Below are 109,554 nucleotides of genomic sequence, written 5' to 3'. Positions count from 1 at the left end.
TTTTGCATTGATCAGCAATTGAGTCACGCATTGGAAGGAGATATGAAAAAGGGGCTTTTCTTCAGAGGTGCAGGATCACTTCCATTTGGCGAAAAAATTAAAAGAGTTTCCGACTTGATAAATTTTTTGCTTACACCTGTTATGACAAACACTGCGATTTAATCTGCTTAAACACCCACCAAGCCAGCATCTTCCTGCACCCAGACGCGAAGAGTTGTTTTTATTGTTCAATTCTCCTAGGCGCGGCATCAAAAAGAATGGCACTTTTCGGGAGACCGTAAGTTGTTGATTTTTATGACTTCAGACTTGTAGACTGACTTCTCTCAAGTCCATAAGTTTTGGAGAATGGAGAGTAAAAATAGGCCCACAAGGTGCTTTTCAGGTGGGCGCTTTAGGGCGAAGACAACATCTAAAAACGGCGAAACCCCGCAGAGACTGGGCCTCAGCGGGGTTCTTCAAAAAGTGAGAGAGTGCTTTCTCACGTTGCATATGGTGGTGGCTGCGGACCCGGGTTCAATTCCGTGCAAGTGTAGGCCTGCTAAACCTTACCTGACGCATCCAAGTCCTGCGGATAGTTGCGGAAGTCTGGACCTGTTTAGGTCTCACCCTCATTTGTCCGCAGGATTCCGAATCCGTTCAAGTCACCATTTCGAGTCGTCATCTTCGAAAGTGGCGCCTCTACCGGTCGCAAAGTCTCCCATGCGGAAGCTGCCGTCGGAACTCGTTGAACCTCCCATACTGGTAAACAAGCTCCCATCGCTACCGACCACCGTGGAGCCAGTTCTCGTGTAAGTGGTCCCGTTCGAGGAAATGCTGATGTCGTCGCTGACTTTGTTGATGGTCTCGCCCGTTTGACCTGCCCCCTCCCGACCGTAAATCGGTATGTCTTCGCAATGAACGTTGTGCAGCGGTACGCGCTGTAGTCAACCAGAGAAAGCACCTGAAGACCGGACGGCCAAGCCGCTCTCAGCAAGCTGGAAATCACGCAATTGCACGAAGTGCGGCTCGTCAACCTCGGACGATCAGATGCGTGGGCACCATCTTGCGGATCTCACGCCGCGCGTGGTCGATGAAAGGCTTGAGAACCAGGGTCGAGGAGTTTCTCGGTGAGATGACCATCGAGTAATCGGTCACGATATCTGGCTTGAAGGGGATGAACCTGACCTGGTCACCGGTGTAGCCAGTGGCCGTCAGCGGATCGATGATAGAAATTCCTGCGCCCGCTTCGACTAATCGGATCACGACTGACGAGATTTGCGTTTCGACATTGATCCTTCTGTTCACGCCGTAGGAAAGCATCAAGGAGTCGATCTTCATGCGTGTCTCCATCAGCGGCGCCATGGAGATGAAGCTTTCTCCCTCGAAATCTTCCGGGTTCAGGACCTTGCGGGTCGCCAGTCGATGCCCGACAGGAATCACTCCAACCATCTTGGCCGAAACAAGGGTCTCACTATTGCCATGCCTCGTCGCATGAACGGGCACCATGGCGAATCCCAGATGGCAGCGTCCGCTCTGGACCATATCCAGAACGGTTGAAGAGCTATGCATGTGCATTGTGATTAAGGTCTCTGGACGCTCCAGGCTGAAGCTGGCGATGGCGCGTGGCAGGAAGGACAAGGCCATGTTGGGGGCCGCGGCGATCTCCAGGTGGCCCAGCTTCAGTGCCTTGATGCCGCTTGCCGCATTCGCGATCCGCTCGATCCCCATCAATGACTGATTGACGTCGGCAAAAAGCAGTGTGGCCTCTGGCGTTGGAGCGAGGCGTCCCTTGTCTCGGGTAAACAGCGCAATCGCGATGCGCTGCTCCAGGTCGGCAATCAGGCGGGTGACGACGGGTTGAGTCACCCCAAGCATCTCGGCGGCACCGGTGACGGTCCTGCGCACCATGACCGCCCGAAAAGCCTCCAAGTGGCGCAGCGTGATTTTCATGCTCATAGTATTTAGACATGGTTTTATTTCAAGATGCTATTTTAATGACATTTTCTAGATAAAATGTTAAATAAAAACAATGATTTAGCATCGAAGCAAAGAGGTATTGCATAAAAACATTGACTATGGTTTTTACCCTGGCGACCTGAGGTGATCTTGCTTATGATGAAGGCTATGTTGAAGCAAACGTCAGACGGTTCGCAGCCATCGCAACTCACCTCTCGGTCAATGAACCCTCATTTCCATTCACCCCAGGCGATCCACTTGACGGCGCTGCTGAACCCTGGTGGTTCTGGCACTGCGGGGACCGCGCGCAGCCTGCGCATCGCCCCGAAGAAGAAAGGTCTTTGAACATGCAGCGTGAATACGACGTGATCGTTGCGGGCGCCGGAATCGTGGGCGCCGCCATTGCATACGGCCTGGCCGGGTACGACAAGCGGGTCTTGATGCTCGATGGGGCCGACAGGGACTACCGGGCGGCAAAGGCCAACTTCGGCTTGGTCTGGGTCCAAGGAAAGGGTTACCGCTACCCCGAGTACCACCGGCTGTCGGCGGCGGCAGCTGATGCATGGCCGGAGTTTGCTGCGGGACTGGAGGCAGAGACGGGAATTTCACTTGACTACCAAACCGGCTCCGGTCTGAAGTTCTGCCTGAGCGACGACGAGTTGTCTGCTCGCGCCAAGATGCTGGATGCTTGGGAAGCTGAGACGCCAGAACTGGCCCCCTCCGTGCGGATTCTTGATCGCAGCGAACTGGCGCGTCGTTACCCCACGATGCGACTCGGCCCTGACGTCGTGGGCGCGAGCCTGGGGGAGCAGGACGGTCAGGCGAACCCGCTTCGACTCCTGGCTGCGCTCCAAGCCGCCTTCCAGCGCCGGGGCGGCATGGTGCGCAACGGGCACCCTGTGACCTCGATCAAGCCCTTGGCAGGCGGCGGCTTTGAGGTTAAGACCAGTGAGCAAACGGCCCGAGCCGAACGTGTCGTGATCGCTGCCGGCCTTGGGTCGGTGGCGCTCGGGAGAATGATCGGACTGGACGTCCCCTTGCATCCCGAGCGAGGACAGATCCTCGTGACCGAGCGCCTGGCGCCTGTCCTGCCTGTACCCGCAAGCGGGCTGCGTCAAACCGGCGAGGGCACAGTGATGATCGGCGTGACTCAGGAGGACGTGGGGTATGACCTAAGTACCACTTCCGCCGCAGCTGTGAGGATGACCCGAAAAGCACTTCGCATCCTCCCTGAATTGGGCAAAGCGCGCCTGGTGCGCCAATGGTCCTGCCTGCGAGTGATGACGCCGGATGGGTACCCCGTCTATGCCAGCTCCCAGATGTACCCAGGCGCGGAGATCGCAACTTGCCACTCTGGGGTGACGCTCGCGTCATTCCACGCTGGCCCCTACGCGCAGGCACTGGCCAGCGGCCGTCATCTCCAGACTCTCAATGCCTTTCCTCTCGAGCGATTCAATGTTTCGAAAAATCAGTCCCCCCAGCACACCACCGCTGACGCTCTCCATTGATGGGAAGTCAGTCACTGCCGAGCGCGGTGAAACGGTGGCATCCGTGATGATGCGTCAGGCGGATCCCAGCTGCCGCCACACGCCCGTTCACGGCAGTTCGCGTGCACCGTTTTGCATGATGGGCGTGTGCTTCGACTGCCTGGCAATCGTCGACGGTGCGTCGTCAACCCAGACCTGTCTGGTCCCGGTCGCCGAAGGCATGTGCGTTGAGCGTCAACTCGGCCGGCCGAAGGTGGCGTCATGAGATCCTTTAATGCGGTGGTGGTGGGCGCGGGCCCGGCCGGAATGAGCGCAGCGATTGGACTGCGGGCTCAGGGCCTGTCCGTTCTGGTCGTGGACGAGCAGCCGACGCCTGGCGGGCAGATCTGGCGTGCAGTGGAGGCGGTGGCACCGACAACAACTGGCGCCCTGTTGGGCAAGGAGTACCTTGCCGGTGCTGATCTCACCTCGCGCTTTCGATCCTGTGGCGCCAGCTATGAGCCTGAGACCAGGGTTTGGCAGGTTGAGCCCGAATGGAAGGTCTACATGACCCGCAGCGGTCAGGCGGAATCGGTGGCCGCCGGCCACGTGATCTTGACAATGGGCGCGCAGGAGCGACCCGCGCCATTCCCGGGTTGGACTTTGCCTGGTGTCATGACCGTCGGATCGGCCCAGATTCTGCTCAAGACATCGCGACAAATCCCCTCGGAGCCCGTCTGGGTCGTTGGCAGCGGGCCACTACCCCTGCTTTACATGGCTCAATTGGTCCGAGCTGGCGGCAAGATCGCCGGGTGGTTGGATACGTCGCCCGCTGGCGGCTGGCGCCGTGCGTTGCCCTGGATCGGTGCGGCCATGGCCAGCTCTAAGGACCTCCTCAAGGGGTTGGCCTGGATGCGGGAAATTCAAGCCGCCGGAGTCAAGCGCGTGCGCGGCGTCACGGCTGTCCGTGCCCTGGGCCAGGATCGCCTGCAGGAGATTGAATACATCCAGGCCAATGGCAAAACCATGCGCGTGCCGGCCAGCTTGCTTCTGTCCCATGAAGGCGTCGTGCCTTCGATTCACATGACGCAGGCGCTCGGGTGTGCCCACGAGTGGAGCTCGCAGCAGGCGTGTCTGGCGCCGGTTCTCGACGAATGGGGGCAAACCGACAAGCCAGGCATTTACGTGGCTGGCGACGGCGCCGGGATTGGCGGCGCCTATGCAGCCTGTGTACGCGGGGAGCTGGTGGCGCTTGGAGTAGCTCAGCGAGCTGGCCGCCTGTCGGGAGAGGCAGCGTCGGTGCAAGCGGCCCCCCTTCGCGAAAAACTGAAGAAGTTATTGCGACTGCGCCCCATGCTGGACGCCCTGTACCCACCGCGCGCAAACATCGCCACGCCAACCGACGACACCATCGTCTGCCGGTGCGAGGAACTAACGGCCGGCGACATCCGCAAAGCCGCTGCCATCGGTCAGCCCGGTCCGAACCAGCTTAAGGCATATACCCGTGCGGGCATGGGACCCTGCCAAGGCCGTCAATGCGGCTACACCGTCGCGCACATCCTTGCCCAGGAGCAAGGCCGAACGGTCGCCGAGGTGGGGTTTTATCGCATCCGGCCGCCGCTCAAGCCGGTGACGCTTGCGGAACTGGCAACGTTGAACATCGACGAGCAATAGGCATGAACACGGCAAACCACGTGGTCGTCTCAGTGAGGGCCTGCTGCACAGGCCCAAGGCTTCAGGGCGGGTATCAAGACAAGAGGGGCTTGTCCCTCACCATTCGTAAAGGAAATATTTATGCGACTGAACATCTCGACCATGCGACTTAAGAGCGCCTTGCTGGCACTTTGCTTCGCCGGTACGCTCCAGACGGTGCACGCGGCGTACCCTGAAAAGCCCGTCCGATGGATCATCCCGGGGGCTGCGGGCGGCGCGGCCGATGCCACCGCCCGCATCGTTGCCAATGCGGTGAGCGCGCGCTGGGGACAGCCGATCGTCATCGATAACCGTCCGGGGGCCACCGGGACGATCGCCAATGACGCGACGGCGAAAGCCACACCGGACGGTTACACCTTGGGTCAGGCGACCATGTCGACCTACGTGATGTCCACCCATGTGCTTCCCCGCCTTCCCTACAAACCCGCAGAAGATTTCACCAACATCGCCAAGCTGTGCACCAGCCCTTACCTCCTGGGGGTGACGCAGAGCCTGCCGGTGAACTCGGTGTCCGAACTGGTCGCCCGCGCCAAGGCCCGGCCCACCGAGTTGAACTATGGTTCCTCCGGTAACGGATCAGCCCTGCATGTGGCGACGGAGCTTTTCCGCTCGAGCGCGGGCATCAAGATCACCCACGTGCCCTACAAGAGCGTTCCGGCATCGGAGATGGACCTGATTGGCGGCCAGATCCAAATGATGATCGGCAACTTCGCCACGATGGCCACCCATGTGCAGTCCGGCAAGATTCGTGCGCTCGCCATCACCAGCCCCAAGCGCTCGCCCCTGTTGCCCAACGTGCCGACGATGGCCGAAGCCGGCATTCCTGCCGCCGAGCTCACGACCTGGATTGGCGTGATGGCGCCTGCGAAGCTGCCGCCTGCCATTGCCAAGAAGATCCATGAGGAGTTCACTGCCGCAGTGAAGGACCCGAAGGTCATCAAACAGCTTGCCGATATCGGGTGCGATGTCGACCCGACGACTATGGAAAACTTCGACCGCCTGGTCCAGTCGGAAAACGCGCGCTGGGGAGCCGTTGTCCGTCAAAACAACATCACAGCAGACTGATGCAGGCAAGTCGGGGGCCCCATCATCTCCCGCTGCCGCTGTTTTCATCCGGGGCACGGCACACGGCGCTGGCTCGGGATTTTCTTGTGCCGCTCGGTGGGTGAATCCCTAAAAGCCGAAAGGGCTGAGCGTATGCGAAACGAAGATGGAAGAAAAGTGAATCGGATCAAAGTAGGAATTGTAGGTGCCGGGGGCATTGGCTTGGCGAGTGCGGCCTGGGCCGCCCATCGCGGTCATGGGGTTTCAGTGTGGGCACCTAGTGGTAGCGCAAATGCGCTGCGAAACGAGCCGTTGAGCGCAACGGGCGCATTGGAAGCGACGCTTGCCGTGGGGGTCTCCGATAGCGCGCAGACGCTGGCGGATCAGGCCGACGTGATCCTGATTGCTGTTCCACTCAATGCCCATAAGGCAGTGATGGACGCACTGTTGCCGAATCTGCGTTCCGGACATCTGGTGATTGTCAGCTCAATGGGATCGTTGTCGTCGCTGTACTTGTATGAGCGCGCCGTCGCGCGCGGCATTGACCTTTGTGTTGCGAGCTTCGGCACGACCGCTCTCACGGCGCGGCGCAAGGGGCCGACTCAGGTGAACATCATGACTCGGCGTAGCCAGGTCGCGATCTCATGTCTGCCACAGACGGCCGCACCTCAGGCGCTCGCTGCTTGTGAGGCGCTGTTTGGCGACGGGTTCAACGAGGAAAAAGACCCGCTTGTCTCAAGCCTTGCGAATACCAGCGCTATCACACACGTGCCGCTCGCATTGTTCAATTGGACGAGGATTGAGCGAGCAGAAAACTGGCCCCAGTATCACTACATGACGCCTCGCGTGTCCTCCGCCATTGAGGCCATCGACGCTGAACGCCTGGCCGTTGCCGGTGCATTCGGTATCGAGGTGCGCAGCGTCAAGAAACACTTCTCGCAATCGTTCAAGGCCGAAGGGGATCGTCTAGAGGACATAGCCGCCGAGCTGCATAAGAAGCGTGGCGGACCGCCCGGGCCGACCCGGATCGATACCCGATACCTGTCGGAAGACGTGCCATATGGGCTCGTATTCCTCCTGGCACTTGGACGTGTGGCCAACGTCAATATGCCCTACACGCAGGCCATGATCAGCATGGCAGAACTGATCGTTGGAGAGGATTTTCTAGCGGGCAATGATTTGGTCGTTCATCTGGAACTCGCATCATCGTCCGTCGAAGGACTCCTGTCTCGTGTGCGAGTCTCTAGCGTCGTAATTTGAATTCATTGTCGGGGCAATGCCGTGGTACTCAAGTTGAGACAAATCGAGGCGTTCCGCTCCGTCATGCGCGAGGGAAGCATGGTGCGCGCCAGTTCGGCGATGGCGATCACGCAACCCGCTATTAGCTACCTGATCAGTGGTCTCGAAAAAGAGGTGGGGTTCGAGCTTTTCAGTCGACGCGGTGGCAAGCTGACACCGACGCCGGAGGCTCTGCAACTCATGGCAGAGGTCAACAGGCTCTACGACGGCCTGGATGGCATCAAGGCTGCCGCGCAACAGATCGCCAACCATGAGCGGGCTACTGTTCGCGTCCTCCTCACACAGGCTCTTGCGAGCGGCCGCATCATGAATGCGATCGGGCAATTTGCAGTCGCTCATCCGGGGCTAAAACTGGATGTCGATGTGGACCATCGGTTGACCATCATGCATCGGATCAGCTCTGCCCAAGCGGATTTGGGTATTCTTTCGTTGCCGCCGGTAATGGAAGGGGCTATTGCGACGAAGCTATTCGACAGCGAGCTCCTGTGTGTCGCGTCCGCGCCTGGCTTCCTTCATGGCGGAGTGAATGTCGCGCCCGCTGACCTTGATGGCATACCTGTCGTCGGGATCAAACCTGGGGGCGTGATCCGGCCGATGGTCGAAAACTGGTTTGCCACGGCGGGCGTCAGTCCAAAGTTCGTGATTGAGGTCGGTGATGCGGGGGCTGCCATCGAGCTGGTTCGTGCTGGCCTGGGTGTGACGATCGTCACCAGCATCAGCTTGCCTGAACATCAACGGGCAGGTCTGATTACGCTACCTCTCGATCCCATACAAAATTTTGAAATCGGAGCCATTGTTCCGTTGATGCAGCACCCAAATCGAGCGGCGCAAGCCCTTGTCGAATCCCTTCGGGTCAGCCTAAAAAACTAGCCTGTGCCGGCAGACAGGACTGCCCTATCAAAGGGACTTATAGACCGGCCGGATCTTTTGATGGGCTTATTTCACGGTTTCGAAAGACAATCGATTCGGCTTCCAAGTCCACTGAAATTACCCCAAAAAAGCAGTTGGTTGCGGCATAAAGGGTGACATCAGCGGGGTGTCCAAATGAATCGGAGAAATGAATGAATCGGTATCTCAAAAATCTTCTGGGAATTTGCATAGCTGTTGGCGCCGTCTTTAGCGCACATGCGCAATGGCCGGATCGCGCCATCAAGATCGTGGTGCCTTACCCAGCAGCAAACTCCTCAGACGTTGCAGCTCGACTGATCGGTGAAAAACTGGCAGCGCAGCTTGGTCAACCGGTGATCGTCGAAAACCGTGCGGGTGCAAGCGGGACACTCGGCACCGCCTATGCGGCCAAACAGCCTGCAGACGGTTACACCCTGGCCATCGGTGCGCCCGGCCCCCTCAGTGTTGGTCCCTGGACAACTGTGAGACCCCTCCCGTATGACCCGGTTAACGATTTCGTGGTGGTCGGCGCCATCGCCTGGGCGCCGCAGGTGCTCGTCGCGAAAAAGGACCTGCCTGTCAAGAACTTCCAGGAGTTTCTGGCCTACGCCAAGAAGCCCGGCGCCACACTGAGTTACGGCTCATCCGGCGTGGGAACGGTGCCGCAACTCATCGTGGCCCAAATGCTGAAGCAAACGGGTGTCAAGGCCGAACACGTCCCCTACCGAGGCGGTGCGGCGGCAATCACTGATCTGCGAGGCGGCGTCATCGACTTCATGTCGGACACCGTGCCCGTTGTGAGGGGCATGATTGCCGAAGGCACGATCAAGGCGTTGGGTGTGAGTACAGCCGAGCGGATTCCATCGCTTCCGGACGTTCCGACTCTCCAGGAGCAAGGCGTCAAAGACTTCAACCTGCAGGGCTACATCTTGTTGGTGGTGCCGGCCAAGACACCGGACCAGATCGTCTTCCGCCTGAGGAATGCGATGGACTCTATCGTCAAAGAATCAGATGTGCGCAAGCGTCTGCTTGAGATGGGGCTGACCCCGATGGATTTGCCGCGGGAGCGCTTTGCCACTTTCCTCCAGACCGAGTCGGCCCGCTGGAAGGCTGCAGTTGATGCCGCAGGCGCGGCAAAGACCATGGAGTGATCGTTTGTGTAGTGAAGCCGGAAGTGCTCATGGCATGCAAGGCTGATCACACAGCTTGAGCCTACTTGCTGGTTTCTGGAGATATTGGGGCGCATGCCGCTGATGGCTCCAGAAGGCCAAGCGAATGCCTCCGGCCCACCTTGCAGCGTCAGGCGGCATGCAGCCTTCCAGGCACATGGTCGTGCCAATCTCCTAAGCTGATCTGTTGGGCGTAGACGCCGCAACCTCATCACCTTTGCTCAACCAACGTAGGCAGATTGTCTGCTTGCGTCTCTTTCCCGCAGTGAGAGGTCGTCATGCAAATAAATGTGACTTATTGGCCGGTCTTGAATATTGATTTGCTTGATGGGATGGCGGCAGGAAAAATCAGACCTGCTTGATTGATCGGCGTGAATCGCGCTCCTTACTGGGAGAACTACATCAACACGACCGAGTCATGAGCATGCGCTATGGCCGCAATAGATCTTCAGGTTCCGGTGATATCAACGGCCTGGCAAAGATCCCTTGCGTAGCCTGGCGTTAGAGCTTCTGCACTGAGAAACGACTAAAGGATTTTTACAATGATTCGCATCGGCGTTGACATAGGCGGCACCTTCACAGACTTCTGTGGGTGGCGAGAAGGCAGTGGCACTGAAGTCATCAGCTTGAAGGTTCCCTCTACGCCTCCGGCTTTCGAGGAGGGCTTTCGCCAGGGCTTCGAGTTATTGCTAGAGCGATTGGGACCCCAGGACGGCGAGCCGGCGGTCGTCATGCACGGCACGACCGTGAGCACGAATGCCGTGATCGAGCGCAAGGGGCCGAAGGTCGCTTTCATCGTGACCAAAGGCTACCGCGACCTGCTGGAGCTACAGCGAATGGGGGTTCGCAATCCCCTGAACATCTTTGAGACGCGGACCAAGCCACTGGTGGAACGCGCGATGGTCTTTGAGGTGGACGAGCGGCTTTTGCACGGGGGGACGGTTCGAACCCCAATTCGTCAAGAGGCGATTCAGGAACTGGTCAAGCAGGCCAAGGATGCAGGCGCGAACGGTTACGCGGTGGCACTGCTTCACAGCTACGCCAATCCAGCGCACGAACGGGCTGTCGAAGAAGCCATTCGCACCGTGGTGGGTGCCGATGCGGAAGTCAGTCTTTCCAGCGAAATCTGGCCGCGTGTCGGTGAGTATGAGCGGGCGATCGTGAGCGTGCTCAACGCGTTTGTGAGAAAGCGCATGAATGAATACATCGGCGCCGTTGAGCGGTATGTTGAGAGCCGGCTGCCGGGTTCGCAGTTGTTTGTCACGCGCTCCAACGGCGGCGCCATGGCGGCCGCTGAAGCGCGGCGCTTCCCGGTGCACACGCTGCTTTCCGGTCCGGCCTCTGGCGTCACCGCCGTCCAATACCTAGCCCGAGCGGCTGGTGAGCGCAACATCCTCACGATGGACATGGGCGGTACGAGTACCGATATCTCGCTGCTGCGAGATGGCCAAGCCATGACATCGAATGCCGCCGAGGTCGGCGACTTCCCTGTCGTGATGCCGGTCACAGGCATCGAGGCTATCGGTGCGGGCGGAGGATCCATCGCCATGATCGATGATGGTGTGCTGCGGATTGGGCCGCAAAGCGCGGGTTCGTATCCGGGGCCAGCCTGTTTTTCTCGCGGCGGAACGGCACCCACGCTGACCGATGCCTACCTGCTAGCCGGATATCTTCCTGAAGCTCTCCTGGGCGGGAAGATGGGGCTTGATCGAACTGCCTCTGAGCGTGCGATGGCTCCCGTCGCCAGTGGGCTGAAGGCTGATGTATTCGGCGCGGCCGATATGTGCGTGGCGGTAGCGAGTTCAAACATGGTGGCTGGCGTGCTTCCCTACCTGGCGCGCCAGGGGGTCGACCCCGAAGACCTGACACTGCTCGTGTACGGCGGCGGTGGCGGCATTCACGGCCCCCTCCTTGCCGCTGAACTCGGCATCAATCGCGTGCTTGTGCCCACAAGCCCTTCAACATTCTGCGCATTCGGCGGGCTTGTCTCCGAACTCAGTCACGACGTGATGGAAACGGTGCATGGGCAACGTGTGGATGGGACCGCACTCTCCGAAAAGTACAAAGCACTTCGCCAGGAGGCAGGTGAATGGCTGTCCCGGCAGGCACCGCCTGAGCGCTTGGTATCGACCGGCTTCGAGTGCTGGGCCGAGATGCGCTACACCGGCCAGTCCTTCCAGGTCGATGTGCGCTTGCCGGATTCTGCGGTCGAGTCTGCAGACCTCAGCGCAATGCATGCGATCTTCCATAAGGAGCACGAGCGAATTTACAACCACTGCGATCCCGAAGCGCCAGTTGAATTTGTCGACCTGCGCGTCCGGATCCGGGGGGCCATGTCGATACCAGAGCCCGCTGCACCATCTTCATCGGCGGTCGGGGATGCATTCAAGGGCTCGCGGTCGATGCGTTTCCAGGGAGAGATTTTTCCTGAGGCGCCTGTCTTTGAGAGGTCTCGCCTCACCCATTCCGACGAAGTGCCCGGTCCCGCCGTGATCGAGCAATTTGACGCCACCCTCGTAGTGCCACCCGGCTTTGTGGCCCGCGTGGGCGCCTACGGCACCATTCTCATGACCCGGAGTTGACCCATGGATGCAGTTCGTACCGCCATTATGAGCAATCGCTTTAACGCGATTGTTGAAGAAGCGTCTGCAGCGGTGTACCGCACCGCTCATACAACGTTCGTCAAGCTTGTCCAAGACTATCAGTGCGCAGTCGCGACCGTCGATGGCGACATGTTTGCCTATCCCATGCTCTCGGGGGTGAATGTCTTTGTCGGCTCGCCTCTGAAGCCGACCCTTGACGCCATCGGGCGAGAAAACCTGAAGCCGGGCGACATCGTGATCACCAATGACCCGTTCACAACAGACGGCCTGGTTACGCACCTGATGGACATCACGCTGCTTTATCCGATTTTTCGGGATGATCGGTTGATTGCCATTGGCTGGGCCTTCGTGCATGCGTCGGATATCGGCGGAGCCGTGCCGGGCAGCATTTCTCCCGCCTTCACTGAAGTATTCCAGGAGGGGCTCAGACTCAGGCCCGTCAAGCTCTATGAGGGCGGCGTGCTCAACACCACGGTCAAGGCGATTCTTGCCGACAACAGTCGCATCCCCGGCGAAGTATGGGGAGACATCCAGGCCATGATCTCCGGCCTCAAGAGCATTGACCGTCGAGTCAATGAGTTGTGTGGCCGATATGGCGGTCAAGCCGTTGAGCAGGCGATGCAGGATGTCATTTCCTACGCGGAATCCAAGGCTCGCACAGCCATTGCATCCATCCCGGACGGCGTCTACGACTTCTCCGACTACTTGGAGGGAATCAATGACCGCCAGATTGCTTTCTTCTCGGCGCGGATGACCGTAAGCAAGGGAGAGATCCACCTCGATTTCTCAGGGACAGACCCACAACTTCCGGCTGCGTACAACCTGGTGAGCGGCGCATCAACGCACCCCTATGTTGTTCAATGCCTTTACGCGTTCATCCTGACGATGGACCCGTTAACCCCACGCAACGCCGGAATCCTGCGTGCCATCTATTCGTACACGCCGCGCGGTACGGTATTGAATGCCGTTTTCCCTGCATCCGGCGGATCCCGCGCGGCATCTGCAACGCGTGCCTACGACGTTCTCCTGGGGTGCATCAACCAGGCCCTGCCGGAGGGACTCGCTGCCGCCGACTCGGGCAATGCGGGCGTGATTGTCGTCGCAGCCCCAGATCCGCGCACCGGGCGTGATCGCGTGAACGTCATCAACACGATTCATGGCGGTGGCGGAGCGCGTCGCAGTCGCGACGGCGTCGATGGAACAGCAGTCCGGTACTCGCAGCGCAGCGTTCCTGTGGAAATCATTGAGGTGGAGACTGCGATGATCATGCGGGCCATTCGGATCGTTCCCGACAGCCGGCGTGCGGGTCGCTATGTCAGCGGCGCCGCCCTCCAGATGGAGATTGAAAATACCGCCCACCGCGCAGTCATGACTGTGCGCAACATGAATCGCTTTGTCTTTTCGGCCTGGGGCTTCAGAGGCGGAGAACACGGCGTCAAAGGCACTGCTGTCCTGAACCCAGGCCGTCCTGATGAACGTTCCATCGGCAAGATCTCCGTGCTCGAACTCAATCGAGGTGATGTGATCCAGATCACAAGCCCGACGGGCGGTGGATTCGGTGACCCGATGGAACGAGACCTTGCTGCGATTGCCAGCGAAATCCGCAACGGGATGCTGTCAACCGAACGGGCCAGTCAGGTCTATGCGGTTGTTTTTGATGAGCATGGCCAGATCGACGAGGTGGCGACTGCCGCCAGGCGACGGGAGAGAACCAGGGCGGACACTCCGGAATTCACTTTCTGCGATGAGCGCTTGCGGCAAGACCAAGTCTGGCCCCAAGACATGAGGCGTCAACTTGCGGCCATGGCCCTGACCTACGATCAGCGTATCCGCAGCCAGCTGGTAGGAACAGTCCACCATCGCATGATGAACGATGGGCATCAGGTCGATACAAAGATCATCCAGCAGATGGTTGACGACGAGGCGGCGAACATGACAGGTGTTCGGCGCTTGTCCGTGTAGATCCGACGGGATCGATCGTCAGCAGTCATTCAAGCCTTGGAATCAAAGTGGCAGTCAGTGTTCTCGAAATTTTCAAAGTAGGTATTGGTCCCTCCAGTTCACATACGGTGGGGCCGATGCGCGCGGCACGCATGTTCACCCTTGCTCTGGCCTAGCAGGGAGTTATGACTTCGGTCACGCGCGTCCTTTCCGAGATGTTCGGATCGCTGGGTGCCACTGGTAAGGGCCATGGCACTGACTCGGCGGTGTTGCTCGGACTTTCGGGTCACGAGCCCGATACCGTCGATGTCGACCAGGTACCCGCAATTCTGGAGGGCATACGAGGCTCAAGTTCCCTGCTCCTCCAGGGAGCGCATCGAATCGCTCTTGACGAAGAAGCGGACCTGATGCTCAGTGGTCTCCAGACGCTGGCGTTTCACTCAAATGGAATGAGGTTCACTGCCTTCGATGCTAGCGGAAGCACACTACTTGAGAAGACCTACTACTCGGTCGGTGGGGGATTTGTCCTGAGTTCCGAGGAAGCCGAAAAAGAGGCCAGTCCCATGGCCACAGTGCCGGGTGGAACAAACTTGCCGTTTCAATTCCACAGCGCTGTGAACGGCCCCGGGAATCGAGGAGGCTCCAACCTTTAAGAGAATGGAGCCATGAACAAGTCACCCAAGTTTTCACCAGAAGTCCGCGAGCGGGCCGTTCGCATGGTGCAGGAGCACCGAGAGGAATACCCATCGTTGTGGGCGGCGGTGGAATCGCTGGCACCCAAGATCGGATGTGTGCCCCATACGCTGTACGAATGGATGCGCAAGCACGAGGTTGACAGCGGGGTACGTCAAGGCACGACCACGGTAGACAAAGATCGGCTCAAGGAACTTGAACGTGAGAACCGCGAGCTGCGCAAGGCCAATGAAATCCTCAAGCTGGCCAGTGCGTTTTTTGCCCAGGCGGAGCTCGACCGCCGTTTGAAGAACTGAAACGATTCGTGGACCTGCACCGTGACACCTACGGGGTCGAGTCCATCTGCAAGGTGCTGCAGATGGCCCCATCGTGTTACTGGCGCCACGCAGCGCGCAAGTGCAATCCTGGGTTGCGCAGTGCCAGAGCCAAGCGAGACGAGCAGCTCATGGCTGACGTCCAGCGTGTCTGGCATGCCAACTGGCAGGTCTATGGTGCCGACAAGGTCTGGTTGCAAATGAACCGTGAAGGCATCCAGGTGGCGCGCTGCACCGTCGAAAGGCTGATGCGCAAGGCGGGGCTGCAAGGCGTGCGCAGGGGCAAATCGGTGCGGACCACGACACCGGATGCTTCGGTGCCGTGCCCGCTCGATCGGGTCAACCGGGTCTTCAAGGCCGACAGACCCAATCAGCTGTGGGTGTCGGACTTCACCTACGTGAGTACTTGGCAGGGCTGGCTGTACGTGGCCTTTGTCATCGATGTGTTTGCCCGCCGCATCGTGGGCTGGCGAGTCAGCCGCACCATGCAGACTGACTTTGTTTTGGATGCGCTGGAGCAGGCTTTGTACGAACGCCAGCCTGCAGCCAACGATTTGATCCACCATTCGGACAGGGGCTCGCAATTCGTGAGCATCCGCTACACCGAGCGACTGGACCAGTCCGGTATCAAACCATCGGTCGGCAGCAAGGGCGATTCCTACGACAACGCGCTGGCCGAAACCATCAACGGGCTGTACAAGGCCGAGTTGATTCACCGCCGGGGACCCTGGAAAAACAGGGAATCCGTGGAACTGGCCACCCTGCAGTGGGTGCACTGGTTCAACCACATCCGACTGCTCAAGCCGATTGGGGGCATCCCTCCGGCAGAAGCTGAGGCAAACTACTGGCGCCAGCTTGCTGCTGCCAGCACCTCGACAGAGGTATCAACTTAAGCCAACCAGCCTCCTTGATACCCGGGGCCGTTCACAAGTACCCATTCCGCCAACCCAAAGGCGACATTAAAAATGTGTCAGTGGGCGTCTGCTTCTGGCCGGCTCCTGCCTTTCTCAGTCCACCACATCCGAAACCGCTTGGTTGTGATTTTTGGTCACCTACCAATGCCGCAAATAAACCGATCGATTCGTCCACTCGTAAGTTGTTGATCTTCTTGGCCATAGACAAAGAGCCTTGTGGACTTCGGCCCATTTCCGGGGGCCTGGGGTACTGAGAGAAATGGCCGGAAGAGAGAGAGTCAGTCAGGCGCAGAACCGGTCTGACCGCGCAGAGGGCGAAGTCCGCAAGTTTCCGCACGAACCCGCAACAACACGGGGCAACTCGCACCAACGGACGAAAAAAATCCCCAACTCAGACGAGTTGGGGATTGGGTATTGGTGGAGCTGGCGGGAATTGAACCCGCGTCCACAAGCCATTTTCGTACAGTTCTACATGTGTAGTCGTCTGATTTGAGTCTCGTCAAACCAATCGCGCAGCGACACGCTATTGATCCAACCAGCATCCTATTTTCTCGCGCCACACCAAGATGCCCGATGTGACGCCAGCCCATATGTTTTCCCTTGCAGCCTGGAAGCTTTAGGTTTTAACGCCTGTTGCCCCCTTGCCCAGCCTATCGGCCAACTGTTGCAAGGCTCACCGGATTAAGCGGCGAGTGCGAAACGTTCGTCGTTTGCAGTTAGTTTTTTTTCTGCTGTTTTACGAGGATCAGAACCTCGACATGCCCTGCCACGCGTCCGAACCCATGTCGAAACCAGTGCAGCCCCAAGCCTCGTATTTTAGGCCGGTTCTGCAAATTGCAAGGGGTCATTTGCGCGCAATGCGCCCTTATTTGCGCAATGCCTCTAAAACAGCCCGTTCTGAGGGGGTGGTTCTCCCCGTATCTAGGATCAAGGCTTCAGCTTCTTGAAAGCCGTCACTTTGCACCAGGCTGCGCAGGGAACTGACCTCCTGGCGATATTTTTCAAGTAATTGCTGGGCATTCAGGTGCCCCAAGCCCAGATGGCCTTTGACGGTCATTTCATGCTTCACCCGTTCCATGATACGGTTCACGTCTTGCTTGGTGAGGTGCAGACGTTCGGCTTCGACGTTGAGGGCGTTGCGATCGGTGTGGGAGATTTGGCCACGTGCCAAGACGTCGCGAAACTCGTTTTCGAAAGTTTCACGGTCAATGCGCAATTGGTCGGTGAAGGCTGACGCCATCAAGCCAGCTGGAATGGCAAAAATGCCAATGCCAATGAGGCTGATGATCACGGTCATGGCGCGGCCCAAAGGGGTAATGGGCGAAATGTCGCCATAACCCACACTGGCCAAGGTGATCACAGCCCAGTACATGGCATCGGGAATGGTGTTGAATTTGTCGGGCTGCGCGTCGTGTTCCAACTCATAGCCCAAGCTGGCTGTGAGCACCACCAGCAGCAGCATCATGAACGCAGAAGCAAACAGCACGCGTTTCTCGCGCTGAATGGCTTTGAGCAAGGTGTTCAAGGTGCCGGTGTAGCGCGTGACTTTGAGCAAGCGCGTTAACCTGAAAATTCGCAAGAAGCGGGTGTCCATGAACTGGTTGAGCAAGAGGCCCAAAAAGTAGGGCAGGATGGACACCAGGTCAATGAGGGCGGGAATGCTCACCAGGTATTTGAGTCGACCTTTGACGGGATCGCTGTAATGCGGCGACTCGCAACTTGCGTAGGCTCTGGCCAAGTACTCGACCGCAAACAAGGAGAAGGTGGCAATTTCCAAGACTTCAAATTCGTATTTGAAAATGGCATGGATGCCGGGCACCGTTTCCAACACAATGCACACCACCGAGACCAGCACGGACCAAATGATCAGTTGGTCAATGTAGCGGTGCAGGGGCCCTGAGTAAGGCGTTGCATGGAGCAGCGCGTAAACCTTTTGACGAAACGTACGGTCTTTGTTTTTGCGAACAAAAAATTTGATGGCCGACACCAAGGCGCCCACCACGTTGATTTTGCGAAAGAAGACCCGCATCAGGTCAGGCTTTCAATGCGGCCAAATCGCACCATGGTGTTGCCCACCGCAAAGCGTTTGCTGCGTGTGGGCATGACCAACACGGCGTTGTCGTAGGGTGTGCGCAGGGTGTGACCGGCGTCTTCGGCCAATGCTTTGCCAGCTTGTTCAATCACTTCCAAGCCGTTGTAGACGTCCAGCCATTCGAAGTCGAGCGACTTGGCGGCATAGCCCTCGGTCACTTGCACCACTTTTTGTTCAACGGGGGGCAAACTGCAACGTGCATCAACCCATTGCGCATCTGCAACGCCAGTGACTTTTAAAAACTTCAGCGTGGTTTCGCGGGCAATTTGCTCGCAGGCTTTTTCCCAATGCTGGCCAGCTTCTAGCAAGATGGCCGTGTTGTGTTTGTGGGGGTCACCAAAGGCTGCCCGCTCAATCATGCGCAGGCCATTGGCGTGGCCGGTGTCCATCATCAGCCATTCGGGCAAGCCAATCTTGGCAGAGAGATTGACTGATTTTTGCCCACCTTGGGGACGGACGCCACATACCATCAAGGGTGCACTGGGCGCGCTCATGGAGTGCAAGTCGAGCAGGTAGTCGGCGGTGTCGATGTAGGCCACCAGTTCGCGCGCGCGTCGCAACTCCACGCTGTCACGGGGGCCATTGAGCACCTCGTCAGACCAGACGCGGTTGAAATCTTCTTCAACGTAACGGTTGCCATCGGGGTTTTGCGGATCCCACATGGCATAGGCCGCTACGTTGGCAAAGATGAAGGACACCACACCGCTCGTGGGTTGGAAATTTTGTTTGAACAAATAGTCGAGGGTGATGGCGCCACTTAACTCGTTGCCGTGCGTAAGGGCCTGGACAATCACGTGCGGGCCAGGTTTGCCAGAGTCGAGGCGGGTGACGTAGTCAATGCCCACATTGCTTTGGCGGTAAGCGCTGATGTCGGGTGCGGTCAGCTCAACTTTGAGTGAGGGTGGCGAGAGGGTCATGGTGCGATCACTTTGCAGCTTTGGATTTGGCGAACTGCGCCAACACAGCGGTCAGTTGTTGAAGGTCTTGTGCCAACTTGTCGTAGCTGGCACCTTTGCCGCGTCCGGTGGCATCGGTGTACAAGCGTTTGTTCAGCTCAACTTGCAGGCTGTGTTTGCCTTGTGCTGGATTGGAAAACGCGCGCACCAGTTCAACGCCTTTGAAGGGGTCGTTGATCTTCACCTCATAACCGCAGCCTTGCATGAAATCTTTCACCAAGTGGGTGAACTCGGCATCGCAGGTGGTGCCATCGCGATCGCCCAGCACCACGTCTGCGCGGGCAATGCCCGCACCGCCTTCACCCATCTTGCCGCTCACAGCATTCATGGAATGGCAGTTGATGTGATAGCAAACGCCAAAGGCCTGGTGGTGCGCATCTATCAGCTTTTGCAGTTGCGCTTGGTAGGGCAGGGCATAGCGTTGAATGCGTTGTTGCACTTCATCAATGCTCAGTTTGCGATCGTAGATGGGGCGGCCATCGTCCAAGGTGCGCCAAATCAGTGACTTGCCAATGCTGGCTTTGCCACTGGGCACATAGGTGTGGGGCCATTCGCCGTCGATCATCGACAGGTCGACATCGCCCACATGGCGATTGGGGTCGATGTAGGTGCGGGCAAATTCGGCCAACAACAAATGAGCACCGTGCTGGGGAGCGTGTGACCACAACGCATCGATGAACACGTCTTCGCCATCACGCAAGTCATCGAGTGGCAAGCAGGCATTGAAGTCTTGTGGAAAGGTGGGGCTGGAATGCGGTGAGTCCATCACCAAGGGCACAGCTTGCTGCGCCAAGAAAAGGCTGTAGGCCTCGGTTTGGATGGGTGCTGACATGAATGCTCCTTGAAGACCCCTGTGGATTGGGGTTCATTCTAGAGCCATGTCAGGGGTTCAAATCAGTGGCCGCCTGCCGGTTTGGCGTCTTTCTTGGCATCGCCTTTGCCGTCACCTTTGCCATCACCTGCTTTGGCTGCGCCGCCTTCTTGTACCCTGACCACTTTGCATTTCTTTTGGGCAGGCTCTTTGGAGGTCGCTGGCAAGTCTTCGCAAATTTTTTCAACCTTGTAGGCCCAAGCAGAGGGCATGGCCCATAGGCTGGCGCTCAGCGCCAACACGGCGGTCAAAGATGTGATGCTGAAATTAAACATGGGTAGCCATTAAGATGCGCATTGAAACAAGGGCCATTGTCGGCTTTAATCAGACCCAAATTATCTGAAAGAAGAATCAATTGTCAAATCTGATCCGTTGGCCTTTGACTGCCCTAGGGGTTTGGGGCGCTGCTTGGTATGTGTTCATCTTCTTGGTGGAACAAGGCATGCATTCCTCGGTGGCCATGTTGTTTTCCACCTTCGTAGGCGTCTCGGCGGCTGCCATGGGCTGGCACCGGGGCATGTCGCAAGCGCGCTCGGCGGCACTGGCCATGGGTTTTCCGGTGTCGTTTTGGTTGTTGGGGACAGCCAGCATTCCCGCATGGGTTTGGTTGCTGCCCCTGGTGATGATTGTTTGGATTTACCCCATGCGTGCGTGGCGTGACGCGCCTGTGTTTCCAACGCCGCTGAACGCCCTGCGCGATGTGCCGCGCTATGCCATCTTGCCTGCGCAAGCCAAAATCTTAGATGCCGGTTGTGGCGCCGGCGATGGACTCAAGGCCTTGCGATTGGCCTACGTGAATGCACAGTGGATTGGCATTGAGTTCAGCCGTCCTTTAAGTTGGTTGGCCAAGTTCAGATGCCCATGGGCCGAAGTGCGGTGTGGCGACATTTGGCAAGACCATTGGGGTGCTTACGACATGGTCTATTTGTTTCAACGTCCCGAAACCATGCCGCGCGCCGTTGAAAAAGCCAAGGCAGAAATGAAACCTGGCGCTTGGCTGGTCAGCTTGGAGTTTGAAGCAGCAGAACTCAAGCCAACCGCCAAAACCGAGGCCAGTCCAGGCCGGCCCGTTTGGTTATACCAAGCGCCTTTTACGGGTCAATCCCGAGAGACAAGATAGGCTTTGCGCCTATCATCTTCGAATCTAATTCATTCGGAGATTTTTCATGCTCAAACCCGGCCTCATCATGGACCGTCCGTTGCTCTTGTCTGGCATTCTGGAGCATGCTGCGGCGCAGTTTGGGGGGCAAGAGGTGGTCTCGCGTGAAACGCATGGCCCGCTGTTTCGCTACACCTATGCAGAGTGCGCCAAGCGTTCACGCAAGTTGGCCAATGCCCTCAAAGGTTTGAATTTGAAAGAGGGCAGTGTGGTGGGCTCCATCGCATGGAACAACCACCGCCATCTGGAAGCGTATTACGCCGTGTCGGGCAGTGGCATGGTGATGCACACCTGCAACCCACGCCTTCATCCTCAGCAACTCATTTACATCATCAACCACGCCGAAGACGAAGTGGTGTTGTTTGACACGACTTTCGCACCTCTGATCAAAGGTATTGCAGCACATTGTCCCAACGTGCGTGCTTGGGTTTGCCTCACCGAGCGTGCGCACATGCCTGAAATTGAAGGCGTGGCCAATGTGCTCTGCTATGACGAACTGATTGCACCTGCCAGCGATGTGTTTGTTTGGCCTGAGTTTGATGAGCGCACGGGTGCCGCAATTTGCTACACCTCCGGTACCACGGGCAATCCCAAAGGTGCCATGTACTCGCACCGTGCCATTGTGATCAATGCCATTTCCGATTGCTTGCCCAGCATTTTGAATTTGTCGCCAGACGAAGCCATTCTGCCCGTGGTTCCCATGTTCCATATCAACGCGTGGTGCATTCCTTATGCGGCGCCTGTTGCTGGCGCCAAGCTGGTGTTGCCCGGCCCCAAGTTGGACGGCGCCAGTTTGTACGAACTGATGGAATCCGAAAAAGTCACCATCAGCGCAGGCGTACCCACCATTTGGATGGCGCTCATTCAGCACGTGGAGCAAAACAAGTTGCGCTTCAGCACCATGAAACGCACCGCAGTAGGAGGCTCCGCCATGCCCATTGCCCTTATAGCCAAATTCAACGACGACTACGGCGTTGAAGTTCGACATGGCTGGGGCATGACTGAAACCACTGCTGTGGCCACCATGAGCAGCATGACGCCAGAACAAAAAGCCATGCCCGCAGCCGATCGCCATGCTTTGGTAGGCAAACAAGGCCGCTCGGTTTTTGGTGTCGACATCAAGGTGGTGGACGAAGAGGGCAACACGCTGCCACGTGATGGCACATCACAAGGCGAGTTGATGGTGCGTGGTCAGTGGATTATTTCGGGCTACTACAAAGGCGAAAAATCACCCTTGGTGGACGGTTGGTTCCCCACAGGCGACATCGCCACCATTGATGCGCAAGGCATCATGCAAATTCGCGATCGCACCAAAGACGTCATCAAAACGGGTGGCGAATGGATCAGCTCCATTGATTTAGAAAACGCGGCAATTGCTCACCCTGCCGTGGCCATGGCCGCTGTCATTGGCGTGAAGCATCCCAAGTGGGACGAGCGTCCCTTGATGTTTGTGGTGCGCAAGCCAGGTCAGAGCGTTGAGAAAGAAGAGATCTTGGCTTTCTTGGAAACCAAAGTGGCCAAGTGGTGGGTGCCCGATGACGTGATCTTTTTAGAGTCCCTGCCTGTCGGTGGTACCGGTAAAGTTCAAAAGGGTGACCTCCGCAAAACTTATGGCGGTGTGTTCAGCTAACGGAAGACATCAATGAAGCGTTACCGCCAGCTGCTGTGGTGTTGACGCTGATAGAGCGCTCTTGAACCAAGCGTGAAAGTGGGAGGTCTAGCGTGCCAGGTTGAAGCCCAATCAGGCTGGCCAAAGGACCTTCCCTTTGAGACAAAAACTGAGAAAAATTTAAAATTTCCTCGGTTGAGCCATGCATCAAAACTGTTTGAGTCTTGGGAAGTTGATCTCTGGTTTTGAAGCTGATAATGTCTTGCACAGCCATGGGCAACGTGGAAACGAAGGATTGCAAGTCCTTCAAAACAATTGCCTTAGAACCAATGGCACAAACCGCCGCCAGTTGAATGAGTAAATCGTCTTGCCAAGATGCTTGAGTGCCGATGTTGCAAAGAACATGCGGCCTTGGATTGACAAAATACTGGTTAGTTTCACCTGTGGGACCGTTCATTTCAGCGACAAGCCCCGCAGGGTTGCATGCTGAAAATCGTGCGCACATTTGCGCAAGTTGTGTACGGTGATTTGAAAGTGCCCAGCTGTATAGTGCTTCTAGCGCTTTTGCAGTTGGGGGAAGGGTGCTTCCCCCAACACGTTGAACGCTGCGCAATGCCGCATCATCAGGACATGCAGACAACAGACGCAACAAATACAAAGGGCCGCCAGCTTTGGGGCCTGTACCCGATAAGCCATCGCCACCAAAAGCTTGAACGCCGACGACGGCTCCCACCATGTTTCGGTTGACATACACATTGCCCGCATGAACAGTTTGGGTCATTTTTTGCACGGCTTCATCGATGCGAGAGTGCACGCCAAAAGTCAGGGCATAACCAGTTGCGTTGATGTCGAGTAGCAGTTGATCGAGGTCAGTTCGTGCGTAGCGCAGCACATGCAAGACAGGACCAAAAATTTCATTGGGTGCATCTTGGATGCTTTCGATCTCGATGATGGTGGGGGCAACATAGGTTCCAGTCAGATCACTCCCATTTCGATGCTGAAGACGGTGTACGCGTCTACCCATGCCTTCAAGTTCTCTGATGTGTGACTCAATTTTTTCTTGCGCTTTGACGTCAATGACGGGTCCCACGTCGGTTTCCAGTAAGGCTGGATGGCCCATGGTTAACTCTGCCATGCCGCCTTTGAGCATTTCGATGGCTGGATCCGCCACTTCATCTTGAATGCACAAAATTCGAAGAGCAGAGCAGCGTTGTCCGGCTGCCTCAAAGGCAGAGGTCAAGGCGTCACCAATCACTTGCTCGAGCAAGGCGGATGAGTCAACAACCATACAGTTGAGCCCCCCTGTTTCTGCGATCAAAGGTACGACCTGGCCGTGTCGGTTCATCCGTTTTGATAAAACTTGATTCAGTTTCTGAGCAGTCTGAGTGGAGCCTGTAAACAAGACGCCTTGCACCCGAGAATCGCTCACCAAAGCATTTCCTACAGACAAGCCAGTGCCAGGCAAAAGTTGCAGTGCAGACCGAGGTACACCTGCCTGCCACATCAATTGAACCGCTAAGGCTGCAATGCCTGAGGTTTGCTCTGCGGGTTTGGCAAGAACGGTGTTGCCTGCAGCAAGTGCTGCCGAGATTTGTCCTATGAAGATGGCCAATGGGAAATTCCAAGGGCTGATACAAACGACTGGCCCTAAGGGATGGTGTGTTGCGTTGCTGAATTCTTGGCGTATTTGCAAAGCGTAGTAACGCAAGAAATCAACTGACTCGCGTATTTCAGCCACAGCATGTGCCCATGTTTTGCCTGCTTCGTGAATCAGCAAATGAAGACACTTCAAAGATTCACTTTCTAGCAAAGCAGCCGTTTGCTCTAAGGCTTCTGCTCTTTTGTGCGGCAATGTTTGAGCCCAGGTTGATGCAAACGCCTCAGCTTCTTGGAGGGCTGTTTCAATGTCGCGGGAACTCGCATGTTGCAAGCTTCCAAGAATGTGTGAATGCTTTGCAGGATTGACCACCGTGTCTATTTGTGCACCTCCAACAGTGCCAGCCAGCAACGGCTTGACTTGGATTTGAAGTGGTGTGTTTTCAATGTAGTGTTGGATGCGTGCCAGTGTAGGTCCGTGGTTGAGATCCCATCCGTTGGAATTTAAGCGCTCTGTGCCATACAAGTTCTTCGGCATGGGTATGTGTGCATTCGGTTGTCCTGGTGCGACATGGAGGCGATTCGCTTCGTTTTCTGTCAAAACAACAGGGTCTTGTACCAGTGACTCAATGGACACGGATGCATCGGCCATGCGATTGACGAAAGAGCTGTTGGCGCCGTTTTCTAGAAGTCTTCGCACCAGGTATGCAAGCAAAGTTTCATGCGTGCCGACAGGCGCGTAAATGCGGCAAGGTCGATTCAATTGCGCAGGCCCAACCACCTGCAAATACAGGGGTTCTCCCATGCCGTGCAAGCATTGAAACTCATAATGACCTATTTGGTACTTGCCACAAACGTCTTCAGCAATGCTCACAATGCTTGCGACGGTATGTGCGTTGTGTGTCGCGAACTGAGGAAAGACTTTGTCAATGGCACCTAACAATTTTCTGGCGCATGCCAAATAGGAAACATCAGTGTGATGTTTTTGTGTAAAAACTGGGTAGTCGATTTGGCCTTCAACTTGTGCGCGTTTGATCTCGCTGTCCCAATACGCACCTTTGACCAAACGGATCATCAAGCGGTGATTGGCGCGTTGGGCCAAATCAATCAGGTAATCAATAACAAAGGGGCAACGTTTTTGATAAGCCTGAATCACAAAGCCCATGCCATCCCAGCCAGATAGCTCAGGGGCGAAACATAAAGCTTCAAGAATGTCCAAGGAAATGTCCAGTCGCTCGCTTTCTTCTGCATCAATGTTCAGGCCCATGTTGTATTGCTTCGCCAACTGCGCTAACTTCAAAACCTGTGGAATGAGTTCGGTTTTGACGCGCTGAACTTGAGCGCGGCAGTAACGGGGATGCAGCGCAGACAATTTGATAGAAATTCCCGCGCCGTCTTGCACCCCTTTTCCCTGGGCAGACTGGCCAATGGCATGAATGGCCTCTTCGTATGCATTGAAATAACGCTGTGCATCCTGGCGCGTCATGGCTGCTTCGCCTAGCATGTCGTAAGAGTATCTAAACCCTTTTGCTTCCATGCTTTGAGAACGGCTCAATGCTTCATGAATGGTTTGCCCCGTTACAAATTGTTCACCTAACATTTGCATGGCAAATTGCATGCCTTTTCGAATCAAAGGCTCACCCTGCTTGCCGACCAAGCGTGTCAAGGCTGACATGAGTTCGTGCTCATCATGGCTTGACATCAACTTGCCGGTTAAAACCAGACCCCACGATGCGGCGTTTACAAACAAGGAGTCAGATTGCCCCGCATGGCGCAACCAATTTCCATCTTTGACTTTGTCTCTGATGAGCGCATCTCTCGTTGCCGCATCGGGGATGCGCAGTAATGCTTCGGCCAAACACATCAGTGCGATGCCTTCATTGCTCGACAAGGCATATTCCTGCATCAAACTTTGAACGCGACCCGCACGACCTGTGCGTCCTGACCCATCTCGCATTCCCTGAATGAGTTTCTTGGCAAGCGTGTCTGTTTGCGTCGCGACAGACTTGCTTTGACGCGCTTGGCTCAGCAACGCTTGCACCGCAACGGGTTCAGGTCGTCGAATGGCTTGCGTGATGGCTTGGCGTAATGGCGTGCTGTGGTCCATAGGGTCTCCTTGAATCAGCACATTTGCTGATATTTGAATACCTATGATCCATGTTTTTTATAGTATATTTCTCTAAATAAATGATTTAAAACTGGATAATATTTTGTATGAAAGATATTTCAGAAAGTATTGATCGGATTGACTTGCGCATATTGGACTGCATGCAAAAGAATGGTCGCATCAGCAATCTCAAGTTGGCAGAAGCGGTGGCCCTCTCACCCACGGCGGTATTAGCGCGTGTGCAACGACTCACCAAAGAGGGTTACATCTTGGGCTATGAAGCACGCCTCAATCCATTGAAATTGGGCGCGGGGATGTTGGTGTTTGTCGAAGTTTTACTGGACCGAACCAACCACAATGTGTTCGAGCAATTCAAGGCTGCGGTTCAGGTCCGTGATGAAATTATGGAGTGCCACATGGTGGCGGGTGGCTTTGATTACCTGTTGAAAACTCGAACAGCCAATATGAACAGCTACCGTGAATTCGCCGGAAGTGTCTTGTGGCAATTGCCCGGCGTCAGAGAGACGAGAACCTATGCTGTGATGGAGGAAGTCAAAAACAGTTCGGCAATTCCATTGTTGAGCTAGTCAACTCGAACGATGAGTTTCCCAAGCCAATACAAATTGCCGCTGCGCCTCAGTCTCTGGCGTATGCGGCTCTTCTAGGCGTTTGTCCACGGCTTGCCACTTTTGCAGCAGCAAGTCCAACGCGGCCTGTCCGTTCAGGCCTTGGTTCACAAGCCATGTGGCCGCCACCGTGCCCGTTCTACCAATGCCTGCACGGCAATGCACATAGACCTTGCCACCTTGTGCCAAAGCTTCGTCCATGCTGCGCAAGATGACTTGCATTTGCGCTGTGCTGGGCACACCAAAATCAGTGATGGGGTGGTTGATGCGCACAGCACCGCCCAAGGGTTGGTAAGGCTTTAAAGGATCGTTGGAAGAGGTCAGGTCAATGAAATGCGTGATGCCCATTTTCGCCAACAACTGCAAACGCTCGGGCAACAGGGCCTCACCCTCTTTGCCAGGATGCTCGCCCGCCAACACATGCCCAGCCCACAGCCAATAGGTATTGCCGTGAGGGCGGGGCAGTGCATCGCCGCGCGGGTCTAAAAAAGAAAGCCCGCCGGCAGGGCCGACGGGCTTTGATATGACAGACATCAGTGCGCCAGAATTTTGGACAAGAAGTCTTGCGTGCGTTCGTTCTTTGGATTGGCAAAGAACTCGGTCGCTGTGTTTTGTTCCACGATTTGACCTTGGTCCATGAAGATCACGCGGTCGGCCACGGAGCGGGCAAAGCCCATCTCGTGCGTGACGCAAATCATGGTGATGCCTTGGTTGGCCAACTCCACCATCACGTCCAACACTTCATTGATCATCTCGGGGTCGAGTGCAGAAGTAGGCTCATCAAACAACATGATCTTGGGTGTGAGGCACAAAGAGCGTGCAATGGCCACGCGCTGCTGCTGACCGCCAGACAATTGCAAGGGGTACTTGTTGGCTTGCTCGGCAATGCGCACGCGCTTGAGTTGTTGCATGGCGCGCTCTTCGGCTTCCGCTTTTGGCACATTGCCCACCCACATGGGGGCCAGCGTGAGGTTTTCCAGCACCGTGAGGTGAGGGAACAAATTGAACTGCTGGAACACCATGCCCACTTGGCGGCGCACCGCTTCAATGGACTTGACGTCATCGGTCAGTTCGGTGCCATCCACTTTCAGGGAGCCTGATTGATGCACTTCCAAACGGTTGATGCAGCGGATCAAGGTACTTTTGCCAGAGCCTGATGGACCGCACACCACAATGCGCTCGCCTTTGGCCACCGACAAGTCAATGTCACGCAACACGTGGAACTCGCCGTACCACTTGTTGACTTTAGAAAATTCGATGATGGGACTTGAGGTACTCACTTCACTGTCTCCGTGTTCCAGTATTCAGATGGGATTCCAGCCATTGGCTGTAGCGTGACATCGCAAAGCATGCGATGAAGTAAATGGCGGCCACAAACAATTGGCCTTCAATGAAAAACTTGCGCCAGTCGGCATCGCCCAGCGCCAATTGCACCGCACCTGTGAGGTCGTACAGACTCACAATGGTCACCAAGGACGTGTCCTTGAAGGCACCAATGAAGGTGTTCACAATGGCAGGCACTACCAAGCGCAAGGCTTGTGGCAACACAATCATGCGTTGAATTTGCCAGTAGCTCAGACCCAATGAATGCGCCGCTTCAACTTGACCTTTGGGCAAAGCTTGCAAGCCGCCGCGAATCACTTCAGCCAAGTAGGCCGCCGTGAACAAGGTCATGCCCACCAACACGCGCACCAGCACATCAATCTTGGTGCCCTGGGGCATGAAGAGTGGCAAGATGAACGAGGCCATGAACAGTACGGAGATGAGTGGCACACAGCGCACAAACTCGACAAACACCACACACAAAGTGCGAATGGCAGGCAAGTCGGATTGACGTCCCAGGGCCAGCAAAATGGCCAAGGGGAAGGCCACCACCAAACTCACACTGGCCAGCAGCAAGGTGAGGGGCAAGCCACCCCAGCGGGCTGTTTCAACTGTGGTGAGACCAGCAAAGCCGCCGTACATCAAAGCGAAGAAGAAGGCGTACACCATCACCCAAGCCACTGCCAATGCAGGGCGCCAAAAGGTGCGCAAGCAAGACACGATCAGCAGTGCCACCAAGACAGCGCTGGCCACCAAGGGACGCCATTGCTCTTCAAAGGGGTAGCGACCGAACAAGATGAGTCGACCTTTTTCGGCTACCACACCCCAGCAGGCACCCAAGCCATGTGCTGCACGGCAAGCTGCGTTGTCGGCATCGGGAATGGCGTACCAAATGGTCCAGTTGAAGATGGGTGGAATGGCCCACACCAAAAGGCCCAAGAACACCACGGTGAGCAGGCTGTTGACGGGGCCGTCAAAGAAGCCGCGCTGAATCCATGCCCAAGCACCCGATTCATTGACGGGGGGGCGACGTGCTTCGATGGGTTCGAAATGTTGTTGATAACCGGTGGTTTGCATCATCGGTCCTTGATTCGCACACGGCGGTTGTAAATGTTCATGAGTGCGGAGGTCAGCAAGCTCAAGCTTAAATAAATGAGCATGACCAACGCAATGCACTCAATGGCACGACCCGTTTGGTTCAGGGCGGTTGAACTGATGGACACCAAGTCGGGGTAGCCTACAGCCACAGCCAACGAGGAATTTTTGATCAGGTTGAGGTACTGGCTGGTGAGTGGCGGAATGATCACGCGCATGGCCTGCGGCAATTGAATGAGGCGCAACTCTTGTGTGCGCTTCAAACCCAAAGCCACAGCGGCTTCGTGTTGACCAAACGACACCGACTGAATGCCAGCGCGCACCACTTCGGCAATGTAGCCCGAGGTGTAAACAGTGAGGCCGATCAACAAGGTGAGGTATTCGGGGGTGACGGAGCCGCCGCCCACCACGTTGATCTCGGTCACTTCAGGGATGTCGATTTCACTTGGCGCGCCGCCGATCAGCCATCCAATTACGCCAAACAACACAAACAAACCCATGCCAGGCAAGAAAGAGGGCTTGGTGTGGCCGGTGGCTTCAAAGTGCTGCTTGACGTGACGTGACCAAAATTTCCAAGCACCGATGCCCACGCACAAACCAATGAGCGTGCCCCAGTGTCCGGGTTCCCAGACGGGCAAGGGGTATTGCAAACCGTTCTTGCTGAAGAATACGCCAGCCAAGGGCTTCAGGGGTGATTCAATGGGCGGCAACAACTCGGTCATGGCAAAGTACCACATGAAGAGTTGCAGCAGCAGCGGAATGTTGCGGGTGACTTCGACGTAGCTGGCGCACAAGGATTTGACCAAGGTGTTTTTGGTCAAGCGGCCAATGCCAATCAAGGTGCCCAGCAGGGTGGCCAAAACAAGGCCAACCAAGGCCACTCGCAAAGTGTTGGTGAGGCCAATGACATAGGCCATCAAATAACTCTGCGAGGAATCGAATTCAATGAGACTTTCGCCAATGCCGAAACCGGCTGGCTGGAGAAAGAAATCAAAACCACTTTGAATGCCCCGTGCGCGCATGTTGGCGAACGTGTTGGACATCAAGTAGCCCACGGCCAGAACCAGTACCAAGATCGCTAGGATTTGGTACACCAGTCCGCGGAAGGCTTGGCTGCGCCAAGACCACTGACGTTTGGGAGGAGGAGGGGTGCTCATGAGAATAGACCGGCCCGCACAAGGCGGGCCGGAAGTCTTTGGTTTAAGAAGTTGTCCTCATGGAGGAAAACGCAAAGCCGAAATTAACGTACGGGAGGTGCGTACATCAAGCCGCCTTTGTTCCACTGGTTGTTCAAACCACGTGGCAATTTCAAAGTGGACTTGGGACCCACATTGCGCTCGAACATTTCGCCGTAGTTACCAACGGCCTTGATGGCGCGGTATGCCCAGTCTTTGTCCAGGCCCAACAATTTGCCTGTGTCTTCAGAAGTACCCAAGATACGCTGAACCACGGGGTCTGTGCTGCTGCCTTTGAGCTGGTCAACGTTGGCTTGTGTGATGCCATATTCTTCGGCTTCGATCAAAGCGTATGTCACCCATTTCACAATGGCAAAGAACTCGTCGTCACCACGGCGCACGCTGGGGCCAAGAGGTTCTTTAGAGATCAACTCGGGCAAGATGACGTGGTCATCAGGATTGGTCGCTTCTTTGTTACGCACAGAAGCCAAACCAGAGGCGTCTGTGGTGTAAGCCTGGCAGCGGCCAGCGAAGTAAGCCTTGTTGGTGGCTTCTTGTGTGTCAAACACCACGGGCTTCATGTTGAGCTTCATGACTTTGGAGTAGTCATTCAAGTTCTTCTCAGTGGTGGTACCAGATTGCACGCACACTGTGGCGCCTTTGAGTTTGGTGGCGCTGGTGATTTTGGATTTCTTGGGAACCATGAAGCCTTGGCCGTCATAGTAAGTGGTGCCTGTGAAGTGCAAGCCCAACGAGGCATCGCGGTTCAGGGTCCAAGTGGTATTGCGTGACAAGATGTCAATCTCGCCTGCTTGCAACACGGCAAAACGCTGCGCAGCGTTCAGGGGGGTGTATTTGATTTTGTTGGCGTCGCCCAAAATTGTGGCGGCCACAGCCTTGCAAACGTCAATGTCCAAACCTGACCAAACGCCTTGGCTGTCAGCTGCAGCAAAGCCTGGCAAGCTGGGGTTCACACCGCAATTCAAAGTGCCACGAGCCTTGATGGCATCGATGGTTTTGCCCGCGAATGCGGGGGTTGCCAAAGTGCCGAGCAATGCCAAAGCGGCAGTGGCCAGCAGGGGGCGTTGAATCAATTTGCGAATGGATTTCATGGACTAGCTCCGAAAGTGAGAAAAGCACATTTTGCATGAAAAAATGCTGTAAAAACCGCGGGTAATTGCTGACATGTTTCGTAGAAAATGCTGGCAAGCCCCAAGAATGGGCAGTTCCATCAGGCCTGCCCCACGAAAGTGCTGGTCAAGCTGGGTCAATGTGAAGATATCCCCAAAATGTAGCAAAAGCGATGGCAAAACACGTTTCTGAAACCCCAGCCACCCAGTGGTTAAAGCAAAAAAAAGTTTCGTACACCGAGCACCCCTACGACTATGTGGACCACGGGGGCACAGCCGAATCGTCCAAACAGTTGGGCGTGCCCGAACACGAGGTCGTCAAAACCTTGGTTATGCAGGATGAAAACGGCAAGGGCTTGGTGGTGTTGATGCATGGCGACTGCAAAACCTCCACCAAAAATTTGGCGCGACAGATTGGCTGCAAATGGGTTGAGCCTTGCAAACCGGATGTCGCTCAGAAAAACTCGGGTTACATGGTGGGCGGTACTTCACCCTTTGGCTTGCGCAAAGACATGCCGGTGTATGTCGAGTCCAGCATTTTGGCTTTGCCCAAAATTTGGATCAATGGCGGCCGCAGAGGTTTTTTGGTGGGCCTAGACCCGCAGGTGCTACTGAACGAGTTGGGTGCCAAGCCTGTTGAATGCGCCTTGCCGCAATGAACTTGGCTGGGTATCAAAGGTCTTGAAGGGCTGCGGCAATTTGCGCTTCAAATTGTTGCGGGTCGCCCAGTGCTTTGGCATTGAGCAAAGCCAGCTTGACCAAAAAAAGTTCGGACTTGTCAGCGCCTGCTTGATCGATGGCGCTGGCCAATGCGTCGTAGACCTGCTCTAGGCCTGCAATGTCTAAATTAGCGGGTGTGTTCATCAGTTCAACTCAATTCTTTGATATTTTTTCTATTTAGCGCATGCATGCAACTTGCAAACTTTGCGTCAAGCGCGCTGCGTCCAGTTGCAACCATCGCGCGCAAATGTGCTGATCGGGGCGGAACAAATAAGCGCCACCGGCTTGAACGGCATAGCGCGCTTGGAAACGCATGTGTGGATCGTGCAATGTGACGTGCGCACCTTCAATGGCAGTAGCGTGTGAGCTGATGGCAATCAACTTGAGCGGCAAGCCTGGTGCTTGAAGCGAGGCCACGGCTTGCGCAATGTCTTTGGGGATGCCCTTGGAATCGGCCACATAGACCAAATCAAAACCGCCACCTAAGTGGTCAAGTAAATAGTTGTCTGTTTGAAGTTGCACATTTTGCGGTGGTGCGCCCAAAGCAGGGCCACCCTTGAATTGCCGATTGTCATCGCATGGGCTGTTCAGTAGCGAGCGACTGTATTCATGCGGCCGCGAGGTGCGCCAATGGTACAGCGGCCGCACAAATTCTTGTGTGAGTGACAAAGACAACACGGCATCGCGCAGCAACCTAAAGCCACGGCTAGGCGGCGCCATGAAGCGCGTGCTCTTGCCCGCTTCTGTGATGATTTCGCGCGCAGCACCCACACGTTCTGTGCTGTGGTTTTGCATCAATTTTTCGGGTGCATGGCCTTGCAGAACAAATGCCAAATGCCAACCCAAAGACTGCGCATCTTGGAAAGCGGTGTTCGCACCGCGTACGCCAAAGATAGGTAACAAGTGCGCAGCATCGCCTGTAAAAACAATGCGCTGGTGGACGTATTCTGGCAAGGTGAGGGTGCGTGCGGAGTACACCGAGTTCCAGTCCATCTCCCAAGGCGTGCCTTCAAAGCCTATCATCTTGAGTTGTGCGTCAATGCGTTGCTTCAAAGACTCGGGGCGTAAAGCTTCTTCCGGTGTTTCGCCAGGTGGCAGTTGGTAGTCCACACGCCAAATGCCATGCGGCTCGCGGTGCATCAAGATGGTGTTGCCGCGGTTCCAATCGGGATCAAAGAAGGCCAAGCGCTCGGTGGGATAGGGCAGGTCAATGCGAATGTCGGCAATCACAAAGATGCTTTCAAACGACGCACCTTCCAGCTTCAAATTCATGCTGCTGCGAATTTCAGAGCGACCACCGTCTGCGGCCACCAGCCAGTCTGTTGTTAAGGTGTAGGGACCTTCGGGTGTATCAATCTCGGCGCTCACGCCATCTTCAATGTTCACGGCTTTGACCAACTTGTTGCCCCACCGTACATCGATCAGCGGATTTGAGGCGCAGGCATCGTGCAAGTACTCTTCGAGGTACTGCTGCTGGATGTTGATCATGGGGAAGAAACGGTCGTCGGGGTCGTGTGGTGTTTCCATGCGAAACACTTTTTGGCCTCGATAGATGGAATTGCCACAGCGCCATGGCAGACCGTTCTCTGTGATGCGATGAGCCACACCCACCTGCTGCAAAATTTCCATGGAGCGACGCGTGAAAACAATGGCGCGCGAGCCTTGTGAGAACTGCAAATCAGCACTGAGCAAGACACACGGTACACCGTGCCTTGCCAACTCAAGCGCCGTGACCATGCCGGCAGGGCCTGCCCCCACAATCACCACTTTGTGTTTTGATTGTGGCGCGTTCTGTGAAGCCAACCAAGGCTTGAAGACTTGGTACTTGTAATAGATGGAAGGGCGGGGTTGGGTACTGGGGGTGTGCATAAGATGAAAGTTATTGTCGTTCGGCGCGCAAAATAAGCAAGCCAGAAATTACCAATAGACCAATGCCCAGCCATGCCACCAGATTGGGCACTTCGTCCCACACCACGTACCCAATCAGCAGGGCGAATAACAAACCGCTGTAACGGAACGGGGCCACCAAACTCATCTCACCTGCACGCATGGCCACAATTAAAAAGTAATATGCCACCGATAAGAAAAGCGACGCACAAAATAGCAGTGCAAGCGCATTGCTTGTGACGGGCACCCAGCTTTGGGTGAGGGTAATGCTGCCCGCTGCAACGGCTACCGACACAGCGGTGGACAAGGTAATGAGCAAGGCTGGTATGTGCAGGCCAATGGCCCGTGTGAGCGTGTCGCGCGTGGCATGAAACAAAGTGGCCAGCACGCAAATCCAGGCATAGACATTGAAGCCATCAGCGCTGGGTTGCACCACCATCAACACGCCCGCAAAGCCTAAAAGAATCAGCGCACCGCGCTGAAACGTCACGCGCTCTTTGAAAAAGAAAATGGCAAACAATGTGATGAACAAAGGCGATGCCAAATTGATGGCCGTGGCATTGCCCAAGGGCAGATGAAACACGGCCGTTAAGTAAGTGAGGGAGGCCATGGCATCGACTGCGCCTCGAAGCCACAATTTGCCGCTCAGCATCATGCGCCAGTTTTTCAAATGACCCATGGCCTGCGCCATGATCAGCACTAAGGTGGTGGCCATGAGGCCGCGAATGAAAATGAGCTGCGGGCCGGGCAGTGATGCACTGACTTGCTTGACCAGCGCATCGTTGGCAATGAACAAGGACATGGCCAGGCTCATGGCCAAAATACCGCGGCGATTGTCTGCGTTCATGGGGTCAACCTGTTCAATGACCATGAAAAAAGCCCCCTGTGCATGCACGGGGGGCTCTAAGTTTGGTGGCTCTTCACGGATTCGAACCGCGGACCTGTGGATTATGATTCCATCGCTCTAACCGACTGAGCTAAAGAGCCTGAGCCAAAAATTATAGCAAACGAATTGGGTTGATTTTTAGAACTTTTGAATAAAGTTTCTTGCCTGCAATTTTATTTTGCTGATGCCTATGCGCTAAAACCGTCTCATCAAGTGTCTGCTCAGCGTGGAGACCGTGCTTGTGGTGCGCGCCGTGCAATTGCAAATGTGATCGTCTATTTACGGGACGATGGACAAATGCTGAAATGTATTGTTTGATTGATGCAAACGACAGATTTAAAGACCATTTGAAAAATGGTTTCGAAATGCTTTCACTACTGTTGAATAGTTGTCTTTCTGCCATACCAAATGAGTTCTTACATTTGCATACTTAGAAGGCAAAGGAATAATTTGCAATTGAGGTTCTGCAAATACTGCCTTAAGAATTGATTTCGGCATGATTCCAATTCCAGTGCCTGCTGCAACGCAGGCAACAATAGCGTGATATGAGGCAAACTCCAAAACGCGGTTAGGTGTGACATCAACACTAATCAGCCATTCTTCGAGAATGCGCCGATAAGAGCATCCAGTTGAAAATGCAATAACTGTGCAATTTCTTAAATAGTCTGGACTTAAAGCATTAGCGACAGTGGTTGGTGCAATTAAGACCAATTCTTCGCTAAAGACCGGATGACTATCAAGCCCCTGCGGTTGAAATGGATCCGAAATTAGTGCTGCATCGACTTCGTAGCGGAGAACCATGTCTAACAACTTAGATGTTGATCCAGTTACCAGCTCAATCATCACTTCTGGATAATTTTTGTGAAACTGCGATAAAACAGGTGGCAATCTTGCCGCGGCTGTGCTTTCAAGTGTTCCTAGCTTTAATGTTCCTTGTGGCGTTCTAGCAAGCATGGCTGTCTCTGCCTCTGTCGCTAGTCTCAGCAGTCGCTCTGCGTAGCCCTTTAGAAGTTCACCATCTGCTGTAAGCGTCATCCTATTTCCGTGTCTTGAAAATAGTTTGATGCCCAGTCGTTCTTCCAGATTTTTGATGCGAGTGGTTACATTGGACTGCACTCGACTTAGCTGTCTTGCTGCAAGTGTGATGCTTCCAGAGTCGACTACTGATTTGAAGAATTGCAAGGACTCAAGGTCTATCTTTCTCATTTTGTGATACCTCCATCCTAATTATTCACTTTTTTAAATACTTTGTCGGGAGTAAAGTAAGCCTCAACTTATTTGAATTTGAAGTTTTGTGAAATCAAAAGAATTACTAATCATTCAAGCAGGCACTCCTCCAGCAGAAATTCAGGAGAGTGTTGGGGACTTACCGCAGTGGTTTGCAGCCGCACTTGGTATGGGAGTTCAGGATTTCGACATTGTTCGAGTCTTTGAAAATGAGCCTTTGCCAGAACACGGCGCTCATTCGGTTGTCGTTATTACTGGTTCGTGGTCTATGGTCACTGACTTGCACCCGTGGAGTGAAACAACCGCAAAGTGGATACAGCAAGCAGACGCATTAAAAATCCCAATGTTTGGCGTTTGTTATGGACACCAACTTATGGCTCACGCTTTTGGGGGCGAGGTTGGTTATTTAGAGAGCGGTCGTGAAATGGGCTGCTTGGAAATAGAGCGAACAAACAATGAGGAAGACAGCTTGCTCGTTGGACTTCCATCGACGTTTAAAGCACACCTAACGCATATGCAAACAGTCATCAAAATACCAAACTATGCAAAGGTATTGGCTCGATCTAAACAAGATCTTCATCAAATTGTGAGGTATAGCGAAACATCATTTTCGACGCAATTTCATCCAGAATTCACGCCACAAATTGCTACTGCGTGTATTCATACGCGAGAGGAAGTTTTGCGTAAAGAAGGCATGGACCCTAACCTGATGTTGGCTGAATTAGAAACTACGCCCGTTCCTTTAATCATTCTTAAAAGATTTATTCAAGCTCACATTGGAACGTCTCGATGAAATTAGGGCTTGTAGGTGGAATAGGACCGGAGTCAACTGTTCTCTACTATCGAAAGATCATTAGCGGAGTTCAAAGCAAACTAGGTCATGAGTGTTTGCCAAAAATATCTATTGAAAGTTTAAGCGCATTCAAGGTTTTTGAATTATGCAGAAGTAATAAGTTTGATGAACTAACAGAGTATTTGTTGGAGGCTTTGAATAGCTTAGAGAAGAGCGGGGCTGACTTTGTTGCATTGACAGGCAATACGCCCAATATTGTCATGGATAGGGTGCGGCAATTAGCTTCAATACCCGTTCTCAGTGCAATTGACGCAACTTGTGAAGAAGCGAAGAAACGGGGTGTGGGGTCTTTAGGGCTGTTGGGGACATCATTCACGATGCAACACAGTTTTTTTAAGGCGCCATTTGAAAACATTGGGATCCGAATTGCAACTCCAAAATTAGAGCAAATCGTTTGGATACAAGACAAGATCGAAAATGAGTTGGAGCATGGAATTGTCAAAGAAGAAACTAGAGAAAGTCTCATTCAAATTATCAAAAATCTTCAAGACAATCAGCGTATTGATCAAGTGATGTTGGCTTGCACCGAACTTCCACTAATTCTTCATGATGAAATTAGCCCAGTTCCATGTTTAGATACGCTGGAGATTCATGTTGCAGCACTGGTTGAAAGATTGGTAGCTTCAAAGGTTGACTAATTATTTTTTGCAGAAAATTAAATAATGCAATTGACTGCATTGAATTCAATATTTTTTGAAAGTAGTTGATATTTTGAAAACGAGAAATTACAAAGTTGTAGATGCATTTACATCTAAGCCGCTGTTAGGTAATCCTGTCGCTGTAATTTTAGATTCGGAAGGTTTAGATACTTCTGCAATGCAAAGAATTGCACGATGGACAAATCTGTCGGAGACAACATTTGTATCACCACCTACAACTAAAGGTGCTGATTACAAATTACGAATTTTCACGCCACAAAGCGAACTTCCATTTGCAGGTCATCCAACTCTCGGAAGTGCTTACGCAGTGATTGAAGCGGGATTGGCAAAAGCAAATAATGGCAAGCTCGTTCAAGAATGTGAAATTGGATTGGTTGAATTGGCTGTGAAAGGTGAAGTTGGAAAAGAGCAGATTTCGTTTGCTTTACCAAATGCAAAACTAACGCAATTACAGCCTGAAGATGTGGATGAGTTAGAGAAGATATTAGGCAGTTCTATTGAAAGAAAATATGCGCCAACAATCATCAATGTTGGCGCTGTATGGGCAGTTGCAAAAATACCAAGCGTAGAAATATTGCTCAAACTAAATCCTGATTTCGGTCGCTCTAAAGTATTTGAAAATCGGTTGGGACTTACAGGTCTTACCATCTTCGCTGAATACGAAGCAGGTGACAAATTCATTGAAGTGAGGTCTTTTGCACCCTCTTGCGGTGTGAATGAAGACCCTGTATGCGGAAGCGGCAACGGTAGTGTTGGTGTCTTTATGTATCAACAAGGCATAGTTCCAAGCACAGGTTTCAGTTATCAAGCAACACAGGGTGTTCGTGTTGGACGAGACGGTCAAATTGAAGTGGCAATTACAAGCTCAGGTGCTATTTCAATTGGTGGTAATTGCGTCACTTGTGTTTCGGGGCAGCTGACTTGCTAAGTGACTGCAAAAATTGCAATCTTTAAATCAAAGCAAGGAAAAAATATGACACCAGAATACAAAATTCAGTTTGAGCAAATGGAGTGGGTTGAAGTTGGCGACGGAATGCGCTTCAAACGATTTCAACAAGATGAACTTCAGCTGCGTTTGGTTGAGTGGGATAAAGCGATGGTTCATCCCAATTGGTGTCTAAAAGGACACATTGGCTATATGGTTGAAGGCGAAGTAGAAATTGATATTGCGGGAAAAGTATTCAACTACAAGAAAGGCGATGTTTTTGTTTTGCCTGATGGCGAAGCTCACAAGCATCGCCCAAAAGTGCTAACTGAAAAAGCTCAATTCTTTGCTGTTGAGAAAGTCAGCTGAATTTATTGGCGTTTGCATTGCACGGACACAAAGATGGTGGGCAAAACCGTCTATACAAGTATGTGTTCAGCGTGGAGACCGTGCTTGTGTGTTGGCGTGGACAAGATGTGTCGTTTTGCAGACGTCTCAATGTAAACGTCAGTGATTAAAAGGCAGTCGTAATGACACATTTTGAGCAAATGCAAGCCTTGTTTTTAGCCTCTTCCGGTACGCGATCAAGAACCTCTGACGAGAAGGTTTCAGTAATGCACCAGCACCTCTCAGGCGGCGTTCCAGTGGCTTTGGCAATCTCTTGAGCACACTGGTTAGGGTCGCCGCAAATGGGGCACTTTGAAGGGTCTATTACTTTGTCCATTGAATCATTAGACCATTAGTGAAGATCGTTGAATCAGGTTTGGTTTCTGAGGGGGCACCGTGCTTGTGCAGAGTTACGGAATGAATTAAAGATATATTTCAGATCGGAACTCTGTCCAACGCGGACATGTAATCTGCACTTCTAGCTTCAGCAAATATATCCAAGGTAAGCGTAATGGCAGATTGCAAAATCAATCCGATGCCAATGCCTGCTGCCACATCTTTTTGTTGCAGAAAAATAATGATCCCGACGCCTGTTATCAAAAGTATCATTTCAATAGCTTTGTAGATTGAAAAGTTTTTCATGACAGTCTCCATGCGAGCCGACTCTTCAACTCGCATTGCGGTTGGATTCTGTTGTAACTGTGTGCTTAAAGCGGATACCTGCGAGTCGGTACGAAAGAATATGGTGGAGCCTACTGCCATTTGCATGAGTCCGATGATTACTAGCGGGTAAGCCATGGACTTCAGTCGATGCCCATTGATCCACAGCCAGATACTTACTGCTATTGCAAGTATGCCAACAGAAATGAAAATGACGCTCTCTTGCTTCTCTGCAGCGAAATAGCTGCTCAAGTTATTAATCATTGCGACGACTCTTTTAAATAGGTTTAATCATGATTTTGACGACTTTGGTAGCAAGGTTACGAGGCGTGAAGCGCATGCTTTGAGCCATAACCCAATTGATGAAGCCAGGAATGTATACCCTCTGACCTCGTTGCATGGCGCGATAGCCCAGCTTCGCTACATATTCTGACGTTGGTAGTTTCTTACCTTTTATCAGTGCAGAGTTTCCGAGTTCAGCCTTTTCTTGAAATCCCGATGCTGTCGGACCAGGACAAAACGCCGTTACCTCAACTCCCGTATCCTCAAGCTCGCAAGCTATGGCTTCTGTAAAGCTCAGAACAAACGATTTTGTAGCGCAGTAAACCGCCATATAGGGACCCGGCTGAAATGCTGCAGTGGATGCAACATTGAGCAGCTTACCTTTTGTTGCTAAAAGATCGGGCAGGCACAATCTAGTCAGAACAACCACTGCCTCCATGTTGAGTTTCATCATAGACAATTCAGCAGTCAGTGAAGAGTTTTTGAACTCACCAAAAGTCCCATAACCTGCGTTATTGACCAATGCATTCAGCCTAATGCCTCGCGCTTTGATATCTGCGTGTAGCGTTGTCGCACCACCATTGATCTCCAAGTCTGCACTTATGACTATGACATTGACCTTAAAGTGAGAGTGCAATTCATTTGCTAAAGACTTCATCTTTTCAATGCTGCGAGCTGCAAGTACGACATCGTACCCATCTTTGGCAAATTCAAAAGTAAGCGCCTTGCCGATACCAGAAGATGCACCTGTAATGAGTGCTGTCTTGCGAAGTGTTGTTGGTAATGTTGTCAAGAATATTCCCCAGAGTTGATTTATCAATACTAGGATTAGAAACTTGGTACTAATATGCCGAGTCAAGTGTTTGGACTTATCAAATCAAGGTCATAGAAATACATTGACTTGGTACTTATGAGCCAGGTTTAGGATGGATATGTGTGCCCATCCTTAATTAATCAAAAAAGCTATGAAAACGTCATGACCGCCAACGCCGTTAAGAGTTTGCAAACAACTGGTGCCTTATGTAAGACTGCAAACGTAACTCGCGGTCAGTTGCGTTTGTACGAGAAAGAGGGGCTCATCTCACCACAAAGACGAACAGATGCAGGTTATCGTCAATATAGTAGCGAGACAATTGACCGCCTTAAGGTAATATTTCATCTAAAGGAACTTGGACTCACGCTTGCAGAAATCGCACTTTTACTGGCGGATCGCGATCAAGGAGTTCTTGATGAAAAAGCATTGCAACAACTGGCATCCAATGTGCTGGCAAAAATAAATGAGCGCATTGCAAGTCTGCAAGTAATCCGAGACTATGTGGAGCCCGTTGCAATTGGTGATATGCGAGTGTTAAATGAACCTGACTGCAGCTTCGTTGTTGAGTTTATGACTGCATTGAAAGTCACAAAGTGAAAGTAAAAGTGTTGAACAACGCAAAAAAATCACTTTGAATTGAATTTGCATCCAAATTTGAGCCACCCCAATTGCCTATCCTGCTCGATTTTTAAGCAAGGATGGAAGACATCAAGCGTCCAGTAACGGGACGATGATTTCTCAGGTTTGATTCCGCGTATAGACCGAGCTTTTGGTGGGCATTTACGTTTTGTTGGATCAGTTTCGCTCAGCTAATGCTAAATAAGCGCCTAATCCAATCATTGTGACGCCTGAAGTTTTAACCATTATTTTTTCTCGCTGAGCTCGCTTTGCGCTTGATGTAAGCAGTCGGTTTGCCCCCAAGACTGCAAGAACATCCACAAATGTATTGAGCACGACGCAAATACCCCCTAACAAAACAAGTTGTGGCATTAAAGGTTCATAGGAGTTAGTGAATTGAGGTAGAAATGCCAGAAAGAAAAGGGCAGTTTTAACATTGAGGGCTTCAACAGCTATACCTTCAAAGAAAGCACGACGAGCTCCTTGTGGTGATATTTCTTCATTGGTATGGGCAGCATTTTTTGAAAAGAGCATACGAAAGCCTAAGTAAAACAAGTAGGCAGCTCCCACATACTTCACAATGCTAAAAGCAAATGCTGATTGGGCAATGATTAGCGAAACGCCAAGTGCTGATGCCATCACGTGTATCAAGCCGCCTAAGCCTGTTCCAAGACAAGATGCCAAACCTTCTTTGCGACCACCAGATACCGTTCTTGCTACAACATATGCAATGCCTGGACCAGGTGTGATGGCTAATACGAATGCCGCAATTAGAAATGGAATCATTGAGCTAGACCTTTAAGTTGTAAATTGTTATCCACAAAACGTTTAATTGAAGATTCTGGTGATTGCGATATGAAGGCTATTATCTCCATACTGATTGAACCGTCTCAACAAGTTTGTGCTCAGCGTGGAGACCGTGCTTGTGGGTTGAGGTGGAGATCAAGTTTGGATCTGTAAGGATGCTGCGAAATCTTTGAAGTTTTTTCTAAACTACATCATCTTCAAATCATCAGTGTTTCAAAAAAGTCATCTTCAAAAAAAAGAATGACCCAAAATTTCTAGGGCTTTTTACGAGTGATGTTGTATTTATGCTATGTAGCATTTATACTATGTCTATGAGTAGAAATGAAGAAGCCCCAGTCTATAACCGTATTGCCCAGCAGCGTGAACTGATCGGTATGAGCCGTCAGCAATTGGCTGAAATGGTCAATGTCCACTATCAAACCATTGGCTACTTAGAGCGAGGCGAATACAGCCCGAGCTTGGTTTTAGCACTACGTATTTCAGAAGCACTGAACATTGATGTTCAAAGTTTGTTTTCCATCAAACCATTTCCTAAAGGTAAAAGAAATGAATGATAAGACCGACAAAAAGTTTTATTGGGCAGAAGGTGTCACTAAGAAAGAAGTGATAAACAGCTTGAACGATAACAAGCCTTCAATATTTAGAAATCAAAGAAACAGAAAAGTACTGGTTGCAGCACTTTCTTTTTCTATCATTTTCCTTTTGCTGACGATTTTTATTGATCAACCCAAAATTAAATCATATGTGGAATTTTTTCTGATGGCAGCAATTGTGATGTTTTACCTATTATTGCGGAAGGCTGTACGCCTGCTAGCAGATGCTCCCTCAGAGTTGTTGGACGAGAGGCAAATTAAACTTCGCAATAATGCGTACATATACGCTTACAGGTGGATGACTTACATCACCCTGATTTATTTTTGCTTTTATTACTTGATAAACAGAGAAGCAACTTCTGTACTATTTCCAAATAAGGAAGCTCATATTTCAACTTCACTCTTTTCAATTTGTATTTGGATGGCAAGCCTCCCATCTATGGTTTTAGCTTGGAGTATGCCGTCAGAGGATAACGCTTGATTGACTTAATGGATCTAATTTTTCCCTGTTTGATTTACCAAACTTTTGAATAAAGTTTGGGGTCTAGAAGGATGTCCTTTAAAAGGGCAAACTATGCGTATAAATCGTTAAGTCAGGTTTGGCTTTGACGGGTCTACCGTGCTACTGGCGAGTCGTTGTCATCAAGTGTCGTTTTACAGGACAGTTGGTGTGGGGTATTAATCAGCCAAGTAGAGGTCTTAATTCCACCCTGCGATGACACGCCTTTGATCCTTCATAAGCCAGTCTTTTTGCAGTTTCATCATCGTTCGCTTGAATTAGCCAAAACCCACTGTAATTTTCTTTGGTATCGAACAGAGGCTTGCCTGTTGTGAAGTTGCTGTCGTTTCGGTTATCGATCACATTGGCATGAACAGGGGCTGTTAAGCCGCCTGCAAAAATCCAATGCCCCTTGTCTCTCAAATAATCATTGAAGGCATCTATAGCAACCATTTCTTCAGGTGTGCCAGATCCAGACAAATCGTCTATGACGAAGATGATGAATTTTTTCAACATGGCCTTTCTATTTAGAGATTGGCATTCCTCTAATTTTGTAGAAACTCACATCACTGCGTACAAAATGATGTGAGGTCTCTGCCAGCAGTCTATTATTTATTGGGTGCCTTGTATTTGGCAGCTTTTGTACCAGCGTTTGCCATAGCAGATCTCATCGCTTTGGTTGAAACTAATTCTTCTACTTGAATTTCTTGGAAGGCACCACTTGCCATCGTGATCATTTGTGCTTCGGTAATTTGTTCAGCAGTTCCTTCAATTAAACAAACGATGCTGCCATTTGAAATTGAAAACAATACTTCATGAGTTTTAAGTCCCAAGGATTTGAAAAGCGCTTTTGCAGCATCTCCTCTATCGCTGGGGGCAGCAAGCATGCCCTGGAAAGCTGTGGTGGTGTAGCGAGAACGAACTAGATATAAAGCCATGATGTGTCTCCTTAATTAAATAGGTAATTGACGAGCTAAGTTGCTTCGTACCCAACTGCTCAATCCGCTGCCAGTTGCGCGAGCAGACCAATCTTGAAATGCTGGATCACCATAGACTGCGTCTACACACTTACCGTAGGCTTCATAGCTGTCAAAGCGAGCGGCAAATACCATGTTGCCTACTTCGCCTGTTGACACGGCCCATATTGATACATCTGCCCCGTGTTTGCGCCAGATGGCAACGCTCTCAGACACGAAGCCCATGAACTTGGCCATGTCAGCGCCTGGATTGGGTTTAAATACTGCTTGTGAAATTATTTGTCCCATTTAAAGTTCCTCCGGATAAAGAAGTGCATGTGGTGTTAATCCACGGGTTTCAATTTAACGCTAGCACTTTAGAAATGAAATAGCTTTTGGAAATCATTTAACAAGGGTTTTCCTGGGTCATATTAAATTTCAGAGGTCGTTTGGCGATGACTCAAAATTGACTTAAAAGATCAATCTTTACACCATTAGAACTTTTGGACAAAGTTTCTTGCTATGCTGATTGGATTAGAAAACGCTCTCCACGCGGCTAAGTAAATACTGTTGTCCTAAGTTGTATTCAGCGTGGATGCCGTGATTGTGAACTTTGACAATTGAAGGCTAGATTGAACTTATTTCCAAAAATCACTGCATGGGCTAAAGCACTCAAATTTGATGTGCTTGCTGTGTGGTTTGCTCTAAAGTATCCAAGCATATCTATTTGGGCAAAGCTTGTATCTTTTTGCGCTGTTGCCTACGCTTTAAGTCCGATTGACTTGATACCAGATTTCATACCGGTATTAGGCTATTTGGATGATTTGATCATTGTTCCTGTTTTGATCTGGCTCGCTTTGAAATTGATTCCAGTTGATGTGATGAGACAAGCGCGGGAACAAGCAGTTGAACGGATCAATAGCAATCAAGCAAAACCAAAGAGCTATGTCGGCCTCCTTTTTGTTTTGGTGATTTGGTTGTTCTGCTTGGTACTTTTGTTAAAGCAATTCAACCAATGGATTTAATCGTTTACAGAAATTGAGGGTAAATTTTTTGGTATTCGACCCTTAGTAAATTACATAGACATAGTTTGTCAAACACCGAAAAGCGATGTTAGGCTTGTACTGTGGCGCTTGTATTGGCGCAGGCGTTTTTACAATGCTGCCAAGTCACTATCTAGGTGGCGTTATTGGGTCGCTTTTGTGGCTGTTGAACTAGAAAATTAATCTGGGTCGGCAAGTATCGCCTTACGTGGAGATTAGTGTTTGGCCAATACTGCAAAATTCCTTGACTCGCTCAAGTGAATGCTTCAGACTCATAGTAATACTTGATCGCTGTTCAACTTTTTATGATCAATTCAAATCGCCACCCCTTTAAATATCTTGCCAAGTTGTTCCTTGCTGGTTTTCTGATTGCAGGGCTGATTGTTGTAGCGGCACAAGATTTGGCACCCAATATCTCATACGCCAAGTTGTTTGCTTATGTCTTTTTTGGACTTGCCGCTTTAGCCGTAAATCTTGTTGGCTTGAGCGTAATTTATCTCAATGTTTATCAGTGGGTCTTACGCAAAGGTGGAACAGACACAGCTTGGTTTTGGTTCAGTAGTGAGCCCAAAGGCTTGATAGTAATAAGGGAAAAGTTACGCAAGCATTGATTTTTTGACCTGACACCTTGGGTAGACTATGTCTACATTAGTTGGAAAAGATTTCTATGCAAATGAGTCCAGTCATTGCCGTTCATCTATCTGCAACTTTGACTGCTTTGGTGATCGGTCCTATTGCTATGTGGGCTCGTTTGGGTCAAACAAAACGACCTTGGATTCACCGGGCCATTGGATATGGCTGGGTAACGATGATGATCGTCTCTGCCCTTTCAGCCATCTTCATTAGAGACTATGGGTTGCCAAATATATGGGGCTACACACCTATACATTTATTGGTTCCGTTTACAGCTTTTTGGCTTGTTTACGCGTTCAGAGCCTTGGCTATGAAAGAGATTGAAAAACATCGCAAAGCAATGGTGGGTTTGTATCTGGGCGCTTGTATTGGCGCAGGAATTTTTACATTGCTTCCAAGTCGCTATCTAGGTGGCATTGTTTGGTCGTATTTGGGGCTGATGAACTAGAAACAAATCGCGTGTGTCGCGTCATTCAATCTGAAATCCCAGATGACTTCAAGTACGATTTTTTCTGCCATTGCAGTCTGTGTCGTAAAAGATGAACCCAGTTGCAAACCAGATCATCACATCTATGTTGCTTCAAAGGCTTCTTGGTATGAGATTCAAGACGCATTGCCACAATACGCTGAATTGCCAACTTGAGCTGCCTGCTTCAACTGGTATGCACGTTAAGTTTGGTTTCTTATCGGGTATAAAAACAACTTTATCCATTCCTCGGACAGCAAATGGCCAAGAAAAATCAGTCACCCTTGCAAGCTTTGTGCATTTTTGCAAAAAATGTAGAACAAGTTTCATTGTTTTATCAGCAAGCTTTGGGACTGAAGCTTGAAGCTTCCGATAAAACGCATGATCTCTTGGTAGGACAAAACCACGAAGTTGTGGTTCATGCCATTTCAAAAGCATATGCAGACAGCATCGAAATTGAGTCGCCGCCCATTAAGCGAGATGATGTTGCCTTAAAGCCTGTATTTGTCGTAGATGACCTAGAGATTGTTCGAGCCGCCGCTAAAGTGAATGGTGGCTATCTCAAACCTCTCAAGCAAGCTTGGCGTATTCGTGGCTATGTTGTTTTAGATGGCTGTGACCCAGAAGGTAATGTGATTCAATTTAAGCAGCTGGACAGCTCGTTATAACAATTTACCCATACTCACACGAGGTTCAACTGCGTAGCCAATCGATTTATAAAAAGCGGCAGTTGCTTCATTGGTATCCAGCAGTTGAAGATTGACTTTCATGCAACCCAATTCAGCCAGTGCTTTTTCAGCATGGTGAACGAGTGCACTGCCTAAACCATGGAGTCGTTTGCCAGGATCTACCGCCACAGAATACAACCATCCACGATGCCCGTCGTAGCCCGCCATGATCGTGCCAGCGATAGCTTCGTTTTCAACTGCAACAAAAAACAAACCATCGTTGATGGCGATTTTTTTTGAAATGGCCAGGTTGGGTTCGTTGTGTGCAGTTTCGTAGCCGAAGACATTACGCCATAGTTCAACAACTTGAATTCGGTCAGTGGCATCTGCATATTGACGTATTGTTGGCATGGTTTTCATTGAATGAACTAAGTGGTATCCAGAATCTTAAAACTGTTTTCAGATTCTCACTAGGACCAATAATCGGCAACGCACTTTCCATCTCGCGGCATGTCTGTGAAAGTGTCCAAACCATCAAAATGATCGATTGGAATTTGAGCCACAACGCCTGGCTCAGCCAGTCTTAAATTCACAGCAATGCGAGTTTTGCCAGTTTCGTCCGCTCCTAGACCACGCCAAAAAGCCATGCATCCGCACTTGGGGCAGAAGTGAAATTCCAATACGGCATTGTGACGAACATAGGCACGTGTTTCACCTTGCGTCCGGATGTCTTCATCGACATAGCCATACGCCCATAGAGTTCCGTACCTTCGACATGCCGTGCAATTACAGGCAGTGGCGCCATCAGGTTGGCCATCCAATTGCCAAGTGACTGAGCCACACAAACAAGAGCCTTCAATCATTTTTCAGATCCAATACAGAAAGTGATTCAGATTTTGGCACAGGCGATAGCTGTTTGGTCATAAACACACTTAGAGGATCTAATTTGTAATCGCCAAATGGCCCGCAGATTTCAAACCCATGCCTGTAATACATGGATCTGGCTGCAGCAAAATCTTCCGATGAACCAGTCTCAAGGCTTAAACGATTCATCCCACGTGCCGTGGCTTCATTGATGATGTGCAGCAACATGGCTTGACCTACGCCTTGTCTTAAAAACCTTTGACGCGTTCGCATAGATTTAACTTCCCCATGTTCGGGATTCAGCATTTGCAGCGCCCCACAGCCGCAAAGATCATCGCCCATCCAAGCTGTCCAAAAGGTAATGGATGGCCTCCGAAGTTTTTCTAGAGGAAGTGCATGGACGCTTTCGATAGGGGTGTTTGCCATCATGCCAGCCAAGTGCTCACGAACGATGGATTGCGATGTCTCGGTTGATAGATCGTCAATGCGAATTTCAAGTTTCATATTTCAAATGATTAATTGGGATGTCCTTGAAGCATGGCCTCCACCAACTCTTGAACTGCCAAAGCTTCTTGTGCAGTAGCCAACTTGTGAGCTTGTCCTTTAAGCCACTTGTCTACTTCATCCAATTGGCGTTGCAACGCGCTTGCGCGTGGGTCTTCTTTCGACCAGTCCACGGCCTCTTTCCAAGGGCCGCCATCTGAGCACCACAGCTGAAAAAACTCTCTGAATTGAAAGTTCATTCGACTACCACGCACTGTCACTTCTTGTCGGTCTGGTTGCATGCCACCGGTGGTGGCCATCACAGTGACGGGACTGCCATCTTCCGTGGTCAGTCTGGCCAGCATGTCCAACTCACACAGAGAGGGGTCTTGAGGATAGCGAGGTGACGCATACTGAAGTTTCAATGGGCCTAAATAGCGGCCAGCTAAAAACAAGAAATGCGAAATGACTTCGCGTGTGTAGCCGCCCTCATGACGAAAGCGCAACCAGTCGGCTTCCTTTTGCCACGCCCGAGGCCAAGCGGGGTAGTTCACCACGATGTCAATGCCCAGCAATTCACCGACCTCGCCAGCTTGTATGGCGCGGGTCAATTCTTCAAAGCCACGAGAGGCTGCTTGCGTGAAGTTCACCACGCTAGGCAAGCGCGCCTTTTCCAATTGTTTCAAGAGGTCGCGGCTTTGTGCATTGTCCGTGCCCAAGGGTTTTTCCATGAACACACCTTGCCCGTTGGCTGCGGCTTCTAACGCATAAGTTTTGCGAGGAGCTGGTGGACAAGCCAAGTACACCACGTTTGCGCCTTTCATGGCCTCCTGGGGGCTTTGCGTAATGGGCGCATTTGGTAAGATGAGGCGTGTTTTGGCAATAGCGTCAGCCGAGGGGTCCCATAGGCCACTTACTTCAAATTCAGGGTGGCGCATCACGTTTTCAAGCATGCGCCGTCCCATGATGCCGAGCCCGATGATTGCAAATTTGTGTGTCATAAAAGCCTCCAGATCAACCTGAGCTTAACGTATCTGATGAAAGAATAAACCATGAAGTCACACGCCAACTTCAATGATTTTTCAACCCAAGCCATGGACGACGGCTTCGACGAGATCATTAAAAAAGAGTGGGCCCCCAATCTGGTCATTGAAAAGCACACACACCCCTTTGATGCCAGAGTTCAGGTGGCCACAGGTCAAGTGAAATTAACCCTTGCGACAGGTGCGCAAACATTTGAAGCGGGACAAGGCTTTTTCATCCCCCGTGGAACTGAGCACGCAGAGCAATATGGTCCCAATGGCGCTACCTTCTGGGTCGCACGAAAGTCATAAGCAATTCAATCGATAAATCCAAATGGCGACTCACCCAAAATCCAACGTCATCGCGATCAACCGCATTTATGACGCACCACTACAAGCTGTATGGGAAGCATGGGCTACACCCGAACAAATTTCGCAGTGGTGGGGTCCTCGTGGATTTACGTTGACCGTGCATGATCGTGACCTTAGATCGGGCGGGCACTGGCATTACACGATGCATGGGCCCGACGGTACTGATTATGAAAACACAACCCAATACCTCGACGTGGTCCCTATGGAGCGCTTGGTGTACGACCACGGGGGCCACAAAGATCGTCCACCTTTGTTCAGGGTGACTGTGCAGTTTAATGAACTGCAGGGCCTAACTGAAATGACCATGGAAATGGCGTTTGCCTCAGCTGAGATTGCACATGAAATGAAGGGGCACATCCGTCAAGCTGGAGGTGAAACCACTTGGGATCGATTGGGTGAGTTCCTTGTCAAAAAGACCACAGGGCAGGACATATTTTAATTGCCAGAACTTTCAATGCACCTGTCGATCGACTGTACGAGATGTGTTCGCAACCCAAGCAGCTTTCACAGTGGCTACCGCCCACTGGCGCGTCCATGAAGTTTATTAGAACGGCAGCATCCTTGAATGAAACCTCTTTTTATGAGATGTCTTTCAACGGGGGTGAGCCTATGTACGGGTTGGTCAGATACCTTGAGTTGAGCCCGTCGCATCGCATTGTTTATACCCAGCAATTTTGCGATGCCAACGAGCAAGTCATTCGGCCTGTTTTCTTTTCCAATTGGCCTCTGGAAATGAACACGCGCATTGATTTGGCTCCTGAAGATGCGCATACAAGCCGACTCACACTTCGCTGGACGCCGGAGCAGTCCACCCCAGAAGACATCCTTCAATTTGTCAATGAAAGAGCTGGCATGTCCATGGGATGGACCGGCAGTTTTGACAAGCTTGAGGCATTGCTAGGTTAAATATCTGTACTCAGATCCGCCTCGTCAACTCGGCCCACTTGACCGAAATGAAAATGCGCCAACAAGTGGCGCATTGTTCATTGTTTTCTACCTGCACCCTTAAAAAGAAGTTGACACTTAGCAATGCCCAATGTTTAACATTGGGCATTGTTGTTTTTGAGATCCAAATGTTAAAACGTCGCATTGCCCAAAGAACCTTGTTTGCCGTCGTGGCGCTGTCTATCAGTGCTTTTTGTTTTGCAGCAGACAAGCAGCGCATAGAAAAAGAAGCCGACCTTCCCAGATTCACTTACACCCTGTCGGAGCCACTTGAGAAGATCGTCAGAGACAAAGCTTTATTTGCCAAGACGACGCTCAAAGTTCGGGAGGACATGGAAGGCGTTTTGGCTAAATATGATATTTCCGACAAAGCAGCACACCGCCGTTATCTGCAAACCATCATGCTGCTCGACTTTCTGCTGGGAAATTACGATGAAGCGTTGATCAAAGCAGAAAAAGTGAGAGCTTTAGAGGAAAAGCCTGCGGACAAGCTGCTGTCGGCTTTGCGTCTGCGCGCTATGGTGGCTGCTGTCAAGAAAACAGGAACTCTCAATACGCCAGAGTACTTTGCAGAAGTCAGCCAGTTCATCGATAAGGAGCTTTCAATACATCCTTATTCGGTGATTTCCAATGACATTAAATCTTACAAAGCCAGCGCAGAAGTGATCGGCGAAGGGCAGTTGTTGGGCAATGTCAAAGATGTGCTCCAAAAGACAGTGGACAAGAACAATGGCAATATCAGTTCTGACATCGTGGCAGATTTGATCTTTGTGCGCTACGCATTGGAAACTGCTGTGCCATTGAAGCAAACTTTGATTACCACTTACAGTGCCTATCTAGACCGAAACAAGATTGAAAAGGCCGACATTTGGGCAGCACGCAATATCTCGCTTCCTACATCAGGCAATTACAAGCCAGTGCATGTGGCTGTGTGGGACAGTGGCGTTGACAGTCAATTATTTCCCCAGCAATTGCTAAAAGATGCCAAGGGAAAACCAGCCACCATTGCCTTTGATTTAGAGGCCAAACCTTCAAAGCATGCGCTGTACCCCATTCCTAAGGAGATGCATTCAGAATTGCCTGCCATGCTGTCTCGTACCAAGGGCTTTTCCGATTTGCAATCCAACATTGACAGTGCTGAAGCATCGGAAGTTAAGAAGCAACTGTCCTCGCTCAAGCCAGAACAATTCAAATCAACCATGGAGCAACTGGGCCTTGTGGGCAATTATGTCCACGGCACCCACGTAGCGGGTATCGCGGTAGAAGGAAATCCTTGGGCGCGTTTGTTGAACGCGCGCATTTCGTTTGATTACAAATTGCAACCCAATCCTTGTCCCAGCATGGCACTGGCACAGCGTGGTGCTCTAGCGCACCAAGCCTATGTCGACTTTTTCAAGAGAAACAAAGTACGCGTGGTCAACATGAGCTGGGGCGGCAACGTCAAGGGAATTGAGGACAGCCTTGAGCAATGTGGCATTGGCAAAACCACAGAAGAACGCCAAAAGCTAGCTCGTACTTATTTTGAAATTGAAAAGAAAGCTTTGATCAAAGCTTTTTCGAGTGCGCCTGAAATTTTGTTCATCTCAGCTGCGGGTAACAGCAACTCGGATTCTTCTTTTGGTGAATTTATCCCATCAAGCATTGTCTTACCCAACTTACTGACTGTCGGTGCTGTAGACAAAGCAGGTGATGAGGCACCTTTCACCAGTTATGGTCCCACAGTCAAAGTTCACGCAAATGGCTACCAAGTGGACAGCTATTTACCCGGTGGTGCACGCGTGGCTTTGTCGGGTACATCCATGGCCTCACCCAATGTGGCAAACTTGGCCGCCAAAATTTTGGCAGTCAAACCGGCCTTAAAGCCTGAGCAAGTGATTGCCTTGATTCAGAACACTGCAGAAGCAACACCAGATGGTCGTCGCAAGTTAATTCACCCAGGCAAAGCGATGACCACAGCCATGCAGTAAGCCACATGTCCATGAACTCATGAGCCATCAAGGTTTTACTTTCATGACATGACACGGATTTCTTGATTTGTGTACATTCAGAGCCATTCAGTATTGCAATGATGGTTTTATGACGGACACTCGCCTTGGGTCTAAGTCCCCAACTTTATTTCGCGCTTTCATCCTCTGCATCGCCTTAGGCTTGCAAGCTTGCAGCACCATCCTGCCAGAAACCTATGTCCCTAAACGCGGACAGATGGGCAAGGATGTGATGTGGCTGCCCACCAGTGACGATTTGGTCTACAAAATGCTGGAAGCTGCCAAAGTAGGCCCCGACGATGAACTGGTTGACTTGGGTGCGGGCGACGGAAAAATTCCCATTGCGGCTGCCAAACAATTTGGCGCACGTGCTTGGGGCATTGAATACAACAAAGAGTTAGCGGCTTTGGCCAACCGCAATGCGCAACGTGCTGGCGTTGCCAGTCGTGTCAACATTGTTCATGGTGATATTTTCAAAGAAGACTTTTCAAAGGCCAGCGTGGTGACGCTGTATCTGTTGGAAGAATTGAATGCCCAATTGCGACCCACTTTGTTGAACATGAAGCCTGGTACACGCATTTTGTCCAACACATTTTCGATGGGGGATTGGGAGCCTGACGAAGTGATACGTGTTGGCAACGGGACAGGTTATTTTTGGACTGTGCCTGCCAAGGTGTCTGGTGTTTGGTCTGTCTCTGGGATCGACGGAAAAATACCCGCAAGCTTGAAATTGGTGCAAGTGCATCAGAGGATTGGCGGCATCTTGGACCATCAAGGAAAACAGCAAACGCTATTGGGTGCGCGCATTCACGGCAATGCGTTGCATTTCAGTTTTGTGAACTCTGAGGGCCAGTTGAAGTCGGTCAAGGCCCAAGTCAAAGACGATGCACTGACTGGCGAGGTGGTGGGACCCTATGGCATGCTGGACATTCAGCCCTTGCCTGTCAACATTGAAGGACGTCGGCAAAAAGATTGATCTAGTGCCGACTTAGGAAATCAATGCTTATTCTCAACGTGTTTGGCGAAGCGGTTCAAAATGGCCAGCCAGCCTTCTTGTTGTTGCTCAACGGAATGCTCTTCCTCCGCAACGAAGCTGATGCGAACCTTCACACCCTTGTCTGTTTGAATAAATTCAACTGAAGCAGAGCGGTCTCCAAATTGGTACTCAATGCATTCATTGGGAACAATCTTGGTATAGGTCCCTGCAAAATCAAATCCAAAACTGCCATCTTTGGCTTCCATGCGCGAAGAAAACTGTCCCCCCACTCGCAACTCTACGCTGGCAGAAGTGGTATGCCAGTCATCTGAGGCCGCATTCCATTGAACGATGTCATCGGGTGTGGTGTATGCCGTCCACACTTTGTCGATTGGGGCGTGAACAGTGGTTTCAACGGTAATGTTCATGGTGTACCTGTTTGAATGGTTTGAACTTTGATCGATTTATAAATGAGATTCAGTTGGATGCCAATGGCGCAAACCTTAGTTTGAATGTTGCGCTTTCCATTCCATGGCGGCTTTCACACGTTTCTCAACAGAGGGATGCGTGTAAAAAATCAGCTCTTGCAAAGGATGCGGCCGCGGATCTCTGTATTCTGCCGTTTTAACCAGCGCAGAGGCCATGGCATCTGGCAGATTCACAGCCTTATAAGAATATTGGTCAGCTTCTGTTTCACCCAGTCGAATCACGTAGTTGGTGACAGGTTGTGCCAACAAACTTAAAAAAGAGATGCATACCAGCAAGACGGCCACCCCTCGAGGTTCTGCAATGCTGGCCTTGGCGCCCATGAGGTTCGCCACTTTCATGAACATGGCATTGGAGAGGTAAAAGAAAATCATCGACATCAAAACGGCTGTGCCGATCAAATTCCAGATGTGATCCGATACGTAGTGGCCAATTTCATGTCCAGTTACCGCTTTGACTTCGTCCAAAGATGCCGATGTGAGCGCCACATCTGAGATGGCAATTCGCGCGCTCGAACCTAGGCCAGAGACATTGGCGGTAAATCGATTGGATTGTCTTGAACCGTCGTAGACAAAGATTCGGTCGGGTTGAATGTTGGCTTGTTTGGCCAACACCTCAAGCGCTTCACGTACCTCACCTTGCGGCAAGGGTGTGTACTTGTTGAACAGCGGTTCGATCCAAATGGGACCGATCAGCATCATGCTTGTCACGGCGACAGCTGCCACGCCTCCAGACCAAGCCCACCAGTAAGTGCCCAGACGTCGGATACAAAAGTAGATCCCCGATAAAAACAAGCCGCCAAAAAGTGAAGAGATGATCAGCATCACAAAACCTTGGCTTAAGAAATCAGACAAAGGCTGGTTTGTTTTTCCGTAAGCCAGCTCACGCCACCAATCGGCATACAACGTCCATGGGAGTACGAGCAAGGAGGACAAGACTAGGTAGGCGGCACTGATCGCAAACGAACGAAACCAAAGGCTTCTGTGGCTCAGCTTTCCTTCAATCTTGTCGAGCACTTTCAGCTTGATCACCAACCAGGCCACTGCTGTCGAAATGAGGAAGCCCCACAGCATGGTCCAATGCGACCCAGAGGTGTAAGCGGTTGCCTTGGCCAGGGCTTCTGGCCCTAGGGCGTTGATGTAATTGTCTGTTGCGGCTTGAACGTCAAAGCTCATGTGTTTTCTCTGTAAATCAAAATGTCAGTATCGGCTGTCTTGGCGCCAAACTGCGTCAACAAGCAATGAGCCTGACCCCGGTGATGGGTTTGGTGGTTGAAGATGTGCATCACGACCAGGTCTAGTGGCTTTGTGACTTGAATGCCCTTGGCAGTGATGTAAGTGAGATCTTTTTTGAAAAAACTGTCGTCCACCGAATAAGCCCATTCAATGATTCGTTCGTCCATGGCAACACGCGCTATTTTGTAGGCCGACCAATCTCTCCAAAGTCGACCCGATTCATCGATGGGGGTGGGAGTGAAGGGCGTTTGCGTCAGACGATTCATCCAGGCCGAGTCACCCCAAAGGATATGGCTCAGCGTACCCAGGATGGAGCCAAAGAAGGCGCCGGCATTGTGTTGGCGCTGCGCCTCTGAGAGCAGATCTGCCGCGGCCATCAGGGACGCGTTTTGCCAACGGTTGTAACGGGCAAAGGCTTGAGCGTATTTGGCTGAAATCATGTCCATTCCCCTTAGGGTTCATACAAAAAATTCTTCAGCAAGCATTATGAACAGTCAAAGATTGCCTTTTTACCAATGCAGTTAGCGTACTGCATATATTGTTCTGGGCTTACAACCCATATAAGGTTCTAGGACGTTCGTAGAATTGAAATTTCATCTGGCAAAAAATAGGATGCATATCAAAGGAATTTCAATGCGTCCGCATCACTTCGTGCTTATTTTGGTGTGCATTGCCACCTACCTGTTGGTCTTTGATTCAGTTCTCAGCTTGCCCCGGTTCAACAAACAACTCAATGAGAAACCAGAGACGCCTGTCACGGTGCCGTGGACTGGCAGTTAAGCGTAAAACTAGGGTTAATACCTGTCTGCAGCAAGATGGCAGACACTAGGATCGAGAGAAAGGATCTCTCAACATGAATGCGCAACAAAGCTCCCGCTCTTTTGTCAAATCTCTGCTGCTGATAGCAGCTTTCTTGCCTGCTGTGGCCATGTCTCAAGCCTGGCCCACCAAACAACCCATCAAACTGGTTGCGGTGTTTCCGCCTGGCGGTTCTGTGGATCAGGTGGCGCGCATCATTGCGCCCGTGTTGTCCCAGCAGTTGGGTCAAAGCATCATTGTGGAAAACAAAGGCGGTGCATCAGGCGTCATTGGCACTTCCAGCATGTTGTCGGCACCTGCAGATGGCTACACCTTCGCCGTGGTCTTTGATACGCACGGTGTGAACCAAAGCCTGATACCCAACATGCCCTACGACAGCAAAAAGGACATCGTGCCTTTGGTGTTGGTGGGCACCTCGGCCATGGTGCTGACTTCCAACGTGGGCAATGAGTACAAAACCTTTGCCGATGTGGTGGCCGCAGCCAAAGCAAAAAAGAATGTGTCATTTGGCACCATTGGCAATGGCAGCTTAGGTCACTTGGCCATGGCTTTGCTGGGCAAGAATGGCAACATGGAGTTCAACCACATTCCCTACAAAGGCGGTGGCCCTCTCATGACCGATGCTGTTGCGGGCCACGTGCCCTTGGCCATGGGCACTGTTTTCTTAAGCAAGCCCCACATCGACAACAAGCGCATCCGACCCCTGGCGGTCACTTCTTCCAAACGCGTGGCAGAGTTTCCCGATGTACCCACCATTGCCGAAGCGGGCTTTCCAGGTTTTGAGGCCCCAGCTTGGTGGGCAGTATTGGCTTCTGCCAAAACACCCCCCGACATCGTGAAGCGCATGAACGAAGAGCTCAACAAGGTGTTGCACAACCCCGACGTGGCTCACAAACTCAGTGCGCAAGGCATTGATATTTCTGGTGGCAGTGTCGATAAAGCCAAAACTTTCATCGACAAGCAAATTGATGTCTGGGCCAAAGTGGTCCGAGACAACGGCATCAAGCCAGATTGATGCGCTTATTCTTCAGGCGTAATTTGAAGCGCCACTAAAAACCGGGCCACCATGTTGTAGGTGGCTATAGCGGTGGTGAGCTCCACAATCTCAGTGGTGCTTAAGCGAGATTGCAATTTCTTGAACAGCGCGTCATCCACTTTGACGCGCTGTGTCATTTGAGCGGCGTATTGCACCACCCATTGCGACATTTCATCGAAAGCGGCATCGGTTACACCATCGGCGGGCTGCGCTTCTACGGCACGCTTAAGCGCATCCAATTCAGCTTGCGTACCACCCGCCTTCAGAAAATCGGGGGCATGATGGTGGTATTCGTAATGCGCACCCGTGAGCAATGCCACCGTGCAAATGCCCAGTTCACACAATTGGCGTGATGCAGACAGTCCAGTCCGTACATTGCGCAAATAAACATTCCAACCCGAGGCCACAGGCTCGCTCCACAGCAGTGCTTTGTCGAGGTTGAGCAGTGCGCCGCCACGGCGGGCCAAGATGGCATCGACCAAAGCTTGGGGTTGAGCCAGTTGTTCGGGGGTCCAGTCGGGGATGCGCATGATGCTTGCCTTGTGCTGAGTTAGGTTAGAAGGGTGTCACCCATTGAGAGTGCACCATCATAAATGATGAGCACCTTATGAGCTTGAGTGGCCATTCATTGGAACCGATGGGTCAAGGTGACTCGCAACATTCTGGGTTCTATCGGATGAATGTGTCGGTCCATCACGGGTGAGGCTTCTTGCGCCAATTGTGATGCGTAGGCATATTCAATGTCATTGGCTTTTTGATTCAACAGGTTGTAAACATCGATGCTCAGTTTGCTTTGAGGGCTTAGCTTGTAACCGGCTCTGAGGTTCATTAAAGAAGTGGCGCCGGACTTGATGCCGCCATCCTCCGTCAGCGGCCTCGGCCCAAAGTATCGAAAGCGGATGGAACCAAACCAAGGTCCCATGTTGTCGACGCTCAGTCCGATGTTGGCCGTAGCACTGACAGCGCCTGGGATGTAACTTGAGGGCCCTTGCGCATTGACAAATCTTGCATGCGCCCAGGCCACATCAAAATCCAAGCTGGAAGTTGAGGAGAGCGCATAGAAATTGTTCCATTCCAAACCGTAGCGCTTCGAGGGCGCACTGGGCTCGGTAGTCCCAGCATCACCGATGAACAAAAGTTCAGAGGCCATGTTCAATTTCCAAAGCGCCAAACTGGAATGCCAACCTGGAACCAGTTCAGTGCGAAATCCTAACTCCGAGCCAATGGCTTTCACCAAGGGGTCGACTTTGGTGACGGCTGTTGTTTTGTCGGTGGGGTCCACCGTGATGGTGGTGCCGCGTGCATCATTCGAGTGAAAGCCAGTCCCGTAATTGGCGTAGACCTCGAAGTTGCTTTGGGGTGTGTAGATCAGGTTCAGTTTGGGCGACAGTTGCCGGTCTTTTGCATGACCTGAATTGACTGCGATATTGGATTGAACATCGAATTGGTAAAAGTCAGCTCTAGCGCCCACAATGCTCCGAAATTGAGAGGTCCAACGAGTTTCGTGTTGTGTCCACAGTGCGATGCTGTTTTGTATGACACGATCCTCGCGCACGGTGTCGGTTAATTTTCTTTGCGTGGTTTTGTACAAACCAATGGGGCTGATGCGATCGGTGCGACCATCGAGGCCCCATGTCATCGCTGTGTCATAGGTATTCTGACCCCAGTTCAATGCGTTGTAACGTGCCTCAGAAAAACCAAAACCCAAGGCCTTTCGTTGTTCAGCTTGCTTGAATTGATCGCTGGCTGCACAGTTGCCAGTTGCTTGAATGCTGCTCATGCAGTATTCAAAGTTGGACCACAAATCGAGTGCAGATTGCAAAGCCCACACCTTGGCCTTGGCTTGCCGGTCTAGGGTGGTTTGAGTCCATTGACTCGACAGGCTGTAGCGGTGGGTTTCACCGCCTGTGCTGGGGTCGAGTGAGCCAAACCGATCGAGAGATCCTTGATTGACAGCTCTAAGCGGAATTTGATCGGTTGAGGTCCATCGGCTCTTGTAGACCATGCCGGTGATGTTGAAGCCGTTGGTGCGAGTGCCATCGCTGTAACTTAAGACGCCGTTGTATTTTTGATAGTTCTCTGGCACCACCCAAGGTCCATCGTTTCTGAAAATTTCCAGGCCGTAGAGGACTTGGCCGTTGAGGCTTTGCGGTGATCCTGCCAACAAGATGCGTCGGTAACCATGAGCCCCACCTGTGATGTCGGCCAAGTGCCCCTGCATTCTTTGAAGGTAGTCAATGCGGGCAGCGCCTGCTGCAGAAAAATCTCCCTCAGAGGCTGAATAAGGTCCTTTTTTGTAGGCGATCTGCTCGACCAATTCGGGGATGAGAAAGTTCAAATCGGTGTAGCCCTGACCATGGGCATGGGTCGGCATGTTGACTGGCACGCCATTGACCGTGGTTGCAAAGTCAGTGCCGTGGTCTAAGTTGAAGCCGCGCAAAAAATACTGATTGGCTTTGCCATCCCCGGCATGCTGCGTCACGATCAGACCGGGCACCATCTCTAAGACTTCGCCTGGCCGCAAGATGGGCAAGGCAGCAATGCGTCCTGCAGAAACAAGTCCCTCACTGCTTGCACTGGCAGTGCCCATCAGGTTTTCTGCTTTTGCGCGAATTTCAACCGTGCCGCTGCGCTCATCAGATTGCGCTTGAGCGCTGAGTGAGAGTAATGTGGTCAGCGCGTAAAGCCATGGCTGCTTGAATTTCATGGGCCCATCTCAGTGTGAAGAATTTAAAAAAGATCATAACGGCAGGTGAAGGAGAAAATTTCACACTGGAAGGTGGCTCAATTCAATGGGTGTTTAGATCTCGTAGCCAAACGCCCGAATGATGTTTTTGGCTTTGTCTGATTTGAGGTAATTCATCAGCGCTTCAGCGGCTGGCTTGTTTTTGCCTGGGTTGAGAAGCAGGGCGTCTTGTTGCAATGGGCTGTGCAAATGCGAGGGCACGACCCACGCAGACCCTTGTGCAATCTTGCCATCTGCAAAGACCTGTGACAGCGCGACAAAGCCAAGCTGGGCATTCTCGGTGAAAACAAATTGGTAGGTTTGCGCAATGTTGTCGCCTTGCACAATTTTGGGTTGCACCGTTTGCAAGAGGTCCAACTTCGTCAAGGTTTCATGCGCTGCCATACCGTAGGGTGACAGTTTGGGATTGGCCATGGCCAAGCGTTGAAAACTCCCAGCTTTGAGAATTTGCCCTGCGTCATCGACCTTGCCAGATTGCTTGCTCCAAAGTACCAATTTGCCGGTGGCGTAGGTAAACCGAGAACCAACGATGCCTAGGCCTTCTTTTTCTAATTTCAGAGGCGTTTCATCGTCGGCAGACAACAGGATTTGAAAGGGGCCACCGTTTTTGATTTGCGCGTAAAAGCTACCTGTTGCGCCGAAAGAAAGGATGACCTTGTGTCCGGTATCTTTTTCAAACAGAGGCGCAATTTTTTGCATCGGCGCTGCAAAATTGGCAGCGACGGCCACCAAGACCTCGGCTGCATGGCTGCCTGAGCTCATCACGCATGCTACAAGCAATGTGCTCAGAAGCTTGTAGGCTGGTGTTTTGTAAAGCATGCCCATGTTATCAATGACCTGTCGTGAACACTGCAGCCTCAAAAGGGCTTAGTTAAAGCCACTGATGGATTTATTGCGTGCAGGTGCGCGTACGAGTGATGGTGCCATCGGACGATTGAACTTCAGTCCAAGGGGTGCAGGTGGGGTTAGAGGATGTGGTGTAAGTTGGCTGTTGCTGAACAATGACAGGCTGTTGTTGCACATACACCGGTTGCTGAACATAGGTGGGCTGTTTGACGGCTTCGTAGACCAACAAACCACCGATGACCGCAGGTACACCCCAGCCCCAACCACTGCCGTAACCCCGAACCCATGGGCCATGACCGTGGCGATGTGCATGGCCGTGTTGCGCCATGGCAGAAACACTCAAGGTCATGAGGATGAGGGCAAGGGCAATTAATTTTTTCATGGCAGTCTCCGGTGGATCAGGCGCTAACTAAGTCTCTAACGTTTGACCCGGCGCAATGGTTTACTTTTTAAAGGGTAAAAATACATTCCATTTGTCGCGCCCTGAAGGAATGCGGTGGGCTCGGCGCATGGAAATATACAAGATGTACGAGATCACAAGCCGTCCAATGATGACAAAGGTAATGCGAACATCACGCTGCTCTAGCTTTTCAGCATAAAAGACGGTGACATCGAACATCAAATTGAACAGGCTGGCCACAAAGAGCAGACCAAACAGAATGGCGGGGTATTTGCCGTTTTTGTAGGACCACACGCCCACCGACATGAACACAAAAAGAATCCAAGCCCTGAAATAAAGGGCAGGCATCATGTAATCGCGCACATCTGGATTGGAGAAGAGGTCGTTGGCGACTTCATTGGTATAGAGCGTGAGGCGCAAAAACCAAAGGGCAGAGAAAAAGGTGAGGATGGCCAACCGAAGGGGGAAATAGGGGTCAACCGTGCGCGTATCAGCCACTGGTTTTGAAAGCAGTGCTTCGAGTTCTTGTGCCGTAACCAAAGGTTTGCGTGCCAACGTATGACCTTTTCCAATTGAGTGATGGCTCAGCTCATTCTAGTCACTTAGGTTAAATTCGGTCAAACTTTACACATCGTTTAAATAAGCCTTTTTTCTGGTGTTTTTTGTCATGTCCCATTTCAATACAAACTTCCAAATGCGACTGATTGCGCTTGCTTTGGCCGTTGCAGGTTTACAAGCCTGTGCTTTTGTGTCGAGCCAGTCTGTCTACGAAGGCATTCGAGGTGCTGAGAAAACCAAGACCACGGGCACCACCCAAACACCTGCTGCGTTGCCCAATTACGACCGATATGAAAAAGAGCGTGAAGTTTTGAAAAAATAATTTGCATTCAACGCATGTTGTTAACGACATTTTTGACATGACTTCTTTCATTGGCACTTTGCTCAAAATCTCCTTGATCTTGCTGTCTGCTGGACATGCCGGTTTTGTGACCGCTCAAGCTTTGGCAAAGGATTGGGCACCCCAAGTGCGTGTTCATGGCCTGATTTGGGATGTGCACGAAGTGAGTGTTGGGCAGGTTAAGCAATATGCCCATCAAACAGGATTTGTCAGTCAAGCTGAAAAGGAGCGGGGTGGCTTCATTTATGAAGCTGGGTGGACTCAAAAAGCGGGTTGGACTTGGCGAGCCCCTTTTGGCAAATTGGCGCAAGACAACGAACCTGCTGTGCACCTCACGTTTGAAGAAGCGCAGCAAATGTGTCGATTTCAGGGCAAACGTTTACCCAAAGACCATGAGTGGGTGAAGGCCGCGTATTTGGAGCAGCGCGATCAGCCGCCAACGGGCTTTCAAAAAGGGCAGCGTTATACCTATCCAAACGGTCAAAGTGCACATAAAAGCCACTGTTTAAATGGCTGTGGAAACTATCAAGGCACTGCGCCACAAGGTGCCCTTTGGCGCGGGGTAGGCCATGTGCCAGTGATGACCACATCGCCAGGTGTCAATGGTTTGTTTGACATGGGCGGCAATGTCTGGGAGTGGGTTGACACCGGTCAAGGCTCAGAAAAAATCACGCGCGGGGGCTCATGGTGGTATGACGCCGATCGCCAAATAGAATCGGATGTGGCCACCAAACCCAAAGACACACGGGTGGGTTACATTGGATTCCGATGTGTACAAGACAACTGAATTGAGGTTCTATGAATTTCTCCCCCATGATTGAACTGACCCGCAACGGCATTTCGGAATGCTTGCACTTGGGGGCTTTGGCGGTGACCGACACTCAGGGCCGCGTCGTGGCGCATGTGGGCAATCCCCATTGGCTGTGCTTCACACGCTCTACTTTGAAAGCGCTTCAAGCCTTGCCCTTGATTCAAAGTGGTGGCGCACAACAACTGGCCTTGACATCCAAAGAGTTGGCGGTGATGTGCGCCAGTCACAACGGTGAAGACATGCACGTAGAGCAAGTTTCATCGATCCTGCAAAAGAGTGGCAACACTTACCAACAGTTGCGTTGCGGCTGTCACGTGCCCTACCGTTTCAGTTTCAACGATCAACCCCTGCCTGAGGGCTTTGTGGTGGACGAACGTCACCACAACTGCAGCGGCAAGCACAGTGGATTTTTGGCTTACTGTTCATTGCATGGCGTGGCCAAAGAAAGCTATACCGAACTTGAACATCCTTTGCAGCAACAAGTTCGCAAAGCCGTGGCCGATGTCACTGGTGTTGCATCCGAAGACATGGGATGGGGCATCGATGGTTGCTCGGCACCCAACTTTGCGGTGCCTTTGTCCAATTTGGCGCGCAGCTATGCGCGTCTGGCCAAGCCCGAAGCAGACGATGTCTATGGTGCAAGTTTGAAGTTGTTGGGCGAAGCCATGACGGCGCATCCTGAGTTGGTGTCAGGTACGGGCCGCAGCGATGCTGATTTGATGCGTGTTGGCCGCGGCGACTGGGTGAGCAAGGTGGGCGCTGATGGCGTTCAAGTGATCGGCAGCCGTTCACGTGGGCAAGCCTTGGCACTGAAAATTGCCGATGGCAACAAGCCCGCTTTGTTTGCGGCCACCATTGAGGCCTTGGACCAATTGGGATGGTTGGATGCCAAGCAGCGTGAAGAACTCTTGCCTTGGCGCGCGCATGCCTTGAAGAACATCAAAGGTTTGAATGTGGGCGAGCGTCGCCCCATCTTCAAAATTCAAACGGCTTGAATGACAAGGCCTGAAAGCTTGAAAGCTTGAGAGCCACCACCGAGGTGGCTTTTGCTTTTTATCGCGCCCAGTTGGTTTTCCAAACGGTCAAAGCGGTGAGCACGCCATAGCTGACCATGCCGGCTGCAATGACCACGAACATCTGGTCTGCCGTGCCATTGTTCTGCGATAACCAGACGCCACCTGCGGCAACCGTCACCAAGCGGAAGGTGCCCGCCATGATGGGTCCCCACAACTTACCAGCACCTTGTGATGCAAAGTACAGGCACAAGCCCAATGCGAAGAAACCATAACAAGGCCCCACCGTCAGAAAGTATTGGCTTGCGCTGGCCAAGACCAAGGGGTTGCTGCTGAACAAATTGGCCCACAAGCCCGGCCACAGCATCACGACCAAACCGATGCAACCCACCAAGGAAGCAGCCATCATGGCGCCAGTCCAAGCCACCTTTTTGGCGCGCGCCACAAGCTTGGCACCCAAGGCCATGCCCACCATGGGCAAGCATGCAACGCCAAAGGAGAAGGTGATGGGTACCAACAAAAATTCCAGGCGTGTGCCGATACCATAACCCGCCAAAGATTCAGGGCCAAAGTTGGCAATCAAACGCGTCACCACCAAAATGGTGGCCACGGTCAGCACAGAGGAAATGCTGGACATGCCGCCCACTTTGAGGATGTCCACAAACAATTCTTTAGACAGCGGACTGTGGAAGTTCAAACGAAGGGTGCTGTTTTCTGAGCGCAGAAACCAAAGAAAGTAAAGTGCACTGCCCGTAAAAGCAATCAAGAAACCCGTCGCAATACCCACCATGCCAAAGCTGGGCACCGGCCCGAAGCCCAGACCTAGAACTGCGCTCAAGACCACCTGGACCAAGCATGTGATGAGCAAAGCTTTGGAGGGGGTGCGCATATTGCCAGACCCGCGAATCACAGAAGCCAAGCCATTGGTGAGCCAAACACTGATAGAACCGGCAAACGCAACATGTGCATACAACAAGCATTGCGCAAGCGCCTCGCCCTTGCCGCCCAGTGCGCTGAAAATGAACTCACTGAAGAGCGAAAACACCACCGTGAACAACAGGCCAATGCTCAAACCAATGATGGCGGCGTGTAACACCAATGCATTGGCTTTCTCCAAGTTGTTCGCGCCCATGGCGCGGCTCACAGCCGAGGTGATGCCACCCCCCATCGAGCCTGCCGACAGCATTTGTTGCAACATGACCAATGGAAAAACCAGTGCCATGCCAGCCAAGGGCATGATGCCCAATTGGCCAACGTACCAAGTCTCGGCAATGCTGACCAAGGCGGCGGCCGTCATGGCCAAGCCGTTGGGCAACGCTAAGCGCCAGATCGTTGGAACGATGGGCGCGGTGGTCAGTGCGTGTTGCAAAAGTAAAGGCTGATCAGCGGTGTGTGAAGTTGGGTGCGCGCTTGTTCAAAAACGCGTCCATGCCTTCTTTTTGATCGTCCGTGGCAAACATGGCGTGGAACAAACGGCGCTCAAACATCACGCCATCGGTGAGGCCGCTTTCGAAGGCGCGGTTCACGCTTTCTTTGGCGGCCATCACTGCCAATTGGCCCATGCTGCAAATCAGCAATGCAGCGCCCAATGTTTCTTCCATCAGTTTGTCGGTGGGCACCACGCGGCTGACCAAACCTGAACGTTCGGCTTCCGTGGCGTCCATCATGCGGCCTGTGAGCACCAGGTCCATGGCTTTGGATTTGCCAATGGCGCGGGGCAAACGTTGCGTACCGCCTGCACCAGGAATGATGCCCAGTTTGATTTCAGGCTGACCAAACTTGGCGTTGTCGGCGGCAATGATGAAGTCGCACATCATGGCCAACTCGCAACCGCCACCCAATGCAAAACCGCTGACGGCGGCAATGACTGGCTTTCGAATGCTGCGAATCGTTTCCCAGTTGCGGGTGATGAAGTCTTGTTTGTAGACGTCGTTGAAGTTGTGCTTGGCCATGGCCGAGATGTCGGCGCCGGCGGCAAAGGCTTTTTCGCTGCCGGTGACGATGATGCAGCCGATGGCTTCGTCGGCGTCAAAGGCCTTTAAAGCAGCACCCAACTCGTCCATCAAAGGACCGTTCAAGGCGTTCAGAGCCTTGGGGCGATTCAGGGTGACGATGCCAACTTTGCCGCCTTCTGTGCGGACTTCTATGTTTTCGTAGGCCAAAACAGTTCTCCAATGGGGGTTGAATGTCGTTACCCCTGACTATAACGGGATGAAAATAGGCCCAAAATCAAGGGAAAACATTAACCAACCGATCGGTCGGTTAATGGTACATTTTGACCTTTTGGCGCACAAGCAGGGCTTAGACCATGACCCAAGACAGCACTTTATCTGTGACCTTCGAAAAACGCGGTGCCGTGGCCTTGGTCACGCTCAACCGTCCGCAGGCACTGAACAGTTTCACCCGTCAAATGCACCATGACCTGTGGGTGGCATTTGATCAAGCGGAAGCCGATCCAGAAATTCGCGCCGTGGTGCTGACAGGTGCAGGCCGCGGATTTTGCGCCGGTGCCGATTTGTCTGAATTTGATTTCACGCCCGGCCCCGACATGGTAAAGCGCTCTGATCCCGGCCCCATCATTGACCAAGCCTTCAATCCCAGCACGCGCCGCATTCAATCGCTGCGCATGCCCATCATTGCGGCGGTCAATGGCGTCGCGGCTGGCGCGGGCGCCTCAATCGCCATGGCCTGCGACATTGCCATTGCCTCACCCAATGCCAGCTTCATTCAGGCCTTTAGCAAGATTGGCTTGATCCCTGATGCCGGCAGCAGTTGGTTGTTGGTCGAACGCTTGGGCATGCCTCGCGCGTTGGCCTTGGCCATGACGGGCGACAAATTGGGCGCACAACAAGCCAAAGAGTGGGGCGTGATTTGGGATGTGGCCGATGACGCATTGGCCGCGGCCATGGCCATGGCCGAAAAATTGGCCGTCATGCCCACCAAGGCTTTGGTGGCCACGCGCAAACTCATGATGGGCGCGCACACCCGCAGCTTGTCTGAGCAGCTGGACCAAGAGCGCGATGCGCAATCGGCGCTGGGCAAAACGCACGATTACTTTGAAGGCGTGAAAGCCTTTTTGGAAAAGCGCCCCGCGCAATTTAAAGGCGAATGAACATGAGCACGTATGCAAATCCTGTAGCAGCCCCTTCACAAGCCGCCATCGAGTTGGCCAAGCAAGTGGGCGTGTCGATGTTTGCAGTCGACACGGCCAGCAAAGACACCATGGGCATGGAACTCATTTCCTGCGAACCTGGCCGCGCCGTCATTCGCATGGAAGTCAAAGAACTTCATTTGAACGGTCACAAAATTTGCCATGGCGGTTTCATCTTCACCTTGGCCGACTCCACCTTTGCCTTCGCCTGCAACAGCTACAACAAGGTGGCTGTGGCAGCAGGATGCAGCATTGAATTTTTAAAATCCGGCCAATTGGGCGATGTGCTCACTTGTGTAGGACAAGAACAAACACTGAGTGGCCGTCACGGCATTTACGACATGAAAGTGACCAACCAAAAGGGCGAGGTCATTGCCATGTTCCGCGGCAAGAGCGCGCAGATTCCAGGTACCGTGATCCCCGAATAAATTTGGACAAGTAGGAAATACAGAGATGAGCAAAGCCTCCCCATTGCCCCTAGAGCCAATTGAAAAAGCCAGCGTTGATGAGCTGCGTTCTTTGCAGCTCAAGCGGCTCAAAGCCACGCTGCAACACGCCTACGACAACTCGCCCGTTTACAAGGCCAAGTTTGACAAGGCGGGCGTTCACCCCAGTGATTGCCAATCCTTGGCCGACTTGGCCAAATTCCCCTTCACCACCAAAGCCGATTTGCGCGACAGTTACCCCTACGGCATGTTTGCGGTACCGCGTTCCGGCTGCTCACGCATTCATGCTTCTAGCGGCACCACAGGCAAGCCCACAGTGGTCGGCTACACCCAGCGCGACATTGACACTTGGGCCACCGTGGTTGCGCGAAGCATTCGTGCAGGTGGCGCCAAACCTGGCGACATGGTCCATGTGAGTTATGGCTATGGTTTGTTCACTGGGGGTTTGGGTGCGCACTACGGTGCAGAAAAATTGGGCCTGACCGTTGTGCCATTTGGCGGCGGTCAAACCGAGCGCCAAGTTCAGCTGATTCAAGATTTCAAACCCGACATCATCATGGTCACGCCCAGCTACATGCTGGCCATTGCCGACGAATTTGAGCGTCAGGGCATTGACCCCCGAAGCAGCTCATTGCGTATTGGTATTTTTGGCGCCGAGCCTTGGACCAATGACATGAGAGCGGCCATTGAACAGCGCATGGGCATTGATGCAGTGGACATTTATGGTTTGTCAGAGGTGATGGGCCCTGGCGTGGCCAGCGAATGCATCGAAACCAAAGATGGCCCCACTATTTGGGAAGACCACTTCTACCCTGAAATCATCAACCCCGAAACAGGCGAGCCTGTGGCCGATGGCGAAATGGGCGAGTTGGTGTTCACCAGTTTGACCAAAGAGGCTTTGCCCATCATTCGTTATCGCACCCGCGACTTAACCCGTCTGTTGCCTGGCACAGCACGCACCATGCGCCGTATGGAAAAGATCACAGGCCGTAGCGATGACATGATGATCATTCGCGGTGTCAATGTGTTCCCCTCGCAAATTGAAGAACTCATTTTGAAGCGCCCGGAGCTGGCGCCGCATTACCAGTGCGTGCTGACGCGCGAAGGTCCGATGGACAACTTGAAGGTGGCCGTAGAAACACGCCCCGGCATGCAGCCTGACAGCATTGAAGCGCGTGCAGCTGCCAAGATGTTGCAGCACGAGATCAAGGTCTACATCGGCTCTAGCGTGGAAATTGATTTGCGCGCCGAAGGTGGCGTAGAGCGAAGCCAAGGCAAAGCCAAGCGCGTGCTTGACTTGCGTGGCAAATAAATCCTAAGCCCCGTCCAGCCAAGCGCTGGTGCGGGCGTTGAGCGAAGTACTTGTTTGGCTTAAGCGCCAAGTGTGCACATCGCTGGGCAATGTCAGCGCCAGTGCAAACACCTTTTGATCACGCGTGATGGTGGCCACGGCTTTTTTCTCATTGCCCAGCAGCAGCGACAAGTCTTCCAGTTTTTTCAAGCGCCAAGTTTGTGACTTGGCTTTGGCACTGGCCACGGCCCACCATTCATCGCCAGCGGCCATGCCTGCTTTTTCTGCAGCGCCGCCACGCAGCACCGCTTTGACTTGCACCACGCCTTGTGCCTCGAGTACACGCAGGCCCAAGCGCTGTGCCATTTGTGGCGCATCTTCGTGAACTACCACACCGTGCGAGGACAGCAAAGTTTTGAGTGGCAACTCTTGCGTGCTGTGCACCCAAGCTTTGAGTTCCTTCTTCCAGCTTCTGCCGGTTTGCATTTCCAACTCGGCCAACAAATCTGCTTCACGCAAGGGGCCCCCTTTGCAGCGCACCCACAAGCCGCGCATCACGTTGTCCAAATTAGACGTGCCTTCGGCGCGCAGGGTGAGGTCAATGCACAAAGCCACCAATGCACCCTTGGTGTAGTAGCTGATGGTGGCGTTGGGTGTGTTTTCGTCTTGGCGGTAGTACTTCACCCACGCGTCAAAACTGGCTTGCGCCACACTTTGTACCTGCCGCCCTGGTGCCTGCAAAACCAGGTTGATGGTTTTGTTGAGCAGTTTGAAGTACTGCGCATCGTCAATCAATTTGGCGCGGCGCAGCAGCAGGTCGTCGTAGTAGCTGGTGAAGCCTTCAAAGAACCACAGCAATTCGGTGTAATTCTCTTGGGTGTAGTCGTAGCGCTTGAACTCGGCGGGGCGCAGTTGTTTCACATTCCAGGTGTGGAAATACTCGTGGCTGATGAGGCCCAACAAAGTGACATAGCCTTCGGACATTTTTTTCATGTCCAAAGAAGGCAGATCGCGCCGATTGCAAATCAAGGCGGTGGAGTTGCGATGCTCTAGACCGCCATAACCCTCTTCAACCGCATTGAGCATGAAGACGTAACGTTTGTAGGGGGCATGGGCAGCAGGTTTTTTCTCATGCCAAAACTTGATTTCTGTTTCGCAAATTTTTTGCGTGTCAGCCAACAAGCGCGCGCCATCAAATGAAGCCATGGCCCCTGCAATGACAAATTCGTGGGGGATGCCGCAGGCTGTGAACTCGCCCCGCCAGAAGTTGCCCATCTCAAACGGACAATCGACCAACTCGTCGTAATTAGACGCAAGGTACTCGCCAAAACCTTGTTTGTTGACCTTGATGCTTTGCAAGCCTGTGGCTACAGACCACGTTGAGCCTTTGTGTGCTTTCAGCGTGAGACCATGCGCCACGTCTTCTTGGCCATGGACACGCAAGCACAGGCTGGTGCCATTGAAGAAACCGCGTTGAGTGTCCAGCCATGCGGTGCGCACTGAATTGTCAAACGCATAGACCTCGTAGGTCAATTCAAGGGCTGCGGTATTTTTGCAATCGATGTGCCACTGGCTTTTATGGTCTTGAAACACCCCGACGGATTTGCCTGCTTGTTTGGCTTTGAGGTTTTGCAGGTGTTTAGAAAACTCGCGCACCAAGTAGCTGCCAGGAATCCACACGGGCAGTGACATCACCTGACCCGAATCGGGCTTGGCAATGTGCAATGAAATTTGAAAAAGGTGGCTGTGGGTTTGACTGGCGTCAACGGTGTAGTGAATGGCAGGCATTGTTTTCTTCATCAAGTGGCGGCAGCGCCAATCAGGCAGCTCAAGGCGGCCACAACAGTCAGGTGCAAGCGCATTGGCAACCAGTCTTGCAAGCCCGCTTCAAGGTAGGCTTTGCGATCGACGGTGTAGCAAATGATCAAAATCAAGGCCAGCAAGGGCAGGCCCGCATAAGCCGGCATGGTGATGGCAATCCAAGCCAGCAAAGAAGGCACCACACCCCAGCCAAAATTAAACAAGGGGGCGTTGTGCATGCGCGCCACATTGCGAAAGCCGATGCCCCAATGGATGCCCCCCAAAAACGACACGATGGCGGCGCCGTAGCCTGCCAATGCCAAGGCCACAAAAGGGTGCAGATCGGCATCGATCAGCCACAACAACATGGCCATGCCCACGAAGGGAATGAGGCCTGCATAGGCCAAGCGTTTGACGTGCTTGCGGGTTTGATCTGCGTGGGGGTTCATGGCTTGACACCATTCAAGAGAGATTCAATTTGAGCGGCTTCAATGGCGCCTGGCACACGCGTGCCATCGGCCACAAAAAGTGTGGGCGTGCCGTTGATGCGGTTCTTCTTACCAAACTCGACGATGGCGTCAATGTTGTGGTTGTCACAAGCGACGGCAGGCGGTGCGATGCCTTGCAGCATCCAGTCATTCCATGTTTTGGCGCGGTCTTTGGCGCAGGCAATGTTGCGCGATTTGACTTTAGAGTCTTCGCCCAACACGGGGTACATCATGTGATAGATGGTGACGTTGTCGATTTTTTGCAGGTCGCGTTCAAAGCGTTTGCAGTAGCCGCAATTCGGGTCGGCAAAGACAACCAGTTTGCGTTTGCCATTTCCCTTGACTTGTGTGAAGGCATACTTAAGCGGCAGGCTGTCGAATGGAATGGCCGAGAGTTTATCGTTGCGCTCTTCGGTCAGGTTGCGCTTTTGCTTGGTGTCAATGAGTGCGCCTTGAATCAGGAAATCGCCTTTGGCGTCGGTGTAAAAAATCTCATTGCCCTGCACACGAATTTCAAACACGCCAGGCATGGGCGTCTTGCTGACCTCTTCAATTTTGGGCAGCGACGGCAAACGCTCGGCCAAGGTTTTTTTCAAGTTGGCGTCTTGTGCCCAAAGGCTGGTGTTGCAAAGGAGCAGGCATGTGGCGGTGAAAGCTTGAATCAAGCGCATGGGGTCAAATTCCTAAGGTGAAGAGGTCGTCAATGCACATGTTTCAAGATGCAGATTTCATGGCGTGTTGGGCCATCCATTTTTTCAGGGGACTGAATTGGTTGAAGCCCGACATGCCCCAGTTGCGAAGTTTTTGCAGAGGCAAGGCAGGCTGGGCAAACAAGCTTTGAAGACCGTCCGTGACCCAGCCCATGGCCAAGACTTCGGCTTGTCGTGCGCGCTCGTAACGGCGCAGCAGTTTGGGATCGTTCAAGGGCCGCCAGAATTCTTTGGTTTCAATCACACGGGCCAATTCGGCCACGTCGCCCAAGCCTACATTCAAGCCTTGGCCAGCCAATGGGTGAATGGCATGCGCCGCATCACCTGCCAATGCAAAGGCTTGGAGTTTTGAAGTGGCTGTGGTTTGCGGCATCACGCCAATCCATCGCTCAGCTTTGGCCAACTGCAAGGGCCACACAGCGCGCTCGCTGGTCAGTTGAACGGGGCCGGCCACTGGTTCGCAGGCAGATGCCAGTTGCGCACAAAAATCGGCGGCATCTGCGTGCAACAAATTTTGTGCGCGCTCTGGCGTGAGGGACCACACCACCGCCCACGCATGGCTGTTTTTACCGCCAATGGGCAGGAGGGCCAAGATTTCGGGGCCATGTGTGGTTTGAAACCACTGACGCGCTACTTGGTGGTGCGCTTCAGAGGTTTGAATGCGGCAGGCCAGCGCGTGTTGTGCGTAATGCTTGATCTCAAAGTTAACGCCCAACTCTGCACGGGATTGGCTGGCGCGTCCTTCGCAGATCACGGTGAGGGGGGCCATTGCAGGCTCGGTCATCTCTTCAATGTAGGTTTGATAAGCCACTGCTTGCGCCAATTTGGCTTCCAGCACGGGCACATCGACCATCCAGTTCAAGGCTTCAACGCCTTGCGCTGCGGCATCAAAGCGCAAATCACCGCCTTGATCGCCTTGAATCTGCATTTGCAAAATGGGGGTACAGGCATCGCCTTCGGGCCAGCAACGCAGATCAGACAGCAATTGCTTGGACGCCGTGTTCAGGGAATAGGCGCGCACATCACTGTGACCCGTCTCGGAAGGGTCTCCGGCACCCTTGTGAACCAAGGCCACGCGCAACTGCTGCGCCGCCAACAGCAAGGCCAAGCTGCGGCCCACAATGCCGGCGCCTCGAATGCAGACGTCAAAAGGGGTGGAAGAGTGCGTCATGGTGTGAATTGTAGAAGCCACTCAAAGACCTTGGCCCCAGACCAGTTGAATGCCGTATTGCCTTTGCAATGTCGCCAAGTCGTCGGGCGTATCCATGTCAACTCGGTAATGCACATTGGCTGTGGTCCAAGGATGAAACTGGGCAGGGTTGCGTTGCCGCCATTCCTTGCCACCAGGCAGCTTGGACAGATCTGTGGTGCCCAAGCTTTGGCCCTTTTGAAGGAGGTCGGTCATGACCACGTTGCTCAACATCACAGGATTGCCCGGTTGTGCCGATTCGCCAGGTTTTGCGACCTGGGGTTGGAGCATTTGCGTGCCAGGGGGCGCGTGTTTCACAGCGGCCACCAAGTCTTGAAGGTCTTGCGTCTCAAGCAGGGGTTGGTCTGCAAGTGCCACCATCAACCAATCGGGCGCCAAACTTTGTGCCTTGGCCAGACCCAGGTGCAAAGAGCTGTTTTGACCATCTGTAGGTTGGGGGTTCAGCACGCGGTGGAGGGTCTTACGCCCAAAGGTGTGGGCAGGGGTTGAGGTGTCCAGTACCTTTTGAACAGCGTCGGCGTGGTGGCCCAGAACCAGCACGGTTTCGTCAATGCCTGCCGTCTCCAGGCGCTCTAGCAGGCGCTGGAGCAGCGTTTGGCCGTCGCGTTGCAACAGGCATTTGGGTCGTCCCCCCATGCGGGACGCGGTGCCTGCTGCCAACACAATGGCCACCACGCGAAGGCGTGGGCAGGGTGCGGGGAGGGTGCAATCAAAGCGGGCTTGGGTCATGGGCAGAAATTAGACCACGCGCACCCTTTAAAATCACGGATTGTTCGAAGAATCCAAGAAAGTCCCTCATGAGCCTCAAATGCGGCATTGTGGGCTTGCCCAACGTTGGCAAGTCCACCCTTTTCAACGCCTTGACCAAAGCTGGCATTGCGGCCGAAAACTACCCTTTCTGCACCATTGAGCCCAATACCGGCGTGGTGGAGGTGCCCGATCCGCGCTTGCAAGAGTTGGCTGCCATCATTACCCCCGAACGCATCGTGCCCGCCATTGTGGAGTTTGTGGACATTGCAGGCTTGGTGGCCGGTGCCAGCACAGGCGAAGGCTTGGGCAACAAATTCTTGGCGCACATCCGTGAAACCGACGCCACCATCAATGTGGTGCGCTGCTTTGAAGACGACAACGTGATTCACGTGGCAGGCCGTGTGGATCCGATCTCCGACATTGAAGTCATTCAAACTGAGTTGTGCTTGGCCGATTTGACGGCGGTGGAAAAAGGTTTGCATCGCGTGCAAAAAACGGCGCGTTCTGGCGACAAAGAGTCGATCAAGTTGGTGGCCATTTTGGAAAAATGCCAAGCCGCCCTGAACGAAGGCAAGCCTGTTCGCACCATTGAGTTCAGCAAAGAAGAACGCCCATTGCTCAATCAATTCTTCTTGATCACGGCCAAGCCCGCCATGTTTGTGGCCAACGTCGCCGAAGACGGTTTTGAAAACAACCCCTTGCTCGACAAATTGAAAGCCTACGCTGCGGCACAAAACGCACCGGTGGTGGCCATTTGCGCCAAGCTCGAAGCCGAAATGTCAGAAATGTCGGACGAAGACCGTCAGATGTTCTTGGAAGAGTTGGGCCAATCCGAGCCGGGTCTGAACCGCTTGATTCGCTCTGCCTATGCCTTGCTGGGTTTGCAAACCTATTTCACCGCTGGCGTGAAAGAAGTGCGCGCTTGGACCATTCATGTGGGCGACACAGGACCCCAAGCAGCAGGTGTGATTCACACGGATTTTGAAAAAGGCTACATCCGTGCGCAGACCATTTCCTACGAAGACTTCATTGCCTACAAAGGCGAGCAGGGCGCCAAAGATGCCGGCAAGATGCGCGCTGAGGGCAAGGAATACGTCGTCAAAGATGGCGACGTGATGAACTTTTTGTTCAGCAGTTAAGGCGCCGATGGACGTCCGTCCATCTGTGCTTCTTCTTGCGCTAAATTTTCGATCACTTTCAACAGCACCTTGCGCGTTGTCAGGAGCTCGGCTTGGCTGACGCCATGCACTGCCACGTGATTGACGTCGACGGCCAAGGGCACCAAAGCTTTTTTCAAGGCTTTGCCTTTGGGCGTGAGGTGCACGTACATGTTTTTGCGATTCTCGGGTTTTTGTTTGCGCACCACATAACCCAAGGCTTCCATGGCTTGGATGGCGCTGAAGGTGGTGGGCTCCATCACACCTGCTAAGTCGCTGAGTTCTTTTTGGGTCAGGCCATCCGAAGTCCAAAGAATTCGCAAAAATGTCCAATGCCCAAACGACACATTGTATTTTTGCAAACGCACTTGCAGTCGTTTGTTGAAGGCCCTGCCAGCATCACGAACCAAGTGGGCCAGGCGATCATCTGGCACGGACTCGTGCCAGTGTTTCAAAATACTTTGGGTGTTTCCAGGAATCTTAGTGGCCATCTTGCACTCCCACTTGGTGGTGCATCAGTACCGCGTGTTGATGTGTTGCAGCTTCCAAGATGCCCAAGCAAACTTCGGTGCTGGCGCGAGACCAGGCACCGCTGTGCGTCAATGCGCCCGAACCTCGGAGGTTTTGAAACAGCTCGTCAATAACCTCTTTGCGCGGATAGGCCGGTTCTGGCAATGCTTCGAAATATTCTTTGTCTGGGCCATAGACCCACATCCCCAAGGGCGTCAAACGAATATCGCCTTTGTCACAGCTGACCACAACAGGACCGAAATGTTGATAGGCATTGCTGGTGATGGCTGCGGGCGCATACAAAGGACCGCCATAGTTGCGTGCGGCCTTGAGGCTTGATTCTTCGTCCGTGTGATGGGTTGTTTCTAGTCTGCGACGCGCCTGGCCATAACGCTGCGCGCTTTCGTTGGCAGGTTTGGGCTGACCAATTTCGCCCACATGGTCCATCCAGACATCGCTGTCAAAGTGGCCGTAACCGTTGTAGGTGACTGTGGCAAAAGCCATGTTTTCAAATTGCAGCAGTGCACTGTAGGCACCCTCGGTGGGACGTGTGGCATCCCATTGGCCAGTGCAAGCTTGCACACTGCGCACTTTGCCGCCACCCAGCAAACGTACCACATCGATTTGATGGGCGGCTTGGCTGTGGATCACGCCGCCACCCAATGCGGTGTTCAATTCTTCAGGACGTCTGGGACGGTACAAAAAGTCGGTGTAGTTAAGGGCCGTGATCATGCGAACTTGCCCCAACTCTCCTGATGCAATCAGCTCGCGTGCGCGCAACACGGGTGCATTGAAGCTGTGGCTGTGACCTACCATGAGTTGCACACCGGCTTGCTGGCAGGCGTCCATCATACGGGTGCATTCCTCTAAAGAAATGGCCATGGGTTTTTCGACCCAGCAATGTTTGCCATGTTGGGCGGCCATCTGAACATGCGCAGCGTGGTATTGATGCGGTGTTGCAATGTAGATCACCTCGACGTCGGGCAAGGCACACAAAGCTTCAACGCTGTCGACCGTGATGGCCTGAAAATCTTTTTCAAACTGCGTTCGGGCTGCCGCAATCGGATCGGTGGCTGCCACCAGCTGAATACGAGGGTCTTGCAAGAATGTAGGCAACATCAAAGTGAAGGCCCGGCCCAAGCCAGCAACGCCTATTTTGATGCTTGAAATGTTGTCGCTTGCCATGTTCACAGGTCAATTTCAATCAAGTCGTTGGGTGAACTGGCACGTGACACACAGACCATGATGTGGGTCGATTTTTCAGCTTCATTCAACACAAAGTCGCGGTGTTCTACAGTGCCAGATACCAAGTTTGTTTTGCAGCTGCCACAGGTACCGCTTTCACATGAACTGGGGATGCGGAAGCCTGCTTTGCGTAGCGCTTCCAAAATGCTTTCGGTTTCGGCAACGGGCAATACTGTTTGCGATTGCGATAACTTAATGCTGAAGGGACTGTTGGCGGCTTGAGATGAAGCGCTGGCCCCAAAGCTTTCAAAATGCACGCGGCCTTGTGGCCAGTGGCCGCTCATGTCTCGCACGGCATCCATCAAGCCCTGCGGTCCGCAGCAGTAAATGTGAGCTTGACTGGGTTTTTCCAGCAGTGGCCAAAAGTCCAAGCCTGCGTCGGGGTTGCCGCCGTCAAAGTGAAAACTGACTTGCCCCGCGCTTTCCAAGGCCTGCAACTCAGGCATGAAAGCGGCGCCTTCTGCGTCGCGTGCGCAGTAATAAAACCGAAAGTGACCCTGCCCACTGTCTGACTTCACTCTGGCCATTTGCCTGGCCATCGACAACAAGGGCGTGACACCAATGCCACCTGCAATGAAGATCACCTCATTGGCGTTGTCGATCAACTCAAAATCATTTCGGGGTGACGAGACGCTGAGTAAATCGCCAGCTTGAACTTGGTCCACCATGCTTTGCGAGCCACCCCGTCCGTTTCTTTCCAGCTTGATGGCGATCTCGCAAAAACTTGTTTCCGCTGGATCATTGCAAAGCGAGTAATTGCGGCGTTGACCTGCGGGGGTTTGCACGGTGATGTGCGCGCCTGCTTTGAAGGAGGGCAATGCTTGGCCTTGAGGGTGAGCCAATTTGAAGTGCCAAATGTCTTTGGCCACTTGGCTTTTGTGCTGCACCAGCAAAGAAGAAAATTCTGGGTCAATCGCTTGGGTCATTGAGAGTACTGTGGTGAGTCTTGGCCAAAGATCAGTTAAGAAAAGGGTCTGTCAAATGTAAAACTTGACATCGGTCATGTTTTTCCATTATCTTAGAGCCCTAAGAATAATTTCGCAAGTGTCAAACAGCTTGAACTTGCGCTCTGAATGCCCAAACCATGATCACCCCTGAAGAAAATGACTTGCTGTGCCGCGTTGAAGGCCAAGCGCCCATGGGGCAACTCATGCGCCGTCAATGGATTGCCATTTGTTTGATCGAAGAAGTGTCTGAACCCGATGGCACGCCCATCAAGGCCAGAATTTTGGGCGAAGACTTGGTGGTCTTCAGAGACACCAAAGGTCGCGTGGGCGTGATGGACGAATATTGTCCGCACCGCAAAGCTTCCTTGGTCTATGGCCGCAACGAAGACTGCGGCTTGCGTTGTCTCTACCATGGCTGGAAGATGGATGTGGCGGGTAATGTCGTGGACATGTCTTCCGAGCCTGCGGGCAGTGGCTTGGTTGAAAAAGTCAAACACCGCGCGTATCCTACACACGAGTGGGGCGGTTTTGTTTGGGCTTACATGGGGCCACCCGAGCACCAACCCGAGTTCACGCCACCCCCTTGGGCGCCCAATGCCGAGTCGCGTTTGGCTGTGGCCAAGATCATCATTCCTTGCAATTGGGCGCAGATCTTGGAAGGTCAAATTGATTCTGCGCACAGTTCCAGCTTGCATTCCTCCGACATGGTGCCTGCGCGTGTTGATGGCGCTAAGGCCACCGACACCCAATGGCTGCGACCTTCTACCGACAAATCGCCGCGCATGCAAGTGGAGCGCACGCCCTATGGCTTCAGGTATGCCGCCATTCGCAGGCCGATCAAGGATGCGCAAACCCACGACTATGTTCGCAGTACCGTGTTTGTGGCACCAGCCTCCGCCCTCATTCCGCCCAATGATCAGTACAACGTGGCCAACATGAATGTGCCCATCGACGATCACCACACAGCCTTTCACTTCATGGCTTGGGGCTCTCCCGATACAACGCCTGATCATGAAACTTGGCGTGCATTTTTGCATGCGCAAGTGGGCCCCGATTTAGATCCGCAATACCATCCCAAGCGCACGCACGAGAACCGGTTTGGTCAAGACCGTGCCGCCATGAAAGCGGGCAATTTCACAGGCATTCAAGGCATTCCCAATCAAGACATGGCCATGTGGGTGTCGATGGGCCCCATCGTGGACAGAACGTTCGATCGATTGGGCGCATCCGACTTGGCCATCGTGGAGTTCAGGCAAAGAATGCTGCAGGCCGTTCGCAGCTTCATGGCTGGTGAAACGCCCATTGGCACCGGCGAGAACCACATTCCTGCGCAGGTTTGTGCCTATCAATCCATCATCCCTAAAACCACAGACTGGCGTGAGTTTGACGCCCAACCCGTCTGATCTGTTGAACGCTTGGAGACATTTATGAAACGTCGCGATCTGTTGGCAGTTTCTGCCGCCCCTTGGTTGGCCGGCATGCAAATGCCTGCTTGGAGTCAAAGCACATTTAATTTCACCAAGGCCGTCAAATTCATCGTGCCTTATGCACCTGGTGGCTTGCCAGATACCGTTGCGCGCGTGTTTGCGCAGCGCATTGGTGAGCGCATTGGCCAAGGGGTTGTGATTGAAAACAAACCAGGTGGCAATGGCGTGGTCTCTGCGCAGGCTTTGGCCAGCAGTCCCAATGATGGGCACACTTTTTTGGTGACTGATGGATCCATGTTCTCCATCAACCCCCTCATTTACAAAAGCTTGGCCTATGATTTGAAACGCGACTTTGCACCAGTGACTTTGCTAGCGCGCTCGCCCTTGTATTTGGCTGTGCATCCCAAAGTGCCTGTGAACACTTTGCAAGAATTTGTGCAATACGTCAAAGCGCGTCCCGATCAACTCAACTATGGTTCTTCTGGCATTGGCAGTAGCCACCACCTCACCATGGAAGCCATGAAGGCGGCCTTGGGCATTGACATCCGGCATGTGCCATTCAGGGGCTCGGGTCAATCGGTGCCGGCCTTGGTCGGTGGTCAGGTTGAGTGCTTGTTTTCAGCCTTGCCTTCTTTGGCCGGGTTTGCAAAAACCAACCAAGTCAAAATTTTGGGCAGCAATGCAGGACAGCGCTCATCTTTGATGCCGCAAGTGCCCAGCATTTCTGAAATCATTCCCGGTTTTGATTTCGCCGTCATCATTGGTGCGCTTGCGCCAGCCAATGCGCCAGCAGGCGCCATTGCACGTTTGAGTGCAGAGGCTGCAGCGGTGAAAAATCATCCCGAACTCTTAACCACCTTGGGCACCGCAGGCATTGATGCTGTGGGCAGCACAGCCGCTGACTATGGCAAAGCCATTCAGTCCGAAAACGAACGATTGGCCAAAGCAGTCGCTTTGGCTGGCTTGAAACCAGAATAAGGAAACTCAATCATGGCAAAACTCCCCCTCAGCTTTGCTTGCTGGAACTACGATCGCACACGCGCCCTCATGGACGGCAGCGTACAAGTCGACGGCATCGATTTGAACTACCTCAACCTGCCCGTGGAGGAAACCTTCTTCCGCATGGCACGTTTCCGAGAGTTCGATGTCTGCGAAATGTCGCTCTCATCGTATTGCGTGTCTTTGCACAAACCCGATCGTCCTTTCATTGCGATTCCGGTGTTTCCCTCACGCTTCTTCCGCCATTCTTGCATCTATGTGAATGCCAACTCGGGCATCAACGAACCCAAAGATTTGATCGGCAAACGCATTGCCAGCCCCGAGTACCAAATGACCGCACCTGTGTGGATTCGCGGTATTTTGCAAGACCACTATGGTGTGCCTGTCGATGCGCAGCCTTACCTTTTCGGTGGCGAAGAAGAAACGGGCCGCATTGAAAAGCAAAAGCTGAATCTGCCGCCTAACATTCAAGTGCACCCTATTCAGCCACACCAAACTTTGTCGCAAATGCTGCACGACGGTGAACTCGATGCGCTCTACACCGCGCGCATGCCTTCGTCGTTCTTGAAGGGAGATGGCAAGGTCAAGCGCTTGTTTGAAAACTACGTGGACATTGAGCGCGCGTACTACCGTCAAACCAAAATTTTCCCCATCATGCACACTGTGGTGATTCGCCGTGAAGTGTATGAAGCCAATCGTTGGATTGCGCAATCGCTGACCAAAGCCTTCATTGAAGCGCAGCGCCGCACGTACGAAGATTTGTACGAAACAGCAGCGCTCAAGGCCATGTTGCCTTGGTTGACCGCCCATGTGGAAGATGCACGCCGTGAATTTGGCAATGACTGGTGGTCGTATGGTTTGGAAAACAACCTGAACGTGTTGGAAACCTTCACGCGCTATCACCAAGAGCAAGGTTTGTCGCCGCGCAAACTGAGCCCTCAAGAGTTGTTCGCACCAGAATCGCTGGAAGCTTTCAAGATCTAAATCCCTTCGCGCTGCGTGAGTTCACGCGCGCGAAATTCACAAGGTCCGCCTCATGGATATTTTGTTCAACACCGACACGGTGTTGATCGTTGCAGCTTGCGCTGCAGCGATCCTGTTTGGCGGCATCGTCAAAGGCACATTGGGCGTTGGTTTGCCCTTGTTTGCTGTGCCGATCATGTCACTCATGATTGGCAGCACCCAAGCCATTGCATTGGTGGCCGTGCCTGTGTTGGTTTCCAACATTTGGCAGGCCTGGCAAGAGGCCAGTTGGAAAGCCAGCATCAAACGCTTTTGGCCTTTGATGTTGACGCAGGCTGTTATGACAGTCTTTGCCGTGCATTGGACTTTGTCTTTCAGTGTGAAGCAACTCAACATGTTGGTGGCGTTTGCCGTGGTGCTGGCGGTTGTTTCCATGTTGTTCAAACCCAGCTTCCAAATTCCACCGAAAAAAGAGCGGTGGGTGGGGGCCTTGGTCGGCACCATGTCGGGCATGTTGGGCGGCGTGTCCTCCCTCATGGGTCCCATCCTGATCAGTTACATGATGTCTTTGAAGTTGCAGCGCGACGAGTTTGTGGGCTGCATCAGTGTCATTTACTTGAATGCTGCCTGGCCACTGTACATTGCCATGTATGGCTTCGGGCGTATGGAGTTGATGGACCTGGGCTATTCATTTTTAGCCTTGCTGCCCATGGCCTTGGGTTTGAAGACGGGACAGAAAATGCGTCACCGTCTCAGTGAAGACGCTTTCAGAAAAGTTCTGTTGGCCTTCTTGGTGCTGGTGGCCAGTTTGTTGGTGCTCCGTTAAAGCGTTTAGTTAAAGCGTTGAGTGGTCTTAAAAAACCCACAACAGCAAAGACGTCATCACAACATAGCGCAGGAACTTGCCAATGGCCATGTAGATGGCGCAAGGCAAGAGAGGCATTTTGAGCCAACCTGCCACAGCGCAAAGCGGATCACCAACGCCAGGCAGCCAAGACAACAAGCAGGCCTTAGGGCCCATCTTTTCAAGCCATGCCAAGGCTTGGCCGTGAAATTTGTCGCCCCAGCTGGTGCGCTCTGACTTTGTTGGGTTTTGTTTTTTCCTGACCAAGTCCACCGCTTGGTGTGCCCCATAGCCCATCCACCAACTGACGATGCCGCCCAAGGTATTGCCTGCGGTGGCCACCAAAATGGCCGACCAGAACAAGTCAGGATTGATTTTGATCAAGCCAAACACAGCGGGCTCCGAGCCCAATGGCAACAAGGTGGCTGAGATGAAAGAGATCAAGAACACAGTCGACAAACCGTGTTCTGGGAATGCCAGCCAAGCCAAAAGCTGCGAGAGGTGAGGGGTGATCCAATCTTCCATGTCAACAGAGTGTAGCCAAAGGTTTCAATTTTGAAATTTCTATGAAAATAATGCCCTTGCTCAAAAATTAAGCAATACAATCGTGCCTCCTTTTTAAGCAGCCCGCCCCCACACCCACCCCCTTTCCCCATGCAAATTGGACCTTATGTCTTGCCCAATGCTGTGTTTGTGGCGCCGATGGCCGGCGTCACCGACAGGCCTTTTCGCCAGCTGTGCAGACAGTTTGGCGCGGGCTATGCCGTGAGCGAAATGGTCACGTCCCGCAAAGACTTGTGGAAAAGTTTGAAGACCTCGCGCCGTGCCAACCACGATGGCGAGCCAGGTCCTATTGCGGTGCAAATTGCGGGCACCGATGCGCCCATGATGGCGGAGGCCGCCGCTTACAACATCGATCAGGGTGCGCAGATCATTGACATCAACATGGGTTGCCCCGCTAAAAAAGTTTGCAACAAATGGGCGGGCTCTGCGCTCATGCAAAACGAAAGCTTGGCGATTGAAATTGCAGAAGCCGTGGTGGCCGCATGTGCGCCGCGCGGTGTGCCCGTCACCTTGAAGATGCGCACCGGATGGTGCAACACAGAAAAGAATGCGCTCACCTTGGCCAAAGCCTTTGAAAGTGTGGGCATTCAAATGGTGACTGTGCATGGACGCACTCGCGAGCAAGGCTACAAAGGCTTTGCCGAATACGACACCGTGGCCGCCGTGAAAGCAGCCGTCAAAATTCCGGTGGTGGCCAATGGCGACATTGATTCACCTGAAAAAGCACTGCACGTTTTAAAGTACACCGGTGCGGATGCCCTCATGGTGGGCCGCGCAGCCCAAGGTCGTCCTTGGATCTTCCGCGAGATCGTTCATTTCCTTGCCACGGGTGAACACTTGGCGCCGCCCTTGGTGGCAGAGGTGAAGCGTGCATTGCTCGACCATTTGCAAGACCACTATGGCTTGTACGGCGAACTGACCGGTGTGCGTTCTGCGCGCAAACACATTGGCTGGTACGTCCGTGATTTGCCAGGGGGTGATGTGTTCAGAGACCACATGAACACCTTGGAAACGGCTGAATTGCAATCGCGCGCGGTGGCAGATTTTTTTGAAGAGATGGCAGCGCGCATCGAGCGCATGCCAAAGGCTGTGGCGGGCATTCAGCCTGACATGGCGCTGGAGACGATGGAATGAGCAAGAAGAAAATAGAAGAGTGCATTCGCGACAGCTTGAACGCTTACTTTCAAGACATGGACGGCGTAGAACCTCACGGCATGTACGACATGCTGTTGAATGCCGTTGAAAAACCATTGCTGGATGTGGTCATGCAACAAGCCGACCAAAACCAATCGCGCGCTGCCGAGTGGCTGGGCTTGAACCGCAACACGCTGCGCAAGAAACTGATCGAACACAAACTTTTGAAGTGAAAAAAATGAAAGCACTGATTTCTGTCTCTGACAAAACTGGCATCGTCGAACTCGCCAAAGCGCTGCATGCGCTGAAGGTGGAGTTGGTGTCTACAGGCGGTACAGCCAAGTTGTTGGCTGAGCAAGGCCTGCCCGTGACCGAAGTGGCGCAAGTCACTGAGTTTCCAGAAATGCTGGACGGCCGCGTGAAAACTTTGCACCCTAAAGTGCATGGTGGTTTGTTGGCACGTCGCGACGTGCCTGAGCACATGGCCGCTTTGAAAGAGCACGGCATTCAAACCATCGATTTACTCATCGTCAATTTGTACCCCTTTGAAGCCACGGTGGCCAAGCCAGGTTGCACCTTGGAAGATGCCATTGAAAACATCGACATTGGCGGTCCGGCCATGGTTCGCAGTGCCGCCAAGAACTGGAAAGATGTGGCCGTACTCACCGACGCATCGCAATACGCCACTGTGATTGATGAGCTCAAAGCCAGCGGCAAAGTGTCTGAGAAAACACGCTTTGCATTGTCTGTCGCTGCCTTCAACCGCATCAGCAATTACGACGCCGCCATCAGCGATTACCTGTCTTCTTACAACTTGGAAGACGGCACTCGCACCGAATACCCAGCGCAGTCCAATGGCCGCTTTGTGAAGTTGCAAGACTTGCGCTACGGTGAGAATCCGCATCAAACAGCCGCCTTCTACCGCGACTTGTATCCAGCGCCTGGCTCACTGGTCACAGCTGTGCAGCTGCAGGGCAAAGAGCTGTCTTACAACAACATTGCCGATGCCGATGCGGCTTGGGAATGCGTCAAGAGCTTTTCAGAAGCGGCTTGCGTGATCGTGAAGCACGCCAACCCTTGCGGCGTGGCAGTGGGTGCGAATGCACTCGAGTCCTACAGCAAAGCTTTCCAAACTGATCCCACATCCGCGTTTGGCGGCATCATTGCGCTGAACCGCATCGTGGACGCTGCGGCAGCGCAACAAATCAGCAAGCAGTTTGTTGAGGTGTTGATGGCACCCGCTTATTCACCCGAAGCCCTGGAAATTTTCAAAGCCAAAGCCAATGTGCGCGTGTTGCAAATTGCCTTGCCCGAATTCAAAGAAGGCGGCACCCCCTTCGAGCAAGGTCGCAACTCACAAGACATCAAGCGCGTGGGTTCAGGCTTGCTGATTCAAACCGCCGACAACCACGAGCTGCAATTGGCCGACCTCAAAGTGGTCACCAAAGTGCAGCCCACACCCGCGCAGCTGCAAGACTTGTTGTTTGCCTGGAAAGTGGCCAAGTACGTGAAGAGCAATGCCATTGTGTTCTGTGCCAATGGCATGACCATGGGTGTGGGCGCAGGCCAGATGAGCCGCTTGGACTCTGCGCGCATCGCCAGCATCAAAGCCGGCCATGCTGGTTTGAGTTTGCAAAACACGGTGGTGGCCAGCGATGCCTTCTTCCCGTTCCGAGACGGTTTGGACGTGGTGGTGGACGCCGGTGCCAATTGCGTCATTCAGCCGGGCGGCTCCATGCGCGATGCCGAAGTGATTGCGGCGGCCGACGAGCGCGGTGTGGCCATGGTCTTCTCGGGCGTGCGCCACTTCCGTCATTGAGATGTGAAATTTTGTAGAGCAACATGCCTTTGAAAAAAGGCATGATGTGAGCCTGTTCAGACTCAAGCGAAATCTCGCATCCAAGGCCCCATGACTGCATCTACATCTTCCCCTTTGACGTCCATTTCACTGGGCGTGCCCGTGGTGGACTCGCACAGCCACGTGATTGCGGACGACCCCGTTCGCTATCCTCTGGCGCCTATGGGCGGCAAGCAATCCGATTGGTCCAAAGAACGTCCCGTCAATGGCGCGGGCATGGCCCAGGCCATGAAAGAAGCCGGTGTGGCCAAGTCCATTTTGGTGCAAGCTTCCACCTGCTACGGCCATGACAACAGCTACACCCTGGACTGTGTCAAAGCCAACCCCTCACAGTTTGTGGGCGTCTATTCCGTTGACACCTTGCAAGCCGATGCCGTGGCGCAAGTGAAACGTTGGAAAGACGAAGGTCTCAGCGGCACCCGCGTTTTCATTGCCGGTCATACCGCCGCAGACCACAGCGTGCGTTTGGACGACCCCCGCAGCTTTCCCGTTTGGGAGTACATCTCCCAGCACAAGATTCCCATGTGCGTGCAACTGCGAGCCGATGGATTGCCTCAACTCGAAACTCTCCTGAAGCAGTTCCCCAAAGCCATCGTCTTGCTAGACCACTTCGCCCGCCCTGTGTTGGAAGAGGGGGCGCCATACGCGCAAGCTGCCAGCTTGTTTGCACTGGCCAAGTACGAGAATTTGAATTTCAAATTCACCACCCACAATGTGCGTGAATCCAAAGAAGGCAAAGCCACACAGGCCTCCTTCTGCAAAGCAGTGGTCAGCGCCTTTGGTGCCAAGCGCATCGCATGGGGCTCTAACTTCCCAGCGTCTGCCGGTGGTTTGACAAAGCATTTGCAAGAAGCCCTCGAGGCCACAGCGTCATTGACCTTGGAAGACCAACGCTGGATTTACTCCGGTACGGCGCATGCCTTGTACCCAGATCTGAACAAGGGCTAAGCAGTATGTCTTTTCATTTAAAACCCGAAAAACTCAAACTCAAAACCCTGTTGGGCGATTACCCCAACACCATGGCTTTGAAAAACGGCGTGTTGCGGCCCAAGCTGTTTGATTTTGAATTTGACCCCGTCAAAACGCCCAACCGTGCGTTCAAACGCGTGGTACGCGAACTGGAATTTGACGTCGCAGAATTGGCCCTGGTGACTTACTTGCAAGCCAAAGCCTACGGCAAACCCTTGGCACTGTTGCCTGCGGTGGTGGGCGAAGGCCGCTTCCAACACCACTGCTTGGTGTACAACGCTGAGCGCGGCAAAGTAACGGTGGCCCAACTCAATGGCAAACGCGTGGGCATTCGTGCGCATGCCCAAACCACTGTCACGTGGGTGCGCGGTGTGTTGGCCAACGACTACGGTGTGGACTTGCCCAAAGTGCAATGGGTGACGTTTGAGCATGGCCACTTGGCCGAGTTTCCAGACCCCAAGGGTTTTGAGCGTGCGCCAGAAGGCAGCAAGATGGTCGACATGCTGTTGTCGGGCGAACTCGATGCGGCCATCATTGGCAGCGACTTGCCAGACGATCCACGATTGCAGCCGGTGCTCCCTGATCCGCACGATGCCGCGCAAGCTTGGAGTCGTCGTTTGCAAATGTTGCCCATCAATCACATGATGGCCATCGACATGGACCTGTGCAAAGACCGCCCTGATGTGATCCAAGAGGTGTATCAAGTTCTGGCTCAAAGCAAAGCCATGGCCAAAGACGAGAACCCTCGCCGCAGCGTGCACGCTGTCAAGGGCGAGATGGACCTCACGCCGTTTGGCATTGAGCCCAACCGAAAAGCCCTTGAGGTGTTGATTCGCTACACCTACCAACAAGGTTTGATTCCCAGACCTTATTCGGTGGACGAATTGTTTGATGAAACCCGTGACCTGTTAGGAAAATGATGCAATTCAAAGAAAACTTTTTAGGTCGTCGCCAACTCATGTTGGCAGCCTTGTTGTCAGCTGGATTGGGCAAAGCCTTTGCGCAATCGGGTGGTGTGTCGCGCATCATCGTGCCGTTTGCACCCGGCGGTGCACGTGAAATGCCAGCCCGTGCCATTCAGCAAGAGTTGTCACAAGAGACTGGCCAAAATTGGATCATCGAAAGCAAGCCCGGTGCAGGCGGCGCCATTGGCACCGCCTTTGTTTCCAAAGCGGCACCGGATGGCAAAACTTTGCTCATGGCAGCCTCCAGTCACTTTGTGACAGCGGCCATGGGCGCACGTCCGTTTTACGAACCTGTGAAAGAATTTGCGCCGGTGGCCAACATTGGCAATCAGAGCTACATCCTGATGGTCAACGCCAGCGTGCCTGTGAAAACTGCGGGTGAGTTCATTCAATATGCCAAGAGCAAACCGGGTGTGCTCAATTACAACTCTGCAGGTGTGGGCAGCTCTACGCACTTGGCCATGGCCTACTTTGCCAAGACGGCCGACATCGACATGGTGCACGTGCCTTACAAAGGAACCGCTGAGGCCGTGACGGATGTGTCAGGTGGGCGCGGCAACGCAGTCATTGTGCCTACGGCAGGTGTGGGTGTTTATTTGCAAGACACGCGCCTTCGCGTGATTGGCATCACGTCCAAAAAACGCTCAGCTTTGTTGCCCAACATTCCCACCCTGGCGGAATCGGGTTTGGCAGGTTTCCACTTTGAATCGTGGTTTGGTTTGCTGGCGCCTGCAGCCACGCCCGTAGCCATTCAAGAAAAGATCAATGCTGCCGTCAACAAAATCATTGGCAACAAAGATGTCAAAGAGCGTTTGCTGGCATTGGGCATGGATTCGCCTCAGTGGAACCTAGACGCCTTCAACAAAGTGTTCCTTGCCGACCGTGAGCTGATGACCAAGATCGTCAAGGAAACGGGCATTACCCGCGAGTCATAAAACCGACGCCTAAGCTCGAAACTTAGGCGAGCGTCTTGAAGATCTCGCGCGCTGCGCTCACTGTGTCGGCAATGTCCTGCGCAGTGTGTGCACCGCTCACAAAGCCAGCTTCGTAAAGCGCTGGCGCAATGTACACGCCGCGGTCTAGCAAGCCGTGGAACAAGGTGTTGAACTTGCTGCCATCGGTCTTCATCACTTGGGGGTAGTTGCTGGGCAAGGTGGGCAGCAAGAAGAATCCAAACATGCCGCCTTCGCAGTCGCCTGCAAAGGGAACACCTTCTGCCGCTGCTGCAGCCGACAGGCCATCCACCAATGAACGTGTGCGAGCACTCAGCGCATCAAAGAAACCAGGCTTGCTGATTTCGGCCAAGGTGGCCAAGCCGCACGCGGTGGCCACAGGATTGCCGCTCAAAGTACCCGCTTGGTACACAGGGCCCAAAGGTGCCAGTTGCTCCATGACGGCGCGCTTGCCACCGAAGGCAGCCAAAGGCATGCCGCCGCCAATCACTTTGCCCATGACGGTCATGTCGGGCTCGAAGCCAGGAATGCTTTTGGCATAAACACTTTGCGCGCTGCCCAAGGCGACGCGGCAACCGGTCATCACTTCGTCAAACACCAACAAGGCGCCGTATTGACTGCAGAGTTCGCGGCAGCGTTTCATGAAAGGCACGCTGGCGCGCACAAAGTTCATGTTGCCAGCGATGGGCTCGATCATCAGACACGCCAACTCGTTGCCGTGAATTTTGAAGGCTTCTTCCAATTGCTCGATGTTGTTGTACTCGAGCACCAAGGTGTGTTGCACCACTTCAGGGGGGACGCCTGCACTGGTGGGGTTGCCAAACGTAGCCAAGCCCGAACCGGCTTTGACCAAGAGGGCATCGGCGTGGCCGTGGTAGCAGCCTTCAAACTTGATGATTTTGCTGCGACCTGTGGCGCCGCGGGCCAAGCGCAATGCACTCATGCCGGCTTCGGTGCCCGAGCTGACCAAGCGCACCATGTCCATGGAGGGGACCAGCTTGAGCAAGGCTTCCACCAACTCGACTTCGCGCTCGGTGGGGGCGCCAAACGAGAAGCCATCGAGCGCAGCTTTTTGCACGGCTTCTAAAACGGCGGGGTGGCCATGACCCAAGATCATCGGGCCCCAAGAGCCGATGTAGTCGATGTATTTTTTGCCGTTGGCATCCCAGAAGTAAGCGCCCTCAGCGCGCTTCACAAAACGGGGTGTGCCGCCCACTGCGCGGAAGGCGCGAACAGGTGAGTTCACACCGCCAGGAATAACTTGGCGTGCGCGTTCGAACAGGGTGTCGTTGAGGTCAGTGTTTGGTTTCATTGATCGGCATTTCAAAAAAATCGGCGTTCATGTCGGGGCCGCCTTCATCGCCTTCTTCGCCCTCTTCGGACTCGGGTAAAGCCCAGAAGAGTCTATCGGGAATGACGTGACCCATGCCCGGGCGAAAACCCTCGTCTAGGCAACGGTCGAGGTAGTGCAAAGCTTCGCTGGCCGCCACGGATAAATCGAGGCCAGTGGCAATCAAGGCCGCCAGTGCGGCGGACAGGGTTTCGCCTGCGCCGCTGAACACAGCTTCGATGCGTTCAAATTTTTCATGACCCACCACGGTTTCGGGTGTGGCCAAGACGTTGTCGATGTGCTGGTCAGAGGCTGTAAGGCCCGTGACCAAGGTGTAGGGTACGCCCAACTCAGATGCCGCTTTGGCAATGTCGCGGGGGCCTGGATTTTTTTCGCTCGACCAGTCGGGCAAGAGCCAGCGGCGCAAAGTGCTGTGATGGCCCACCAACACGCTGGTTTGCGGCAACAACAGTTCGCGAAAGGCATCGAGGTACTGGTCGATTTGGTCGTCTTCCCACCAAGACAGGTTGGGCATGTAGGCCACCACCGGCACGCCGTCGTAGTCGGCCGTGAGTTCAGCAATGATGCTGATGTTTTCGGCGCTGCCGGCAAAGCCAACTTTGATGACCTGAGGGGGTACATCTTCCAAGATGGCGCGGGCTTGGTCGCCGACAGCCTCTTCGGGCAAAGGGAAAAAGTCGAATGTTTGTGCGGTGTCTTTGGCGTAGGCACCAGTGAGGACGGGCAGGGCGTGCGCACCCACCGAAGCGATGGCCAGAACGTCGGCACTGATGCCGCTGGCGCCGCTGGGGTCGCTGGCATTGAACACCAAGACACAGGCAATTGACGCGTCGTCTTCGCTGTCGTTGGCCAGATCGGGGGCATCTGACGGAGGTAAAGAAGTGGTCATGGGTTACAGTGAAGCCCGATACAATCGTTTCATTCTATTCGACACCGGTGCCACACTGTGACAGATACTAAAACTTGGATGTGCTTAATTTGCGGCTGGATTTACGACGAGGCCGCTGGTTGCCCAGAGGACGGCATTGCGCCCGGCACCGCCTGGGCCGATGTGCCCATGAACTGGACTTGTCCAGAGTGCGGCGCCCGCAAAGAAGACTTTGAGATGGTGGCCATCTAAAACGGCCCCCCCAGTTGCCTGGCTGAGCTTAGGACGCTTTTTTGACGACGGCGTAGCGCGCCAGCGTTTTCTCTCGGGCCTCTGCGTGGTTCACCACGGGCAGGGGATAGTCTTTTCCCAATGTCACCCCAGCCGCTTGCAAAGCCAGTGGTTTGGCATCCCATGGCGCATGGATGTCTGCGCCTTGTAAGCCCGCAAGTTGCGGCAAATACCGTTTGATGAATTTGCCCTGCGGGTCAAACTTTTCGCTTTGCGTGACGGGGTTGAAAATGCGAAAGTAGGGCTGGGCATCGCATCCGCTAGAGCTGGCCCATTGCCAGCCCCCATTGTTGGCCGAGAGGTCAAAGTCGATGAGGTGCTGGGCAAAGTATTTTTCGCCCCAACGCCAGTCCACCCCCAGGTCTTTGGTGAGGAAAGAGGCCACCACCATGCGCAGGCGGTTGTGCATATATCCCGTTTGGTTAATTTGGGCCATGGCCGCATCAACCAGCGGGTAGCCCGTGCGGCCTTCGCACCATGCGGCAAACAGGGCTTTGCCGTGGGGGCCGTGGTCCCATTGGATGGCGTCGTATTCGGCTTTGAAACTTCGCTCGGCCACGTGGGGGAAGTTGGCCAAGATTTGGGCGTAAAAATCACGCCAAATGAGTTCGGACAACCAGACACTGGCCCCTTCACTGGTTTTGTAGCGACGCCATGCTTCGAGGGCCAATTGCCGGACAGATACGGTGCCAAATCGCAAATGCACACTGAGATAACTGGGGCCTTTGACGGCTGGGAAATTGCGGGTTTCTTCGTACCGGTCGATGCGGTGCAGAAAGTCTTCTAGCAAAGCCTGGCCGCCAGAAAAGCCCGTTTTGTAGTGCAAGGCTGTGAGGTCGACTTCTTCGAAGTCGATGTCAGGAAGAGTCGGCACTGGCAATTGGAGGGCTTTGGGGCGGGGCGCCAATGCCGCAGCGTGCTCGGCAATGGGGTGAGGCGCCAAATCTTGGGGCTGCACCTTCTTGAGCCAAGCGTTTTTGTAAGGCGTGAACACGGTGTAGGGGTTGCCGGCCAAGGTGAGCACTTCTTGTCGCTCGAAAACCACATGGTCTTTGTAGGTGTGCAGGGCAATGCCTGCGTTGGCCAAGGCACCGCGCACTTGGGCATCGCGGGCCAAGGCGGCCGGTTCGTCGTCGTGGTTGGCAAAGACGGCCTGAGCCTCAATTTGCTTGGCAAGATCCGTAATTTCTTGGATGGGATTACCGTGCAACACAATCAGACCCACTTGGGCGGCTGCTTTGGCGTCAAGCCCTGCCTCTTGGGCGGCTTGGCGCAGCAATTGGTCCAATTCGACCAAAGAAGCTTGAATGAAGGCGACCCGGCGGTCTTTTCGGGGCAACTCGTTCAGGATGCCGGTGTCAAAGACAAACACGCATTGCACTTTGGTGCAGTTTTTGAGGGCATGAAACAGGGCTGTGTTGTCGGCAACGCGTAAATCTCGCCGAAACCAGACCAAGCCGGTAGAAAAGGGTTTGTGCATGGGTTTGAGGCCGTTAAAATTGGAGCATGTCTGCCGATTTTGCCTCCACTCAGCTTTCGCATCATTTTTTGATTGCCATGCCCGGACTGGAGGACCCTACATTTGCCAAGAGTGTGGTGTACGTGTGTGAGCACTCTGAGCGGGGTGCCATGGGCTTGATCATCAACAAGCCCGGCGATCTCAGTCTGAAGCATTTGTTCGAGAAAGTCGAGTTACCCCTGCACCGACAAGACCTTTTGCAATCCAATGTATTGCACGGTGGCCCGGTCCAAACAGAACGTGGCTTTGTGTTGCACGATCCCGTGTTGGAAAAAGATTCGGTGGATTCAGAAAATTCAAACACAGAAGCAGTCGCCACACCCAATTCCATCTACGCCTCCACCCTCAGTGTGCCTGGCGGGTTGGCCATGACCACTTCCAAGGATGTGCTTGAAGCCCTGGCAAATGGTTCAGGTCCCCAGCGCGTGGTGGTCACATTGGGTTATGCCTCGTGGGGCGAAGGCCAATTGGAATCTGAAATTGGTGAAAACAGCTGGCTCACAGTGCCTGCCGATCCTGCGGTGATTTTTGACACACCCATTGAGCAGCGCTACGACAAAGCCCTCAGCCTCTTGGGCTTGCAAGCGTGGATGTTGTCGTCAGAGGCGGGTCACGCATGAGCCTGGACCAGGCGCTCTCTGTGCCTGCGTCGCAGCAGAGTTTTTTAGCTTTCGATTTTGGTCTCAAGCGCACCGGCGTGGCCGTGGGCAATCGCATGCTGCGCCAAGCCACCCCCCAAGCCACCGTGGTGGCGGAAGGTGATGCACGATTTGCGCACATCGAGAAACGCATCAAAGAATGGGCGCCCGATGCTTTGGTCGTCGGGGTGCCTTTTCATCCCGATGGGGCCTCCCACGAGAACACCCTTCGCGCACAAAAATTTGCGAGACAACTTCGGGGACGTTTTGGTTTGAACGTCTACGAAGTGGACGAACGTTACAGCACCACCGAAGCCATTTCGGCCGGTGCCAAAGATGCCGATGCTGCGTCGGCTTGCATCATTTTGGAACAATTTTTAAGGAGTCTGCCTTGAGTGCATTGGCTTTGAATGCAGAGGCGCTGTACAGCGAACTCTTGTGCGGTGTGCGAACCATGTGCACCTCTGAAACCCGCTTGGTGGGCATCACGTCGGGCGGCGCTTGGTTGGCCGAGCGTCTGCAAAAAGATTTGGGCTTGAGCGGCAAGCACGGCAGCATTTCATCGGCCATGCACCGCGATGATTTTGCGCAACGCGGCTTGTCCTCCGGCGGTCAAACGCAACTGCCGTTTGAGATTCAAGGCGCCGATGTGCTGATCTTGGACGATGTGTTGTACACCGGCCGCACCATTCGCGCCGTCATCAACGAGTTGTTTGACTACGGCCGTCCAGCCAGCGTGCGCTTGGCCGTCTTGGTCGATCGCGGAGGCCGCCAGTTGCCCATTCAAGCCGATTACGCAGCCGCGCGCGTGGCTTTGCCCGACACCCAATCCTTGGCGCTGGCGCGCTTGGCCAATGGCGAGTTCAGCTTTGAAGTTCAAGAAGACAACAGCACAGCAGGGAAAAAATAAGAATGCTCTACAAACGAAATCCCCAACTCAACAAAAACGGTGAACTGATTCACTTGCTGTCCACCGAAGGTTTGTCACGCGACATCCTGACGCACATCTTGGACACCGCCGCCAACTTCGTCAGCGTCAGCGACCGTGAAGTGAAGAAGGTGCCCTTGCTGCGCGGCAAGAGTGTCTTCAACTTGTTTTTTGAAAACAGTACACGTACCCGAACCACCTTTGAAATTGCGGCCACGCGTTTGTCGGCCGATGTGATCAATCTCGACATTGCACGCTCATCGGCATCCAAAGGCGAATCGCTGCTAGACACCATCGCCAACTTGTCGGCCATGGCGGCCGATATTTTTGTGGTGCGCCACTCCGAGTCGGGTGCACCTTACCTCATTGCTCAGCACGTGGCACCGCATGTGCACGTGGTCAATGCCGGTGACGGCCGGCACGCACACCCCACGCAGGGTTTGCTCGACATGTACACCATTCGCCACTACAAAAAAGATTTCACCAACCTCACGGTGGCCATTGTGGGCGACGTGTTGCATTCGCGCGTGGCCCGCTCCGACATTCATGCGTTGACCACTTTGGGCTGTGCTGAAGTACGCGTGGTGGGCCCGCAAACCTTGGTGCCATCCGACATGGCGCAAATGGGCGTGAAGGTGTTCCACAACTTGGAAGAAGGCATCAAAGACTGTGATGTGGTGATCACCTTGCGCTTGCAAAACGAGCGCATGAGCGGCGCCTTGTTGCCCTCCAGTCAAGAGTATTTCAAACGTTTTGGCCTGACGCCCGAAAAGTTGCAACTGGCCAAACCTGATGCCATCGTGATGCACCCTGGCCCAATCAACCGCGGTGTGGAAATTGACTCTGCGGTGGTGGACGGACCGCAAAGCGTGATCTTGCCGCAAGTGACCTTTGGCATCGCGGTACGCATGGCCGTGATGAGCATCGTGGCAGGCAACGAAGCCTAATTCGCAGAAGCAGAAGAAGAAAGACAACAAACCATGAAAATTTTGATCCAAGGCGGTCGCGTCATCGACCCTAGCAGCAAAACCGACACGGTGGCCGATGTCGCCATCTCGGCTGGCAAAATTGTGGCGATTGGCAACGTGCCCGCAGATTTTCAAGCGCAAAAAACCATCGATGCCAAAGGCCTCATCGTGATGCCAGGCTTGGTGGATCTGTCGGTGCGACTCAAAGAGCCTGGCCATGAACACGAAGGTATGCTCGACTCCGAATTGGCCGCTGCTGTTGCGGGGGGTGTGACCAGCTTGGTGTGCCCACCTGATACCGATCCAGTGCTCGACGAGCCAGGCCTGGTTGAAATGCTGCGCTTCAAAGCAGAGAAACACCACCGTGCACATGTGATGCCTTTGGGTGCACTCACACGCGGCTTAAAAGGCGAAGTGCTGACTGAAATGGTTCAGCTGACAGAAGCCGGTTGCGTAGGTTTCAGCCAAGCCGAAGTGGCTTTGGAGAACACACAAGTTCTTCAGCGCGCTCTGCAATACGCCAACTCCTTTGGCTACACCGTGTGGCTGCGTCCCCAAGAATTGCATTTGGGCAAAGGCGTGGCTGCAAGCGGCCCCTTGGCTACGCGCATGGGTTTGTCCGGCGTGCCTGTGGCCGCGGAGACCATTGCCTTGCACACCATTTTTGAATTGCTCAAAAGCATCAAAGCCCATGTGCACTTGTGCCGCATCAGCAGCGCTGCTGGCGTGGCATTGGTGCGCCAAGCCAAAGCGGAAGGCCTGCCCGTCACGTGCGATGTCAGCATCAATTCACTGCACCTGACCGACGCCGATGTGGGCTACTTCGACAGCCGTGCGCGCGTGTCGCCACCGCTGCGTCAACAACGCGATCGCGATGCGCTGCGCGAAGCCTTGGCCGACGGCACCATCGATGCCTTGGTGTCCGATCACAGCCCCGTCAGTGAAGATGAAAAAGCCCTGCCTTTTGCCGAAGCAGAACCGGGTGCCACGGGCCTCGAGTTGTTGCTCAGCCTGGCTTTGAAATGGTCACAAGACAGCAAAGTACCGCTGACCCGCGCCATTGCCACCGTCACCAGCGAAGCCGCACGTGTGCTGGGCAAAGACATCGGGCAACTGAAAGTGGGCGCACAAGCCGACGTTTGCATTTTGGATCCCGAAGCCAATTGGCAAGTGACCGCTGGCAATTTGCGCAGCCAAGGCAAGTTCACGCCTTTTGCGGCTTATGACTTGCCAGGGCGAGTGCAATACACCCTGGTGAGCGGACAAGTGGCCTATCACGCTTAACGATGCGTGCAGCCTTCAAATTGCTGCGTGGCATTTGGCACGTGTTGGTAGGGTGGGTGACCATTTATTTTCGGTTTCCACAACTGAGCCAGCAGCAACGTGATGCGCGCGTGCAAGTGTGGGCCATGCAGCTGTTGCGCATTTGGGGCATTGACCTAGAAGTACGCGGGCAGCCTGTTGTGTCGGGTCCTGCGCTCTTGGTTTGCAATCACATCTCTTGGCTCGATATCTTGGTGATCCATGCCACCCGGCACTGCCGTTTTGTGTCGAAATCGGAGTTGCGAGAATGGCCCGTGTTGGGCACCTTGGCCACTGGCGGTGGCACCTTGTACATTCAACGCGCGCAGCGCAAAGACGCCATGCGCATGGTCAAAGACATGGCGCAAGCTTTGCGCAATGGCGATGTGTTGGGCGTGTTTCCAGAAGGCACCACGGGCGACGGCATTGGCATGCTGCCTTTCCATGCCAACCTCATTCAGTCGGCCATTGAAGCGGATGCCCCCATTCAACCCATGGCTTTGCAGTTTGTAGATTCTGCTTCGGGTCAGATCAGCATGGCTGCGCGCTACATTGACGATGACACCTTGTTGGCGTCTGTGTGGTCAACCTTGAATGCGCAAGGCTTAAAGGCCATTGTCAATTTTGGCCAGATGCAGACAGCTCAAGATCGCGATCGCAGGGCTTGGGCGCAAGACCTGCACCAAGAGGTTTTGTCACTTAAAAATAAGTGTTTTGCGGCATGATTTTTGAGTTCCGACTAAGATGTTGACGGAGACAAAAAACATGATTTCAAAAAATAGACGGCAATTGCTTTTGGCCACGGCAGCATCAACTTTGGCACCATGGTCCAATGCGCAAAACATTTATCCCAACAAGACCATTCGCTATGTGGTGCCAGTGGCTGCAGGTGGCGGCGCCGACATGATTGGCCGCGCCACTTGTGAGCGTTTGACCAAAGTTTTGGGGCAAAGCATCATCATTGAAAACGTCTCTGGCGGCGGTGGTGCCATCGCGTGTCAAAACGTGGCCAAGAGCAACCCTGATGGCTACACCTTGTTACAGGCCTATGTGGCCACACACGGCACATCGCCCGCAACGCGTAAATTAAATTACGATGCCCTTAAAGACTTCACGCCCGTAGGCATGATTGGAACTGCACCCAATGTGTTGTGCGTCAATCCGGGCGTGCCTGCCAACGATGTCAAAACATTTGTGGAATACGTCCGCAAGCAGCCTGGCAAAATTGCCTATGGCTCTGCTGGCGCTGGTTCTTTAACGCACTTGGTGGGAGAGTTGTTCAAGCAGCAGACCGGCTTGTTCATGATCCACATTCCCTACAGAGGTGTTGCGCCTGCCAACGTCGATTTAATTTCTGGACAGACGCAAGCTTTATTTCCTAGCTTGGCAGGTGCGTTGCCACACATTCGAAGTGGCAGGATGCGTCCCTTGGCTGTGACGGGGCCCAAGCGCCATGAACTGCTCAAAGATGTGCCAACCTTTGAGGAGCTGGGTTACAAGGGCTTTGATGGGCAACAGTGGTATGGCATTGTCGGCCCTGCCGGCATGCCACAAAGCATTGTCAAAACACTCAGTGAGGCACTTGCCCAAGTCTTGGCGCAGCAAGACTTCAAGGACAAACTGTCGTCTGAAGCTGTTGCACTGATGCCTTTGTCACCAGATGCTTTTGCTGCTTACATGAAGGCCGACATTGAGCGTTGGACCAAGCTTGCACGCGACAGAAAAATTGAATTAGACAGCTGAAAATTGCAGACAAATGTCCAGACTCGACCCATTGCCCCCCGAAACCACACCTGCGCTAAAAAATTACTTTGATTTTTTTCTAGGCACTTTGGGTTTTACGCCGAACAGCGTTTTGACCATGCAACGCAAACCTAAACTGGTTCAAGCCTTTGCCCAGTTAAATGCTGCCGTGATGGACCCTGAAGGCGAAGTTGATTTGGGTTTTAGACGCCTCATTGGCCATGTTGCAAGTAAGGCTTCAGGTTGTTTATATTGCCAAGCGCACACCCTCTTAGGTGCTCACAACTTTGGTGTTTCTGAAGAAAAATTGGCAGATGTTTGGCAGTATTCAACCAGCCCCCTGTTCACAGAAAAAGAAAAGCTGGCACTTGATTTTGCTTTGGCTGCTGCTTCGCAGCCCAATGCCGTCACAAATGAACTTTTTGAGCACATGAAACAGCATTGGACAGATGGTCAGATTGTTGAGATTTTGGGTGTGGTGGCCATGTTTGGATTCCTCAACAGATGGAATGACAGCATGTCGACACCTTTAGAAGATGTGCCCAATGAGATTGCAGTCAAAACTGCGGGGCAAAGAACTTGGAATGCAGGCAAGCATTTAAGATAAATGATGCTTGGCGCCTCCGACAGGAATCGAACCTGTATCTAGCGCTTAGGAGGCACTCGTTCTATCCATTGAACTACGGCGGCGGAGGCTGAATTTTAGCCTTCAAATCCATCGACAAGGGCAATATGTCCTTCTGAATTGGCCTTCCGGTGCGGCAAGATGGCTTGGTATTCAGGACTGTTGTACCAAGTTTGGGCCGCTTCTCGACTTGCAAATTCAATCACAACGCGGCGATTGCCTTGCGCTGTGCCTTCGAGTTGTGTGCAGTCACCACCCCGAACTAAATATTTTCCGCCGTATTGGGCCAATGTGGCGGGCACATGCTGCGAGTACTTGGTGTAACCCTCTGGGTTGTGAACGGTCACTTGCCCAATGATGTATGCCTTGGCCATGGTGGCTCCTAAAAGAAAATTAAACTCAAAAATTACTTGCTCATCATGCGCATCGCATCTTCCAACCCTTTGAGGGTGAGCGGGAACATGCGGTTGCTCATGAGTTGTTGAATCACAGCAATGCTTTGGCGATATTGCCAAACGCCTTGCGGCTCGGGGTTGATCCACGCAAATTTGGGGAAGGTGTGCGTGAGGCGTTGCAACCATTCGGCGCCGGCTTCTTCGTTGTTGTATTCCACGCTGCCGCCGCGCTGCAAAATTTCGTAGGGGCTCATGGTGGCGTCGCCTACAAAGATCAGTTTGTAATCTTTGTTGTACTTGCGCAGGATGTCCCAGGTTGAGAACTTCTCGGCATAACGGCGCTTGTTGTTCTTCCACATGAAGTCGTACACACAGTTGTGGAAGTAATAAAACTCTAAGTGTTTGAACTCGGCCTTGGCCGCCGAGAACAATTCTTCCACGCGGGCAATGTGGTCGTCCATGGTGCCACCCACGTCCATCAACAACAACACCTTCACGTTGTTGTGACGCTCAGGAATCATTTTGATGTCTAGGTAGCCAGCATTGGCTGCCGTAGAGCGAATGGTGTCGGGCAAATCCAGCTCTTCCACAGAGCCTTCGCGCGCAAATTTGCGCAGTCGGCGCAAAGCTACCTTGATGTTGCGCGTGCCCAGTTCTTGGGTATCGTCGTAATCGCGGTAGGCGCGTTGTTCCCAGACCTTCACAGCACTGCGTTGTCCGCCTTTGCCGCCAATGCGAATGCCTTGGGGGTTTTGACCACCATTGCCAAAGGGCGAGGTGCCGCCTGTGCCAATCCATTTGTTGCCGCCTTCGTGGCGTTCTTTTTGTTCTTCGAGACGTTTTTTCAAGGTCTCCATCAACTCGTCCCAGCCCATCTTTTCAATGGCGGCTTTTTGTTCGGGCGTGAGTTCTTTTTCTAAGATTTTTTGCAACCATTCCAAGGGCACTTCCTTGGTGAAGTCGGTGAGCATCTCAACGCCTTTGAAGTAGGCGCCAAAGGCCTTGTCAAATTTGTCGTAGTGCTTCTCGTCCTTCACCATGATGGTGCGACTCAAGTGGTAGAAGTCGTCAATGCTGCAGGCGTCTGAAGCAGGGCCCACCACGTTGGCTTGCAATGCTTCTAAAACGTTGAGGTATTCGCGCACAGACACCGGCAATTTGGCGGCACGCAGGGTGTAGAAAAAATCGATCAGCATGCTTCAGGCCTCGCGCGAACGACTGAGTTGGTAATCCAAGTGCGCTTTCACTGAAGGCCACTCGGTGTTCAAGATGCTGTAGACGCAGGTGTCACGCAGGGCGCCTGCTGCATCGGGGTGATGGTTAATTTGATGGTTGCGCAAGACGCCATCCAACTTGGCGCCCAAGCGCTCAATGGCGCGGCGGCTTTGTTGGTTGAAGAAATGCGTTCTAAATTCAACCGCATTGCAGCGAAGATGCTCAAAGGCATGGGCCAACAGCAGGCGTTTGCATTCGGTGTTGACGGGTGAGCGTTGCACACTTTTGCGATACCACGTGGAGCCAATCTCAACACGCAGGTTGGCCGCATCGATGTGCATGTAGGTGGTCATGCCCACAGCCTTGCCGTTCACCATCACGGTGAAGGGCAGCAAGCTGCCTTCCTTGTGTAAATTCAAGCGCCGCGCAATTTCATCGGCCATTTTTTCTGGCGTGGGAATGAAGGTGTACCAATGGCGCCAAAGCTCGCCATCCTTCACGGCTTCGACCAAATCGTCATGGTGCGACGCGTTCAAAGGTACCAACTCAGCATGTTTGCCTTGGAGGTGAACCGTTTGCGTGAATGCGTTTGGTGTGCTCATCATTTGTCTTTCGATGAGCTGTTGCCTGAGGCATCGTTTGCTTCATCTGATCGCGAGGCCGCTTGATGCGCTTGCCATCGCCTGGCCAATTGCAAACCCAAGCCACCGCCCAAGCCCACCAACACAATGCCGCCAATGCTGTCGTTGCCGTAGCCTGCTGCAAAAATGTTCCAGCCAAGCAATTGCCCAGCCCAAAAGCCCAGCAGCGCCCCACCGACAAAGCCGACAGCGTCTGACAAACCTTCAGCGAGCAAATTGCGTGACATGTTTTAGCGGTTGCGTTGGTTCATGAACACCAGCTTTTCAAACAAGCTGACGTCTTGCTCGTTCTTCAGCAAGGCGCCCACCAGTGGCGGCACACTCACTTTTTGGTCGGCACTTTGCAAGGCTTCCAAAGGAATGTCTTCTGCCACCAACAGCTTGAGCCAGTCGAGCAACTCGCTGGTAGAAGGTTTCTTTTTGAGGCCAGGCAAACCGCGCACATCGTAGAAATTTTTCAATGCAACCGTGAGCAATTCTTTTTTCAAATTGGGGAAGTGCACATCCACAATTTGCTTCATGGTGTCGGCTTCAGGGAACTTGATGTAGTGGAAGAAGCAGCGGCGCAAGAAAGCGTCGGGCAATTCTTTTTCATTGTTGGAGGTGATGAATACCAAGGGACGTGTTTTGGCTTTGATCAGCTGACGTGTTTCGTAGCAATAAAACTCCATGCGATCGATTTCGCGCAGCAAGTCATTGGGGAACTCGATGTCGGCCTTGTCAATCTCGTCAATCAAAATGGCCACAGGCTCTTCAGACGTGAAGGCTTGCCAGAGCACACCCTTGATGATGTAGTTCTCGATGTTCTTGACTTTTTCATCGCCCAATTGGCTGTCACGCAAACGGCTCACGGCGTCGTACTCGTACAAGCCTTGTTGCGCTTTGGTCGTGGACTTGATGTGCCACTGAATGAGTTTCAATCCCAAGGCTTCAGACACTTCCTCGGCCAACATGGTTTTGCCCGTGCCGGGTTCGCCTTTGACAAGCAAAGGGCGCTTCAAGGTGATGGCCGCATTCACAGCCAATTTCAAATCTTGCGTGGCAACGTAGTTGTCGGTACCTTGGAATTTCATAATGAACTAGATGGAGTGGTTAAGCTTGTTTTGATTGTGCGCGAGAACACCCGCTTGAGGATGAGGGTTCACCGCTTGGAATGTCGCTTCAGTGACCGAAAATCAATCCTGGGTGGCGTGCCTTTGCACGCAGTCGATGTAAACCTGACCATCGGGCATGCGTCCCGATTTTTGGCTTTCGTAAATCATGCGGCCGAGGCACTCCATGGTGGCGTGATGCGCCTCGTGCAAGGAGTTCCTTTTGTGGGTGAGCAGTTCCACCGCCTGACGGATGCCCCGGGGCTGGTCAATGCTGCACTGCTCGCTGATGGACAGGTGCATGGACAGATGTAAAAACGGATTCTCTTTGGTGGGATCTACGTTCAACATGCTGGCCAAGGCGGCATCAACGTCCGCGAAGTCGGCGTGGTATTCGGGATGCTCGTCAATCCACTGGCTGGCCAGAATTTCAATGGGCTCTAGCGTGGCGCCTGAACGGGCTTTGGCATAGGTGCCACAGAAGAATCTGCGCACATCGGCTTGGGAGGGTTGTATCAGCATGCCAACATTGTCTCCGAAGGGCACTGCGGGCTCAGCTTAGGGGCAATTCCGACTTGAAATTAGCCCAAACATGCACTATATTGCATGATTCTTAAAAACCCCAGTCCAACTTCAAAGAGCCATCATGAGTTCCAACATCACCCAAGCCTTCATTTGTGACGCCATTCGCACGCCCTTCGGCCGTTATGGCGGCGCCTTGTCCAGTGTTCGCACCGATGACTTGGGTGCCATCCCCATTCGTGCCCTGATGGCACGCAACCCCCAAGTCGATTGGGCCGCTGTGACCGACGTGCTGTACGGCAACGCCAACCAAGCCGGCGAAGACAACCGCAATGTGGCGCACATGAGCAGTTTGTTGGCGGGTTTGCCCATTGAGGTGCCAGGTGCCACTTTGAACCGCTTGTGCGGTTCAGGCCTCGATGCCGTGGGTTCTGCCGCACGTGCTATCAAATCTGGCGAAGCCGGTTTGATGATTGCCGGCGGCGTGGAAAGCATGAGCCGCGCACCGTTTGTGATGCCCAAAGCAGAGTCTGCTTTCAGCCGCGCCAATGCGGTGTACGACACCACCATCGGCTGGCGCTTCATCAACAAATTGATGAAAGAAAAATATGGCGTGGACTCCATGCCCGAGACCGCCGAAAACGTGGCCACCGATTACAAGATTGAACGCGAAGCGCAAGACCGCATGGCCTTGGCCAGTCAAATGAAAGCGGTGGCCGCCCAAAAGGCTGGCCACTTGGCGCGTGAAATTACACCTGTCAGCATTCCTCAGAAAAAGGGCGATGCCATCGTCGTGGACACTGACGAGCATCCCCGCGAAACCAGCCTCGAATCCTTGGCCAAGCTCAAAGGCGTGGTGCGCCCTGATGGCACCGTGACAGCGGGCAATGCCAGTGGCGTCAATGATGGTTCTTGTGCCTTGTTGTTGGCCAACGAAACCATGGCGGGTAAGTACAGCCTGACACCCAAAGCCCGTGTGGTGGGCATGGCCACTGCTGGCGTGGCACCGCGCGTGATGGGCATTGGTCCCGCACCTGCCACCTTGAAAGTATTGGCGCAAACAGGTTTGACCCTGGATCAAATCGATGTCATTGAATTGAACGAAGCCTTCGCAGCGCAAGGCTTGGCCGTGCTTCGCATGTTGGGTTTGAAAGACGACGATGAGCGCGTGAACGCTTGGGGCGGCGCCATTGCCTTGGGTCACCCTTTGGGTGCCTCGGGTGCGCGTTTGGCCACAACCGCCGTGAACCGTTTGCATGCCACCGGTGGTCGCTATGCGCTGTGCACCATGTGCATTGGCGTGGGCCAGGGCATTGCCGTGATTCTGGAACGCGTCTAAGGATTTTCAAATGACAACAAGCCTCTCAACCCGTGCAGCGTGGTACGAAAAAAATGGTGAAGCCCGAGACGTCATGGTCGTGGGTTCACTGCCACTGAAAGCACCGGGCAGAGGTGAGGTGTGCGTGCGTTTGGCCACCTCGGGTGTCAATCCTTCCGATGTGAAGTCGCGCCGTGCGCGACCCTTGACCGACCCTTGGGTGGTGCCGCACAGCGATGGCGCTGGCACTATTGAAGCGGTGGGTGAGGGTGTGTCGAAGCAGCGTGTGGGTGAACGCGTTTGGATTTGGAATGCGCAGTGGCAACGCCCGCACGGTACGGCCTCTGAAGCCATCGTGGTGCCTGAAGCGCAAGCTGTGAAACTGCCCGACAACACCGATTTTGCAGCGGGTGCTTGCATGGGCATTCCAGGCTTAACGGCGGTTCAAGCCGTGCATTTGGCAGGCGACGAAAATTTGCGCGGCAAAAAAGTTTTGGTCACAGGCGCTTCGTCTGCGGTGGGGCATTACGTGACCCAACTCGTGACTCAATATGGTGGCCAGGTGATTGGCACGGTGGGCTCTGAAGTGAAAGCGGCGCATGCCAAATCAGCCGGTGCTGTTGAAACAATTTTTTACAAAACAGAGCCAGTGGTCGAGCGCTTGAAGGCCTTCAGCCAAGGACGAGGTGTTGATGTCATCATCGACATGGACTTTGCCACGGCATCTCAGTGGGTCACCACTGGTGGCTTGGCGCCCCATGGTGAATTGATCGGTTATGGCTCCAACGTGGTGGGCGATATTCCTTTGACCTTCCGTCCCTTGTTGTTCAATTCGATTGGCCTGAAATTTTTCTTGGTCTACGACTTGCTGCCTGCAGATCGCACATGGTGTGTCAATCGCCTGAATGAATTGCTGGTCAGAGGGCAGTTACAACACACCATTGGTGCCCGATTTACGTTGGACCAAATTGTGAAAGCGCATGAAGCCGTTGAAGCAGGTCAATTGGGCAATGTGGTGATTGATCTCTGAGACAAAGCTGGTTAGAGTGCGGGCTATGAAAACATTTCAAACCCTCCAAGAACTCGCGGCTTGTGTTGGCCAAACGGTGGCAGTGTCGCCATGGACCGAGATCACGCAAGAACAAGTCAACATGTTTGCCGAAGCCACAGGCGATCATCAGTGGATTCACATTGATGTGGAAAAAGCCAAGGCCGGCCCCTTTGGTGCGCCCATTGCCCACGGTTTTTTAACCCTGTCTTTAATTCCCAAGTTGTCTCAAAGCGCCATCAAAATTGAAGATGTGCGCATGGGTGTGAACTACGGTTTGAACAAAGTGCGCTTCACGTCCCCTGTGCCTGTGGGCAGCAAGGTGCGCGGTCACATGAAATTACTTGATGCTGTGGCCATTGATGGCAACGGCATGCAGTTCACATGGGAAATGAAGATTGAGCGTGAGGGCTCTGAGAAGCCCAGCTGCATTGCCGAGTCTTTGGCACGCTATTACGTTTGATGCAGGAAGTTAAACGCCAAGGCGTTTAACTTTGAAAGCCATTCTGGCGCCAAGCTTCGTAAGCCACCACGGCCACACTGTTGGACAAATTGAGACTGCGCTGGCCCTCGAGCATGGGCAGTTTCAGTCGGTTGGCAGGCGCAAAACTCTCGCGCAACTCGGGCGCTAAGCCCCGAGTTTCTGCGCCGAACACAAACCAATCGCCCGCATGAAATTGCGTGTCTTGCACAAAGCGCGTGCCCTTGGTGGTGAGCGCAAACATGCGCGCCGCATCGGGCTTTTCGGTGGCCAAAAAAGTGGCCCAGTCGGCATGGCGCTTGACCTGTGTGTACTCGTGATAGTCCAAGCCCGCGCGCCGCATGTGCTTGTCTTCCATCGAAAAACCCAAGGGCTCAATAAGGTGTAAGGCACAGCCCGTGTTGGCCGCCAAGCGAATGACGTTGCCTGTGTTGGGCGGGATTTCGGGCTCGACTAAAACAATGTGAAACATAAGTCGCTATTGTGCTTCGGAATTGGCGCAGCTTGAACAGGCGTTCACACTTCTGTACGCGCAAACACCAAAGCTTTCACCGATTGAACGCCTGCTTGCTTCAAGACTTGCGCTGCCGTGTTGAGACTGGCGCCGCTGGTCATGACATCGTCCACCAGCAGCACGTGTTGCCCTCTGAGGGACGCTGCGCGCAATGGCGATACAGCCAAAGCACCTGCCAAGTTGAGAAGTCGCTCAGACCTTTTAAGGCTGCTTTGCCGTGCTGTGTGCCTAAGCTTGAGCAAGGTCAAAGCTTGGGTTTTGTGCGGGTTCAAAGCTTTGGCCAAAAGCAAGGCCTGATTGAACCCGCGCTCGGCCAATCGCTGTGCAGACAAAGGCATAGGCAGGATGACATCGACTTGGTCTAAGACATCTTCAACCCCAGGGGCACTTTGCATCAGCAAGGCCAAAGCGCGGGCCCAAGCCGGATCGTTTTGAAATTTGAATTGCGCCACCAGTTGCGTCCACGGCCAAGCATAGGAAGTGGCGGCCCAACAGGCGTCTAGCGTGGGAGGGCATTGACGGCAGCTGGAACATTGCCGAGAGGCATGGTTGGGGCCGGTATGAACGGCATTCCAGAAAGCGACGGGAAGGGCCAAAGCGCATTGTGAGCAACGTCTTTGGGGCCGTCCAAATGCACTGACGCAGGCGTGGCAAATGGGGATGGCAGGCCAAGCTTTGCAAATTGCACATTGGCTGGGAAGGTTAATCACGAACCAATATACTTCTGGACATCGCTTGTGACCCTTGCACAGGCTTGCCTTGGGGCCTTCATTGCCCTGCATGGCGCAAATTTTCAAACGCTGCTGTCTGCTCTTTTTAACAATCACATGGCCCAAGAACGCCCCCCCAGCCTAGACCCCGTCGCCGCAAGTCGCTGGGCGATGCTGCCGTTGGCCAAAGGCAAGCAGGCGCGCACGCTCAGTTCGCCTTGGTTGCACGAAGAAGTGGCGCGCCGCATGGAAGAGCGTTTGGCCTTCATCACTTTGCAACCGCAGTCTTGGGTGTGTTGGGACCCCGTGCGGGCAGGCCTGAATGCCTTGGCGTTGCTCAAACAGCGTTATCCCAAGGCCAAGGGCTTTTTGAAAGCGCAACGGCCCAGCGAAGCTATGCAAGTGCAAGCGTTGGCACGAAAGCCCTGGTGGCATTTTGCTGCTTGGTTTGAATCACGTTTGGAAACCACCCAATTTGCAGACCACAGCATCGACATGGTGTGGGCCAACATGTTGTTGCACCAGGCCTCACAGCCAGAAGCTTTGCTGGCGCAGTGGCATCGTGCCTTGTCGGTCAATGGCTTTGTGATGTTTTCTTGTTTCGGTCCCGACACCCTGATCGAGTTGCGCGCGGCTTATGCGAAAGCGGGTTGGCCCATGCCCGCGCATGAATTCACCGACATGCACGATTGGGGTGACATGTTGGTTCATGCGGGCTTTGCCGAGCCCGTGATGGACATGGAAAAGATCACTTTGACTTATGCAAGCCCAGACAAATTGCTGGAAGATTTGCGCAGCATGGGCCGCAATTTTCACGTGGGCCGATTTGGCGGTTTGCGCGGCAAAGCTTGGTTGAAACAACTTCACTCAGTTTTGTTAAGCCTGGCCAAACCTGATGAAGACGGCCGCTTGGCACTGAGCTTTGAAGTGGTCTATGGCCATGCCCTTAAACCACAACCCCGATTGAAAGTGGCTTCCGAAAGTCAAATCGGTTTGGACGACATGCGCCAAATGCTCAAGCAACCGCGCGCACCGCATTAATCAGAATCCACCCCCACCATGACCGAAGTCGATCTGTACAACCTGAGTCCCACCGCACGTTTGCTGTGTGTGGGTTTTTTCATTGCCGTGGTGCCGCTGTTGTTGACCCTGTACAAAAACCGAGGTCGCAATGTAAATTCAAAAATGCGCGCCTTGGTGGTACTCACCTTGTTCCTCACCTTTGACCTGGTGATGTTTGGCTCGTTCACGCGCCTCACCGACTCTGGTTTGGGCTGCCCCGACTGGCCAGGGTGTTATGGCCATGCCAGCCCCATTGGTGCCGACGATCACATTGATGCGGCCGTGGCGGCCATGCCCACGGGCCCCGTGACGCACAACAAAGCGTGGATTGAAATGATCCATCGCTATTTGGCCATGTCGGTGGGATTTTTGATCTTGGTTTTGGCGGTGGTCAGCACCTGGCAAAAATTCAAAGGTCATGTGGCTGAAAAAGACGCTTGGCAGGTTCGCCCCTTCTGGGCTTGGTTAACTTTGGTGTGGGTGTGCATGCAAGGGGCCTTTGGTGCATTGACCGTCACCATGAAATTGTTCCCCGCCATCGTCACGCTGCACTTGTTGGGCGGTATGGGTTTGTTGGTGCTGCTGAGTGCGCAAGTGGCGTGGGTGCCTTCTGTGCAACGCGAAGTCATGTCGGCGCGCTTGCGCGCCATGGTGTGGCTGGCAGCCGTGTTGTTGATCATTCAAATTGCTTTGGGCGCTTGGGTCAGTACCAATTACGCTGTGTTGGCTTGCACCGGTTTCCCAGATTGCAATGGCCAATGGTGGCCCGCTTGGAACGGTGCTGCATTTCAAATTTGGCGTCATCTAGGTGTTGACGCTGCAGGTCAGAATTTGCCTTTTGAAGCCTTGCAGTCGGTGCACATGGTGCACCGCGTGATGGCCTTGGTCGTGTTCACTTACGGCGCATTCATGCTGTGGTCTTTCCAGCGCAATGGTGTTTTGAAAGATTTGTCGCGCTGGCTTGGTGCTTTGCTGGCGCTGCAATTTTTGACAGGCTTGTCCAATGTGGTGTTGGATTGGCCTTTGTTGGCAGCCGTAGCGCACACGGGTGGTGCGGGTGCTTTGATGATGGTGTTGACTTGGATGCTCAGCCGCACGCGGGCCCCTGGTCGTTGATGGAGAGTTACAAGATGAGCATGATGACCAAACTATTGACAAGCCTTGCTTTGGTTCTAAGCTTGGGTGCTTGCAATGAGCAAAAAATGTCCTTCCATGGCGTTGACATCACAGGTGCAGACTACGCCAAAGAGTTGAACCTCACCGATCAGAATGGTCAAGCACGCACTCTTAAAGATTTTGCCGGCAAGGTTGTGGTGGTCTTCTTTGGCTACACACAATGCCCGGATGTGTGTCCCACCACCATGCAAGAGCTGAGCGATGTGAAACGTTTGCTGGGTGCTGATGGTGATAAGTTGCAAGCCGTGTTTGTCACGGTCGATCCAGAGCGTGACACCACCGAATTGCTCAAGGCCTATGTTGAAAACTTTGACCCTAGCTTTGTGGCGCTCAGGCCCACGCCAGAGCAATTGCCAGCCATTGCCAAAGAATTCAAGATTTACTTCAAACGGGTAGAAGGCAAAACACCCACCAGCTACACCATGGACCACTCTGCGGGGAGCTATGCGTTTGACACGCAAGGCCGTGTTCGCTTGTTCAACCGTTATGGCTCTGGCGCCAAGGTGTTGGCCGAAGATTTCAAGTGGTT

At 53.1% G+C, this 109,554-nt stretch carries 121 protein-coding genes, 2 tRNA genes, 1 other RNA gene, 1 pseudogene and 1 other annotated feature (2 of these 126 only partly in view); of the genes and pseudogenes, 66 read left to right on the top strand and 59 right to left on the bottom strand.

The features are described from left to right. A protein-coding gene (locus L103DPR2_RS13230) for an NAD(P)H-dependent flavin oxidoreductase (protein WP_055361518.1) crosses the window boundary here: on the top strand, positions 1-162 show its final stretch. The gene continues 1,044 nt to the left of window position 1, outside the view; the window shows 162 of its 1,206 coding nt (coding positions 1,045-1,206); its start codon lies off the left edge, out of view; the stop codon is at positions 160-162. Between the two features lie 846 nt (positions 163-1,008). On the opposite strand, the gene L103DPR2_RS13225 is transcribed toward L103DPR2_RS13230, so the two are convergent. Next, entirely contained in the window at positions 1,009-1,929 is a 921-nt protein-coding gene (locus tag L103DPR2_RS13225) for a LysR substrate-binding domain-containing protein (RefSeq protein WP_231717650.1), read from the bottom strand. 353 nt (positions 1,930-2,282) lie between these two features. On the opposite strand from L103DPR2_RS13225, the gene L103DPR2_RS13215 reads away from it, so the two are divergent. The 11 genes and pseudogenes from L103DPR2_RS13215 to L103DPR2_RS13165 all read left to right on the top strand — a co-directional run bounded on the left by L103DPR2_RS13215 (position 2,283) and on the right by L103DPR2_RS13165 (position 15,958). After that, the gene (locus L103DPR2_RS13215; RefSeq protein WP_055361514.1) at positions 2,283-3,443 is read left to right on the top strand and encodes an NAD(P)/FAD-dependent oxidoreductase; all 1,161 of its coding nucleotides are present in this window, start codon (positions 2,283-2,285) and stop codon (positions 3,441-3,443) included. Further along, a complete protein-coding gene (locus L103DPR2_RS14265) occupies positions 3,367-3,687 on the top strand; it encodes a (2Fe-2S)-binding protein (RefSeq protein WP_308411487.1) in 321 nt (106 codons plus the stop codon). The genes L103DPR2_RS13215 and L103DPR2_RS14265 overlap by 77 nt, the downstream gene beginning before the upstream one ends. Further along, positions 3,684-5,075 (top strand): FAD/NAD(P)-dependent oxidoreductase, encoded by a 1,392-nt coding sequence (locus tag L103DPR2_RS13210; protein ID WP_055361512.1) that lies wholly within the window; start codon positions 3,684-3,686, stop codon positions 5,073-5,075. Before L103DPR2_RS14265 ends, L103DPR2_RS13210 begins: the two co-directional genes overlap by 4 nt. A gap of 120 nt (positions 5,076-5,195) precedes the next feature. Further along, the gene (locus L103DPR2_RS13205) at positions 5,196-6,179 is read left to right on the top strand and encodes a Bug family tripartite tricarboxylate transporter substrate binding protein (protein ID WP_055361510.1); all 984 of its coding nucleotides are present in this window, start codon (positions 5,196-5,198) and stop codon (positions 6,177-6,179) included. Between the two features lie 96 nt (positions 6,180-6,275). After that, entirely contained in the window at positions 6,276-7,418 is a 1,143-nt protein-coding gene (locus L103DPR2_RS13200) for an NAD/NADP octopine/nopaline dehydrogenase family protein (protein WP_255416935.1), read from the top strand. A gap of 21 nt (positions 7,419-7,439) precedes the next feature. Beyond that, positions 7,440-8,327 (top strand): LysR family transcriptional regulator, encoded by an 888-nt coding sequence (locus tag L103DPR2_RS13195; RefSeq protein ID WP_055361508.1) that lies wholly within the window; start codon positions 7,440-7,442, stop codon positions 8,325-8,327. Between the two features lie 191 nt (positions 8,328-8,518). Further along, positions 8,519-9,496, top strand: a complete 978-nt coding sequence (locus L103DPR2_RS13190) for a Bug family tripartite tricarboxylate transporter substrate binding protein (protein WP_055361506.1) — start codon at positions 8,519-8,521, stop codon at positions 9,494-9,496. Between the two features lie 560 nt (positions 9,497-10,056). Next, on the top strand, positions 10,057-12,096 hold the full coding sequence (locus tag L103DPR2_RS13185) for a hydantoinase/oxoprolinase family protein (RefSeq protein WP_055361504.1): 2,040 nt from the start codon (positions 10,057-10,059) through the stop codon (positions 12,094-12,096). Positions 12,097-12,099: 3 nt separating this feature from the next. Then, the gene (locus tag L103DPR2_RS13180; RefSeq protein ID WP_013518716.1) at positions 12,100-14,079 is read left to right on the top strand and encodes a hydantoinase B/oxoprolinase family protein; all 1,980 of its coding nucleotides are present in this window, start codon (positions 12,100-12,102) and stop codon (positions 14,077-14,079) included. A gap of 47 nt (positions 14,080-14,126) precedes the next feature. Further along, a pseudogene (locus L103DPR2_RS13175) lies at positions 14,127-14,711 on the top strand (serine dehydratase beta chain). Positions 14,712-14,723: 12 nt separating this feature from the next. Further along, positions 14,724-15,958 (top strand): IS3 family transposase gene (locus L103DPR2_RS13165; protein ID WP_156339916.1). Its coding sequence is split into 2 segments (ribosomal slippage): positions 14,724-15,006 and positions 15,006-15,958, totalling 1,236 coding nucleotides; the frame shifts between segments, so codons are not numbered across the junction. Next, positions 15,002-15,118: a sequence feature (AL1L pseudoknot), on the top strand. (Overlaps the previous gene by 117 nt.) Before the next feature lie 436 nt (positions 15,959-16,394). On the opposite strand, the gene ssrA is transcribed toward L103DPR2_RS13165, so the two are convergent. From ssrA to L103DPR2_RS13145, 5 genes are all read right to left on the bottom strand, one after another. Next, positions 16,395-16,783, bottom strand: a transfer-messenger RNA (tmRNA) gene (ssrA, locus tag L103DPR2_RS14260). A gap of 61 nt (positions 16,784-16,844) precedes the next feature. After that, positions 16,845-18,008, bottom strand: a complete 1,164-nt coding sequence (locus tag L103DPR2_RS13160; protein WP_055361493.1) for an ion transporter — start codon at positions 18,006-18,008, stop codon at positions 16,845-16,847. Next, a complete protein-coding gene (locus L103DPR2_RS13155) occupies positions 18,008-18,988 on the bottom strand; it encodes a succinylglutamate desuccinylase/aspartoacylase domain-containing protein (protein ID WP_055361492.1) in 981 nt (326 codons plus the stop codon). Before L103DPR2_RS13155 ends, L103DPR2_RS13160 begins: the two co-directional genes overlap by 1 nt. 7 nt (positions 18,989-18,995) lie before the next feature. Next, positions 18,996-19,859, bottom strand: coding sequence for an N-formylglutamate amidohydrolase (locus L103DPR2_RS13150; RefSeq protein ID WP_055361491.1), 864 nt, complete (start codon positions 19,857-19,859; stop codon positions 18,996-18,998). A 62-nt stretch (positions 19,860-19,921) separates the two neighbouring features. Then, the gene (locus L103DPR2_RS13145) at positions 19,922-20,173 is read right to left on the bottom strand and encodes a hypothetical protein (protein ID WP_055361490.1); all 252 of its coding nucleotides are present in this window, start codon (positions 20,171-20,173) and stop codon (positions 19,922-19,924) included. Positions 20,174-20,253: 80 nt separating this feature from the next. Between L103DPR2_RS13145 and L103DPR2_RS13140 the strand changes: the two genes are divergently transcribed. Both L103DPR2_RS13140 and L103DPR2_RS13135 read left to right on the top strand, forming a co-directional pair. Beyond that, entirely contained in the window at positions 20,254-21,018 is a 765-nt protein-coding gene (locus tag L103DPR2_RS13140) for a class I SAM-dependent methyltransferase (protein ID WP_055361488.1), read from the top strand. A 46-nt stretch (positions 21,019-21,064) separates the two neighbouring features. Beyond that, complete coding sequence (locus tag L103DPR2_RS13135) at positions 21,065-22,687, top strand: long-chain-fatty-acid--CoA ligase (protein ID WP_055361486.1); 1,623 nt, start codon at positions 21,065-21,067, stop codon at positions 22,685-22,687. On the opposite strand, the gene putA is transcribed toward L103DPR2_RS13135, so the two are convergent. Then, positions 22,680-26,369, bottom strand: a complete 3,690-nt coding sequence (gene putA / locus L103DPR2_RS13130; RefSeq protein WP_055361484.1) for a trifunctional transcriptional regulator/proline dehydrogenase/L-glutamate gamma-semialdehyde dehydrogenase — start codon at positions 26,367-26,369, stop codon at positions 22,680-22,682. The two genes, L103DPR2_RS13135 and putA, sit on opposite strands and share 8 nt — an antisense overlap. Before the next feature lie 107 nt (positions 26,370-26,476). Here putA and L103DPR2_RS13125 point away from each other — a divergent pair, with 107 nt between their 5' ends. Next, positions 26,477-26,956: an Lrp/AsnC ligand binding domain-containing protein gene (locus tag L103DPR2_RS13125; RefSeq protein ID WP_055361481.1), complete on the top strand. Its 480-nt coding sequence runs from the start codon at positions 26,477-26,479 to the stop codon at positions 26,954-26,956. Here L103DPR2_RS13125 and L103DPR2_RS13120 read toward each other — a convergent pair whose 3' ends face one another. The 5 genes from L103DPR2_RS13120 to L103DPR2_RS13100 all read right to left on the bottom strand — a co-directional run bounded on the left by L103DPR2_RS13120 (position 26,957) and on the right by L103DPR2_RS13100 (position 31,700). Further along, on the bottom strand, positions 26,957-27,529 hold the full coding sequence (locus L103DPR2_RS13120; protein WP_055361479.1) for a protein-tyrosine phosphatase family protein: 573 nt from the start codon (positions 27,527-27,529) through the stop codon (positions 26,957-26,959). It lies immediately after the preceding gene. After that, positions 27,529-28,275 (bottom strand): amino acid ABC transporter ATP-binding protein, encoded by a 747-nt coding sequence (locus L103DPR2_RS13115; protein WP_055361477.1) that lies wholly within the window; start codon positions 28,273-28,275, stop codon positions 27,529-27,531. The genes L103DPR2_RS13120 and L103DPR2_RS13115 overlap by 1 nt, the downstream gene beginning before the upstream one ends. A gap of 1 nt (position 28,276) precedes the next feature. Continuing rightward, entirely contained in the window at positions 28,277-29,398 is a 1,122-nt protein-coding gene (locus L103DPR2_RS13110) for an amino acid ABC transporter permease (RefSeq protein WP_231717648.1), read from the bottom strand. Continuing rightward, the gene (locus tag L103DPR2_RS13105) at positions 29,395-30,570 is read right to left on the bottom strand and encodes an amino acid ABC transporter permease (RefSeq protein WP_055361476.1); all 1,176 of its coding nucleotides are present in this window, start codon (positions 30,568-30,570) and stop codon (positions 29,395-29,397) included. The genes L103DPR2_RS13110 and L103DPR2_RS13105 overlap by 4 nt, the downstream gene beginning before the upstream one ends. Positions 30,571-30,653: 83 nt before the next feature. After that, positions 30,654-31,700, bottom strand: a complete 1,047-nt coding sequence (locus L103DPR2_RS13100) for an amino acid ABC transporter substrate-binding protein (protein ID WP_055361475.1) — start codon at positions 31,698-31,700, stop codon at positions 30,654-30,656. Between the two features lie 191 nt (positions 31,701-31,891). On the opposite strand from L103DPR2_RS13100, the gene L103DPR2_RS13095 reads away from it, so the two are divergent. Continuing rightward, complete coding sequence (locus tag L103DPR2_RS13095) at positions 31,892-32,377, top strand: aminoacyl-tRNA deacylase (protein WP_055361474.1); 486 nt, start codon at positions 31,892-31,894, stop codon at positions 32,375-32,377. Positions 32,378-32,390: 13 nt separating this feature from the next. Here the strand turns inward: L103DPR2_RS13095 and L103DPR2_RS13090 are convergent, their stop codons facing one another. The 5 genes from L103DPR2_RS13090 to L103DPR2_RS13070 form a co-directional block, all read right to left on the bottom strand. After that, positions 32,391-32,582, bottom strand: coding sequence for a hypothetical protein (locus L103DPR2_RS13090; protein WP_055361473.1), 192 nt, complete (start codon positions 32,580-32,582; stop codon positions 32,391-32,393). 33 nt (positions 32,583-32,615) lie between these two features. After that, the gene (locus L103DPR2_RS13085; protein WP_055361472.1) at positions 32,616-34,307 is read right to left on the bottom strand and encodes an FAD-dependent monooxygenase; all 1,692 of its coding nucleotides are present in this window, start codon (positions 34,305-34,307) and stop codon (positions 32,616-32,618) included. Between the two features lie 10 nt (positions 34,308-34,317). After that, positions 34,318-35,172 carry a DMT family transporter gene (locus L103DPR2_RS13080; protein ID WP_055362058.1) on the bottom strand — a complete coding sequence of 285 codons (855 nt, stop codon included), beginning with the start codon at positions 35,170-35,172 and terminating at the stop codon, positions 34,318-34,320. Between the two features lie 63 nt (positions 35,173-35,235). Then, positions 35,236-35,312, bottom strand: a tRNA-Met gene (locus tag L103DPR2_RS13075). 235 nt (positions 35,313-35,547) lie between these two features. Further along, positions 35,548-36,417 (bottom strand): LysR family transcriptional regulator, encoded by an 870-nt coding sequence (locus L103DPR2_RS13070; RefSeq protein WP_055361470.1) that lies wholly within the window; start codon positions 36,415-36,417, stop codon positions 35,548-35,550. Positions 36,418-36,505: 88 nt separating this feature from the next. On the opposite strand from L103DPR2_RS13070, the gene L103DPR2_RS13065 reads away from it, so the two are divergent. Genes L103DPR2_RS13065 through L103DPR2_RS13050 form a run of 4 tightly spaced genes read left to right on the top strand, consistent with a single transcriptional unit; the run spans position 36,506 to position 39,244 of the window. Then, positions 36,506-37,231, top strand: a complete 726-nt coding sequence (locus L103DPR2_RS13065; protein WP_055361467.1) for a glutamine amidotransferase — start codon at positions 36,506-36,508, stop codon at positions 37,229-37,231. Next, positions 37,228-37,929 (top strand): aspartate/glutamate racemase family protein, encoded by a 702-nt coding sequence (locus L103DPR2_RS13060; protein ID WP_055361466.1) that lies wholly within the window; start codon positions 37,228-37,230, stop codon positions 37,927-37,929. The genes L103DPR2_RS13065 and L103DPR2_RS13060 overlap by 4 nt, the downstream gene beginning before the upstream one ends. Before the next feature lie 55 nt (positions 37,930-37,984). Next, complete coding sequence (locus L103DPR2_RS13055) at positions 37,985-38,878, top strand: PhzF family phenazine biosynthesis protein (protein ID WP_231717647.1); 894 nt, start codon at positions 37,985-37,987, stop codon at positions 38,876-38,878. After that, the gene (locus L103DPR2_RS13050) at positions 38,879-39,244 is read left to right on the top strand and encodes a cupin domain-containing protein (RefSeq protein WP_156339914.1); all 366 of its coding nucleotides are present in this window, start codon (positions 38,879-38,881) and stop codon (positions 39,242-39,244) included. Between the two features lie 145 nt (positions 39,245-39,389). Here the strand turns inward: L103DPR2_RS13050 and L103DPR2_RS14255 are convergent, their stop codons facing one another. From L103DPR2_RS14255 to L103DPR2_RS13040, 3 genes are all read right to left on the bottom strand, one after another. Continuing rightward, positions 39,390-39,599, bottom strand: coding sequence for a cysteine-rich CWC family protein (locus L103DPR2_RS14255; protein WP_082466822.1), 210 nt, complete (start codon positions 39,597-39,599; stop codon positions 39,390-39,392). 98 nt (positions 39,600-39,697) lie between these two features. Then, positions 39,698-40,174 (bottom strand): hypothetical protein, encoded by a 477-nt coding sequence (locus L103DPR2_RS13045; protein ID WP_146179225.1) that lies wholly within the window; start codon positions 40,172-40,174, stop codon positions 39,698-39,700. Between the two features lie 25 nt (positions 40,175-40,199). Then, positions 40,200-40,997 carry an SDR family NAD(P)-dependent oxidoreductase gene (locus tag L103DPR2_RS13040; RefSeq protein WP_231717646.1) on the bottom strand — a complete coding sequence of 266 codons (798 nt, stop codon included), beginning with the start codon at positions 40,995-40,997 and terminating at the stop codon, positions 40,200-40,202. A 183-nt stretch (positions 40,998-41,180) separates the two neighbouring features. Here L103DPR2_RS13040 and L103DPR2_RS13035 point away from each other — a divergent pair, with 183 nt between their 5' ends. Then, on the top strand, positions 41,181-41,615 hold the full coding sequence (locus tag L103DPR2_RS13035; protein WP_108254915.1) for a MerR family transcriptional regulator: 435 nt from the start codon (positions 41,181-41,183) through the stop codon (positions 41,613-41,615). Between the two features lie 198 nt (positions 41,616-41,813). Here L103DPR2_RS13035 and L103DPR2_RS13030 read toward each other — a convergent pair whose 3' ends face one another. Then, on the bottom strand, positions 41,814-42,422 hold the full coding sequence (locus L103DPR2_RS13030; protein WP_055361461.1) for a LysE family translocator: 609 nt from the start codon (positions 42,420-42,422) through the stop codon (positions 41,814-41,816). A 326-nt stretch (positions 42,423-42,748) separates the two neighbouring features. Between L103DPR2_RS13030 and L103DPR2_RS13025 the strand changes: the two genes are divergently transcribed. Together L103DPR2_RS13025 and L103DPR2_RS13020 are read left to right on the top strand one after the other, a co-directional pair. Further along, on the top strand, positions 42,749-42,997 hold the full coding sequence (locus L103DPR2_RS13025) for a helix-turn-helix transcriptional regulator (RefSeq protein WP_231717645.1): 249 nt from the start codon (positions 42,749-42,751) through the stop codon (positions 42,995-42,997). Then, positions 42,990-43,517 carry a hypothetical protein gene (locus L103DPR2_RS13020; protein ID WP_055361459.1) on the top strand — a complete coding sequence of 176 codons (528 nt, stop codon included), beginning with the start codon at positions 42,990-42,992 and terminating at the stop codon, positions 43,515-43,517. Before L103DPR2_RS13025 ends, L103DPR2_RS13020 begins: the two co-directional genes overlap by 8 nt. 201 nt (positions 43,518-43,718) lie before the next feature. Here the strand turns inward: L103DPR2_RS13020 and L103DPR2_RS13015 are convergent, their stop codons facing one another. From L103DPR2_RS13015 to L103DPR2_RS13005, 3 genes are all read right to left on the bottom strand, one after another. After that, on the bottom strand, positions 43,719-44,051 hold the full coding sequence (locus tag L103DPR2_RS13015; protein ID WP_055361458.1) for a YciI family protein: 333 nt from the start codon (positions 44,049-44,051) through the stop codon (positions 43,719-43,721). Between the two features lie 92 nt (positions 44,052-44,143). Further along, positions 44,144-44,473, bottom strand: a complete 330-nt coding sequence (locus L103DPR2_RS13010) for a GYD domain-containing protein (RefSeq protein ID WP_055361457.1) — start codon at positions 44,471-44,473, stop codon at positions 44,144-44,146. Between the two features lie 15 nt (positions 44,474-44,488). Then, positions 44,489-44,800: a hypothetical protein gene (locus L103DPR2_RS13005; protein WP_156339913.1), complete on the bottom strand. Its 312-nt coding sequence runs from the start codon at positions 44,798-44,800 to the stop codon at positions 44,489-44,491. Between the two features lie 323 nt (positions 44,801-45,123). Between L103DPR2_RS13005 and L103DPR2_RS13000 the strand changes: the two genes are divergently transcribed. The 4 genes from L103DPR2_RS13000 (at position 45,124) to L103DPR2_RS12985 (ending at position 47,301) form a co-directional block, all read left to right on the top strand. After that, positions 45,124-45,516, top strand: a complete 393-nt coding sequence (locus L103DPR2_RS13000) for a YkvA family protein (protein ID WP_055362055.1) — start codon at positions 45,124-45,126, stop codon at positions 45,514-45,516. A 323-nt stretch (positions 45,517-45,839) separates the two neighbouring features. Continuing rightward, positions 45,840-46,145: a hypothetical protein gene (locus tag L103DPR2_RS12995; protein ID WP_055361455.1), complete on the top strand. Its 306-nt coding sequence runs from the start codon at positions 45,840-45,842 to the stop codon at positions 46,143-46,145. A gap of 56 nt (positions 46,146-46,201) precedes the next feature. Continuing rightward, entirely contained in the window at positions 46,202-46,615 is a 414-nt protein-coding gene (locus tag L103DPR2_RS12990; RefSeq protein ID WP_055362054.1) for a DUF2306 domain-containing protein, read from the top strand. 278 nt (positions 46,616-46,893) lie between these two features. Beyond that, positions 46,894-47,301 carry a glyoxalase/bleomycin resistance/dioxygenase family protein gene (locus tag L103DPR2_RS12985; RefSeq protein ID WP_055361454.1) on the top strand — a complete coding sequence of 136 codons (408 nt, stop codon included), beginning with the start codon at positions 46,894-46,896 and terminating at the stop codon, positions 47,299-47,301. Here the strand turns inward: L103DPR2_RS12985 and L103DPR2_RS12980 are convergent. The 4 genes from L103DPR2_RS12980 to L103DPR2_RS12965 are packed head-to-tail and all read right to left on the bottom strand — an operon-like array spanning position 47,296 to position 49,649. Further along, complete coding sequence (locus L103DPR2_RS12980) at positions 47,296-47,721, bottom strand: GNAT family acetyltransferase (RefSeq protein ID WP_156339912.1); 426 nt, start codon at positions 47,719-47,721, stop codon at positions 47,296-47,298. The two genes, L103DPR2_RS12985 and L103DPR2_RS12980, sit on opposite strands and share 6 nt — an antisense overlap. A gap of 50 nt (positions 47,722-47,771) precedes the next feature. Then, the gene (locus L103DPR2_RS12975) at positions 47,772-48,164 is read right to left on the bottom strand and encodes a GFA family protein (RefSeq protein WP_055361453.1); all 393 of its coding nucleotides are present in this window, start codon (positions 48,162-48,164) and stop codon (positions 47,772-47,774) included. After that, the gene (locus L103DPR2_RS12970; protein ID WP_055361452.1) at positions 48,157-48,669 is read right to left on the bottom strand and encodes a GNAT family N-acetyltransferase; all 513 of its coding nucleotides are present in this window, start codon (positions 48,667-48,669) and stop codon (positions 48,157-48,159) included. The genes L103DPR2_RS12975 and L103DPR2_RS12970 overlap by 8 nt, the downstream gene beginning before the upstream one ends. 11 nt (positions 48,670-48,680) lie before the next feature. Beyond that, entirely contained in the window at positions 48,681-49,649 is a 969-nt protein-coding gene (locus L103DPR2_RS12965; RefSeq protein ID WP_055361451.1) for a Gfo/Idh/MocA family protein, read from the bottom strand. A gap of 51 nt (positions 49,650-49,700) precedes the next feature. Here L103DPR2_RS12965 and L103DPR2_RS12960 point away from each other — a divergent pair, with 51 nt between their 5' ends. The 5 genes from L103DPR2_RS12960 (at position 49,701) to L103DPR2_RS12945 (ending at position 53,948) form a co-directional block, all read left to right on the top strand. After that, the gene (locus L103DPR2_RS12960) at positions 49,701-49,982 is read left to right on the top strand and encodes a cupin domain-containing protein (protein WP_055361450.1); all 282 of its coding nucleotides are present in this window, start codon (positions 49,701-49,703) and stop codon (positions 49,980-49,982) included. Between the two features lie 22 nt (positions 49,983-50,004). Continuing rightward, a complete protein-coding gene (locus tag L103DPR2_RS14430) occupies positions 50,005-50,481 on the top strand; it encodes an SRPBCC domain-containing protein (protein WP_197274880.1) in 477 nt (158 codons plus the stop codon). After that, positions 50,475-50,948 carry an SRPBCC family protein gene (locus L103DPR2_RS14425; RefSeq protein ID WP_335337959.1) on the top strand — a complete coding sequence of 158 codons (474 nt, stop codon included), beginning with the start codon at positions 50,475-50,477 and terminating at the stop codon, positions 50,946-50,948. The genes L103DPR2_RS14430 and L103DPR2_RS14425 overlap by 7 nt, the downstream gene beginning before the upstream one ends. A gap of 167 nt (positions 50,949-51,115) precedes the next feature. Next, positions 51,116-52,954, top strand: coding sequence for a S8 family peptidase (locus tag L103DPR2_RS12950; protein ID WP_197274878.1), 1,839 nt, complete (start codon positions 51,116-51,118; stop codon positions 52,952-52,954). A 109-nt stretch (positions 52,955-53,063) separates the two neighbouring features. Then, complete coding sequence (locus tag L103DPR2_RS12945) at positions 53,064-53,948, top strand: SAM-dependent methyltransferase (RefSeq protein WP_082466821.1); 885 nt, start codon at positions 53,064-53,066, stop codon at positions 53,946-53,948. A gap of 20 nt (positions 53,949-53,968) precedes the next feature. Here L103DPR2_RS12945 and L103DPR2_RS12940 read toward each other — a convergent pair whose 3' ends face one another. The 3 genes from L103DPR2_RS12940 to L103DPR2_RS12930 all read right to left on the bottom strand — a co-directional run bounded on the left by L103DPR2_RS12940 (position 53,969) and on the right by L103DPR2_RS12930 (position 56,109). Beyond that, positions 53,969-54,376, bottom strand: coding sequence for an SRPBCC family protein (locus tag L103DPR2_RS12940; protein WP_055361447.1), 408 nt, complete (start codon positions 54,374-54,376; stop codon positions 53,969-53,971). A gap of 75 nt (positions 54,377-54,451) precedes the next feature. Then, the gene (locus L103DPR2_RS12935) at positions 54,452-55,609 is read right to left on the bottom strand and encodes a M48 family metallopeptidase (RefSeq protein ID WP_055361446.1); all 1,158 of its coding nucleotides are present in this window, start codon (positions 55,607-55,609) and stop codon (positions 54,452-54,454) included. After that, positions 55,606-56,109, bottom strand: coding sequence for a DinB family protein (locus L103DPR2_RS12930; protein ID WP_197274877.1), 504 nt, complete (start codon positions 56,107-56,109; stop codon positions 55,606-55,608). Before L103DPR2_RS12930 ends, L103DPR2_RS12935 begins: the two co-directional genes overlap by 4 nt. Before the next feature lie 193 nt (positions 56,110-56,302). Here L103DPR2_RS12930 and L103DPR2_RS14340 point away from each other — a divergent pair, with 193 nt between their 5' ends. Both L103DPR2_RS14340 and L103DPR2_RS12925 read left to right on the top strand, forming a co-directional pair. Continuing rightward, positions 56,303-56,449, top strand: a complete 147-nt coding sequence (locus L103DPR2_RS14340; protein ID WP_156339911.1) for a hypothetical protein — start codon at positions 56,303-56,305, stop codon at positions 56,447-56,449. A gap of 73 nt (positions 56,450-56,522) precedes the next feature. Next, the gene (locus tag L103DPR2_RS12925; RefSeq protein WP_055361444.1) at positions 56,523-57,503 is read left to right on the top strand and encodes a tripartite tricarboxylate transporter substrate binding protein; all 981 of its coding nucleotides are present in this window, start codon (positions 56,523-56,525) and stop codon (positions 57,501-57,503) included. Positions 57,504-57,508: 5 nt separating this feature from the next. Here L103DPR2_RS12925 and L103DPR2_RS12920 read toward each other — a convergent pair whose 3' ends face one another. The 5 genes from L103DPR2_RS12920 to L103DPR2_RS12900 all read right to left on the bottom strand — a co-directional run bounded on the left by L103DPR2_RS12920 (position 57,509) and on the right by L103DPR2_RS12900 (position 62,071). Next, positions 57,509-58,054 (bottom strand): carboxymuconolactone decarboxylase family protein, encoded by a 546-nt coding sequence (locus L103DPR2_RS12920; RefSeq protein WP_055361443.1) that lies wholly within the window; start codon positions 58,052-58,054, stop codon positions 57,509-57,511. A 95-nt stretch (positions 58,055-58,149) separates the two neighbouring features. Next, positions 58,150-60,231 (bottom strand): TonB-dependent receptor, encoded by a 2,082-nt coding sequence (locus L103DPR2_RS12915; protein WP_055361442.1) that lies wholly within the window; start codon positions 60,229-60,231, stop codon positions 58,150-58,152. Positions 60,232-60,324: 93 nt separating this feature from the next. Continuing rightward, positions 60,325-61,089: a molybdate ABC transporter substrate-binding protein gene (gene modA, locus L103DPR2_RS12910; protein ID WP_055362052.1), complete on the bottom strand. Its 765-nt coding sequence runs from the start codon at positions 61,087-61,089 to the stop codon at positions 60,325-60,327. A gap of 70 nt (positions 61,090-61,159) precedes the next feature. Continuing rightward, positions 61,160-61,498, bottom strand: a complete 339-nt coding sequence (locus L103DPR2_RS12905; protein ID WP_055361441.1) for a hypothetical protein — start codon at positions 61,496-61,498, stop codon at positions 61,160-61,162. 60 nt (positions 61,499-61,558) lie between these two features. Next, entirely contained in the window at positions 61,559-62,071 is a 513-nt protein-coding gene (locus L103DPR2_RS12900; protein WP_055361440.1) for a hypothetical protein, read from the bottom strand. A gap of 112 nt (positions 62,072-62,183) precedes the next feature. On the opposite strand from L103DPR2_RS12900, the gene L103DPR2_RS12895 reads away from it, so the two are divergent. From L103DPR2_RS12895 to L103DPR2_RS12885, 3 genes are read left to right on the top strand one after another with little or no spacing between them, the layout of a single operon-like run. Then, positions 62,184-62,396 carry a hypothetical protein gene (locus tag L103DPR2_RS12895; protein WP_156339910.1) on the top strand — a complete coding sequence of 71 codons (213 nt, stop codon included), beginning with the start codon at positions 62,184-62,186 and terminating at the stop codon, positions 62,394-62,396. A gap of 37 nt (positions 62,397-62,433) precedes the next feature. Continuing rightward, on the top strand, positions 62,434-63,201 hold the full coding sequence (locus L103DPR2_RS12890) for a formylglycine-generating enzyme family protein (protein ID WP_055362051.1): 768 nt from the start codon (positions 62,434-62,436) through the stop codon (positions 63,199-63,201). 11 nt (positions 63,202-63,212) lie between these two features. Beyond that, entirely contained in the window at positions 63,213-64,220 is a 1,008-nt protein-coding gene (locus tag L103DPR2_RS12885) for an asparaginase (protein WP_055361438.1), read from the top strand. Positions 64,221-64,278: 58 nt separating this feature from the next. Here the strand turns inward: L103DPR2_RS12885 and L103DPR2_RS12880 are convergent, their stop codons facing one another. Together L103DPR2_RS12880 and L103DPR2_RS12875 are read right to left on the bottom strand one after the other, a co-directional pair. Next, entirely contained in the window at positions 64,279-65,607 is a 1,329-nt protein-coding gene (locus L103DPR2_RS12880; protein WP_055361437.1) for an MATE family efflux transporter, read from the bottom strand. 13 nt (positions 65,608-65,620) lie between these two features. Next, on the bottom strand, positions 65,621-66,400 hold the full coding sequence (locus L103DPR2_RS12875) for an enoyl-CoA hydratase (protein WP_055361436.1): 780 nt from the start codon (positions 66,398-66,400) through the stop codon (positions 65,621-65,623). A 146-nt stretch (positions 66,401-66,546) separates the two neighbouring features. Between L103DPR2_RS12875 and L103DPR2_RS12870 the strand changes: the two genes are divergently transcribed. Genes L103DPR2_RS12870 through paaK form a run of 3 tightly spaced genes read left to right on the top strand, consistent with a single transcriptional unit; the run spans position 66,547 to position 69,147 of the window. Continuing rightward, the gene (locus L103DPR2_RS12870) at positions 66,547-67,350 is read left to right on the top strand and encodes an enoyl-CoA hydratase-related protein (RefSeq protein WP_055361435.1); all 804 of its coding nucleotides are present in this window, start codon (positions 66,547-66,549) and stop codon (positions 67,348-67,350) included. 2 nt (positions 67,351-67,352) lie between these two features. Continuing rightward, a complete protein-coding gene (gene paaI, locus L103DPR2_RS12865) occupies positions 67,353-67,817 on the top strand; it encodes a hydroxyphenylacetyl-CoA thioesterase PaaI (protein WP_055362050.1) in 465 nt (154 codons plus the stop codon). Positions 67,818-67,842: 25 nt separating this feature from the next. Next, positions 67,843-69,147 carry a phenylacetate--CoA ligase PaaK gene (gene paaK, locus L103DPR2_RS12860; protein ID WP_055361434.1) on the top strand — a complete coding sequence of 435 codons (1,305 nt, stop codon included), beginning with the start codon at positions 67,843-67,845 and terminating at the stop codon, positions 69,145-69,147. Between the two features lie 3 nt (positions 69,148-69,150). On the opposite strand, the gene L103DPR2_RS12855 is transcribed toward paaK, so the two are convergent. Genes L103DPR2_RS12855 through L103DPR2_RS12835 form a run of 5 tightly spaced genes read right to left on the bottom strand, consistent with a single transcriptional unit; the run spans position 69,151 to position 74,063 of the window. Further along, the gene (locus L103DPR2_RS12855; protein WP_231717644.1) at positions 69,151-70,926 is read right to left on the bottom strand and encodes a M61 family metallopeptidase; all 1,776 of its coding nucleotides are present in this window, start codon (positions 70,924-70,926) and stop codon (positions 69,151-69,153) included. Continuing rightward, on the bottom strand, positions 70,926-71,375 hold the full coding sequence (locus L103DPR2_RS12850; RefSeq protein ID WP_055361433.1) for a DUF3429 domain-containing protein: 450 nt from the start codon (positions 71,373-71,375) through the stop codon (positions 70,926-70,928). The genes L103DPR2_RS12855 and L103DPR2_RS12850 overlap by 1 nt, the downstream gene beginning before the upstream one ends. After that, positions 71,372-72,085 (bottom strand): DsbC family protein, encoded by a 714-nt coding sequence (locus L103DPR2_RS12845; protein WP_055361432.1) that lies wholly within the window; start codon positions 72,083-72,085, stop codon positions 71,372-71,374. The genes L103DPR2_RS12850 and L103DPR2_RS12845 overlap by 4 nt, the downstream gene beginning before the upstream one ends. A gap of 43 nt (positions 72,086-72,128) precedes the next feature. Further along, a complete protein-coding gene (locus L103DPR2_RS12840; protein ID WP_055361431.1) occupies positions 72,129-73,295 on the bottom strand; it encodes an FAD-dependent monooxygenase in 1,167 nt (388 codons plus the stop codon). A 21-nt stretch (positions 73,296-73,316) separates the two neighbouring features. Beyond that, entirely contained in the window at positions 73,317-74,063 is a 747-nt protein-coding gene (locus L103DPR2_RS12835) for a nucleotidyltransferase family protein (RefSeq protein WP_055361430.1), read from the bottom strand. Positions 74,064-74,131: 68 nt separating this feature from the next. On the opposite strand from L103DPR2_RS12835, the gene ychF reads away from it, so the two are divergent. Next, the gene (gene ychF, locus L103DPR2_RS12830) at positions 74,132-75,223 is read left to right on the top strand and encodes a redox-regulated ATPase YchF (protein WP_055361429.1); all 1,092 of its coding nucleotides are present in this window, start codon (positions 74,132-74,134) and stop codon (positions 75,221-75,223) included. On the opposite strand, the gene L103DPR2_RS12825 is transcribed toward ychF, so the two are convergent. Genes L103DPR2_RS12825 through L103DPR2_RS12815 form a run of 3 tightly spaced genes read right to left on the bottom strand, consistent with a single transcriptional unit; the run spans position 75,220 to position 77,922 of the window. After that, positions 75,220-75,732, bottom strand: coding sequence for a MarR family winged helix-turn-helix transcriptional regulator (locus L103DPR2_RS12825; RefSeq protein WP_055361428.1), 513 nt, complete (start codon positions 75,730-75,732; stop codon positions 75,220-75,222). The genes ychF and L103DPR2_RS12825 overlap by 4 nt on opposite strands. Continuing rightward, positions 75,722-76,936: a Gfo/Idh/MocA family protein gene (locus L103DPR2_RS12820; protein ID WP_055361427.1), complete on the bottom strand. Its 1,215-nt coding sequence runs from the start codon at positions 76,934-76,936 to the stop codon at positions 75,722-75,724. Before L103DPR2_RS12820 ends, L103DPR2_RS12825 begins: the two co-directional genes overlap by 11 nt. A 2-nt stretch (positions 76,937-76,938) precedes the next feature. Then, positions 76,939-77,922: a PDR/VanB family oxidoreductase gene (locus tag L103DPR2_RS12815; RefSeq protein WP_055361426.1), complete on the bottom strand. Its 984-nt coding sequence runs from the start codon at positions 77,920-77,922 to the stop codon at positions 76,939-76,941. Between the two features lie 158 nt (positions 77,923-78,080). On the opposite strand from L103DPR2_RS12815, the gene L103DPR2_RS12810 reads away from it, so the two are divergent. Genes L103DPR2_RS12810 through L103DPR2_RS12795 form a run of 4 tightly spaced genes read left to right on the top strand, consistent with a single transcriptional unit; the run spans position 78,081 to position 82,158 of the window. After that, the gene (locus L103DPR2_RS12810) at positions 78,081-79,346 is read left to right on the top strand and encodes a Rieske 2Fe-2S domain-containing protein (RefSeq protein WP_055361425.1); all 1,266 of its coding nucleotides are present in this window, start codon (positions 78,081-78,083) and stop codon (positions 79,344-79,346) included. A gap of 24 nt (positions 79,347-79,370) precedes the next feature. Further along, a complete protein-coding gene (locus L103DPR2_RS12805; RefSeq protein WP_055361424.1) occupies positions 79,371-80,348 on the top strand; it encodes a Bug family tripartite tricarboxylate transporter substrate binding protein in 978 nt (325 codons plus the stop codon). A 12-nt stretch (positions 80,349-80,360) separates the two neighbouring features. Continuing rightward, complete coding sequence (locus L103DPR2_RS12800; protein ID WP_055361423.1) at positions 80,361-81,353, top strand: ABC transporter substrate-binding protein; 993 nt, start codon at positions 80,361-80,363, stop codon at positions 81,351-81,353. Between the two features lie 52 nt (positions 81,354-81,405). After that, positions 81,406-82,158, top strand: coding sequence for a sulfite exporter TauE/SafE family protein (locus L103DPR2_RS12795; RefSeq protein WP_055361422.1), 753 nt, complete (start codon positions 81,406-81,408; stop codon positions 82,156-82,158). A gap of 27 nt (positions 82,159-82,185) precedes the next feature. Here L103DPR2_RS12795 and L103DPR2_RS12790 read toward each other — a convergent pair whose 3' ends face one another. Beyond that, complete coding sequence (locus L103DPR2_RS12790) at positions 82,186-82,701, bottom strand: YqaA family protein (RefSeq protein ID WP_055361421.1); 516 nt, start codon at positions 82,699-82,701, stop codon at positions 82,186-82,188. A gap of 129 nt (positions 82,702-82,830) precedes the next feature. Between L103DPR2_RS12790 and dusB the strand changes: the two genes are divergently transcribed. From dusB to L103DPR2_RS12760, 6 genes are all read left to right on the top strand, one after another. Beyond that, complete coding sequence (gene dusB, locus L103DPR2_RS12785; RefSeq protein ID WP_055361420.1) at positions 82,831-83,874, top strand: tRNA dihydrouridine synthase DusB; 1,044 nt, start codon at positions 82,831-82,833, stop codon at positions 83,872-83,874. Beyond that, on the top strand, positions 83,871-84,107 hold the full coding sequence (locus tag L103DPR2_RS12780; RefSeq protein WP_055361419.1) for a Fis family transcriptional regulator: 237 nt from the start codon (positions 83,871-83,873) through the stop codon (positions 84,105-84,107). The genes dusB and L103DPR2_RS12780 overlap by 4 nt, the downstream gene beginning before the upstream one ends. 5 nt (positions 84,108-84,112) lie before the next feature. Beyond that, complete coding sequence (purH, locus tag L103DPR2_RS12775) at positions 84,113-85,693, top strand: bifunctional phosphoribosylaminoimidazolecarboxamide formyltransferase/IMP cyclohydrolase (protein WP_055362048.1); 1,581 nt, start codon at positions 84,113-84,115, stop codon at positions 85,691-85,693. Between the two features lie 90 nt (positions 85,694-85,783). After that, positions 85,784-86,680: an amidohydrolase family protein gene (locus L103DPR2_RS12770; protein ID WP_055361418.1), complete on the top strand. Its 897-nt coding sequence runs from the start codon at positions 85,784-85,786 to the stop codon at positions 86,678-86,680. Between the two features lie 5 nt (positions 86,681-86,685). Beyond that, positions 86,686-87,621 (top strand): hypothetical protein, encoded by a 936-nt coding sequence (locus L103DPR2_RS12765; protein ID WP_055361417.1) that lies wholly within the window; start codon positions 86,686-86,688, stop codon positions 87,619-87,621. Further along, the gene (locus L103DPR2_RS12760; protein WP_055361416.1) at positions 87,618-88,601 is read left to right on the top strand and encodes a tripartite tricarboxylate transporter substrate binding protein; all 984 of its coding nucleotides are present in this window, start codon (positions 87,618-87,620) and stop codon (positions 88,599-88,601) included. The genes L103DPR2_RS12765 and L103DPR2_RS12760 overlap by 4 nt, the downstream gene beginning before the upstream one ends. Before the next feature lie 22 nt (positions 88,602-88,623). Here the strand turns inward: L103DPR2_RS12760 and hemL are convergent, their stop codons facing one another. Both hemL and thiD read right to left on the bottom strand, forming a co-directional pair. Further along, entirely contained in the window at positions 88,624-89,931 is a 1,308-nt protein-coding gene (gene hemL / locus L103DPR2_RS12755) for a glutamate-1-semialdehyde 2,1-aminomutase (protein ID WP_055361415.1), read from the bottom strand. Further along, the gene (gene thiD / locus L103DPR2_RS12750) at positions 89,915-90,859 is read right to left on the bottom strand and encodes a bifunctional hydroxymethylpyrimidine kinase/phosphomethylpyrimidine kinase (protein WP_055361414.1); all 945 of its coding nucleotides are present in this window, start codon (positions 90,857-90,859) and stop codon (positions 89,915-89,917) included. The genes hemL and thiD overlap by 17 nt, the downstream gene beginning before the upstream one ends. Positions 90,860-90,937: 78 nt before the next feature. Here thiD and L103DPR2_RS12745 point away from each other — a divergent pair, with 78 nt between their 5' ends. Next, complete coding sequence (locus L103DPR2_RS12745) at positions 90,938-91,090, top strand: rubredoxin (RefSeq protein WP_055361413.1); 153 nt, start codon at positions 90,938-90,940, stop codon at positions 91,088-91,090. Between the two features lie 28 nt (positions 91,091-91,118). Here the strand turns inward: L103DPR2_RS12745 and L103DPR2_RS12740 are convergent, their stop codons facing one another. Next, entirely contained in the window at positions 91,119-92,609 is a 1,491-nt protein-coding gene (locus tag L103DPR2_RS12740; RefSeq protein ID WP_055361412.1) for a cryptochrome/photolyase family protein, read from the bottom strand. A 26-nt stretch (positions 92,610-92,635) separates the two neighbouring features. Here L103DPR2_RS12740 and L103DPR2_RS12735 point away from each other — a divergent pair, with 26 nt between their 5' ends. The 8 genes from L103DPR2_RS12735 to L103DPR2_RS12700 all read left to right on the top strand — a co-directional run bounded on the left by L103DPR2_RS12735 (position 92,636) and on the right by L103DPR2_RS12700 (position 98,834). After that, entirely contained in the window at positions 92,636-93,268 is a 633-nt protein-coding gene (locus tag L103DPR2_RS12735; RefSeq protein WP_055361411.1) for a YqgE/AlgH family protein, read from the top strand. Next, positions 93,265-93,681, top strand: coding sequence for a Holliday junction resolvase RuvX (gene ruvX, locus L103DPR2_RS12730; protein WP_055361410.1), 417 nt, complete (start codon positions 93,265-93,267; stop codon positions 93,679-93,681). Before L103DPR2_RS12735 ends, ruvX begins: the two co-directional genes overlap by 4 nt. Continuing rightward, a complete protein-coding gene (gene pyrR / locus L103DPR2_RS12725) occupies positions 93,678-94,196 on the top strand; it encodes a bifunctional pyr operon transcriptional regulator/uracil phosphoribosyltransferase PyrR (RefSeq protein ID WP_108254953.1) in 519 nt (172 codons plus the stop codon). Before ruvX ends, pyrR begins: the two co-directional genes overlap by 4 nt. Positions 94,197-94,198: 2 nt before the next feature. Beyond that, positions 94,199-95,161 (top strand): aspartate carbamoyltransferase catalytic subunit, encoded by a 963-nt coding sequence (locus L103DPR2_RS12720; protein ID WP_055361408.1) that lies wholly within the window; start codon positions 94,199-94,201, stop codon positions 95,159-95,161. Between the two features lie 33 nt (positions 95,162-95,194). Further along, the gene (locus L103DPR2_RS12715; RefSeq protein WP_055361407.1) at positions 95,195-96,466 is read left to right on the top strand and encodes a dihydroorotase; all 1,272 of its coding nucleotides are present in this window, start codon (positions 95,195-95,197) and stop codon (positions 96,464-96,466) included. A gap of 2 nt (positions 96,467-96,468) precedes the next feature. Then, entirely contained in the window at positions 96,469-97,209 is a 741-nt protein-coding gene (locus L103DPR2_RS12710) for a lysophospholipid acyltransferase family protein (RefSeq protein ID WP_055361406.1), read from the top strand. Positions 97,210-97,249: 40 nt separating this feature from the next. Then, positions 97,250-98,227, top strand: a complete 978-nt coding sequence (locus L103DPR2_RS12705) for a Bug family tripartite tricarboxylate transporter substrate binding protein (RefSeq protein ID WP_055362047.1) — start codon at positions 97,250-97,252, stop codon at positions 98,225-98,227. 118 nt (positions 98,228-98,345) lie between these two features. Further along, positions 98,346-98,834: a carboxymuconolactone decarboxylase family protein gene (locus tag L103DPR2_RS12700; RefSeq protein WP_231717643.1), complete on the top strand. Its 489-nt coding sequence runs from the start codon at positions 98,346-98,348 to the stop codon at positions 98,832-98,834. Positions 98,835-98,842: 8 nt separating this feature from the next. Here L103DPR2_RS12700 and L103DPR2_RS12695 read toward each other — a convergent pair. The 7 genes from L103DPR2_RS12695 to L103DPR2_RS12665 all read right to left on the bottom strand — a co-directional run bounded on the left by L103DPR2_RS12695 (position 98,843) and on the right by L103DPR2_RS12665 (position 102,713). After that, positions 98,843-98,917, bottom strand: a tRNA-Arg gene (locus L103DPR2_RS12695). A gap of 12 nt (positions 98,918-98,929) precedes the next feature. Then, on the bottom strand, positions 98,930-99,226 hold the full coding sequence (locus L103DPR2_RS12690; protein ID WP_055361404.1) for a DUF1330 domain-containing protein: 297 nt from the start codon (positions 99,224-99,226) through the stop codon (positions 98,930-98,932). A 32-nt stretch (positions 99,227-99,258) separates the two neighbouring features. Beyond that, a complete protein-coding gene (locus L103DPR2_RS12685; protein WP_055361403.1) occupies positions 99,259-100,443 on the bottom strand; it encodes a vWA domain-containing protein in 1,185 nt (394 codons plus the stop codon). 3 nt (positions 100,444-100,446) lie between these two features. After that, positions 100,447-101,064, bottom strand: coding sequence for a GNAT family N-acetyltransferase (locus L103DPR2_RS12680; RefSeq protein ID WP_055362046.1), 618 nt, complete (start codon positions 101,062-101,064; stop codon positions 100,447-100,449). Then, a complete protein-coding gene (locus tag L103DPR2_RS12675) occupies positions 101,064-101,330 on the bottom strand; it encodes a hypothetical protein (RefSeq protein WP_055361402.1) in 267 nt (88 codons plus the stop codon). Before L103DPR2_RS12675 ends, L103DPR2_RS12680 begins: the two co-directional genes overlap by 1 nt. A gap of 3 nt (positions 101,331-101,333) precedes the next feature. Then, positions 101,334-102,176 (bottom strand): AAA family ATPase, encoded by an 843-nt coding sequence (locus L103DPR2_RS12670; protein ID WP_055361401.1) that lies wholly within the window; start codon positions 102,174-102,176, stop codon positions 101,334-101,336. Between the two features lie 102 nt (positions 102,177-102,278). Beyond that, positions 102,279-102,713 (bottom strand): DUF1841 family protein, encoded by a 435-nt coding sequence (locus L103DPR2_RS12665; protein WP_197274953.1) that lies wholly within the window; start codon positions 102,711-102,713, stop codon positions 102,279-102,281. A 139-nt stretch (positions 102,714-102,852) separates the two neighbouring features. On the opposite strand from L103DPR2_RS12665, the gene pcaF reads away from it, so the two are divergent. The 3 genes from pcaF to L103DPR2_RS12650 are packed head-to-tail and all read left to right on the top strand — an operon-like array spanning position 102,853 to position 105,545. Continuing rightward, positions 102,853-104,055, top strand: coding sequence for a 3-oxoadipyl-CoA thiolase (gene pcaF / locus L103DPR2_RS12660; RefSeq protein WP_055362044.1), 1,203 nt, complete (start codon positions 102,853-102,855; stop codon positions 104,053-104,055). A gap of 10 nt (positions 104,056-104,065) precedes the next feature. Further along, positions 104,066-105,064 (top strand): NADPH:quinone reductase, encoded by a 999-nt coding sequence (locus tag L103DPR2_RS12655; protein WP_055361400.1) that lies wholly within the window; start codon positions 104,066-104,068, stop codon positions 105,062-105,064. Between the two features lie 25 nt (positions 105,065-105,089). Then, entirely contained in the window at positions 105,090-105,545 is a 456-nt protein-coding gene (locus L103DPR2_RS12650; protein WP_055361399.1) for a MaoC family dehydratase, read from the top strand. 25 nt (positions 105,546-105,570) lie between these two features. Here L103DPR2_RS12650 and trmL read toward each other — a convergent pair whose 3' ends face one another. Both trmL and L103DPR2_RS12640 read right to left on the bottom strand, forming a co-directional pair. Then, complete coding sequence (gene trmL, locus L103DPR2_RS12645; RefSeq protein ID WP_055361398.1) at positions 105,571-106,035, bottom strand: tRNA (uridine(34)/cytosine(34)/5-carboxymethylaminomethyluridine(34)-2'-O)-methyltransferase TrmL; 465 nt, start codon at positions 106,033-106,035, stop codon at positions 105,571-105,573. Between the two features lie 44 nt (positions 106,036-106,079). Further along, on the bottom strand, positions 106,080-106,673 hold the full coding sequence (locus L103DPR2_RS12640) for a ComF family protein (protein ID WP_335337951.1): 594 nt from the start codon (positions 106,671-106,673) through the stop codon (positions 106,080-106,082). Positions 106,674-106,904: 231 nt separating this feature from the next. On the opposite strand from L103DPR2_RS12640, the gene L103DPR2_RS12635 reads away from it, so the two are divergent. The 3 genes in view from L103DPR2_RS12635 to L103DPR2_RS12625 are tightly spaced (at most 20 nt apart) and all read left to right on the top strand, a layout consistent with a single transcriptional unit that may run on beyond the window. After that, the gene (locus L103DPR2_RS12635) at positions 106,905-107,828 is read left to right on the top strand and encodes a class I SAM-dependent methyltransferase (RefSeq protein ID WP_055361397.1); all 924 of its coding nucleotides are present in this window, start codon (positions 106,905-106,907) and stop codon (positions 107,826-107,828) included. An 18-nt stretch (positions 107,829-107,846) separates the two neighbouring features. Beyond that, positions 107,847-108,965 (top strand): COX15/CtaA family protein, encoded by a 1,119-nt coding sequence (locus tag L103DPR2_RS12630; RefSeq protein ID WP_055361396.1) that lies wholly within the window; start codon positions 107,847-107,849, stop codon positions 108,963-108,965. A gap of 20 nt (positions 108,966-108,985) precedes the next feature. Continuing rightward, positions 108,986-109,554: the 5' portion of an SCO family protein gene (locus L103DPR2_RS12625; protein ID WP_082466907.1), read on the top strand. The gene runs 10 nt beyond the window's last position; only the first 569 of its 579 coding nucleotides appear in the window; its start codon is at positions 108,986-108,988; the stop codon falls past the right edge of the window.

This window comes from Limnohabitans sp. 103DPR2, assembly GCF_001412575.1.
Classification (GTDB): domain Bacteria; phylum Pseudomonadota; class Gammaproteobacteria; order Burkholderiales; family Burkholderiaceae_C; genus Limnohabitans_A.
Note: the sequence above shows the minus strand (reverse complement) of the source record. Positions and strands in the feature narration are given on the sequence as shown.

Bases quoted from the DNA above. Each gene is read 5' to 3' on its own strand.
- L103DPR2_RS13225 (WP_231717650.1), bottom strand. From the start codon at position 1,929: ATGAAAATCACGCTGCGCCACTTGGAGGCTTTTCGGGCGGTCATGGTG.
- L103DPR2_RS13215 (WP_055361514.1), top strand. From the start codon at position 2,283: ATGCAGCGTGAATACGACGTGATCGTTGCGGGCGCCGGAATCGTGGGC.
- L103DPR2_RS14265 (WP_308411487.1), top strand. From the start codon at position 3,367: ATGCCTTTCCTCTCGAGCGATTCAATGTTTCGAAAAATCAGTCCCCCC.
- L103DPR2_RS13210 (WP_055361512.1), top strand. From the start codon at position 3,684: ATGAGATCCTTTAATGCGGTGGTGGTGGGCGCGGGCCCGGCCGGAATG.
- L103DPR2_RS13205 (WP_055361510.1), top strand. From the start codon at position 5,196: ATGCGACTGAACATCTCGACCATGCGACTTAAGAGCGCCTTGCTGGCA.
- L103DPR2_RS13190 (WP_055361506.1), top strand. From the start codon at position 8,519: ATGAATCGGTATCTCAAAAATCTTCTGGGAATTTGCATAGCTGTTGGC.
- L103DPR2_RS13185 (WP_055361504.1), top strand. From the start codon at position 10,057: ATGATTCGCATCGGCGTTGACATAGGCGGCACCTTCACAGACTTCTGT.
- L103DPR2_RS13180 (WP_013518716.1), top strand. From the start codon at position 12,100: ATGGATGCAGTTCGTACCGCCATTATGAGCAATCGCTTTAACGCGATT.
- L103DPR2_RS13160 (WP_055361493.1), bottom strand. From the start codon at position 18,008: ATGCGGGTCTTCTTTCGCAAAATCAACGTGGTGGGCGCCTTGGTGTCG.
- L103DPR2_RS13155 (WP_055361492.1), bottom strand. From the start codon at position 18,988: ATGACCCTCTCGCCACCCTCACTCAAAGTTGAGCTGACCGCACCCGAC.
- L103DPR2_RS13150 (WP_055361491.1), bottom strand. From the start codon at position 19,859: ATGTCAGCACCCATCCAAACCGAGGCCTACAGCCTTTTCTTGGCGCAG.
- L103DPR2_RS13145 (WP_055361490.1), bottom strand. From the start codon at position 20,173: ATGTTTAATTTCAGCATCACATCTTTGACCGCCGTGTTGGCGCTGAGC.
- L103DPR2_RS13135 (WP_055361486.1), top strand. From the start codon at position 21,065: ATGCTCAAACCCGGCCTCATCATGGACCGTCCGTTGCTCTTGTCTGGC.
- putA (WP_055361484.1), bottom strand. From the start codon at position 26,369: ATGGACCACAGCACGCCATTACGCCAAGCCATCACGCAAGCCATTCGA.
- L103DPR2_RS13125 (WP_055361481.1), top strand. From the start codon at position 26,477: ATGAAAGATATTTCAGAAAGTATTGATCGGATTGACTTGCGCATATTG.
- L103DPR2_RS13120 (WP_055361479.1), bottom strand. From the start codon at position 27,529: ATGTCTGTCATATCAAAGCCCGTCGGCCCTGCCGGCGGGCTTTCTTTT.
- L103DPR2_RS13110 (WP_231717648.1), bottom strand. From the start codon at position 29,398: ATGATGCAAACCACCGGTTATCAACAACATTTCGAACCCATCGAAGCA.
- L103DPR2_RS13105 (WP_055361476.1), bottom strand. From the start codon at position 30,570: ATGAGCACCCCTCCTCCTCCCAAACGTCAGTGGTCTTGGCGCAGCCAA.
- L103DPR2_RS13100 (WP_055361475.1), bottom strand. From the start codon at position 31,700: ATGAAATCCATTCGCAAATTGATTCAACGCCCCCTGCTGGCCACTGCC.
- L103DPR2_RS13095 (WP_055361474.1), top strand. From the start codon at position 31,892: ATGGCAAAACACGTTTCTGAAACCCCAGCCACCCAGTGGTTAAAGCAA.
- L103DPR2_RS13090 (WP_055361473.1), bottom strand. From the start codon at position 32,582: ATGAACACACCCGCTAATTTAGACATTGCAGGCCTAGAGCAGGTCTAC.
- L103DPR2_RS13085 (WP_055361472.1), bottom strand. From the start codon at position 34,307: ATGCACACCCCCAGTACCCAACCCCGCCCTTCCATCTATTACAAGTAC.
- L103DPR2_RS13080 (WP_055362058.1), bottom strand. From the start codon at position 35,172: ATGAACGCAGACAATCGCCGCGGTATTTTGGCCATGAGCCTGGCCATG.
- L103DPR2_RS13070 (WP_055361470.1), bottom strand. From the start codon at position 36,417: ATGAGAAAGATAGACCTTGAGTCCTTGCAATTCTTCAAATCAGTAGTC.
- L103DPR2_RS13060 (WP_055361466.1), top strand. From the start codon at position 37,228: ATGAAATTAGGGCTTGTAGGTGGAATAGGACCGGAGTCAACTGTTCTC.
- L103DPR2_RS14255 (WP_082466822.1), bottom strand. From the start codon at position 39,599: ATGGACAAAGTAATAGACCCTTCAAAGTGCCCCATTTGCGGCGACCCT.
- L103DPR2_RS13035 (WP_108254915.1), top strand. From the start codon at position 41,181: ATGACCGCCAACGCCGTTAAGAGTTTGCAAACAACTGGTGCCTTATGT.
- L103DPR2_RS13030 (WP_055361461.1), bottom strand. From the start codon at position 42,422: ATGATTCCATTTCTAATTGCGGCATTCGTATTAGCCATCACACCTGGT.
- L103DPR2_RS13025 (WP_231717645.1), top strand. From the start codon at position 42,749: ATGTCTATGAGTAGAAATGAAGAAGCCCCAGTCTATAACCGTATTGCC.
- L103DPR2_RS13020 (WP_055361459.1), top strand. From the start codon at position 42,990: ATGAATGATAAGACCGACAAAAAGTTTTATTGGGCAGAAGGTGTCACT.
- L103DPR2_RS13015 (WP_055361458.1), bottom strand. From the start codon at position 44,051: ATGTTGAAAAAATTCATCATCTTCGTCATAGACGATTTGTCTGGATCT.
- L103DPR2_RS13010 (WP_055361457.1), bottom strand. From the start codon at position 44,473: ATGGCTTTATATCTAGTTCGTTCTCGCTACACCACCACAGCTTTCCAG.
- L103DPR2_RS13005 (WP_156339913.1), bottom strand. From the start codon at position 44,800: ATGGGACAAATAATTTCACAAGCAGTATTTAAACCCAATCCAGGCGCT.
- L103DPR2_RS12995 (WP_055361455.1), top strand. From the start codon at position 45,840: ATGATCAATTCAAATCGCCACCCCTTTAAATATCTTGCCAAGTTGTTC.
- L103DPR2_RS12990 (WP_055362054.1), top strand. From the start codon at position 46,202: ATGCAAATGAGTCCAGTCATTGCCGTTCATCTATCTGCAACTTTGACT.
- L103DPR2_RS12985 (WP_055361454.1), top strand. From the start codon at position 46,894: ATGGCCAAGAAAAATCAGTCACCCTTGCAAGCTTTGTGCATTTTTGCA.
- L103DPR2_RS12980 (WP_156339912.1), bottom strand. From the start codon at position 47,721: ATGAAAACCATGCCAACAATACGTCAATATGCAGATGCCACTGACCGA.
- L103DPR2_RS12975 (WP_055361453.1), bottom strand. From the start codon at position 48,164: ATGATTGAAGGCTCTTGTTTGTGTGGCTCAGTCACTTGGCAATTGGAT.
- L103DPR2_RS12970 (WP_055361452.1), bottom strand. From the start codon at position 48,669: ATGAAACTTGAAATTCGCATTGACGATCTATCAACCGAGACATCGCAA.
- L103DPR2_RS12965 (WP_055361451.1), bottom strand. From the start codon at position 49,649: ATGACACACAAATTTGCAATCATCGGGCTCGGCATCATGGGACGGCGC.
- L103DPR2_RS12960 (WP_055361450.1), top strand. From the start codon at position 49,701: ATGAAGTCACACGCCAACTTCAATGATTTTTCAACCCAAGCCATGGAC.
- L103DPR2_RS14430 (WP_197274880.1), top strand. From the start codon at position 50,005: ATGGCGACTCACCCAAAATCCAACGTCATCGCGATCAACCGCATTTAT.
- L103DPR2_RS12950 (WP_197274878.1), top strand. From the start codon at position 51,116: ATGTTAAAACGTCGCATTGCCCAAAGAACCTTGTTTGCCGTCGTGGCG.
- L103DPR2_RS12945 (WP_082466821.1), top strand. From the start codon at position 53,064: ATGACGGACACTCGCCTTGGGTCTAAGTCCCCAACTTTATTTCGCGCT.
- L103DPR2_RS12940 (WP_055361447.1), bottom strand. From the start codon at position 54,376: ATGAACATTACCGTTGAAACCACTGTTCACGCCCCAATCGACAAAGTG.
- L103DPR2_RS12935 (WP_055361446.1), bottom strand. From the start codon at position 55,609: ATGAGCTTTGACGTTCAAGCCGCAACAGACAATTACATCAACGCCCTA.
- L103DPR2_RS12930 (WP_197274877.1), bottom strand. From the start codon at position 56,109: ATGATTTCAGCCAAATACGCTCAAGCCTTTGCCCGTTACAACCGTTGG.
- L103DPR2_RS14340 (WP_156339911.1), top strand. From the start codon at position 56,303: ATGCGTCCGCATCACTTCGTGCTTATTTTGGTGTGCATTGCCACCTAC.
- L103DPR2_RS12925 (WP_055361444.1), top strand. From the start codon at position 56,523: ATGAATGCGCAACAAAGCTCCCGCTCTTTTGTCAAATCTCTGCTGCTG.
- L103DPR2_RS12920 (WP_055361443.1), bottom strand. From the start codon at position 58,054: ATGCGCATCCCCGACTGGACCCCCGAACAACTGGCTCAACCCCAAGCT.
- L103DPR2_RS12915 (WP_055361442.1), bottom strand. From the start codon at position 60,231: ATGAAATTCAAGCAGCCATGGCTTTACGCGCTGACCACATTACTCTCA.
- modA (WP_055362052.1), bottom strand. From the start codon at position 61,089: ATGCTTTACAAAACACCAGCCTACAAGCTTCTGAGCACATTGCTTGTA.
- L103DPR2_RS12905 (WP_055361441.1), bottom strand. From the start codon at position 61,498: ATGAAAAAATTAATTGCCCTTGCCCTCATCCTCATGACCTTGAGTGTT.
- L103DPR2_RS12895 (WP_156339910.1), top strand. From the start codon at position 62,184: ATGTCCCATTTCAATACAAACTTCCAAATGCGACTGATTGCGCTTGCT.
- L103DPR2_RS12890 (WP_055362051.1), top strand. From the start codon at position 62,434: ATGACTTCTTTCATTGGCACTTTGCTCAAAATCTCCTTGATCTTGCTG.
- L103DPR2_RS12885 (WP_055361438.1), top strand. From the start codon at position 63,213: ATGAATTTCTCCCCCATGATTGAACTGACCCGCAACGGCATTTCGGAA.
- L103DPR2_RS12870 (WP_055361435.1), top strand. From the start codon at position 66,547: ATGACCCAAGACAGCACTTTATCTGTGACCTTCGAAAAACGCGGTGCC.
- paaI (WP_055362050.1), top strand. From the start codon at position 67,353: ATGAGCACGTATGCAAATCCTGTAGCAGCCCCTTCACAAGCCGCCATC.
- paaK (WP_055361434.1), top strand. From the start codon at position 67,843: ATGAGCAAAGCCTCCCCATTGCCCCTAGAGCCAATTGAAAAAGCCAGC.
- L103DPR2_RS12855 (WP_231717644.1), bottom strand. From the start codon at position 70,926: ATGAAGAAAACAATGCCTGCCATTCACTACACCGTTGACGCCAGTCAA.
- L103DPR2_RS12850 (WP_055361433.1), bottom strand. From the start codon at position 71,375: ATGAACCCCCACGCAGATCAAACCCGCAAGCACGTCAAACGCTTGGCC.
- L103DPR2_RS12845 (WP_055361432.1), bottom strand. From the start codon at position 72,085: ATGCGCTTGATTCAAGCTTTCACCGCCACATGCCTGCTCCTTTGCAAC.
- L103DPR2_RS12840 (WP_055361431.1), bottom strand. From the start codon at position 73,295: ATGACGCACTCTTCCACCCCTTTTGACGTCTGCATTCGAGGCGCCGGC.
- L103DPR2_RS12835 (WP_055361430.1), bottom strand. From the start codon at position 74,063: ATGACCCAAGCCCGCTTTGATTGCACCCTCCCCGCACCCTGCCCACGC.
- ychF (WP_055361429.1), top strand. From the start codon at position 74,132: ATGAGCCTCAAATGCGGCATTGTGGGCTTGCCCAACGTTGGCAAGTCC.
- L103DPR2_RS12825 (WP_055361428.1), bottom strand. From the start codon at position 75,732: ATGGCCACTAAGATTCCTGGAAACACCCAAAGTATTTTGAAACACTGG.
- L103DPR2_RS12820 (WP_055361427.1), bottom strand. From the start codon at position 76,936: ATGGCAAGCGACAACATTTCAAGCATCAAAATAGGCGTTGCTGGCTTG.
- L103DPR2_RS12815 (WP_055361426.1), bottom strand. From the start codon at position 77,922: ATGACCCAAGCGATTGACCCAGAATTTTCTTCTTTGCTGGTGCAGCAC.
- L103DPR2_RS12810 (WP_055361425.1), top strand. From the start codon at position 78,081: ATGATCACCCCTGAAGAAAATGACTTGCTGTGCCGCGTTGAAGGCCAA.
- L103DPR2_RS12805 (WP_055361424.1), top strand. From the start codon at position 79,371: ATGAAACGTCGCGATCTGTTGGCAGTTTCTGCCGCCCCTTGGTTGGCC.
- L103DPR2_RS12800 (WP_055361423.1), top strand. From the start codon at position 80,361: ATGGCAAAACTCCCCCTCAGCTTTGCTTGCTGGAACTACGATCGCACA.
- L103DPR2_RS12795 (WP_055361422.1), top strand. From the start codon at position 81,406: ATGGATATTTTGTTCAACACCGACACGGTGTTGATCGTTGCAGCTTGC.
- L103DPR2_RS12790 (WP_055361421.1), bottom strand. From the start codon at position 82,701: ATGGAAGATTGGATCACCCCTCACCTCTCGCAGCTTTTGGCTTGGCTG.
- dusB (WP_055361420.1), top strand. From the start codon at position 82,831: ATGCAAATTGGACCTTATGTCTTGCCCAATGCTGTGTTTGTGGCGCCG.
- L103DPR2_RS12780 (WP_055361419.1), top strand. From the start codon at position 83,871: ATGAGCAAGAAGAAAATAGAAGAGTGCATTCGCGACAGCTTGAACGCT.
- purH (WP_055362048.1), top strand. From the start codon at position 84,113: ATGAAAGCACTGATTTCTGTCTCTGACAAAACTGGCATCGTCGAACTC.
- L103DPR2_RS12770 (WP_055361418.1), top strand. From the start codon at position 85,784: ATGACTGCATCTACATCTTCCCCTTTGACGTCCATTTCACTGGGCGTG.
- L103DPR2_RS12765 (WP_055361417.1), top strand. From the start codon at position 86,686: ATGTCTTTTCATTTAAAACCCGAAAAACTCAAACTCAAAACCCTGTTG.
- L103DPR2_RS12760 (WP_055361416.1), top strand. From the start codon at position 87,618: ATGATGCAATTCAAAGAAAACTTTTTAGGTCGTCGCCAACTCATGTTG.
- hemL (WP_055361415.1), bottom strand. From the start codon at position 89,931: ATGAAACCAAACACTGACCTCAACGACACCCTGTTCGAACGCGCACGC.
- thiD (WP_055361414.1), bottom strand. From the start codon at position 90,859: ATGACCACTTCTTTACCTCCGTCAGATGCCCCCGATCTGGCCAACGAC.
- L103DPR2_RS12745 (WP_055361413.1), top strand. From the start codon at position 90,938: ATGTGCTTAATTTGCGGCTGGATTTACGACGAGGCCGCTGGTTGCCCA.
- L103DPR2_RS12740 (WP_055361412.1), bottom strand. From the start codon at position 92,609: ATGCACAAACCCTTTTCTACCGGCTTGGTCTGGTTTCGGCGAGATTTA.
- L103DPR2_RS12735 (WP_055361411.1), top strand. From the start codon at position 92,636: ATGTCTGCCGATTTTGCCTCCACTCAGCTTTCGCATCATTTTTTGATT.
- ruvX (WP_055361410.1), top strand. From the start codon at position 93,265: ATGAGCCTGGACCAGGCGCTCTCTGTGCCTGCGTCGCAGCAGAGTTTT.
- L103DPR2_RS12720 (WP_055361408.1), top strand. From the start codon at position 94,199: ATGCTCTACAAACGAAATCCCCAACTCAACAAAAACGGTGAACTGATT.
- L103DPR2_RS12715 (WP_055361407.1), top strand. From the start codon at position 95,195: ATGAAAATTTTGATCCAAGGCGGTCGCGTCATCGACCCTAGCAGCAAA.
- L103DPR2_RS12710 (WP_055361406.1), top strand. From the start codon at position 96,469: ATGCGTGCAGCCTTCAAATTGCTGCGTGGCATTTGGCACGTGTTGGTA.
- L103DPR2_RS12705 (WP_055362047.1), top strand. From the start codon at position 97,250: ATGATTTCAAAAAATAGACGGCAATTGCTTTTGGCCACGGCAGCATCA.
- L103DPR2_RS12700 (WP_231717643.1), top strand. From the start codon at position 98,346: ATGCAACGCAAACCTAAACTGGTTCAAGCCTTTGCCCAGTTAAATGCT.
- L103DPR2_RS12690 (WP_055361404.1), bottom strand. From the start codon at position 99,226: ATGGCCAAGGCATACATCATTGGGCAAGTGACCGTTCACAACCCAGAG.
- L103DPR2_RS12685 (WP_055361403.1), bottom strand. From the start codon at position 100,443: ATGCTGATCGATTTTTTCTACACCCTGCGTGCCGCCAAATTGCCGGTG.
- L103DPR2_RS12680 (WP_055362046.1), bottom strand. From the start codon at position 101,064: ATGAGCACACCAAACGCATTCACGCAAACGGTTCACCTCCAAGGCAAA.
- L103DPR2_RS12675 (WP_055361402.1), bottom strand. From the start codon at position 101,330: ATGTCACGCAATTTGCTCGCTGAAGGTTTGTCAGACGCTGTCGGCTTT.
- L103DPR2_RS12670 (WP_055361401.1), bottom strand. From the start codon at position 102,176: ATGAAATTCCAAGGTACCGACAACTACGTTGCCACGCAAGATTTGAAA.
- L103DPR2_RS12655 (WP_055361400.1), top strand. From the start codon at position 104,066: ATGACAACAAGCCTCTCAACCCGTGCAGCGTGGTACGAAAAAAATGGT.
- L103DPR2_RS12650 (WP_055361399.1), top strand. From the start codon at position 105,090: ATGAAAACATTTCAAACCCTCCAAGAACTCGCGGCTTGTGTTGGCCAA.
- trmL (WP_055361398.1), bottom strand. From the start codon at position 106,035: ATGTTTCACATTGTTTTAGTCGAGCCCGAAATCCCGCCCAACACAGGC.
- L103DPR2_RS12635 (WP_055361397.1), top strand. From the start codon at position 106,905: ATGGCCCAAGAACGCCCCCCCAGCCTAGACCCCGTCGCCGCAAGTCGC.
- L103DPR2_RS12630 (WP_055361396.1), top strand. From the start codon at position 107,847: ATGACCGAAGTCGATCTGTACAACCTGAGTCCCACCGCACGTTTGCTG.